The 109135-nt window shown below is 70.9% G+C and carries 115 protein-coding genes, 2 tRNA genes, 1 other RNA gene and 1 riboswitch (2 of these 119 running past the window's edge); of the genes, 41 read left to right on the forward strand and 77 right to left on the reverse strand.

Annotation, left to right across the window (positions count from 1 at the left end; translation table 11 throughout):
* The 3 genes in view from ACQEVI_RS09790 to ACQEVI_RS09800 are tightly spaced (at most 46 nt apart) and all read right to left on the reverse strand, a layout consistent with a single transcriptional unit that may run on beyond the window.
* Window positions 1-137 carry the beginning of an NADAR family protein gene (locus ACQEVI_RS09790; RefSeq protein ID WP_432897542.1) on the reverse strand. 442 nt of this gene lie to the left of the window's left edge, so the window shows 137 of its 579 coding nt (coding positions 1-137); its start codon is at window positions 135-137; the stop codon falls past the left edge of the window.
* Between the two features lie 46 nt (window positions 138-183).
* Window positions 184-576, reverse strand: a complete 393-nt coding sequence (locus tag ACQEVI_RS09795) for a VOC family protein (protein WP_432897545.1) — start codon at window positions 574-576, stop codon at window positions 184-186.
* Window positions 573-1034, reverse strand: a complete 462-nt coding sequence (locus tag ACQEVI_RS09800; protein WP_432897548.1) for a MarR family winged helix-turn-helix transcriptional regulator — start codon at window positions 1032-1034, stop codon at window positions 573-575. The genes ACQEVI_RS09795 and ACQEVI_RS09800 overlap by 4 nt, the downstream gene beginning before the upstream one ends.
* 76 nt (window positions 1035-1110) lie before the next feature.
* Between ACQEVI_RS09800 and ACQEVI_RS09805 the strand changes: the two genes are divergently transcribed.
* The gene (locus ACQEVI_RS09805) at window positions 1111-1299 is read left to right on the forward strand and encodes a hypothetical protein (RefSeq protein WP_432897551.1); all 189 of its coding nucleotides are present in this window, start codon (window positions 1111-1113) and stop codon (window positions 1297-1299) included.
* A gap of 2 nt (window positions 1300-1301) precedes the next feature.
* Here ACQEVI_RS09805 and ACQEVI_RS09810 read toward each other — a convergent pair whose 3' ends face one another.
* The 5 genes from ACQEVI_RS09810 to ACQEVI_RS09830 form a co-directional block, all read right to left on the reverse strand.
* Window positions 1302-1727, reverse strand: a complete 426-nt coding sequence (locus ACQEVI_RS09810; RefSeq protein WP_432897554.1) for an NUDIX hydrolase — start codon at window positions 1725-1727, stop codon at window positions 1302-1304.
* Window positions 1724-4402 carry a DNA polymerase III subunit gamma and tau gene (locus tag ACQEVI_RS09815; RefSeq protein WP_432897557.1) on the reverse strand — a complete coding sequence of 893 codons (2679 nt, stop codon included), beginning with the start codon at window positions 4400-4402 and terminating at the stop codon, window positions 1724-1726. Before ACQEVI_RS09815 ends, ACQEVI_RS09810 begins: the two co-directional genes overlap by 4 nt.
* 117 nt (window positions 4403-4519) lie before the next feature.
* Complete coding sequence (locus ACQEVI_RS09820; RefSeq protein ID WP_432897560.1) at window positions 4520-5176, reverse strand: methionine ABC transporter permease; 657 nt, start codon at window positions 5174-5176, stop codon at window positions 4520-4522.
* On the reverse strand, window positions 5173-6390 hold the full coding sequence (locus ACQEVI_RS09825; RefSeq protein ID WP_432897564.1) for a methionine ABC transporter ATP-binding protein: 1218 nt from the start codon (window positions 6388-6390) through the stop codon (window positions 5173-5175). The genes ACQEVI_RS09820 and ACQEVI_RS09825 overlap by 4 nt, the downstream gene beginning before the upstream one ends.
* Complete coding sequence (locus tag ACQEVI_RS09830) at window positions 6390-7277, reverse strand: MetQ/NlpA family ABC transporter substrate-binding protein (protein ID WP_432897567.1); 888 nt, start codon at window positions 7275-7277, stop codon at window positions 6390-6392. The genes ACQEVI_RS09825 and ACQEVI_RS09830 overlap by 1 nt, the downstream gene beginning before the upstream one ends.
* 436 nt (window positions 7278-7713) lie before the next feature.
* Between ACQEVI_RS09830 and ACQEVI_RS09835 the strand changes: the two genes are divergently transcribed.
* Window positions 7714-8880, forward strand: coding sequence for an IS1249 family transposase (locus tag ACQEVI_RS09835; protein WP_432897570.1), 1167 nt, complete (start codon window positions 7714-7716; stop codon window positions 8878-8880).
* 72 nt (window positions 8881-8952) lie between these two features.
* Here ACQEVI_RS09835 and ffs read toward each other — a convergent pair.
* Window positions 8953-9049, reverse strand: an RNA gene (gene ffs / locus ACQEVI_RS09840) — signal recognition particle sRNA small type.
* Window positions 9050-9220: 171 nt separating this feature from the next.
* Between ffs and ACQEVI_RS09845 the strand changes: the two genes are divergently transcribed.
* A tRNA-Ser gene (locus ACQEVI_RS09845) sits at window positions 9221-9305 on the forward strand.
* A gap of 94 nt (window positions 9306-9399) precedes the next feature.
* Here ACQEVI_RS09845 and ACQEVI_RS09850 read toward each other — a convergent pair.
* The 11 genes from ACQEVI_RS09850 to ACQEVI_RS09900 form a co-directional block, all read right to left on the reverse strand.
* Entirely contained in the window at window positions 9400-10218 is an 819-nt protein-coding gene (locus tag ACQEVI_RS09850) for a tyrosine-type recombinase/integrase (protein WP_432897573.1), read from the reverse strand.
* A gap of 385 nt (window positions 10219-10603) precedes the next feature.
* Complete coding sequence (locus tag ACQEVI_RS09855; RefSeq protein WP_432897576.1) at window positions 10604-11089, reverse strand: hypothetical protein; 486 nt, start codon at window positions 11087-11089, stop codon at window positions 10604-10606.
* A gap of 160 nt (window positions 11090-11249) precedes the next feature.
* Complete coding sequence (locus ACQEVI_RS09860; RefSeq protein WP_432897579.1) at window positions 11250-11456, reverse strand: hypothetical protein; 207 nt, start codon at window positions 11454-11456, stop codon at window positions 11250-11252.
* A 198-nt stretch (window positions 11457-11654) separates the two neighbouring features.
* Entirely contained in the window at window positions 11655-11951 is a 297-nt protein-coding gene (locus ACQEVI_RS09865; RefSeq protein WP_432897582.1) for a hypothetical protein, read from the reverse strand.
* A gap of 354 nt (window positions 11952-12305) precedes the next feature.
* Window positions 12306-12629: a DUF2283 domain-containing protein gene (locus ACQEVI_RS09870; RefSeq protein ID WP_432897584.1), complete on the reverse strand. Its 324-nt coding sequence runs from the start codon at window positions 12627-12629 to the stop codon at window positions 12306-12308.
* On the reverse strand, window positions 12607-12864 hold the full coding sequence (locus tag ACQEVI_RS09875; RefSeq protein ID WP_432897586.1) for a DUF4258 domain-containing protein: 258 nt from the start codon (window positions 12862-12864) through the stop codon (window positions 12607-12609). Before ACQEVI_RS09875 ends, ACQEVI_RS09870 begins: the two co-directional genes overlap by 23 nt.
* Before the next feature lie 2 nt (window positions 12865-12866).
* A complete protein-coding gene (locus ACQEVI_RS09880) occupies window positions 12867-13253 on the reverse strand; it encodes a DUF6941 family protein (protein WP_432897589.1) in 387 nt (128 codons plus the stop codon).
* A gap of 143 nt (window positions 13254-13396) precedes the next feature.
* Entirely contained in the window at window positions 13397-14215 is an 819-nt protein-coding gene (locus ACQEVI_RS09885; protein ID WP_432897592.1) for an HAD family hydrolase, read from the reverse strand.
* A 45-nt stretch (window positions 14216-14260) separates the two neighbouring features.
* A complete protein-coding gene (locus tag ACQEVI_RS09890; RefSeq protein ID WP_432897595.1) occupies window positions 14261-15151 on the reverse strand; it encodes a helix-turn-helix domain-containing protein in 891 nt (296 codons plus the stop codon).
* Window positions 15117-15647, reverse strand: a complete 531-nt coding sequence (locus ACQEVI_RS09895) for a DUF6879 family protein (RefSeq protein WP_432897598.1) — start codon at window positions 15645-15647, stop codon at window positions 15117-15119. The genes ACQEVI_RS09890 and ACQEVI_RS09895 overlap by 35 nt, the downstream gene beginning before the upstream one ends.
* Before the next feature lie 2 nt (window positions 15648-15649).
* Window positions 15650-15880, reverse strand: coding sequence for a hypothetical protein (locus ACQEVI_RS09900; RefSeq protein WP_432897601.1), 231 nt, complete (start codon window positions 15878-15880; stop codon window positions 15650-15652).
* 139 nt (window positions 15881-16019) lie between these two features.
* On the opposite strand from ACQEVI_RS09900, the gene ACQEVI_RS09905 reads away from it, so the two are divergent.
* Window positions 16020-16421, forward strand: a complete 402-nt coding sequence (locus ACQEVI_RS09905) for a helix-turn-helix domain-containing protein (RefSeq protein WP_432897604.1) — start codon at window positions 16020-16022, stop codon at window positions 16419-16421.
* A 265-nt stretch (window positions 16422-16686) separates the two neighbouring features.
* On the opposite strand, the gene ACQEVI_RS09910 is transcribed toward ACQEVI_RS09905, so the two are convergent.
* Both ACQEVI_RS09910 and ACQEVI_RS09915 read right to left on the reverse strand, forming a co-directional pair.
* On the reverse strand, window positions 16687-17058 hold the full coding sequence (locus ACQEVI_RS09910) for a DUF6221 family protein (protein WP_432897607.1): 372 nt from the start codon (window positions 17056-17058) through the stop codon (window positions 16687-16689).
* A gap of 49 nt (window positions 17059-17107) precedes the next feature.
* Complete coding sequence (locus ACQEVI_RS09915; RefSeq protein WP_432897610.1) at window positions 17108-17620, reverse strand: MarR family winged helix-turn-helix transcriptional regulator; 513 nt, start codon at window positions 17618-17620, stop codon at window positions 17108-17110.
* A 140-nt stretch (window positions 17621-17760) separates the two neighbouring features.
* On the opposite strand from ACQEVI_RS09915, the gene ACQEVI_RS09920 reads away from it, so the two are divergent.
* Window positions 17761-18204, forward strand: coding sequence for a DoxX family protein (locus ACQEVI_RS09920; protein ID WP_432897612.1), 444 nt, complete (start codon window positions 17761-17763; stop codon window positions 18202-18204).
* 61 nt (window positions 18205-18265) lie between these two features.
* A complete protein-coding gene (locus ACQEVI_RS09925; RefSeq protein WP_432897615.1) occupies window positions 18266-18874 on the forward strand; it encodes an endonuclease/exonuclease/phosphatase family protein in 609 nt (202 codons plus the stop codon).
* Window positions 18875-19010: 136 nt separating this feature from the next.
* Here ACQEVI_RS09925 and ACQEVI_RS09930 read toward each other — a convergent pair whose 3' ends face one another.
* The 11 genes from ACQEVI_RS09930 to ACQEVI_RS09980 all read right to left on the reverse strand — a co-directional run bounded on the left by ACQEVI_RS09930 (window position 19011) and on the right by ACQEVI_RS09980 (window position 29004).
* On the reverse strand, window positions 19011-19763 hold the full coding sequence (locus ACQEVI_RS09930) for a YcnI family copper-binding membrane protein (protein WP_432897618.1): 753 nt from the start codon (window positions 19761-19763) through the stop codon (window positions 19011-19013).
* 71 nt (window positions 19764-19834) lie between these two features.
* Window positions 19835-20458, reverse strand: a complete 624-nt coding sequence (locus ACQEVI_RS09935; RefSeq protein ID WP_432897621.1) for a hypothetical protein — start codon at window positions 20456-20458, stop codon at window positions 19835-19837.
* A 23-nt stretch (window positions 20459-20481) separates the two neighbouring features.
* On the reverse strand, window positions 20482-21177 hold the full coding sequence (locus tag ACQEVI_RS09940) for a LytR C-terminal domain-containing protein (RefSeq protein ID WP_432897624.1): 696 nt from the start codon (window positions 21175-21177) through the stop codon (window positions 20482-20484).
* A gap of 19 nt (window positions 21178-21196) precedes the next feature.
* On the reverse strand, window positions 21197-21493 hold the full coding sequence (locus tag ACQEVI_RS09945) for a type II toxin-antitoxin system VapB family antitoxin (RefSeq protein ID WP_129786236.1): 297 nt from the start codon (window positions 21491-21493) through the stop codon (window positions 21197-21199).
* A gap of 134 nt (window positions 21494-21627) precedes the next feature.
* Entirely contained in the window at window positions 21628-23289 is a 1662-nt protein-coding gene (locus tag ACQEVI_RS09950) for an ABC transporter permease (protein ID WP_432897628.1), read from the reverse strand.
* The gene (locus ACQEVI_RS09955) at window positions 23286-24275 is read right to left on the reverse strand and encodes an ABC transporter ATP-binding protein (protein ID WP_432897631.1); all 990 of its coding nucleotides are present in this window, start codon (window positions 24273-24275) and stop codon (window positions 23286-23288) included. Before ACQEVI_RS09955 ends, ACQEVI_RS09950 begins: the two co-directional genes overlap by 4 nt.
* A 70-nt stretch (window positions 24276-24345) precedes the next feature.
* A complete protein-coding gene (locus ACQEVI_RS09960; RefSeq protein ID WP_432897634.1) occupies window positions 24346-25056 on the reverse strand; it encodes a TetR family transcriptional regulator in 711 nt (236 codons plus the stop codon).
* Window positions 25057-25151: 95 nt separating this feature from the next.
* Entirely contained in the window at window positions 25152-26414 is a 1263-nt protein-coding gene (locus ACQEVI_RS09965; RefSeq protein ID WP_432897636.1) for a uracil-xanthine permease family protein, read from the reverse strand.
* Window positions 26415-26455: 41 nt separating this feature from the next.
* Entirely contained in the window at window positions 26456-27319 is an 864-nt protein-coding gene (locus ACQEVI_RS09970) for a serine aminopeptidase domain-containing protein (protein WP_432897639.1), read from the reverse strand.
* Window positions 27320-27404: 85 nt separating this feature from the next.
* The gene (locus tag ACQEVI_RS09975; protein WP_432897642.1) at window positions 27405-28334 is read right to left on the reverse strand and encodes an LLM class F420-dependent oxidoreductase; all 930 of its coding nucleotides are present in this window, start codon (window positions 28332-28334) and stop codon (window positions 27405-27407) included.
* A 52-nt stretch (window positions 28335-28386) separates the two neighbouring features.
* Window positions 28387-29004 carry a DsbA family protein gene (locus tag ACQEVI_RS09980; RefSeq protein ID WP_432897645.1) on the reverse strand — a complete coding sequence of 206 codons (618 nt, stop codon included), beginning with the start codon at window positions 29002-29004 and terminating at the stop codon, window positions 28387-28389.
* Between the two features lie 22 nt (window positions 29005-29026).
* Between ACQEVI_RS09980 and ACQEVI_RS09985 the strand changes: the two genes are divergently transcribed.
* The 12 genes from ACQEVI_RS09985 (at window position 29027) to ACQEVI_RS10040 (ending at window position 41372) form a co-directional block, all read left to right on the forward strand.
* Window positions 29027-29221 (forward strand): hypothetical protein, encoded by a 195-nt coding sequence (locus ACQEVI_RS09985; protein ID WP_432897648.1) that lies wholly within the window; start codon window positions 29027-29029, stop codon window positions 29219-29221.
* Between the two features lie 70 nt (window positions 29222-29291).
* Complete coding sequence (locus ACQEVI_RS09990; RefSeq protein WP_432897651.1) at window positions 29292-30041, forward strand: helix-turn-helix domain-containing protein; 750 nt, start codon at window positions 29292-29294, stop codon at window positions 30039-30041.
* Window positions 30042-30157: 116 nt separating this feature from the next.
* Window positions 30158-30295, forward strand: a riboswitch (FMN riboswitch).
* Window positions 30296-30408: 113 nt separating this feature from the next.
* Entirely contained in the window at window positions 30409-31095 is a 687-nt protein-coding gene (pnuC, locus tag ACQEVI_RS09995; protein WP_432897654.1) for a nicotinamide riboside transporter PnuC, read from the forward strand.
* A 19-nt stretch (window positions 31096-31114) separates the two neighbouring features.
* On the forward strand, window positions 31115-32266 hold the full coding sequence (locus ACQEVI_RS10000) for a Gfo/Idh/MocA family protein (protein WP_432897657.1): 1152 nt from the start codon (window positions 31115-31117) through the stop codon (window positions 32264-32266).
* Between the two features lie 50 nt (window positions 32267-32316).
* The gene (locus tag ACQEVI_RS10005; RefSeq protein WP_432897660.1) at window positions 32317-33537 is read left to right on the forward strand and encodes an acyl-CoA dehydrogenase family protein; all 1221 of its coding nucleotides are present in this window, start codon (window positions 32317-32319) and stop codon (window positions 33535-33537) included.
* A 97-nt stretch (window positions 33538-33634) separates the two neighbouring features.
* Window positions 33635-35035, forward strand: coding sequence for a histidine kinase (locus ACQEVI_RS10010; protein WP_432897663.1), 1401 nt, complete (start codon window positions 33635-33637; stop codon window positions 35033-35035).
* Complete coding sequence (locus ACQEVI_RS10015; protein ID WP_432897666.1) at window positions 35023-35685, forward strand: response regulator; 663 nt, start codon at window positions 35023-35025, stop codon at window positions 35683-35685. The genes ACQEVI_RS10010 and ACQEVI_RS10015 overlap by 13 nt, the downstream gene beginning before the upstream one ends.
* Entirely contained in the window at window positions 35682-36593 is a 912-nt protein-coding gene (locus tag ACQEVI_RS10020) for a DUF4097 family beta strand repeat-containing protein (RefSeq protein ID WP_432897669.1), read from the forward strand. The genes ACQEVI_RS10015 and ACQEVI_RS10020 overlap by 4 nt, the downstream gene beginning before the upstream one ends.
* A gap of 93 nt (window positions 36594-36686) precedes the next feature.
* Window positions 36687-37967 carry a glycosyltransferase 87 family protein gene (locus ACQEVI_RS10025; protein ID WP_432897672.1) on the forward strand — a complete coding sequence of 427 codons (1281 nt, stop codon included), beginning with the start codon at window positions 36687-36689 and terminating at the stop codon, window positions 37965-37967.
* 160 nt (window positions 37968-38127) lie between these two features.
* The gene (locus tag ACQEVI_RS10030) at window positions 38128-39273 is read left to right on the forward strand and encodes a glycosyltransferase family 4 protein (RefSeq protein WP_432897675.1); all 1146 of its coding nucleotides are present in this window, start codon (window positions 38128-38130) and stop codon (window positions 39271-39273) included.
* A gap of 1 nt (window position 39274) precedes the next feature.
* Entirely contained in the window at window positions 39275-40492 is a 1218-nt protein-coding gene (locus ACQEVI_RS10035; protein WP_432897678.1) for a glycosyltransferase, read from the forward strand.
* A gap of 1 nt (window position 40493) precedes the next feature.
* Window positions 40494-41372, forward strand: a complete 879-nt coding sequence (locus ACQEVI_RS10040) for an SGNH/GDSL hydrolase family protein (protein ID WP_432897681.1) — start codon at window positions 40494-40496, stop codon at window positions 41370-41372.
* Here ACQEVI_RS10040 and ACQEVI_RS10045 read toward each other — a convergent pair.
* Together ACQEVI_RS10045 and ACQEVI_RS10050 are read right to left on the reverse strand one after the other, a co-directional pair.
* Complete coding sequence (locus ACQEVI_RS10045; RefSeq protein WP_432897684.1) at window positions 41320-42219, reverse strand: NAD(P)-dependent oxidoreductase; 900 nt, start codon at window positions 42217-42219, stop codon at window positions 41320-41322. The genes ACQEVI_RS10040 and ACQEVI_RS10045 overlap by 53 nt on opposite strands.
* Complete coding sequence (locus ACQEVI_RS10050) at window positions 42216-43136, reverse strand: NAD(P)-dependent oxidoreductase (RefSeq protein WP_432897687.1); 921 nt, start codon at window positions 43134-43136, stop codon at window positions 42216-42218. Before ACQEVI_RS10050 ends, ACQEVI_RS10045 begins: the two co-directional genes overlap by 4 nt.
* Before the next feature lie 145 nt (window positions 43137-43281).
* Between ACQEVI_RS10050 and ACQEVI_RS10055 the strand changes: the two genes are divergently transcribed.
* Entirely contained in the window at window positions 43282-43662 is a 381-nt protein-coding gene (locus ACQEVI_RS10055; protein ID WP_432897690.1) for a winged helix-turn-helix transcriptional regulator, read from the forward strand.
* Between the two features lie 6 nt (window positions 43663-43668).
* On the opposite strand, the gene ACQEVI_RS10060 is transcribed toward ACQEVI_RS10055, so the two are convergent.
* Window positions 43669-44076, reverse strand: coding sequence for a carboxymuconolactone decarboxylase family protein (locus tag ACQEVI_RS10060; protein ID WP_432897693.1), 408 nt, complete (start codon window positions 44074-44076; stop codon window positions 43669-43671).
* A 218-nt stretch (window positions 44077-44294) separates the two neighbouring features.
* Between ACQEVI_RS10060 and ACQEVI_RS10065 the strand changes: the two genes are divergently transcribed.
* Window positions 44295-45152, forward strand: a complete 858-nt coding sequence (locus ACQEVI_RS10065) for an alpha/beta hydrolase (protein ID WP_432897696.1) — start codon at window positions 44295-44297, stop codon at window positions 45150-45152.
* An 87-nt stretch (window positions 45153-45239) separates the two neighbouring features.
* Here ACQEVI_RS10065 and ACQEVI_RS10070 read toward each other — a convergent pair whose 3' ends face one another.
* Together ACQEVI_RS10070 and ACQEVI_RS10075 are read right to left on the reverse strand one after the other, a co-directional pair.
* On the reverse strand, window positions 45240-45674 hold the full coding sequence (locus ACQEVI_RS10070) for an NUDIX hydrolase (protein ID WP_432897699.1): 435 nt from the start codon (window positions 45672-45674) through the stop codon (window positions 45240-45242).
* A gap of 7 nt (window positions 45675-45681) precedes the next feature.
* Window positions 45682-46431, reverse strand: coding sequence for a GntR family transcriptional regulator (locus tag ACQEVI_RS10075; protein WP_432897702.1), 750 nt, complete (start codon window positions 46429-46431; stop codon window positions 45682-45684).
* 231 nt (window positions 46432-46662) lie between these two features.
* On the opposite strand from ACQEVI_RS10075, the gene ACQEVI_RS10080 reads away from it, so the two are divergent.
* From ACQEVI_RS10080 to ACQEVI_RS10095, 4 genes are all read left to right on the forward strand, one after another.
* Entirely contained in the window at window positions 46663-46863 is a 201-nt protein-coding gene (locus ACQEVI_RS10080) for a hypothetical protein (RefSeq protein ID WP_432897704.1), read from the forward strand.
* Between the two features lie 67 nt (window positions 46864-46930).
* Entirely contained in the window at window positions 46931-47239 is a 309-nt protein-coding gene (locus ACQEVI_RS10085; protein ID WP_432897707.1) for a hypothetical protein, read from the forward strand.
* 143 nt (window positions 47240-47382) lie between these two features.
* Entirely contained in the window at window positions 47383-47802 is a 420-nt protein-coding gene (locus ACQEVI_RS10090) for a YunG family protein (RefSeq protein ID WP_432897709.1), read from the forward strand.
* 275 nt (window positions 47803-48077) lie between these two features.
* Complete coding sequence (locus ACQEVI_RS10095) at window positions 48078-48263, forward strand: hypothetical protein (RefSeq protein WP_432897712.1); 186 nt, start codon at window positions 48078-48080, stop codon at window positions 48261-48263.
* Window positions 48264-48320: 57 nt separating this feature from the next.
* On the opposite strand, the gene ACQEVI_RS10100 is transcribed toward ACQEVI_RS10095, so the two are convergent.
* The 3 genes from ACQEVI_RS10100 to ACQEVI_RS10110 form a co-directional block, all read right to left on the reverse strand.
* A complete protein-coding gene (locus ACQEVI_RS10100) occupies window positions 48321-48740 on the reverse strand; it encodes an HIT family protein (protein WP_432897714.1) in 420 nt (139 codons plus the stop codon).
* A 43-nt stretch (window positions 48741-48783) separates the two neighbouring features.
* A complete protein-coding gene (locus ACQEVI_RS10105) occupies window positions 48784-49086 on the reverse strand; it encodes a hypothetical protein (RefSeq protein ID WP_432897716.1) in 303 nt (100 codons plus the stop codon).
* Between the two features lie 19 nt (window positions 49087-49105).
* A protein-coding gene (locus ACQEVI_RS10110) for an IS5 family transposase (protein WP_432897719.1) occupies window positions 49106-50000 on the reverse strand; the annotation gives its coding sequence in 2 pieces (ribosomal slippage) (window positions 49106-49390 and window positions 49392-50000; 894 coding nt in all).
* A 123-nt stretch (window positions 50001-50123) separates the two neighbouring features.
* Here ACQEVI_RS10110 and ACQEVI_RS10115 point away from each other — a divergent pair.
* Both ACQEVI_RS10115 and ACQEVI_RS10120 read left to right on the forward strand, forming a co-directional pair.
* Window positions 50124-50642 (forward strand): DUF402 domain-containing protein, encoded by a 519-nt coding sequence (locus tag ACQEVI_RS10115; RefSeq protein ID WP_432897722.1) that lies wholly within the window; start codon window positions 50124-50126, stop codon window positions 50640-50642.
* Window positions 50643-50687: 45 nt separating this feature from the next.
* Entirely contained in the window at window positions 50688-51167 is a 480-nt protein-coding gene (locus ACQEVI_RS10120; RefSeq protein ID WP_432897725.1) for an AAA family ATPase, read from the forward strand.
* A gap of 164 nt (window positions 51168-51331) precedes the next feature.
* Here the strand turns inward: ACQEVI_RS10120 and ACQEVI_RS10125 are convergent.
* Window positions 51332-51418: transfer RNA gene (locus ACQEVI_RS10125), tRNA-Ser, on the reverse strand.
* 194 nt (window positions 51419-51612) lie between these two features.
* Between ACQEVI_RS10125 and ACQEVI_RS10130 the strand changes: the two genes are divergently transcribed.
* On the forward strand, window positions 51613-52350 hold the full coding sequence (locus ACQEVI_RS10130) for a GntR family transcriptional regulator (RefSeq protein WP_432897729.1): 738 nt from the start codon (window positions 51613-51615) through the stop codon (window positions 52348-52350).
* A gap of 22 nt (window positions 52351-52372) precedes the next feature.
* Here ACQEVI_RS10130 and ACQEVI_RS10135 read toward each other — a convergent pair whose 3' ends face one another.
* Both ACQEVI_RS10135 and ACQEVI_RS10140 read right to left on the reverse strand, forming a co-directional pair.
* Window positions 52373-52975, reverse strand: coding sequence for a hypothetical protein (locus ACQEVI_RS10135; RefSeq protein ID WP_432897732.1), 603 nt, complete (start codon window positions 52973-52975; stop codon window positions 52373-52375).
* Between the two features lie 2 nt (window positions 52976-52977).
* A complete protein-coding gene (locus tag ACQEVI_RS10140; RefSeq protein ID WP_432897735.1) occupies window positions 52978-53244 on the reverse strand; it encodes a hypothetical protein in 267 nt (88 codons plus the stop codon).
* Between the two features lie 239 nt (window positions 53245-53483).
* On the opposite strand from ACQEVI_RS10140, the gene ACQEVI_RS10145 reads away from it, so the two are divergent.
* The 3 genes from ACQEVI_RS10145 to ACQEVI_RS10155 are packed head-to-tail and all read left to right on the forward strand — an operon-like array spanning window position 53484 to window position 56520.
* Window positions 53484-54125 carry a DUF4956 domain-containing protein gene (locus ACQEVI_RS10145; protein WP_432897738.1) on the forward strand — a complete coding sequence of 214 codons (642 nt, stop codon included), beginning with the start codon at window positions 53484-53486 and terminating at the stop codon, window positions 54123-54125.
* Window positions 54122-54934 carry a polyphosphate polymerase domain-containing protein gene (locus ACQEVI_RS10150; protein ID WP_432897741.1) on the forward strand — a complete coding sequence of 271 codons (813 nt, stop codon included), beginning with the start codon at window positions 54122-54124 and terminating at the stop codon, window positions 54932-54934. Before ACQEVI_RS10145 ends, ACQEVI_RS10150 begins: the two co-directional genes overlap by 4 nt.
* Entirely contained in the window at window positions 54931-56520 is a 1590-nt protein-coding gene (locus tag ACQEVI_RS10155; RefSeq protein WP_432897744.1) for a carbohydrate-binding domain-containing protein, read from the forward strand. Before ACQEVI_RS10150 ends, ACQEVI_RS10155 begins: the two co-directional genes overlap by 4 nt.
* A 73-nt stretch (window positions 56521-56593) precedes the next feature.
* On the opposite strand, the gene ACQEVI_RS10160 is transcribed toward ACQEVI_RS10155, so the two are convergent.
* Complete coding sequence (locus ACQEVI_RS10160; RefSeq protein ID WP_432897747.1) at window positions 56594-57601, reverse strand: arabinan endo-1,5-alpha-L-arabinosidase; 1008 nt, start codon at window positions 57599-57601, stop codon at window positions 56594-56596.
* A gap of 256 nt (window positions 57602-57857) precedes the next feature.
* Here ACQEVI_RS10160 and ACQEVI_RS10165 point away from each other — a divergent pair, with 256 nt between their 5' ends.
* Window positions 57858-58820 carry a transglutaminase-like domain-containing protein gene (locus tag ACQEVI_RS10165; RefSeq protein WP_432897750.1) on the forward strand — a complete coding sequence of 321 codons (963 nt, stop codon included), beginning with the start codon at window positions 57858-57860 and terminating at the stop codon, window positions 58818-58820.
* A gap of 49 nt (window positions 58821-58869) precedes the next feature.
* Here ACQEVI_RS10165 and ACQEVI_RS10170 read toward each other — a convergent pair whose 3' ends face one another.
* Together ACQEVI_RS10170 and ACQEVI_RS10175 are read right to left on the reverse strand one after the other, a co-directional pair.
* On the reverse strand, window positions 58870-59793 hold the full coding sequence (locus tag ACQEVI_RS10170) for a Sir2 family NAD-dependent protein deacetylase (protein ID WP_432897753.1): 924 nt from the start codon (window positions 59791-59793) through the stop codon (window positions 58870-58872).
* A 12-nt stretch (window positions 59794-59805) separates the two neighbouring features.
* Window positions 59806-60240 (reverse strand): nucleoside deaminase, encoded by a 435-nt coding sequence (locus ACQEVI_RS10175; protein ID WP_432905892.1) that lies wholly within the window; start codon window positions 60238-60240, stop codon window positions 59806-59808.
* A gap of 191 nt (window positions 60241-60431) precedes the next feature.
* Here ACQEVI_RS10175 and upp point away from each other — a divergent pair, with 191 nt between their 5' ends.
* Window positions 60432-61067: a uracil phosphoribosyltransferase gene (gene upp, locus ACQEVI_RS10180; RefSeq protein WP_357511527.1), complete on the forward strand. Its 636-nt coding sequence runs from the start codon at window positions 60432-60434 to the stop codon at window positions 61065-61067.
* 10 nt (window positions 61068-61077) lie between these two features.
* On the opposite strand, the gene ACQEVI_RS10185 is transcribed toward upp, so the two are convergent.
* The gene (locus ACQEVI_RS10185; protein ID WP_432897757.1) at window positions 61078-64509 is read right to left on the reverse strand and encodes a sigma-70 family RNA polymerase sigma factor; all 3432 of its coding nucleotides are present in this window, start codon (window positions 64507-64509) and stop codon (window positions 61078-61080) included.
* A gap of 247 nt (window positions 64510-64756) precedes the next feature.
* Here ACQEVI_RS10185 and ACQEVI_RS10190 point away from each other — a divergent pair, with 247 nt between their 5' ends.
* A complete protein-coding gene (locus ACQEVI_RS10190) occupies window positions 64757-65524 on the forward strand; it encodes a hypothetical protein (protein ID WP_432897759.1) in 768 nt (255 codons plus the stop codon).
* A 142-nt stretch (window positions 65525-65666) separates the two neighbouring features.
* Here ACQEVI_RS10190 and ACQEVI_RS10195 read toward each other — a convergent pair whose 3' ends face one another.
* The 5 genes from ACQEVI_RS10195 to dnaK form a co-directional block, all read right to left on the reverse strand.
* Window positions 65667-65975: a DUF1540 domain-containing protein gene (locus ACQEVI_RS10195; protein WP_432897762.1), complete on the reverse strand. Its 309-nt coding sequence runs from the start codon at window positions 65973-65975 to the stop codon at window positions 65667-65669.
* 154 nt (window positions 65976-66129) lie between these two features.
* Window positions 66130-66582 carry a heat shock protein transcriptional repressor HspR gene (locus ACQEVI_RS10200; protein ID WP_116677167.1) on the reverse strand — a complete coding sequence of 151 codons (453 nt, stop codon included), beginning with the start codon at window positions 66580-66582 and terminating at the stop codon, window positions 66130-66132.
* Window positions 66583-66673: 91 nt separating this feature from the next.
* Window positions 66674-67690, reverse strand: a complete 1017-nt coding sequence (locus tag ACQEVI_RS10205; RefSeq protein WP_432897765.1) for a DnaJ C-terminal domain-containing protein — start codon at window positions 67688-67690, stop codon at window positions 66674-66676.
* 76 nt (window positions 67691-67766) lie between these two features.
* Window positions 67767-68450: a nucleotide exchange factor GrpE gene (grpE, locus tag ACQEVI_RS10210; protein WP_432897768.1), complete on the reverse strand. Its 684-nt coding sequence runs from the start codon at window positions 68448-68450 to the stop codon at window positions 67767-67769.
* On the reverse strand, window positions 68447-70309 hold the full coding sequence (dnaK, locus tag ACQEVI_RS10215; protein ID WP_432897771.1) for a molecular chaperone DnaK: 1863 nt from the start codon (window positions 70307-70309) through the stop codon (window positions 68447-68449). The genes grpE and dnaK overlap by 4 nt, the downstream gene beginning before the upstream one ends.
* 338 nt (window positions 70310-70647) lie before the next feature.
* Here dnaK and ACQEVI_RS10220 point away from each other — a divergent pair, with 338 nt between their 5' ends.
* Complete coding sequence (locus ACQEVI_RS10220; protein WP_026366117.1) at window positions 70648-70920, forward strand: hypothetical protein; 273 nt, start codon at window positions 70648-70650, stop codon at window positions 70918-70920.
* Window position 70921: 1 nt separating this feature from the next.
* Here ACQEVI_RS10220 and ACQEVI_RS10225 read toward each other — a convergent pair whose 3' ends face one another.
* From ACQEVI_RS10225 to ACQEVI_RS10265, 9 genes are all read right to left on the reverse strand, one after another.
* Window positions 70922-72070 (reverse strand): dipeptidase, encoded by a 1149-nt coding sequence (locus ACQEVI_RS10225; protein WP_432897775.1) that lies wholly within the window; start codon window positions 72068-72070, stop codon window positions 70922-70924.
* 32 nt (window positions 72071-72102) lie between these two features.
* A complete protein-coding gene (locus ACQEVI_RS10230) occupies window positions 72103-73560 on the reverse strand; it encodes a hypothetical protein (RefSeq protein ID WP_432897778.1) in 1458 nt (485 codons plus the stop codon).
* A gap of 144 nt (window positions 73561-73704) precedes the next feature.
* Window positions 73705-75153 carry a hypothetical protein gene (locus ACQEVI_RS10235; RefSeq protein WP_432897781.1) on the reverse strand — a complete coding sequence of 483 codons (1449 nt, stop codon included), beginning with the start codon at window positions 75151-75153 and terminating at the stop codon, window positions 73705-73707.
* A 579-nt stretch (window positions 75154-75732) separates the two neighbouring features.
* Window positions 75733-78804 carry a S8 family serine peptidase gene (locus ACQEVI_RS10240; RefSeq protein WP_432897784.1) on the reverse strand — a complete coding sequence of 1024 codons (3072 nt, stop codon included), beginning with the start codon at window positions 78802-78804 and terminating at the stop codon, window positions 75733-75735.
* A 137-nt stretch (window positions 78805-78941) separates the two neighbouring features.
* Window positions 78942-79298: an RNA-binding S4 domain-containing protein gene (locus tag ACQEVI_RS10245; protein WP_432897787.1), complete on the reverse strand. Its 357-nt coding sequence runs from the start codon at window positions 79296-79298 to the stop codon at window positions 78942-78944.
* A gap of 96 nt (window positions 79299-79394) precedes the next feature.
* The gene (locus ACQEVI_RS10250; RefSeq protein WP_432897790.1) at window positions 79395-81848 is read right to left on the reverse strand and encodes a beta-glucosidase family protein; all 2454 of its coding nucleotides are present in this window, start codon (window positions 81846-81848) and stop codon (window positions 79395-79397) included.
* A gap of 72 nt (window positions 81849-81920) precedes the next feature.
* Window positions 81921-82796 carry a carbohydrate ABC transporter permease gene (locus ACQEVI_RS10255; RefSeq protein WP_432897793.1) on the reverse strand — a complete coding sequence of 292 codons (876 nt, stop codon included), beginning with the start codon at window positions 82794-82796 and terminating at the stop codon, window positions 81921-81923.
* Window positions 82796-83818 carry a carbohydrate ABC transporter permease gene (locus tag ACQEVI_RS10260; RefSeq protein ID WP_432897796.1) on the reverse strand — a complete coding sequence of 341 codons (1023 nt, stop codon included), beginning with the start codon at window positions 83816-83818 and terminating at the stop codon, window positions 82796-82798. The genes ACQEVI_RS10255 and ACQEVI_RS10260 overlap by 1 nt, the downstream gene beginning before the upstream one ends.
* An 8-nt stretch (window positions 83819-83826) precedes the next feature.
* Complete coding sequence (locus ACQEVI_RS10265) at window positions 83827-85116, reverse strand: extracellular solute-binding protein (protein ID WP_432897799.1); 1290 nt, start codon at window positions 85114-85116, stop codon at window positions 83827-83829.
* Window positions 85117-85345: 229 nt separating this feature from the next.
* On the opposite strand from ACQEVI_RS10265, the gene ACQEVI_RS10270 reads away from it, so the two are divergent.
* Together ACQEVI_RS10270 and ACQEVI_RS10275 are read left to right on the forward strand one after the other, a co-directional pair.
* A complete protein-coding gene (locus ACQEVI_RS10270; protein WP_432897802.1) occupies window positions 85346-86410 on the forward strand; it encodes a LacI family DNA-binding transcriptional regulator in 1065 nt (354 codons plus the stop codon).
* Window positions 86411-86447: 37 nt separating this feature from the next.
* Window positions 86448-87590, forward strand: coding sequence for a GNAT family N-acetyltransferase (locus ACQEVI_RS10275; RefSeq protein WP_432897805.1), 1143 nt, complete (start codon window positions 86448-86450; stop codon window positions 87588-87590).
* A 60-nt stretch (window positions 87591-87650) separates the two neighbouring features.
* Here ACQEVI_RS10275 and ACQEVI_RS10280 read toward each other — a convergent pair whose 3' ends face one another.
* Window positions 87651-90020, reverse strand: a complete 2370-nt coding sequence (locus tag ACQEVI_RS10280; protein WP_432897808.1) for a glycoside hydrolase family 3 C-terminal domain-containing protein — start codon at window positions 90018-90020, stop codon at window positions 87651-87653.
* A 65-nt stretch (window positions 90021-90085) separates the two neighbouring features.
* Here ACQEVI_RS10280 and ACQEVI_RS10285 point away from each other — a divergent pair, with 65 nt between their 5' ends.
* Window positions 90086-91210, forward strand: coding sequence for a GNAT family N-acetyltransferase (locus tag ACQEVI_RS10285; protein ID WP_432897811.1), 1125 nt, complete (start codon window positions 90086-90088; stop codon window positions 91208-91210).
* Here ACQEVI_RS10285 and ACQEVI_RS10290 read toward each other — a convergent pair whose 3' ends face one another.
* From ACQEVI_RS10290 to ACQEVI_RS10320, 7 genes are all read right to left on the reverse strand, one after another.
* Window positions 91211-92704 (reverse strand): M81 family metallopeptidase, encoded by a 1494-nt coding sequence (locus tag ACQEVI_RS10290; protein WP_432897813.1) that lies wholly within the window; start codon window positions 92702-92704, stop codon window positions 91211-91213.
* Window positions 92705-92822: 118 nt separating this feature from the next.
* A complete protein-coding gene (locus ACQEVI_RS10295; RefSeq protein ID WP_432897816.1) occupies window positions 92823-93275 on the reverse strand; it encodes a hypothetical protein in 453 nt (150 codons plus the stop codon).
* Window positions 93276-93402: 127 nt separating this feature from the next.
* On the reverse strand, window positions 93403-94068 hold the full coding sequence (locus ACQEVI_RS10300) for a response regulator transcription factor (protein WP_432897819.1): 666 nt from the start codon (window positions 94066-94068) through the stop codon (window positions 93403-93405).
* Window positions 94065-95558, reverse strand: a complete 1494-nt coding sequence (locus tag ACQEVI_RS10305) for a sensor histidine kinase (protein ID WP_432897822.1) — start codon at window positions 95556-95558, stop codon at window positions 94065-94067. Before ACQEVI_RS10305 ends, ACQEVI_RS10300 begins: the two co-directional genes overlap by 4 nt.
* Entirely contained in the window at window positions 95555-96808 is a 1254-nt protein-coding gene (locus ACQEVI_RS10310; protein ID WP_432897825.1) for a phosphotransferase, read from the reverse strand. Before ACQEVI_RS10310 ends, ACQEVI_RS10305 begins: the two co-directional genes overlap by 4 nt.
* Before the next feature lie 307 nt (window positions 96809-97115).
* Window positions 97116-98804, reverse strand: a complete 1689-nt coding sequence (pgi, locus tag ACQEVI_RS10315; protein WP_432897828.1) for a glucose-6-phosphate isomerase — start codon at window positions 98802-98804, stop codon at window positions 97116-97118.
* Entirely contained in the window at window positions 98801-99565 is a 765-nt protein-coding gene (locus ACQEVI_RS10320; RefSeq protein ID WP_432897831.1) for a copper homeostasis protein CutC, read from the reverse strand. The genes pgi and ACQEVI_RS10320 overlap by 4 nt, the downstream gene beginning before the upstream one ends.
* A 74-nt stretch (window positions 99566-99639) precedes the next feature.
* Here ACQEVI_RS10320 and ACQEVI_RS10325 point away from each other — a divergent pair, with 74 nt between their 5' ends.
* Window positions 99640-100824: a PrsW family intramembrane metalloprotease gene (locus tag ACQEVI_RS10325; RefSeq protein ID WP_432897834.1), complete on the forward strand. Its 1185-nt coding sequence runs from the start codon at window positions 99640-99642 to the stop codon at window positions 100822-100824.
* Window positions 100825-100886: 62 nt separating this feature from the next.
* Here the strand turns inward: ACQEVI_RS10325 and ACQEVI_RS10330 are convergent, their stop codons facing one another.
* Window positions 100887-101978 (reverse strand): M20 family metallopeptidase, encoded by a 1092-nt coding sequence (locus ACQEVI_RS10330; protein ID WP_432897837.1) that lies wholly within the window; start codon window positions 101976-101978, stop codon window positions 100887-100889.
* A gap of 25 nt (window positions 101979-102003) precedes the next feature.
* Window positions 102004-102357: a DoxX family protein gene (locus ACQEVI_RS10335; RefSeq protein ID WP_432897840.1), complete on the reverse strand. Its 354-nt coding sequence runs from the start codon at window positions 102355-102357 to the stop codon at window positions 102004-102006.
* A 124-nt stretch (window positions 102358-102481) separates the two neighbouring features.
* Here ACQEVI_RS10335 and ACQEVI_RS10340 point away from each other — a divergent pair, with 124 nt between their 5' ends.
* Window positions 102482-102886, forward strand: coding sequence for a winged helix-turn-helix transcriptional regulator (locus ACQEVI_RS10340; RefSeq protein ID WP_432897842.1), 405 nt, complete (start codon window positions 102482-102484; stop codon window positions 102884-102886).
* On the opposite strand, the gene ACQEVI_RS10345 is transcribed toward ACQEVI_RS10340, so the two are convergent.
* Window positions 102853-103278 (reverse strand): DUF6069 family protein, encoded by a 426-nt coding sequence (locus tag ACQEVI_RS10345; RefSeq protein WP_432897845.1) that lies wholly within the window; start codon window positions 103276-103278, stop codon window positions 102853-102855. The two genes, ACQEVI_RS10340 and ACQEVI_RS10345, sit on opposite strands and share 34 nt — an antisense overlap.
* A gap of 163 nt (window positions 103279-103441) precedes the next feature.
* On the opposite strand from ACQEVI_RS10345, the gene ACQEVI_RS10350 reads away from it, so the two are divergent.
* On the forward strand, window positions 103442-104623 hold the full coding sequence (locus ACQEVI_RS10350; protein WP_432897848.1) for a sensor histidine kinase: 1182 nt from the start codon (window positions 103442-103444) through the stop codon (window positions 104621-104623).
* Entirely contained in the window at window positions 104623-105291 is a 669-nt protein-coding gene (locus ACQEVI_RS10355; RefSeq protein ID WP_432897851.1) for a response regulator, read from the forward strand. Before ACQEVI_RS10350 ends, ACQEVI_RS10355 begins: the two co-directional genes overlap by 1 nt.
* An 81-nt stretch (window positions 105292-105372) precedes the next feature.
* Here the strand turns inward: ACQEVI_RS10355 and ACQEVI_RS10360 are convergent, their stop codons facing one another.
* From ACQEVI_RS10360 to ACQEVI_RS10375, 4 genes are all read right to left on the reverse strand, one after another.
* A complete protein-coding gene (locus ACQEVI_RS10360) occupies window positions 105373-107214 on the reverse strand; it encodes a CocE/NonD family hydrolase (protein ID WP_432897854.1) in 1842 nt (613 codons plus the stop codon).
* 84 nt (window positions 107215-107298) lie between these two features.
* Complete coding sequence (locus ACQEVI_RS10365; protein WP_432897857.1) at window positions 107299-107721, reverse strand: DUF6069 family protein; 423 nt, start codon at window positions 107719-107721, stop codon at window positions 107299-107301.
* Between the two features lie 148 nt (window positions 107722-107869).
* Window positions 107870-108595 (reverse strand): ABC transporter ATP-binding protein, encoded by a 726-nt coding sequence (locus ACQEVI_RS10370; RefSeq protein ID WP_432897860.1) that lies wholly within the window; start codon window positions 108593-108595, stop codon window positions 107870-107872.
* Window positions 108595-109135 carry the end of an ABC transporter permease gene (locus tag ACQEVI_RS10375; protein WP_432897863.1) on the reverse strand. 1154 nt of this gene lie beyond the right edge of the window, so the window shows 541 of its 1695 coding nt (coding positions 1155-1695); its start codon lies beyond the right edge, outside the window; the stop codon is at window positions 108595-108597. The genes ACQEVI_RS10370 and ACQEVI_RS10375 overlap by 1 nt, the downstream gene beginning before the upstream one ends.

Raw genomic sequence — 109135 nt, forward strand, 5'->3', positions numbered from 1 at the left:
TTGCCGGGGCTCCCGTCAGGCTCGGGCGCGTGACCCCAGAAATGTAGGTACTTGACGGCGGCTCCGGACTCGGCCAGCGCCCGTAGCTCCCTCACGGAACGGGCGGACGCGGGCGCGTAGGTGACGTCGTCAGGCATGACCAGAAGTGTGCCAGGAGCCTCTGACACGCCAGCCCATCGATGGTCAGCCCGCGACGACCTCGACCTCGTAGCCGTCGCCGTTCTCCAGGTAGGCGGCGTAGTGGTCCGGTCCGCCGGCGTGCGGATGCCGGTCCGGGAAGAGGAGAGACCAGCCGTGCTCCGGCGCCGCCTCGACCAGCAGATCCACCTCGGCGCGCGTGCCGCCGTGGAACGCGAGGTGGTTGAGGCCTGGAGCGAGCCGATCATGGGTATCGGCGGCGAGGGCAGGGCTCTGCTCGACGACGACATAGGTGCCATCGAGGATCCAGCTCAGGCCGGCGTCCCACCGCTGGTGCTCCGTGTAGCCGAGCGTCGTGAGGAGCCATCCCCAGGACAGCTCCGCGCGACCGAGGGACGGGACCCACAGCTCGACGTGGTGCAGGCGTCCGCGACTCACGGGGCAGCCGCCGCGATGACCCGGGTGAGGCTGGTGTGCAGCGCCTGGAGCTCCTCAGCGGACATGCCCAGCCGCGCCATGATCGCCGGTGGCACGAGCAGCGCCTGCTCGCGCAGCGCGCGGCCCTTCTCCGTGAGCTCGACGGCGAGCGCCCGCTCGTCGCGGGGATCGCGGCGGCGCGTCACGTAACCGATCGCCTCGAGCCGCTTGAGCAGGGGTGACAGGGTGCCGGGGTCGAGCTGCAGCAGCCCGCTGAGCTGCTTCACGGACAGCGGCGACCGCTCCCACAGGGCGAGCATCACCAGGTACTGCGGGTGCGTGATACCCATCGGTTCGAGCAGCGGCCGGTACAGCGCGATGACGCTGCGCGAGGCGACGGCGAGCGCGAAGCAGACCTGGCGGTCGAGAGCCAGGAGATCGTCGGCAGCTGCGGCGTCGGGCCGTGATGTGGCGGTCATGTCGCTCCTCTCGGATCTCTTCTTGGATATTGACCAGGCTAACAGTTTGTGTGCAAACTATTGGTACACCAAGCAAATGGAGAACGAGATGCGCAACCGCGACGGTCTGACCCTCGGATACCGCTTCAAGTGGCGGCTCAACTGGCTGCTCCTGACCGTGGCCGGACCCGCCCAGCAGGCGGACGACACCGACCCCCGACGCCGCATGGAGCGTGAACGCGCCGCACTGGTGGCGCAGCTCCGGGCCGAGCGGGCCCAGGGCTGAGCTCAGTGCCCTGCGGCGACCAGCAGGTCCCGCGTGAGCGGCGCAAGAGGATAGCTCGCGACCGGGTCGGCAGGATCGATCCACACCAGCTCCTCGATCTCTGCCCGGACGGCGACCTCGGTACCTGGTCGCAGACGGACCTGGTAGACGTGCGCGTCGACGATGTGGTCGGGCTCGTTCGCGGCCGGCGCCCCGAACCTGCCGAGGCTCTCGATGTCCGCCGGCTCGAGCCGCAGGCCGACCTCTTCCTCGACCTCCCGGACGAGAGCGGCCAGGGGCTCTTCGCCCGGCTCGATCTTGCCGCCCACCTGCATGAACGTCTGTGTGCCTCGCTTGCGGACGAGCAGGTGCCGCCCGTCGGAGCGCTCGACGACGACCGCGACGATGCGCAGCGTCGTGATCGGACCGACCGCGCCGTCCTCGCTCATGACTGCTCCACTATCTCTTCGATCACCGTTCCGCCCAGCACCTGCACGACGAGCGGTACGCCGACCATGCCGGCCGACGCGATGTCCGGGTCGTCGTCGGACGGCTCGTCGTAGAAGTCAGGTTCGCCGACCGGGGCCACCGCCGTTCGAGGTGTGCTCGCGCCCGCGTCCGCGGCGGCCACACGACGCGGCTCGGGGGCGGCACCGCTTGCTGCTCGCGCCCGGCGCTCGTTCGCCTGCCGCAGGGCCTCGCGCGCACTGCCCGCCCCGGACATGGGGGCTTGCGCGGGTGCTGCGGCCTGTGCTGGAGGCTGTGCCGGGGCCTGGTCCTCGTAGACCGGCTCGGGCTCCGGCATGTCGTAGTCCGCAGGAGGCTCGGTAGCGCTGGCCCCCGAGAGCCAGGCCTCGTCGGCCGCGCTCGCCGCCGCTCGCGGGCGGGCGGCAGGCCGGGAAGGCTCTGGTCGACCAGCCTCGGGCCCGGTTGGCTGGGGCCGAGAAGGCTCGGGACGCTCGGCGACCGCGACGCTACCCTGGGCCGACGCCGGGGCCACCACGACCGACCCACCGGAGGAACCGCCGCCCACCGCACTCATCGTGGCGACACCTACGACGGCCACCGCGTCGGCCGAGGCCGGCGGCGCGGATACCGTGGCCGACGCCCCGCCGGGCGGCGGCACGTCGGGCCAGTCGGACGCCGGAGCAGTATCGGGCGCCGGCGCCTCGCTGCTGGGTTCGTCCGACACAGGCCCGCCGCCCTGCGGCGTACCGCCACCCGACGACGCACTGGCAGCCGGGCCTCCGCCGGAGGTTCCGCCGCCGGACGACGCACCGCCGCCGGACGGCCCCTCGTCGAGAGTCGCCTCGACACGGACCCGGATGCCGAGCGTCTGGTAGACCGCCTCTTCCACCGCGCTGGTGTGCCGCGCGTTCGAGAACGTGCGGGCCAGGCCGGGGGCCGCGAAGCCGAGCTTCAGCGTGTTGCCCTCCAGCGAGGAGACCTGCGCGTTAGGACCGACGAGCGACCACGTCACGCGCGCAGCGGCGAGCGAGCCGAGCACCTCTGGCCAGCGCCGTCGGACCGTCTCCGTCGTGACAGCCGGCTCTGCGTGGGACTCGGCTGGTGCCGAGGCTGTGGCAGGTTCCGCCGGTGCCTGCTGGACCGGTGCCCGCTGTGCCGGCACCTCTTCAACCGGCTTCGGCGCCGGGGCAACCGGCTCGGGTTCTGCGGGCGTCTCCGGCGGGGGTGCGACCTCGGCCGGCGGCGCGGGCTCGGGTGCAGGGGCAGGAGCGACCGGCGCAGCCTCGGGTGCGGGGCGAACGGGCGCCGACGTCGCGGACTGGCCTGGTTCACCCCGCTTCTTGCGCGCGTCGAGCACTGCGCGCGCGGCAGCCGCCCCGGCAAGCCCGCCCGCCGTCGGCTCCTGCGGAGGCGTGCCACCCGCTGCTGTGCCGCTCGGTGCCGTGCCTTGTCCCGGTCCGGGTGCGGCCGGGGCTCCGGAGGCGACGATGCCGCCACGCTCGAGCCGGTCGATGCGCGCGGCGAAGCCCGCGGCACCGTCATCGGCTCCGGGCAGGAGCAAGCGGGCGCACAGCAGTTCCAGGTGCAGGCGCGGTGACGTAGCGCCGGTCATCTCGGTGAGGGCCGCGTTCACGAGGTCGGCGGCCCGAGAGAGCTCCGCGACCCCGAGGCGTCCCGCCTGGGTCCGCATGCGGTCGAGCTGGTCGGCCGGGATGCCCCGCAGGACGGCACTGGCGGCGTCACCCGAGACACCGATGACGATGAGGTCGCGCAGTCGCTCCAGCACGTCCTCGACGAACCGGCGCGGTTCGTGCCCCGTCACGATGATCTGGTCGACCACCCGGAAGATCGAACCGCCGTCGCGTGCCGCGAGCGCGTCCACCACGTCGTCCAGCAGGGTCGCGTGCGTGAAGCCGAGCAGGCCGACCGCGAGGTCGTAGTCGACGACCGCATCGGGGGCGCCGGCGATGAGCTGGTCCATCACGGACAGGGAGTCGCGTACCGAACCGCCGCCCGCGCGCGTGACCAGCGGGAGCACTCCGCTGGTGACCTCGACCTCTTCGGCGGCGCAGAGCTGCTCGAGGTACGGGGACAGCACGTCCGGCGGCACGAGCCGGAACGGGTAGTGGTGCGTGCGCGACCGGATGGTGCCGATCACCTTGTCCGGCTCCGTGGTCGCGAAGATGAACTTGATGTGCGGCGGCGGCTCCTCGACGATCTTCAGCAGCGCGTTGAAGCCCTGCGGCGTCACCATGTGCGCCTCGTCGAGGATGAAGATCTTGTACCGGTCCCGAGCCGGCGCGAACGTGGCACGTTCCCGCAGGTCACGCGCGTCGTCCACACCGTTGTGCGACGCCGCGTCGATCTCCACCACGTCGAGCGAGCCGGAGCCGCCGCGCGCCAGCTCGACGCACGAGGGGCACTCGCCGCACGGGGTGTCGATCGGCGACTCGGGCGTGTTCTTCGCGCAGTTGAGCGTGCGGGCGAGGATGCGTGCCGAGGTCGTCTTTCCACAGCCTCGTGGACCGCTGAAGAGATAGGCGTGGTTCACCCGCCCGCTGCGCAGGGCCTGCATGAGGGGGCCCGTGACGTGGTCCTGGCCGATCACCTCGGCGAACGTCTCGGGCCTGTAGCGGCGGTATAGGGCGGTGCTCACCCCCGCAACGATAGACGGCCTCACTGACACGCGGAGGACAGCCCTCCACAGGTTTGACAGCGATGTGACCGGGTGGGCCTGCGGTGGCGCACTACCACCCGTGGACCAGCCACTGCCTCATCGCCTGAGCGCCCGCCGCGCCAGCCCGTTCCCCAGCCACTGCACGGCCTGGACGATCACCACGATGATCACCACGACGACAGCAGTCACCGCCCAGTCGTACTGCCGGTAACCCTGGACGATCGCGAAGTCGCCGAGCCCACCGGCACCCAGGTACCCGCCGATCGCCGACATGTCGAGCACGCCCACGAACAGGAACGTGTAGCCGAGGATCAGGGGCGCGAGCGCCTCGGGCACCAGGACGGTCCGAACGATCCGGAACGGTGAGGCCCCCATGGCCCGGGCCGCCTCGACCACTCCCGGATCGATCGAGACGAGGTTCTGCTCCACGAGCCGCGCGAAGACGAACGTCGCCATGAAGCACATGGCGAAGGTGAACGCCTCGATGCCGATCGTCGAACCGATGACGGCGCGCGTCAGCGGCCCGAGCGCCACGAGGAAGATGATGAACGGTATGGGCCGCACCACGTTGACGGCGAGGTTCAGCACCGCGAACACGAACCGGTTGCCGAGCAGGTTCCCCGGTCGGGTCAGGTACAGCCCGAGCCCGAGGGCTAACCCGAGGAAACCGCCCACGAGCAGCGTGATCAGCACCATGTACGCGGTCTGGCCGGCTGCCTCCCAGAGCAGCGGCGCCAGCTGGTCCCAGCTCACAGATCGTTCCCTTCCGTGAATCCGGTCGGCCCGCCGTACGGCCCACCACCGAGCCGGAGATGCCCGGGCACGCGCGGAACTGGTGCGTCACGCCGGTCGGTATCCGGTACTTCTTCCTGTCGGACGACGACGCCCGTGGTCACCTCGCGCGGGCTCGTGGCGGTCCCGTGGTCGTCCACCCAGGTGACGTCGCGCAGCGCCGAAACAGCCGCCTCGACGGCGTCCGTGTCACCGACGAGCTCGACGGTCAGCGACCCGTACGGCCGCTCCGCGACCTCGGTGATGCCACCGAAGACGACGGTCCCGTCGACGCCGTGCTCACGGAGCGTGCGCGTGAGCACCGCCGACGAGCCCGCTACCTCGTCCACGCCCACCGTCACGATGTGCCCGGCGTGCCGCGTACGCAGGCGCGCCAGCACCTCCGGCGACGGCCGGTCACGCAGCGCGGTGGCGACGAACCGCCGGGTCACGTCGTGCGCGGGCGCGCTGAACACCTGGTACGCCTCCCCCACCTCGACGACCCGCCCGCGATCCATCACGGCCACGCGGTGACAGATCGAGCGCACGACATCCATCTCGTGCGTGATCACGACCACGGTGACGCCGAGCTCCCGGTTGACGCGCTGGAGCAGGTCGAGCACGTCGCGCGTGGTCTCGGGGTCGAGGGCCGATGTCGCCTCGTCCGCCAGCAGGATGCGCGGGTTCGTGGCGAGGGCCCGGGCGATGCCGACGCGCTGCTTCTGCCCGCCCGAGAGCGCGGACGGGTGCACGCCGGCCTTCTCCGCCAGACCGACGAAGTCGAGCAGCTCGGCCACCCGGGCCGCCCGCCGCGAGCGCGGCCAGCCGGCCACCTCGAGCGGGTACGCGACGTTCCCCGCGACGGTCCGGGAGGCGAGCAGGTTGAACTGCTGGAACACCATCCCGATCCCGGCGCGCACCGGGCGCAGCCGGGCCTCGTTGAGGGCGCCGAGCGCGACGCCGTCGACCACGACGTCGCCCCCGGTGGTGCGCTCCAGCGCGTTGATCAGCCGGACCAGGGTGGACTTGCCGGCCCCCGACTGACCGATGACGCCGAAGATCTCGCCCTCGCGGATATCGAGGGTGACGTCCGAGACGGCGCGCACCTCCGCGCCTCGCCCGCGGGCCGGGAACACCTTGGAGGCGCCCTCGAACCGCACGATGCTGCTGGTCGGAGCGTCGGTCACGGCAGACATCAGGAGGCGTCCGCCTCGATGCCGGCCAGGATCTCCTGCAGCTCGGAGGCCGGGTTGTCCTTGATGACACCGGTGCCGCCCGAGGCCTCGAGGACACCTTCCTCGACCTCCGGGGAGTGGTAGATCTCGATGAGCTGCTGGAACACCTCGTTGTCGGCGTCGGCCGCCCGTGCCACCCACACGTTGATGTACGGCTCGGCCGCCGACGAGTCCGGGTCGTCCGAGAAGATCGCGTCCTCGGCGGTCAGGTCGGCGTCGCCGACGAAGTCGTTGTTGATGATCGAGGCGTCGACGTCCTGCAGCGCGAGCGCCGTCTGGGCGGCGTCGACCGGGGTGACCGTCACGCGCGACTCGTCCTCGAGGATGTCGGCCGGCGTGGAGAACGCGCTGCCGCCGTCACGCAGGGCGACGAGCCCGGCCTCCTGGAGCACGAGCAGCGCCCGGGCCTGGTTGGTGTCGTCGTTGGGGATGGCGATCTCGCCGCCGTCGGGGATCGCCTCGACGCTGTCGTGCTTCTGGGAGTACAGGCCCAGCGGGTAGACGGCGGTCGCACCGATCGGGGCGAGGTCCTGCCCCGACGCCGTGTTGTAGCCCGCGAGGAACTGCAGGTGCTGGAACTGGTTGAGGTCCAGGTCACCGTCGGTCAGGCCCTGGTTGGGCAGCTGGTAGTCGCTGAAGTTCACGATCTCGACCGTGATGCCCTCCGCCTCGGCCAGGTCGGTGAAGGTGTTCCAGTAGTCGTCGCCGGAGTTGACGACGCCGATGCGTACCGGGTCCTCGGCGGTGCCGGCGGCGGCCGTGGCGTCGTCCCCTGCGCCGCAGGCACTCAGGGCGAGAGCGGTGGCGGCAGCGAGGCCGGTGGCCAGGACAGAGGTGAAGCGAGACATGGGTGGTCCTCTCAAGGGCGCACTGGCGCGGGTATGCCTGTGCTCAGGATGCGTGGAGCCTGCGTCTGACGCAGGCCGAGGTGAGACGGCGGGCCACGGCCATCAGCAACGTGGCGAGCTCGGAAGAGTTCGAACGGCCCTCAGCGGGCCGCGGGGCAGAGCGGCGCTCTCAGCGCTCGCACATTCGCTCGCCGCGCACATGAGCGCGACACACGGCGTCGCGACAGGTGCGCGACGTCGTTGCTGCGGTCCAGGTGCGGGTCATACGGACATCGTGCGGCACTGCACGACGTCGAAGCGAATCGCCTCGGGGTAAATCCCACGATGCGGAACGAAAACCATCCACATGGGGTTAGCGGCATGGATGTGTGTCCGCTGACCGGGTCTTGCGGCTGGTCAGATGCCGTAAATCGGGGTTCGTTATGCCCTTGGGGGCATGGCTGCACAGGGTGCTGGACCTCGACGTGGTTGTCGGGTATGCGGCGGACGAGTCAAGCGCAACGGCACCACGAGCGCGGGAAAGACCCGGTGGCGGTGCACGGACTGCGGGTCCTCGTCGACCCGGTCGCGGCCCGACGTGGCCCGCCGTGCGCAGGCCGAGGCGTTCGTGGCCTGGCTGACCGGCACTGCCTCGCAGCGGGTGCTGGGCGGCGGGACCGGCCGCACGTTCCGTGACCAGCACGCGTGGTGCTGGAACATCGAGCCCAGGATCCCGGTCACGGGGCAGGTCTACGACGAGGTCCAGGTCGACGGGATCTACCTGCGCTCTGGCTGGTGCGCGCTGATCGCGATCACGGGCGGGCAGGTGATCGGGTGGCAGTGGTGCGACCGGGAGAAACAAGCCGCTTGGGCCGCACTCCTGGCACGGCTCCCCGCCCCGAGGGTCGTGGTCACCGACGGGCAGGCCGGGATCCTGGCCGCCGTGGCCCAGTGCTGGCCCACCACCCGGGTCCAGCGCTGCCTGGTCCACGTCCAGCGCAACGTGCGCACCTACCTCACCCTGAAGCCCCGCACCGATGCCGGACGGACGCTACGCGCGTTGTCGTTGTCCCTGACCAAGATCACCACCCGCGACGCCGCGACCACGTGGCTGACCCGGCTCAACGATTGGCACCAGGTGCACGGGCACCTGACCCGGCAACGCACCTACCGGCACGCCGTGCACGCCGCCGCGGTCCCGTCCTGGACTCGGCCCGGACAGACCTGGTGGTACACCCACGACCGGCTCCGCAAGGCCTACCGCCTGCTGGCAAAGCTCGCCCGCAAGAACGTGCTGTTCACCTACCTCGACCCCGCGTTCGACGGACTGGGCATCTCGAGCACGACGAACAAGATCGAAGGCGGCATCAACGCCCAGCTCCGCCTGGTCCTGCGTCATCACCGCGGGATGAGCCCTCACCACGCCCGCCGCGCGATCGAGTGGTGGTGCTACCAGCACTCCGAGAACCCACGCCCACCCGCCAGCCTCATCCAGCCCGCCCACTGGCAGCCACCCACGCCCACCACCGTCATCGACGAACCCGACGGGCCTACCGGCTACGACACCCACACCAGCGCCGACGAAGGACTCTGGGCCCGCAAAGGCTGGGCCGGCCACTCATGACACGCCCGGGGACAGACACACATTTCTGCCGCTAACCCTCCACATGGTGGATGAGCCGCTGCATCCCGGGCACTAAAGGACCCCCCGCACACCCACCAGAGCTCACTTACCCTTGCTGCCTTCCGGCCCTGGGGGAGTTCGGCGAGGTGATGCCGTACGAGGGGTCTGCCCCCAGCCTAACCGATCCGGACACCCCGGCCCAACCAGGCGGAACCCGCTGTACGCCACCTCACAGCCGCGCCGCGCGCTCCGATTCGTTGTCCGAGCATGGCGTCCGGTATCCTCGACAGGCCGCGCCAGACTTCGGTCCTGTGGCCGCGCGCCGCCTCGGCGAGCGCGAGGAGGATTCGCCTAGTGGCCTATGGCGCACGCTTGGAAAGCGTGTTGGGTTAACGCCCTCGGGGGTTCGAATCCCCCATCCTCCGCAGTGCGCAAGGGCCCGGAACCGTTGGAATTCCACGGTTCCGGGCCCTTCGTCATGTCATGAGCGAGGCCCGTGGGCGCAGAATGGGCACACCTTCACGAAACCGCGGCTGATCGAGCAGCATCCAGCGACGCCGCTACCGCGTCGAGGTCGTCGTCGAACAGGTCGGCGTACACGTCGAGCGTCATGGCCGCCGACGCGTGCCCGAGCATGCGCTGCACCGCCTTCACGTTCGCGCCGGCCGACACGGCGAGCGACGCCGCGGTGTGCCGCAGGTCGTGGGGCGTCACGCGCGGGATGCCGGCCCGCTTCACCGACAGCGCGAACCAGCTCTTCGCCGTCGCCGACGACGACCGCTTGAGGTGCTGGCCCGGCTCGGTCGGCGACTGGAACACGATGTCGTCGCGCCCCTTGCCCTGGCACCGCTTCGCCAGTTGCAGCGTGACGAATCCCGGGAACGGCACCGACCGCCGCTTGTGCGTCTTGGGGGAACCGACCTTGACGACACTGCCGACCTGGACCGCGTTCTCCTCGACCGCCAGCCGCCGCAGCATGTCCAGGTTCCGCACCCGCAGGCCGGTCGCCTCGCCTCGCCGCAGCCCGCAGTAGGCCAGCACGTACACCAGGGTCTCGCACTGATCCCCAACCTTGCCCGCTTGCTCTGCGAGCTGCTGGACCTGCTCGTGCGTGAGGTACGTGCGGCCCTTCGGCGGCTTGCGGGGCAGCGTCACGCCGCGAGCCGGGTTCGCTTGCACACGCCGGTCGGTCACCGCGCCATCGAGGATGCTCGCCAGGATGCCGTAGGCCCGCTTGACGACTGTCGCCGACTTCGGGCGTTCGATCCATCGCCGGCCGTCGTCGTCCGGCTCGACGTCCTTCGCGGCCGCGCCGGTTGCCTCACGCCCAACAGACATGCCTGTGCCCCACCCCTGTACCGCCGTCGTGGGAACGTCGCCCACGGCCACGCATCCCACCTCGGTTCAACGTGCACGCGCCAGGCCATCTCCAGGCTGCGGTAGGTCGAGGGCTTGCGATGCCGCTTCCGCTCGAGCCATGCCGGGCCGAGCTCGCCGATCGTTACCCGGGCGGCCGACTCCGCGACATAGGTACCGGCACGCTTGGAGACCTCGACCTCCTTGCCGTACGCCTTGGCGTCCTCCCTGCGCGTGAAGCCGCGCTTCTTCGTCGACTTCCGGGTGACCGGGTCACGGAACCGCGCCATGTAGCGCGACTCGCACTTCGGCCGGCCGTCCCGCGTCTTGCCGGTCTTGACCTCGTACGCCTCGGTGGTGGCCATGGCTAGACGTCTCCGCCGAGCACTTCCAGCGGTGCCGCAAGGACATCGGGCAGCGGGGAGGGCGGAGCCGTCGCCCGGAGCCCAGAGCGCGCCTGACCCATAGCGGTCAGCGCATGGTAGAGGTCGCGCTCGTACTTCTTGATGTTCAGCTCAGTCTGCTCCGCGAGGAATTCGGCGTCGGTGGGGCCGGTGACATCGAGATGGTCCAGCCTCTCAGCATCCGGAAACCCCGGGGGGAGGATGCCAGCCTTCGCCTCCGCCAACCTGGCACGAAGCCTTTCGAGCATGTCGACCAGGTAGACAGCCTTGAGGCGGTTCGTGCGTTCCGTTCGAGCTGCGCCCACTCCGCCATTCGAGCCATCGTTCGTGGTGACTGACCCGTCACCGAGAATCCACGCCTGTCCCGCGAACCATTCCATCGCCTCGACGGGCAGCAACTCGACCCCAGGCAGCACCTCGACCGGCGGGTCACCCGCTGCCGAGAGCATCGGGTCGATGCCGTCAGAACGGCAGTTGATACACCGCCTTGCTCACTGGCTGCTCCATCGACTCGCGCTACGCTCGCTCGCCGAAGGTAGCGAGCCGCGCCAGCCCGCCAAATAGAGGGCATCTCCACAAACTGCGCACCCGCTTCACTGAAGCAGGTGTCTACTCTGTGGGCGACTGGGGGCGCGATTTGATCGCGTTCACGATGACGCCCCCGATGATCAGCATGACCCCGATCAGCAGGGGTAGCGCCCGGACCTCGCCGCCACCAAAGGCAGGCAGGAACGCGATGAGTACGGCGATCCCTCCGACGGCGATCAGACCGTTGATCTGGTGCAGCCAGCTCGTGTTCTCCTGCTCATCGCTCATGCCGTGCATCCTTGCGCGCCGACGAGCGTCGAGCCAGGCACACCGGGGGTGAATGAACGCATCACGCCGTCGCCATCACCGTTTGTGCCGCGCCCGCCCCCACGCGCGTCCGAGGCAATGCGCTGCTGGGTGTCGCCGAGGCTGGACTCATCCGCCGGAGAAACCGCGAACAGCCCAACCTCGGCAACGTGGGGTAGATCAGAAGGCGTGAACCCGCGCCGGCACAGGCACCTTGTACGGCACCTCCTCGTAGTAGGACCAGTCGCGGTATGACCGCAGCCCGACCCCGTCGATCGCCGACGTGCTGATGACCAGCACGCCGTCCTTGAGGAACCGAGCGCCCTCGAGGGAGCCGAAGTTGATCAGGTGCTCGTCGCCGTTGGCCATCACGATCCGGAGGACCTTCGTGCCGTTGGAGGCGAATTCGGCCCCCTTCACGCTCGCGAGGTGGCGGTCGTCGCCCTCGCCCTCGACGACGTAGTGCTTCTTAGCCATCGGCTTGCCTTTCTCCTGCCCGCGCATCTGGAGTGCGTAGGTCCTTGGGTGAAACGCTACGCGCGACCACTGACGTTGACGCGCAGGAGACGTCCACACGTCCGCCGGCGGACCTCAGCCCAGCAGCGACAGCAGAGCCTCCGCGGCGCCGAGGTCACGATCGGCGCGGCCATCCCGCAGAGCAAGGCGGGCGTGCCGTCGTACACCGTCGGCCACCAGTCCGGGCGGCAGGGCACGGTTCGCCAGACGGACATCCTCCGGCTTGTCAGTCGCGCGGAGTAGCCTGGCCGCGACAACTGCCAAGTGGTCGAAGAAGCCCCCCACCTCGACAAGGTGGGGGGCTTTCGTCATACCTCAGGCCGAGACCAGGGTCTGGTCCGGCGACGTCGTCGTATCGGGGGCCGAGGTGATCGTTGCCACCCAGCCTCCAACGCTAGGACGGATGGTCTTGAGAAGGTCAATGACCTCGGAATGGACGTGAAACCGCGTTGTCAGCACGTCGTAGTCGATCGGGGCGCCGAGGTCGAGAAACTCAATCCCAACCGCCACGCCCATGTCGTCCAGGTCGACGACGACTCCACCCTTGAGTTGAGCCGACTCGGCGACCGGCTTGTCGGACAAGGTGACGTATGCGGCATCCGCCTCGGAGTCGATATCAACCCTGATGCTGGTCTGCATCGCGCTCTCCCTTCCATGCCGTGGACTTGACGATCATTGCCTTCGGGTTACGTGGTGGCCACACAACCCATACTTTCAAGGTTCGATCTCCGAACGCCTTCAAGAAGAGCATGCTCCCTTCCCCAGGGTCCGGCACCTTCCGATCAGGGCCGTCCAACGTAGCACGGATCGACTCCTCGTCGACACCCCTCTGAGCCATGCGATCGCGGCAGTGCTTCGTCAACCGGGCACCCATCACTACAAGACCGACACATCGAACTTGAGTGTGCGCACGTGCTTGCCATCGAGCGAGAGATCGACCGTGTACAGGCCGGGGACCGGAAGCCCGACCTGCATCTGGAACGCAAAGAGAACGCCCTTTCTTCCCTCGTACGGGATACCCCCGTCCGCGTCGAGCGTTCCGGAGATGTCCATGACCACCATGTCCCGGGGTGCGCTGAATCTCGCACCCAGGTCAACAGTGTGCACGTCCTCGCTGACCCTGATGCGCCCGGCCACGCACACCAGGTGAGCTGCTGGCAGGCCGGGGGTCTTGGTGTGCGTGTAACTCGCACCAACCGCCGTGAGCTTGCCACCTTCCACCCGGGCATAGTCCGCAAGGAAGGCGTAGTCGAGTTCGATCATGGCCGGAGCGTATCCGGCAGCGATACGGGCTGCGTGAGCATCCCCATGACCTCCAGGGTGTTTGGTTCAGATAGACGTTACCGACCAACCTCATCGCGCGCCATGGAAGTAGCGGGCCCCTGTCTGGCATCCACCGGCTGTAGTCAGCCCAGCAGTGACAGCAAGGCCGCCGCGGCGCCGTCGTCGTCGATCGTGCCGGTGACGGTGTCCGCCGCGGCGAGGACGCGCTCCGACGCGTGGCCCATGGCGACGGACCGAGACGCCCACCGCAGCATCTCCAGATCGTTCTCGCCGTCGCCGATCGCGACCGTCGCGTGGAACTCGACGCCGAGCTGGCGGCGCACCTTGTCCAGCGCGGTCGCCTTTGACAGGGCAGGCGGGGTGACGTCCACCCAGTCGGGCCGAGTGGCGATCGCCGTCAGGCTCATGGCGCGCAGCACTGGCACGAGCCCGAAGGCGGCCGGCCCATAGATCGCGAGCCGCGGCGTCGGTCCCGCCCACAGCTCTTCGAGCACGCGGACGCTGCGCTGCTCCCCAGGGAGCTCGCCGTCGGGGAACGGGGTGTTCACGCGGTACCCGACGCCCACCACCTCGGCCGCGACTCTGATGCCGGGCATGGACTCCACAGCCACGCGTATGACCGGCTCGGGCTCGATGGTGTGCAGGTCGGTGATCTCGTACTCGCCGCCCACCAGGTGGGCGGTGACGGCGCCGTTGCTGGCCACGATCCACGCGTCGTCGAGCCCAAGCTCGGCGGCGGCGTCCAATGCGCCGACCAGGGAGCGGCCCGTCGCCAGGACGACGTGGTGCCCGGCCGCGCGGACCCGCTCGACCGCCGCGCGCGCGGCGGCCGTGGGTAGTTCCCCCGTGTTGAGCAGAGTGCCATCGATGTCGCAGGCTACGAGAGCCGGTGCGGTGAGGTGCAGAGCGCTTGCGGTCTGCTGGGGGGTGGCTGAGGTCATGCGGTGGAGATTATTGCCGCAGATCTGAGGTGGCGAGAAGATTGCTCAAGATTGCTCGGCCTCAACTTCGAGCCGGTCGGAGATTGTCTCGGCGGTCCGGGTCAGAAGCGTGCGCGCCTTCCGGTCATAGTCGGCGTCGAGGGCGAGCGTTTCGAACACCTTGGTGTAGAGCTCGACCTCGCCAGGCTGCGCCAGGTTGAGGCCGGCTGAGAAGGTCTCGACCTGGACGAGGTCGGCGTCGTGAATCCAGAACCCGTGAGCCGGTGCAATCGTGTAGCGCGTCTCGAACGGGATGATCCCGAGCCGGACGCTCGGTAGCATGGACAGGGAGATCATCCGGTCGACCTGGCCCAGCATCACCTCGAGCGGGCACAGGGCATAGTGCAGCACCGCCTCGGTCACCACCATGTGGAACCGCTTGCCCGGCCGGTACAAGACCTCCTGCCGGCGCATGCGCTCGGCCACCGCGGCGTCGGCGTCCTGGCGATGGCCGAACTTGTGCGTGACCTCGGCGAAGCGGTGCCGGGCGTACTCCGGTGTCTGCAGCAGGCCGGGCACGAACGTCGGCTCGAAGATGCGCAGCAGGTCCGTCGACTCCTCACGCCGAGCCGTCTGCGTCTGGACCGTCGCGACGCCCGCGCGGAACTGCCGCTGCCACTCCGCGTACCGGGTTTCGAGCGTGTGCAGCGCAACGAGCAGACCTTCGGTTTCCTGCTCGGCGCCGGCTGCCCGGCACCATGCCCGGATGTCGGCATCCGACGGCGTCTGCTTGGAGTGCTCGATCTTGGAGACCTTGGACGGCTGCCAGGACAGCGACGTGGCGAGCTGCAGGCCAGTCAGGCCCGCAGCTCGCCGTAGCTCGCGCAGACGCCCCGCGAGGGCGTCGCGAGCGTCGTTGAGATCAGAGCTTGTCGATGTGCTTCGCGGCAAAGTCATCTCTCGTGATCGCGCGGTGCCAGGCAGCATCGCGCTGGTAGTTCAACTCGACCACGGTGGTCGGGTCGTCGATCAGCTCGACGCCGAGGAACTCGTCCTCGTCATCGAAGTGCATCTTGCCGACGGTCCGCGAGTCGAACAGCCAGTAGTCGAACTCGGGTAGCCCAGCGGCGTCCTGCCGTGCAACGTACCGGATGTCCTCGCCCGCCTCGTTGGCCAGCTCGGCGACATTCACGGAGAACCGGACGTAGTCGCTCAGCGGCACCGTCACGACCCGCACGCGCCGGAAGGTACGCCCGTTGCCGGTCGTCGTCCGGATCGACGCGAGCCAGTTCTGGAACCAGCCCATGTCAGGCTCCTCGCCGGCGAGGAACTGCGCGAACGCGGCCGCCTCGCTCGGCGCGGCGTAACTGTCGCGGGTCTCCAGCCGGAACGCCGAGTGCTCAAACTCCTTGAGCATCCTGGCGAATTCAGGCCCGGGCGGGATCAGCTGCACGCTCAGAGCGTTCCCTCCTGGTACCGGCGGGCCCACATCTTGATGACGTCCTCGGGGATCTCGATGATCGCCTCGTGGTCGGGGACGTCGCCGACGTCGGCCAGCACCTGCGGGTCGGTCACCTTCCAGCCCTGGGCGATGTACGTCGCCCGGTCGGTGCGGTCGGTGGCGAAGAGGGTCGGGCTGTTGCCCTCGTTCGACTCAGGGTCCTTGCCGAGGAATCGTGCGCGCATCTTCGTACCTCATCCTTGCTCGGAATCGGGGGAACATTGCCCCACTATGGTCTGCGGCGCCCCGGATCCCCGTCAATGGCTGGGTGTGAACCAGGCCATCGGAAGGCGGCCGGTCGCGGATCGGCATGGGTTCGCCGAAATGACCCCGCTGCCCGCCTCCGTCGGCACCCTTGCCCGGTACGTGACCGTCGCCGATGACGCCGAGTCCCTCGGCTGCTCCGACGACCACGTGTACAGCCTCACCTCGGACGGCCTCCTGCCGACCCTCGACATCCGCCGCAAAGGTGCCAAGCGGCCCAAGCTGCGCGTGCCTGTGGCCGCCGTCGAGCGATACATCGAGAAGCAGTTGCGCCGCGTACCCGCAAAGCCACGCGTACCCGCAAAGCCGATAGCGGCGCCATACGTGACCCGCACCGCGATCGACGACGTCGGCTTCATGGTCCTGGAGGCCCGCCGCGTCCGTGACTCCCTCCCGTCGAGGAGGCCGCCCGTCAGGCGTACACCCCGACCGGGCTGTCCATTCCCGAGCTGGAGCGCATGATCCGCGCCAGTCGCGCCGAGCGCGGCCTCGACGATGATCGTGGGCACGAGATGGGCACACCTCGACCCAATCACGGCTGATTCAGCGTGATCTAGGGTGACCAGAAACGGCAAGATTCTGCGGCGCAAACCTCTGACCTGCACCCCGAAGGGGGTTCGAATCCCCCATCCTCCGCAGTGCGCAAGGGCCCGGAACCGTTGGAATTCCACGGTTCCGGGCCCTTCTTCATGTCCGGCGGAGGTCGCTTCCCAGACGGTCGACTACGTCACGACCGCCATTCCGCGCGGTAGTCCGGGTGGTCGGCGAACACCATGGCGTGGGCCAGGACTGCGACCTGGAGTCCGGCGAACAGGTTCCTGGTAACCGCGACTTCGTCCGCGCTTCCGCTGTCCAACGCCTTGGCCAGGACCCGACCGAGCTCCTCGTACGTCTCCACGATGGTCCGCTTGGCCGCGATGTCGACGAGGATCTGAGTCGGACTCCAGCGGTCGATGTGCCGCCGCTGCTCCGGAAGGGACGGGGCGGCCGCCGCAGGCTCGTCATGAGCCTCGCCGGGGTGCGAAGAGGCGCTGTCGGCCGCTCGTGCGATCGACTCGTCCTCATCCAGTCGTGCAGTCAGGAACTCGGTGATGGTCATGCCGCCGATCCTTCCACGCGGACCCGACCCCGGAGCCGTCATCGTCTCCTCAGGACGATTCCTCACCGGGCTCGTCGTAGCGCCGGTAGCTCTCCGCCATCGGCCCGACCGGAGCGACGCTCCCCAGGATCGCGTCGCTGATCGCCGTGAGCTGCGTGACCTGCTCCGGCGTGAGCACGTCGATCACGTGCCGCCGGACGGCGGCCACGTGGCCCGGCGCGGCGGCCCGCATCTTCTCCCGGCCACCCTCGGTGAGCCGCGCATTGGTGGCCCGGGCGTTGTCGGGACACGGCGAGCGCTCGACGTACCCCCGGCCCTCCAGGCGCGCCACCACGTGCGAGAGCCGCGACGGCGTCGCGCTCGTCGCGCCGGCCAGCTCGGTCATCCGCATGGTCCCGCCGGGCGTCTCCGACAGCACGGCCATGACGAAGTACTCGAAGTGCGTGACGCCGGAGTCGTGGCGCAGCTGGCTGTCGAGCACCCCGGGGACCAGCTCGAGCACCGCTACGAACCGGACCCACGCCGCCATCTGACCGCGGTCGAGCCATCGGGTGTCGTCCACGCCGTCAGGTTCCCACGGGACGGTTGAAGCTTCAACTCAGCGCATGCTAGCGTGCCACGAAAGTTGAAGCGTCAACTTGATTCACCCCCAGCCCCGTTGCTCATCAGCCAGCAAGCCAGCACAAGCACAGGGAGATGCCCATGAACTTTCAGTGGACCAAGGACCTCGCAGTACTCGTCGCCCGCGTAGCGATCGGGGTGGTGCTCGTCGCGCACGGTGCCCAGAAGTTCTTCACGTACGGGATCGCCGGGACCAGCGAATCCTTCGCCGGCATGGGTATCCCCGTGCCCCAGGCCGCCGCCCTGTTCGCGGCAGTGGTCGAGCTCCTCGGCGGCGCCGCGCTGATCCTCGGCGCCGCGACCTCGATCGCCGGGATCCTGGTGGTCCTGAACATGCTCGGAGCACTCGTGCTCGTCCACCTCGGCAACGGCGTGTTCGTCGATCAGGGCGGCTTCGAGCTGGTGGCCGCGCTCGGCGCCGGCGCGCTCCTCCTGGCGGCTACGGGACCCGGCGCCTGGAGCGTGGACCACCTGGTCGGGCGGGCGGTGACGGCCCGACGCACGCAGGCGACGTCGGCGGCCTGAGCCTCGCCGTTCGCCGGCCCGTCACATGGCGTTGTGGACGTGCTCACCTCCGTCTGGTCGGGTGAGCGGGCGCCCTCGGCGCCTCGACCGCACTGGCCGCGACGGCGGTGCGGCCGGCGAGTACTCGGCGATCTTCTACGACGCGCGACGCCTGACCGTGAAGTGGTGGGACCAGTTCTGGCTGTCCGACACCCCGAAGGTCATCGGCTCCGCCACCTGGGGCAACACGGTCACCCGGATCGTCACCTGGGCCGAGCTGCACGACAGCGTGACCGGCCGCGACTTCCTGCACATCAACTCGCACTTCGACCACCAGGCGGAGAACGCGCGCGTGCGCAGCGCCCAGGTCGTCCGCGACCAGATCGCGGAGACCGACCTCCCCGTCGTCTTCACCGCCGACTGCAACGCGGCGGCCGGGGGCTCGGCGGCGTACGACGTCCTGGTCACCGAGGGCGGCCTCCAGGACACCTGGCTCGCCGCCGACCGGCAGCTCACCCCGTACGCGGGCACGTTCCCCAACTACGGGACGCCGAACCCCGACGGCGCGCGCATCGACTGGATCCTGGCCACTCCCGGCATCGAGGTCCGCTCGGCGGCGATCAACACATGGACCCGGGACGACCGCTACCCCAGCGACCACACCCCGGTCCAGGCGCTGCTGAAGCTCTGACGGCGACGGCGAGTGCAGACTTGGTCGCCTCCCGACTCGGCGAGTGCAGACTTCAGTGCGGTATGAGGGCTGCTATCCGCAACAGAGTCTGCACTCACCCAATCCGAGGGGCGACCAAGTCTGCAGTCAGCAGGGACTAGGCACGGCGGCGCGTGAACAGCGCCGCACCGAGGCCCGCCGCGCCGACGACGATCCCGGCCACGCCGAGCCAGCGGCCCACGGGGTCCACGACCGGGGCGTCGTCCGCGACGGCGGCCTCACCGGAGGCGTCGCCGCCGGCCTCACCAGAGGCCTCACCCGGGACGTCGTCCGACGCCGTCCCGTGGTGCCCGCCCTCCGCCTCCGCGGCGGTCGTCGTGAACACGGGTGCGGGGGCCTCCGGCTCCTTGCCGTCGTCGGTGACGAGGTCGTCCCAGTCGACGACGGTGCCGTCGGTGTACGTCTGGTGGGCGGGGAGCACGATCTCGGTGCCCTCCTCCGGCAGCGCCCCGACCCGGACGGCGAACTCCTGGTACTCGTGCGGCGGAACCTCGTTGCCCTTCTCGGCGGTCCACGTGATCCGCGCCGGTGCCTCGTCGACCGTCGCACCCTCGACCTCGAACGGCTCGTCGAGGGGCCGCACCTCGACCTCCACGTCCCAGCCGGGCAGCGAACGCGGCGTGACGCTGAGGAACGGGGTGTCGGTCGGCAGGTCCACCACGAGCTTCTCGGTCGACGCGTCGTCCGACTCCGTCGGCACGCGGAACGTGAGGCTCGCATAGCTCTCGGCGGCGGTCGTGTCGGGGTTCACCGTCACGTGGGCGTAAGCCACGGTGGGCAGCAGCACCAGGACGGCGGTTGCGGGGACTGCCGCGAGGGCGCGGCGGGCGGGCAGGCTGAAGCGAGTCATGTTCTTGTTCCTTCGGAGTGCGGTGGTGGCATGAGCAGGGCGCGCGGCGACGCACCACCCGGCCGACACCGTCAGGCCGCGAGGTACGTCAACCGGGCCGACGAGGGCGGCCCGCGCTCCGGCGCCACGTGCACGTCCACGAGCACACCGGGCCGCTCCGGGATTTCCGGCAGCGGGGCCGGGCGGGCCACCGGCAACCGGGGCGGCGCCACCGAGAGCGGCCGGACGAGCCACGATGCGAGCAGCCAGACGCCGCGCTCCACACCCACGAGCAGTCCGACGGACACGATGGTCGCCAGGGCGTGCCAGGCGAGCATCCCCGGTCCCATCCCCGTGGGCGCGGCCCCGACACACGGCCCGTGCGCGAGCGGCCCGGTGAGCGAGCCGGCCAGGTGGGTATGCGCTGCGACGTCGGGCAGCGTGGACGGTGCGCATGCACCGCCGAGGAACGAGAGGATCTGGTGCAGGGCGTACTGCCCGAGGCCCGCGAGGGCGAGACCGCCCGGCCAGCGGACCTGGCGCCGCACGGCCAGCGTGGACACGACCAGCAGCAGGGCGCCGAGCAGGGTGATCAGCTCGGCGGGCGGGAGGTGGCCGCCCGCCTCGAAGTGCGCGGTCAGCGCCAGGGCGAGGACGACCACGGTCCACAGGAGCGCACGGCCGAGGCCCACGGCGCCTGAGGACGGGTTCAGCACGGCAAGGACCCTAGCCCGCTCGGTCAGCGAGCAGGCGTGGCCGACTCGTCGTCGCTGGACTCGCGCTCGCCGATCCTGGGCTGCGGGTCGATCTCCGCCGTCGGCACACATCCCTCGGCGTTGGTCAGCGGTACGTCCGCCGAGATGCTGACGTCAGCAAGGTCCAGAGGGGGCTCGAACTCGGATCCGATCAGCAGATCGACCGTACGGTCCTTGCTCTTGCGATCGTCGAGGACGAGCCGGACATCCGGAAAGTGCGCCGCAACGGTGTATGCCGCGACGATTCCGCCCTTGCCGAACCGCAGCTCGGAGTACGTGACGTTCTCGACGGCGTTGGTCACCTCGCTGACCTCGAAGCCCCGGTCCGTGAGCGCGTTCCCGTACGCGCCCCCGAGGCCGGTCTGACCGATGCCGCCGGGGCCCTCACCCGAGGCGTTCAGCACCTTGACCTTGATGTCCGAGTACGCGACCGGCAGGGCGCCGTCCGGCTGGCCCTCCACCGCGGGCAGGCACGGCACCGGGTAGGTCTCCTGCTGCGCCACGCCCACCGTGTTGAACGGACGGTTGAACGGCGAGCTGATGGCGCCCGAGTAGACCGCGAGCGCGAAGATGCCGCAGACCGCCAGGAACGCGATGAGCACGCCGAAGACCACTGCCTGGCGCTCGTGCTCTCGGCGACGACGCTCCACGCGCGCCTGGTCCAACCCGGGGGATGTCACTCTTCGAACCTACCTGAGGTCAGCGGATGATGAGCACGCGAGCGTGCAGTACTGGACGTTGTTGCAGGGCGGCGCGCACCGCGCGGTGCAGGCCGTCCTCGAGATACAGGGTGCCCTCGTACTCGACGACGTGCGCGAACAGGTCACCGTAGAACGTGGAGTCCTCGGCGAGCAGCGTATCGAGGTCGAGCGTGCGCTTGGTGGTCACGAGCTCGTCGAGCCGCACCTGGCGTGGCGGCACGTCTACCCAGTCACGTGTGCGCGAGCGCCCGTGCTCGGGGTACGGGCGGCCGTCACCTACGGCCTTGAAGATCATCGGTCCATCCTCACTGGACTCGGCGGAGCACGGTCCGGGAGCGGCGGTGAGAACCTGCCTGCTGACACCGGACGGCGCGTCGAACCCTACCGGACGGAGTGTACGGAAGACAGCCGCACACCCCGCCCGACAGGTCAGCTGCTCTGCAGGTCACGCTGCCGGAACCCGACGAACGCCAGGGCGAGCAGGGCCGCAGTCACGGCCGCAAGGCCCACCATGTTCGCCGCCTCCGGTGCCGCACCGAACCCGGCGGGGAGCCAGTAGAACGGCGAGATCGCCTCGGCCCCCTCGGGCAGGTCGAAGATCGCGCCGAACATCCCGACCACGAACGTGTACACGAGCAGCAGCCACGCGGCCGACGTCAGGCGCGGCACCCACGCGTACAGCGCGGCGGAGAGGCCCAGGAACACCAGCAGCGCCACCGAGTACGTCCAGAACACGTCGGTGTACGCCGCGAGCCCTGGTTCGTCCATGCCGACCTGGACGGCGCCCGCCCACATCGCATAGACGCTCACTGCCACGAGGGCCACCGTGCTCAGCCCCACGACGGCGAGGTGCGCGCCCAACCACCGCGTACGCGACACCGACAGCGCGAGGACCACCTCGGCCCGGCCTGCGACTTCCTCGGCCCTGGCGCGCCCTGCCATCACGATCGCGTACGCGGCGCAGGCCAGGGCAGCGAACAGCATCATGGCGCCCAGGAACCCGTCGCGGAACACCGATGGATCGGAGCCGCCGAACACCGCCTGGAACATCTCGTTGTCAGCTGCGCCGGAGACGCCCATCTCCAGGATCTCGGGCAGCAGGGTGCCGCTGGCGTACCACATCAGCCCCATCCCGAGCGCGGTCCACGCGAAGGCCGACCGCTGCTGCCGCCAGACCAGCGCGACAGGGCTCCGGAGGCCGGCCCGGGCCTGCGGACGGCCGCCGCGGGTGGCGACGAGGCCACCACCGAAGTCGCGTCGCGAGGCGAGAGACGCCGCAAGAGCGAGGAGCAGCACGATCGCCACGACCGACAGGGCAGCCGGCCACCAGCGCAGGTCCACGAAGGCCCGCATCTGCTGCGCCCACCCGATCGGTGAGAACCACGACAGCAGGCTGCCGTGGCGCTCCTGGATGTCACCGGCGGAGCGGAGCACCAGAGCCAGGCCGTACGCGGCGAGGCCGATACCCGTCGCACCCCGGCTGTGCTCGCTGACCTGGCACGCCACCACGGCGACCGCGCCGAACACCATTGCGGCCAGACCGGATCCGACGGTGAGGCCGAAGGAGTCCGCGAGCGGCATCGACTCCCCGCTCGCGCCGTACAGGGCGAGCGCCGAGGCGACGGCGATGATCGCGTTGACCACGAACAGCGTGATGATCGCCGCCACCGCCGGTGCGTGCCGTCCCACTGGAGCCGCACGGACCAGCTCCGACCGGCCGCTCTCCTCCTCTGCGCGGGTGTGCCGCACGACGTGCAGCACACTCATGATCCCGAGGGCCAGGACCACCCAGGTGATGCCTTCGTTGGCGATGGCGACGCCCACCGTGTAGTCCTCGATGCCGTAGCCGGGGCCGCCCATGACGATGCCGGCCGGTGTCTCCATGACGAGCGCCCGTGCGGCGAGCGCCTGGGGGCCCATCGCGTCCAGCGCAACGGCGAAGTAGGCGTAGAAGGCCACGACGGACAGGGTCCACACGCTCAGCCGCACGCGGTCGCGACGCAGCATGAACCGGACCAGTCGCCCGGTCCCCGTCAGCGTCGACCCGAACGACGTACGCGGAACGGCGGACACCGCCGCGACGGCGGTCACCGGGCACCTGCTGCGCCGCGAACCGCCTGTGCCACGGGCCCGCTGTCCCCGTCGTCCGCACCGCCACCGCTCGTCGCGCCGGGCAGCGCGTCGCCGTAGTGCCGCATGAAGAGCTCCTCCAGGGAGGGCGGCGCGGCGGTGAGGCTGTGCAGCCCGAGCGCGGTCAGCTGCGACATGGCGGGGCCCACCTGGGCGTTGTCGACGTCGAAGGTGACGCGCGTGCCGCCGTCGGCCGGGGCGGCGACGAGGTTGTGCACACCGGCGAGCTCGCTGACGCCGGACGGGTCGCCCGAGACCACTGCTGTCACGTTGGACCGGGTCAGGTGCCGTAGGTCGTCGAGCGTGCCGGACTCCACGGACACCCCGTTGCGGATGATCGTCACGGTGTCGCAGACCTTCTCGACCTCGTGCAGGATGTGGCTGCTGAGCAGCACGGACGTGCCCGTTGTGGCGGTCTCGCGCACGTAGTCCGTGAACACCGCCTCCATGAGCGGGTCGAGGCCCGACGTCGGCTCGTCGAGGATCAGCAGGTCGACGTCCATGGAGAACGCCGCCACGAGCGCGACCTTCTGCCGGTTGCCCTTGGAGTAGGTGCGCGCTTTCTTGGTGGGGTCGAGCTCGAAGCGCTCGAGCAGGTCGGCCTTGCGCTTCTTGTCCACCTTGCCGCGCAGCCGACCGAGGAAGTCGATGGCCTCGCCGCCCGTCAGGTTGGGCCACAGGCTGACGTCGCCCGGCACGTAGGCGAGGCGCTGGTGCAGCGTGACGGCGTCACGCCACGCGTCGCCGCCGAACAGGCGAGCCGCGCCGGAGTCCGCGCGCAGCAGTCCGAGCAGGACGCGGATGGCGGTGGACTTGCCGGCGCCGTTGGGGCCGAGGAACCCGGCGACCTCGCCGGGCTGGACGGTCAGGTCCAGGCCGTCGAGGGCCTGGACCCGGCCGAAGGACTTGTGCAGGTCGTGGATCTCTATCGCTGGTGACGCGGTCATGGCTCGTTCGCTCTCTGACGTCGGGGTGTGGGACGTAGCAGGGCAGCGCTCGTTCGGCCGGCGGTACCGGTCAGCCTGGTGCAGGCGTGGGCGCGGCCTCGTTCCGCGACGGCGGGTCCGATACATACAGGAGGTAGTCGTCGAGCATGCGGCGAGACGTGAGGAAGCCTTCGGTGAACAGCTCCATCATCGGCAGGTAGCTGTTCGCGAAGTAGCCGCGGACGATCCCAGCGAGGTCGCTCGGGTCCGACGGCGGGTTGAGCGTCACCTCGAGCAGCAGCGCGCCCAGCGACGAGAGGGTGAGGTAGCGGGCCCGCGCTACCTCGTCCCGGCTGGGCACGATCACGCCCGCCGCTACGCCGTCCTCGGTGTAGCCCACCGCGTCGTCGACCATGTGGCCGATGAAGTCCTGGGCGAGCGCGCTGCCGTCCTGCATGGACCGCAGGACGTACCCGACGATGGGCGCGTTCTCCTCGACGGCCGCGAACTTGTGGAAGAAGCTGTGGCCCGCGGCGGCCTCGGCGACGTTCTCGCGCTTGAGCCTGCCGATCGTGGCCAGCAGGTGCGCGTCGCACTCGGCGCGCAGCTTGTCCTTCGATCCGAAGTGGTGCATCACGAGGCCGGCGCTCACGCCGGCGTCGGACGCGATGGCGCGCACCGAGGCGCCGAAGCCCTCCACCGCGAACCGGTTGATCGCGGCGTCGCGGATCCGGGCGCGTGCGGTGAGGTCGCTCGTGCGCGTCTCTCCGCTGCCCGCTTCTCCAGCCTTGGCTGAACGCATGTTCAACATGCTAGCCACGCGTTCAGCCCGGTGTCCAGACATGAGTCAGGCGCACGGATCACCGGGTGTGGTCCGTGCGCCTGCGACCCGCGGGGTCAGCCCTGGGCGGTGCCTCGCCAGCGGCCGATGGCGCCCATGACGTGGTAGATCACCAGGGCAGCGGCGGTGCCGAGGGCGATGGCGCCGAACTCCAGGTCGCCTGCTGTCCAGGTGAAGCCCGCGATACCGATGACGAGCGACACGGCGGCCGTCGCCAGGTTGACCGGGTCGGAGAAGTTGACCTTGGCCTGCACCCAGATGCGCGCTCCCAGGATGCCGATCATGCCGTAGAGCATGGTCGTGACCCCGCCGAGGACGCCGTCGGGGACGCTCGCGATCAGGGCGCCGAACTTCGGCGAGAGGCTGAGCACCAGCGCGCCGAACGCGGCGACCCAGTACGCCGCCGTGGAGTACACCCGGGACGCCGCCATGACGCCGATGTTCTCCGCGTACGTCGTGGTGCCCGAGCCGCCACCGAGGCCGGCGAGGGTGGTGGCGACGCCGTCGGCCAGGAGCGCTCGCCCGGTCAGCTGGTCGTAGTTGCGGCCGGTCATCGCGGCCACCGACTTCACGTGCCCGACGTTCTCGGCGACGAGGACCAGCACCACCGGGAGGAACAGGCCGAGCACGTTCGGGTCGAACGACGGCGCGACGAAGTGCGGCAGGCCGACCCAGGCTGCGTCTCCCACGTCCGAGAAGTCGACCTCGCCGCGCACCGTGGCGACGGCGTACCCGATGACGACGCCGAGCAGGATCGCCAGGCGGCCGACGAGGCCACGGAACAGGACCTGGATCACGAGGATCGAGGCGAGGGTGATCACCGCGGTCACCGGGGAAGCCTTGAAGTTCTGCCACGCCACTGGCGCCAGGTTGAGGCCGATCAGGGCCACGATCACGCCCGTCACCACGGGCGGCATCGCGATCTGGATCCAGCGCGGCCCCGCGAAGTGCACCACCACACCGACGAGCGCCAGCAGCACGCCCGTGGCAACGATGCCACCGAGCGCCACCGACTGCCCGCCGGACGCGGTCGCCGCCGCGATCGGCGCGATGAACGCGAAGCTGGACCCGAGGTAGCTCGGCAGCTTGTTGCCGGTGATCAGCAGGAAGGCGATGGTGCCGATCGCCGAGAAGAACAGCGTGGTCGCCGGGTCGAACTTCGTCAGGACCGGCACCAGGAACGTGGCGCCGAACATCGCGACGATGTGCTGCAGGCCGATCCCGATGGTGCGCGGCCAGCTCAGCCGCTCGTCGGGGGCGACCACCTCACCGGGCGTGATGCGGGCGCCGTCCCCGTGCAGCTTCCAGCCGAGTCGCATGTTGTTGTCCTTGGTCTCGCAACGGGAGTGTCGCGCGGATCTTAGCGGCAGGTACTGCGGTACTCGCCGATCAGCTCGTCCGGGACCGGAGGCGGGCAGAGGAACTGCGCGTACCGCTCGTCGTCGTCCACGTAACGCTTGAGCCAGGACAGGCTGTACCTGGCGATGGTCGTGCTGTCGGCCGTGGGCACGGAGTGCGAGGCGTCACGCAGCTCCAGGTACGCCTTGTCGCCGTCCGCCGGCAGCGACTCGTAGAACCGCTCCGAGTGCGACCGCACTCGCGCGATGGTGTCGTCCTCGGCGCCGATGATCAGGGTCGGCGTGGTGACCTCGGGAAAGGACTTGTCGGTGTTCCACGGCGTCAGGGGAATCGCGGCCTGCAGCGCCGGGTGGTCCTTGGCGGCCTCCAGGCTGCCGCCCCCGCCCATCGAGTGGCCCATCACGGCGAGCCGGCCGGGGTCGATCCGGTCGGCGAGCTCCGTGCGCTGCAGGTGGTCCAGCGCGGCGAGGAGCTGGTCACCGCGCCGGTCGGGCGAGTCGGCCGGGCGCAGCGTGTCGATGGTGATCACCACGAAACCCTGCGACGCGAGCCGCGGACCCAGCCAGGCGACGGCGGCCTGCGAGGACCGGTAGCCCGGCGACACCGCCACCGCGCCGAAGGTGCCCTCGGACGTGTCGACGGGGTAGTACACCGTGCCGCCGCCGAAGCCCTCGGCGGCGGCACGGGCGACGACTGCCGTCCCGATCTCGAAGGTGCCCCGCGCCGCCTCGATGCTCTCCACCGTCGGGTCGGGTCCGCGCTGATAGCTGTCGCCGGCGACGGCGGACGGCAGCGCTACGAGTGTTCCTGCGACGAGCGTGGTCGCCGCGAGAGCGGCTCGGACGGCACGAGAAAAGCTCTGCATGAGTTCTCCGATGTGTGTCGCGGCAAGCACGGCCGACACGACCATAGGAAGAATCTCTTCACCCGGCCTGCGCTAGGTGTGAATCTCAGCCGAGCTGCGGGCGCACCTCGCGGGCGATCAGGTCGAGGTGGTCCAGGTCGGCGAGGTCCAGGATCTGGAGGTAGACGCGCTGGACCCCCGCGGCCTCCAGGGCCTTGAGCCGGTCCACGACCTCCGTGACCGTCCCGGCGATGCCGTGCTCGCGCAGCTCCGCGGGCTCGCGGCCGATCGCCGCCGCACGCCTGGTGAACTCGGCCTCGTCCTGGCCGACGACGGCGACCAGCGCGACGGACTGGACCAGCGACCCGGGCGCACGCCCGGCGTCGGCCAGCGCCTTGTTGATGACCTCGATGCGTGGTCCGATCGCATCGATCTCCGGGAAGGACTGGTTGTACTCGTCGCCGTACCTCGCCGCGAGGGCGGGTGTCCGGCGCGGACCGCCGCCACCGATGAGCACGGGGATCCTGGACTGCTGGGGCTTCGGCAGGGCCGGTGAGTCGACGATCTCGTAGTGCTCGCCGGAGAACGAGAACTTCTCCCCCGCCGGGGTGCCCCACAGGCCGGTGATCACCGCGAGCTGCTCCTCGAGAATGCCGAACCGCTTGTCGGGGAACGGGATGCCGTAGGCGCTGTGCTCGGCCCCGAACCAGCCGGTGCCGAGGCCCAGCTCGACGCGGCCGCCGGACATCTGGTCCACCTGCGCCACCTGGATGGCGAGGACGCCGGGGTGGCGGAACGTCGCCGAGGACACCAGCGTGCCGAGCCGCACGGTGGAGGTGTCACGGGCGAGGCCCGCGAGCGTGATCCAGGAGTCGGTGGGGCCGGGCAGGCCGTCGCCGTCGCCCATGGCGAGGTAGTGGTCGGACCGGAAGAACGCGCTGAACCCGAGGCGCTCGGTCGCCCGGGCGACAGCGAGCTGGTCGTCGTACGTCGCGCCCTGCTGGGGCTCGGTGAAGATACGCAGGTCAAGAGTCATGACCTCAACGATGCCACGCCCCACCGACGTCGGCTGCGAGCGACCAAGGTGGTCAGCCGAAGGCGGGGCCCGTCGTGCGGGAGCGCTTGACCTCGTAGAAGTACGGGTAGCGGGCGAGCGTCACGGAGGCGTCGAACAGGGCGGCCGCCTCCTCGCCGCGCGGGATGCGCGTGAGCACCGGGCCGAAGAACGCGACGCCGTCGACGTGGATGGTGGGCGTGCCGACGTCGTCGCCGACGGGCTTCATGCCGGCCTCGTGGGAGGCCGCGAGCGCCGCGTCGTGGTCGGTGGACGTCGCAGCGCCGGCGAGATCGGCGGGCAGGCCGGCCTCGGCGAGCGCCTCGACCGCCACGGCGTCGAAGTCCTTGTTCTGCTGGTTGTGGATCCGGGTGCCCGCGGCGGTGTAGAAGGCGGAGAACGCCTCGGGGCCGTGGTCGGCCTGGACGGCCGCGGCGATGCGGCCGATGCCGCGCGACCGCTCGATGCGTGCCCGGTACTCGTCGTCGATGTCCCGGTCCTTGTTCAGCAGGTACAGGCTCATCAGCTTGAAGGTCAGGTCGACGTCGCGGAGCTGCGCGACCTCGAGGGCCCAGCGCGACGTGATCCAGGCGAAGGGGCACATGGGGTCGACGTAGACGTCGACGACGGGCTTGGCAGCGTTCTCGGTCACCGCTGCAGACTACGCTCACTGCGTGACCGGGATCCGTTGGGCGAGTCTCGCCACCGTCGTCGGCGGCGGGGTGATCTTTCTGGTGTGCCTTGTCGGAGTTGTGCTGGGCCATCCGTGGTCGGCCGTGCCCGGTGGCGTCGGCCTCCTGATGGCCGTGCGCGAGGTGCGCTACCTGCACAGACTCAGGTCCGGCAAGATCCCCGACCCGGAAAACTAACGCCTTGACCACCACGTATCGCTCAAGGATTTTTCCCGCGGCCCGAGGGGTACGCGGTAGCCTGCCTGGCATGACCGCCGTCCGTACCCATACGCATGCGCAGGCAGTAGACGTCGCGGTGGACCTGTTCACCCGGCAGGGGTACGAGGGGACCACCGTCGAGGAGATCGCCGACGCCGCAAAGGTCAGCCGGGCCACGTTCTTCCGCCGGTACCGCTCGAAGGAGGACGTGGTCTTCGCCGACCACGAGCTCCTGCTCGAGGAGGTGGTGGTGATGCTGGCCGCCACTCGCCCCGACGCCCGCACCAGTGAGGAGTCCGGGCACGACCTCGGCCGTGCCTGGGACCCTGACATCGACCCGTACCTCGAGGTGTGCCGCGCGGCACGCATGGTGTTCGACCACCACGTGGGCCAGCGCGAGACGTCGCTCGCCCGGTACGCCCTGCTGCAGCAGGTCCCTGCCCTGCGCGACCGTGAGCTCATCACCACGCACCGCTACGAGCGGGCGTTCACCCACTACCTGCGCGACACGCTGCCGCCGGAACGATCGACGTCCACGGCGTCGATCGCGTTCGCGGCGTCCGTCGTCGCCGTGCACAACGCGATACTGCGGCGCTGGCTGCGCACGCCGTCGCTCGAGCTGCGGCCCGAGCTCGAGGAGGCGTTCGCCGACCTGCGGCGGGCCGCCGTCCTCGGCGCCGCCGGCCACGCGCCGGCGGGCGGCGGCGCCTCCTCCGGCCGCCGGGTGGTCGTGACCGTCGTCTCGGGCGGGGCCGGGCCGGACGAGGTCGCTCGCGCGGTCCGGGAAGCGCTCGCGTAGTGGGCTCACCCTGCGTGCGCGCCTGAGGCCTTCCGGCCGGGAATGACGCCGTGGCATCCTGTGTTCCGCTAGCCGTAGTGAAGTAGACAGTGCAGTAGTTCAAGTGCAGCAGATGCACACGTGCTCCGGGGTCGGTGAAATTCCGAGCCGGCGGTGACAGTCCGCGACCCGGGTCGCTCCTTCGGGAGAGGCCCGGTTGACCTGGTGAAACTCCAGGACCGACGGTTAAAGTCCGGATGGGAGGAAGCACGTGCGGCGCGCGCCGCCACCCCTCGGGGTGCCGTCTCGCGTCGTCGTCGGTGTCCTTGTGGCGCGCCGACCCTCACCCCGGAGTCCCCGTGTGCGGACCTTCGGAGAGGGAAGAGACATGGACTGGTTCCGCGCCGCCTATGACGCGACGTTCCTGGTTGCCGACCAGCAGATCTACTGGCGCGAGGTCATCGGCAACCTGTTCGGGCTGACGTCGGCGCTCGGCGGCCTGCGCCGCAAGGTGTGGGCCTGGCCGGTGGGCATCGTGGGCAACATCCTGCTCTTCACGGTGTTCATGGGCTCATGGTTCGGTGACGCGACACGAGCGGACATGCTCGGCCAGGCCGGCCGGCAGATCATGTTCATCGCCGTGTCGGTCTACGGCTGGTACCGCTGGCGCCAGACCCAGCGGATGGGCGGCGTCGGCACGGTCGCCGTGCACCCCCGGTGGGCGTCCTGGCAGGCCCGCGTGGGCCTGGTGACCGGCATGTTCGCCGGCACGCTGCTGCTCACCCCGCTCTTCCGTGCCCTCGGCTCGTACGAGCCGGTCTGGGCCGACGCCTGGATCTTCATGGGCTCCGTGCTCGCGACCTACGGCATGGCCAAGGGCTGGGTCGAGTTCTGGCTGATCTGGGTGGCCGTCGACCTCGTCGGCGTCCCGCTCCTGTTCTCGGCCGGGTACTGGGCGACCGCGCTGATGTACGTGATCTACGGCCTGTTCACCCTGTTCGGGTTCTTCGCGTGGTGGCGCATCAGCCGCCGCGAGGGCGCGGCGCCGGACGAGGAGACGGTCGCCACCGCCTGAGGGCGTAGCGTCGGGCTCCGTGACCTCACGGGACCGCACGGCCAGGATCGGGATCGTCGGCTCGGGCTTCCGGGCCCGGACCATGTTGCGGGTGCTGCACGCGCTGCCGGACCGCTTCGAGGCGGTCGGCGTGGCCACCCGCAACGCGGCGGACCGCGCGGAGCTGGCGGTCCGCGGCCTCCCCGCCGCGGGCCTGCCCGGGCTCCCGGCGCCCGCCTACGCCTCGGTGCCCGAGCTGCTCGCCGGCGGCCGGCCCGACGTCGTCCTGCTGACCCTGCCCGCCGGCGCGGCCCAGCCGGTGATCCGCGACCTCGCCGTAGCGGGCGTCCCCGTCCTGACGGAGACACCCGCTGCGGGCACCGTCGAGGAGCTGACGGCGCTGCAGCAGCTCGTGGACGACGGCGCCTGCGTGCACGTCGCCGAGCAGTACCACCTGGAACCGCTGGTCGGGGCGCAGCTCGCGGTCGCCGGCTCGGGGCTGCTGGGCACCGTGACGGACGCGCACGTCGCCGTGGCCCACGACTACCACGGCCTCAGCGTGCTGCGCCGGGCCCTGGGCATCACCTTCGAGGACGCGGTGATCACGGCCCGGCGCGATGCGCGCCGGGTGCTGCCGAGCCCCTCCCGCTCGGGCGATCCCGAGGACCTGGGCCTCGTCGACACGGTGCACGCGACCGCGTGGCTGGACTTCGGCGGCCGGCTCGGCACCTACGAGTTCGACGACGTCCAGTACCGCTCCTGGGTCCGCTCCCCCGCGCTGTCGGTCCGCGGTGAGCGCGGCGAGCTGCGCGACGACGTCGTGCGGCACGTCGGCGCCGACGGGCTGCCCCGGCGTTCCACGCTGGAGCGGGTGGCCGCGGGTGGGGCCGGCAGCCACGAGGGCCTGTTCCTGCGCGGCTACACGCTCGACGGCGGCTGGCTGTACCGCAACGAGTTCCGGCCGGCCCGCCTGCCCGACGACGAGCTGTCGATCGCGCGCATCGTCGCCGACATGGCCGACCACGTGCTGCACGGCGCGCCGTCGCCGTACTCCGTGGCCGAGGCCGCGCAGGACCAGTACCTCCAGCTCGAGGTGCGGCACGCGGCGGCGTCGGGCGAACGGGTGCGGACCCGGCCGCAGCCGTGGGCCCACGGGCAGGCCTGCCGCCACGCCGGACCCTCGCTTGCGTGAGACGTAGTATCGCTTGACCTGAGATCCGGTATCGGAGCACCATGGATGACATGACTCAGACCCCAGGTGTGACGGCGCCCGACTACGACGTCTCGCAACCGCTCGACATCGACTTCGCGGGCGCCTTCGCCGACGTGACGGAGGAGGAGCGGGCCCACCAGCTCGCCGTCCGCCAGTTCGTGCAGGACGAGGTCCTGCCGGTCATCGACGGCTACTGGGAGCGGTACGAGGTCCCGATGGACCTGGTCAAGCGCATGGCCGAGCTGGACTTCCTGCGCGACGGCGTGGACGTGCCCGGCTACCCGAGGATCTCCAAGATGGCCGAGGGTCTGGCCGCGATGGAGATGTCGCGCGGCGACGGCTCGGTCTCCACCATCTGCGGTGTGCAGGGCGGCCTCGCGCTGCGCTCGATAGTGATGCTCGGCTCCGACGAGCAGATCGAGAAGTACGCGGGCCCCATGGCCCGCGGCGAGATCCTCGGCGCGTTCGCGCTCACCGAGCCCACGCACGGCTCGGACTCGGTGGGTCTGGAGACCTCCGCCGTGCAGGCGACGCGGGACGGCGTCGAGGGCTACGTCATCAACGGCGAGAAGAAGTGGATCGGCCTGGGCTCGATCGGCGACATCACTGTCGTGTGGGCACGTGGTGAGGACGGCCAGGTGCACGGCTACGTCGTGCCGCAGGACGCCCCCGGCTACGCGGCGACGACCATCGAGGGCAAGGTCTCGCTGCGCGCCATCCACCAGGCGCACATCGTGCTGACCGACGTGTTCGTCCCGGCCGAGAACCTCCTGCCGAAGGCCCGTACCTTCAAGGACACCGGACGGGTCCTGTTCGCGACCCGCCTCGGCGTCGCCTGGCAGGCCGTCGGCCAGGCCGTCGCGTGCTACGAGTCGGCGGTGGCCTACTCGAAGCAGCGCACGCAGTTCGGCCGCCCGCTGGCCGCGAGCCAGATGGTGCAGGAGCGCCTCACCAGGATGCTGTCGATCCTCACGCAGATCCAGCTGCTCGTGAAGCAGATGACGCGGCTCGACGAGGCCGAGCAGCTCACGGGCCCGCAGGCCTCGCTCGCCAAGTACACCTGCACGCGGGGCGCCCGCGAGATCGCGGCGATCGCCCGCGACCTGCTCGGGGGCAACGGCATCCTGCTGGAGAACCGCGTGGCCCGGCACTTCACCGACATCGAGGCCCTGCACACCTACGAGGGCACCGAGAGCGTGCAGGCGCTGATCATCGGTCGCGACATCACGGGCACCAGCGCGTTCGCCTGATCGCTCCGCCGACGGGCCGGGGGTAGGGGAAACCCCACCCTCGTGCCGTGGGCCGACAGCATGTCGCGGGGCTGCGCGTCGGCCTAGTGTCATGCACATGACCAGCGATGACGGCCCGACGCCGCCCCAGCCCCGCACCCTCGAGGACCACGTCGCGCCCGCACTCGTCTCGGCCTCCGCGTTCTTCCGGGCGCCGTACGACGCAGCCACCTGGCGTGCCTTCGCCGCCCTCGCCGTCGGCTGGATCTGGCACCTGACGGGCGGGCTGGTCCTGTGGGTCCTCGTCGTGGTGTCCGCGGGCCTCGTCCCGGCGCTCGGCATCGGGGTGCCGCTCCTCGCCGGAGCCCTGATCGGCGCGCGGTGGTTCGGCGGGGTCGAGCGCGCCCGCATCGCCACCCAGACGGGGCTCACGATCCCCGCCCCGCCGCCGCTCCAGGTCCCCGCCCGGCGCAGGCGCGGGTCGACGCTGTGGGCGCCGGTCCGCGACGACCGCGCGTGGGCCGCCACGCTCTACGCCTTCCTGACGATGCTGGTCAGCACCGTGTTCTTCGCGGCCGCCGCGGCGCTGGTCGGCGGTGCCGCCGCCGCGCTCGTGTTCGTGGCGGTCGGCCGGGACAGCGCCCTCGCTGCCTGGTCCGGACTCTCGTGGCCCGCCACCGTCGTCGGTGCGCTCGCCGGCGCCGTCGTGCTCGTGTGGGCCGCGGCCACCCTCGCGCAGTACGGGTCGTATCTCGTCCTGCGCCTCGCGACGTCCCTGCTCGGGCCGTCCGCCGCGGACATCGCCCACGCCCGCGCCGCCGTCGCCGAGCAGGAGACACGTCTCGCCGAGGCGTCCGCGCACACCGCCCGTGAGCGGGCGGCGGTCCTCACCGAGTCGCGCACCGCGGTGGTCTCGGCGGCCGACACCGAACGCCGCCGCATCGAACGCGACCTGCACGACGGCGCCCAGCAGCGCCTCGTCGCCCTCGGGGTCGAGCTCGGCGTGGCCCGTCGGCTGGCCGACAAGAACCCTGAGCACGCGGTCGCCGCCCTGGAGCTCGCGCACCGCGAGATCAAGGAGACGCTCGCCGAGCTGCGCGACCTCGTGCGCGGCATCCACCCCGCGGTCCTCTCCGACCGCGGCCTCGACGCCGCGCTCTCCGCCCTCGCGGGGCGCAGCCCGGTACCCGTACGTGTCGAGGTGACCGGTGACCTGTCGCCCGCGAGCGCCGCCGCGCAGGCCGCCGCCTACTTCGTGGTCGCCGAGGCCCTGACCAACGTCGCCAAGCACGCCGGCGCGGACTCCGTCCGGGTAGCGGCGGTCCTCGTACCCGACGACGCCCCGGTGCGCCTGCGCATCACCGTGCACGACGACGGCCGTGGCGGTGCCGAGCTGTCCCACGGCAGCGGCCTCGAAGGCCTGCGTGGCCGGGTCCTGGCCCTCGACGGAACGTTCGAGCTCGACAGCCCGCCCGGTGCGGGCACCCGCCTGACCGTGGAGGTCCCGTGCGCATCGTGATCGCTGAGGACTCCGTCCTCCTCCTGGACGGCCTCACGCGGCTGCTCGCCGCCGAGGGACACACCGTGACGGGGTACGGCACCGCGGACGAGCTCGTCCGTGCACTCTCCACGCCCGACGTCGAGCTGCCGGACCTGATCGTCACGGACGTCCGGATGCCGCCGTCGCACACCGACGAGGGGCTGCGCGCCGCCGTGCACCTGCGCAGCCTGCACCCCGACCTGCCGGTCCTCGTGCTGTCGCAGTACGTGGAGCAGAGCTACGCGACCGAGCTGTTCGCGCGCGGCGCCCGCGGCCTGGGCTACGTGCTCAAGGACCGCGTGGCCGACGTCGACGAGTTCCTCGACGCGGTGGCCAGGGTGTCGGGCGGCGGCACCGTCGTCGACCCCGAGGTGGTCACCCAGATCATCGCGCGCCACCCCGGCTCCGACCTCGACGTCCTGACCCGGCGGGAGCGCGAGGTGCTCGCGCTCATGGCCGAGGGCCGTTCCAACGCCGCCATCGCGGACCGCCTCGTCGTGGGGCTGGCCGCCGTGGAGAAGCACGTCACCAACATCCTGAACAAGCTCGGCCTCCCGCCGGCCGCCGACGACCACCGCCGGGTGCTCGCCGTGCTGCGCTGGCTCGACCAGAACGGATCCCGCTCATGAACCAGCCATATCCCCAGGATGCCCCGGTCCTCGTCGACGCACCGGAGCCGCCGCAGCCCGGGGCCACCGGCCGCGTCCTGGCGAGCGCCGGCATCGCCCTCGCCCTCGTGGCGATCGTCTTCGGCGCACTGTTCCTGACCGACCTGATGATGTCGGAGACCCGCACCACCCACCGGTCCTACGACGCGGTGGACAGCGTCGTGCTCGTGGCCGACGGCGACGTCACGGTCGCCGCAGCCGAGGGCGACATCGAGGTCGACGTCATAGCGCACAGCGGTCTGCGGGAGCCCACGTTCTCGGCGGACGAGTCCGCGAGCCGGCTCGAGCTGACGCACCGGTGCGGGTGGTTCACCCCCCTCCCGCGCTGCTCGGGCGAGCTCGACGTCGTGCTGCCGGCCGGCACCGCGGTCGTGATCCGCACGGAGAACGGCGACATCGTGGCGGCCGGCCTGGCCGGCGACCTGTCCCTGGACACGAGCAACGGCGACGTCGAGGCCACCGGGCTCACCGGCCCGCTGAACGCCCGCTCCAGCAACGGCGACATCGACGTCAACGGCTCCGAGGCCGACGTGGACGCCTCGACGTCGAACGGCGAGATCTCGGTCGTCGACGTGGACGGCACGGTCACCGCCGACAGCAGCAACGGCGAGATCACCATCGACTCGGTGACCGGCGACGCCTCCGCGGAGACCAGCAACGGCTCGGTGGACATCTCCGGGGTCGACGGCGACGTCGACGCCGTGTCCAGCAACGGCGAGGTCACGGTCATCGGCGACGGCGAGCCCGTGGCCCTGACCATCGACACGTCGAACGGCGACCAGATCATCGAGGGATCCACCGACCCGGATGCCGAGCGCACGGTCGAGATCCGCAGCTCGAACGGCGACGTGGCCTACCTCGACCGGTAGCCCCGGGCAGGTCCGTCATCCAGCACGTGCAAGGATGTGGCCGTGCCGAGCGCGTCAGACATTTCGCCAACGCCCAAGCCAACACCCAAGCCAATGCCCAAGTCCGTGGGCAAGGACGTCCTGCGGTCCGCCAACCATGTGCTCACCTCGTGGCCGGCCCTGTGGATCGGCTTCGTGCTGGCCCACGCCTGGATCATCCTGCAGGCGTGGGTCTTCGAGCCGCAGATCCTCGGCGACGTGGGTCTGTACGAGTGGTGGGTCCGCAACGGCATGAGCACCGGGTCGTGGCCGGTCTTCGACTACGACTGGGTCTATCCGCTCGGCGCTCTCGCGCCCATGGTGGTTCCCGCACTGTTCACCGACTCCACGCACGCCTACGGCTGGGTGTGGATGGGCCTCGTCACCGTCGCGAACGCCGGCGCGGTGCTGGTGCTCGGCCGGGCACGCCCGCGCGGACGGGTCGCCGTCTGGTTCTGGCTCGCGTTCCTCATGGCGCTCGGGCCCATCTGGATCGGCCGGCTCGACGGCCTGCTCGCGCCGATCATCCTCGTGGCGCTGCTCATCGCGGCCCGGCGCCCGGCGCTGGCGATGGCGCTGGCCACCGTCGGCGCCTGGATCAAGATCGCCCCGGGTGCGGTGGCCCTCGCGCTGGCCGCGACGGCGTCGGGCGCCAAGGGGTTTCTCCGGAACGTGGTGCTGCCGGGCGCCGCGGTGTGCGCGGTGGTCGTCGGTGTCGCCTTCGCGGGCGGCGGGCAGGACAACGTCCTCGACGTGTTCGGGGAGCAGGGCGACCGCCAGCTGCAGGTCGAGGCGGTCGGCGCCACGCCGTTCACGATCGCACGGCTGTGGGACCCCTCGATCCGGGTCGAGTACGACAACGTCATCTACACGTACGAGGTACAGGGCGCACAGGCCGACGCCATGGCGCAGGCGCTCGACGTCGCGCTCCCCGTCGCCGCGCTGCTGATCGCGGCACTCGTCTGGTGGGCGGCACGACGTCGACCCGACCGCGTGGGTGACGTCCTGCTGATCGGTGCCGCCGCGGAGCTGCTGGCCCTCATCGTCTTCAACAAGGTGGGCTCCCCGCAGTTCATCGCGTGGATCGGGCCGCCCATCGCCGCGGCGATCGCGCTCGGAACCCGCAGCCAGGGCACCCGCCGCACCTGGTTCCTGCCCGCTCTCGGCACCATCGTGGTCGCCCGGCTCACCATGGAGATCTACCCGCTCCAGTACGGCGAGTTCCTGGGCGGGTTCCCGTTGGCCACGAGCATCGGAGCCCTGCGCAACGTGCTTCTCGTGGCGCTGATGATCGGGGCGATCGTCCGGCTGGTTCAGGTCGCCTGGTCACGTCGGGCGGTCTCCAGAACGAGTTGAGGGGGCCGTTCAAGGGGTTCGTCGTGCCAGTTGCACGACGGCTCGGCTACGGTCATGGACGTGACATCGTCTGTAGCGGTTACCGTCTCGACGCCACCCGTTCCTCGACTCGCCGCACTGAGGACTCCGTCCGGACACCGGCGACCGGCAGGTTCGTAACGTGCGAGTAGCCATCGTTGCGGAGAGTTTCCTCCCGCAGGTCAACGGGGTCACGAATTCCGTCCTGCGGGTTCTCGAGCACCTGCATGAGCGGGGGGACCAGGCAATGGTCCTCGCGCCCGATGCCGACGCCTCGATCGGTCATGTCCCTCCCTTCGTCAGCGGCGCCCCGGTCGTCGAGCTCGGCTCCATCGGCTTTCCCGGGTACCCGGACGTGCGGGTCGTCGTCGGCAAGAAGTGGCGCACCGAACGCACGCTGGCGACGTTCGCGCCCGACGTCGTCCACCTGGCGTCGCCGTTCATCCTCGGGTGGCGCGGCATCCTGGCCGCCGAGCGACTGCGGCTGCCGAGCGTCGCCGTCTACCAGACCGAGGTGCCCGGCTACGCGGCGCGCTACGGGCTGGGCGGCTTCGAGCCGCTGCTGTGGAAGCGGGTGAAGGACATCCACGACCGCGCGACGATGACGCTCGCGCCGTCCACGGCGACCATGCGGCAGCTGGAGGAGCACGGCATCCCCAACCTGCGGCTCTGGGGCCGCGGGGTCGACACGGAGGTGTTCCACCCGCGGTTCCGGGACGAGGCCTGGCGCCGCGAGGTCGGCGCCGGCCGCGAGATCCTCGTGGGCTACGTGGGCAGGCTCGCCGCCGAGAAGCAGGTCGAGGCGCTGCGTGTGGTGCAGGACCTGCCGGGCGTACGGCTCGTGATCGTCGGCGACGGGCCCGAGCGGGAGCACCTGCAGCAGGTTCTCCCGGAGGCCCACTTCACCGGCCTGCTGCGCGGGGCCGAGCTGTCCCGGGCGATGGCCGGCCTCGACGTGTTCGTGCACCCGGGCGAGCTCGAGACCTTCGGCCAGACGCTGCAGGAGGCGCACGCCAGCGGGGTCCCGGTCGTGGCACCCGCCGCGGGTGGCCCGCTGGACATCGTGCGGCACTCCCACGACGGCTGGCTGTACCCTCCAGGTGACCACGAGGCGCTCCGCGCCCGCGTCGTCGACCTGGTGGGCGACGAACGCAAGCGGCGCGCCTTCGGCACCTCGGCTCGGGAGCGCGCCGAGGGCCGCACGTGGCACGACATCTGCTCCGAGCTCATGGGCCACTACGAGGACGCGGTCCGGGTGCACGCGAGAGCCGGCTCAGCGGAGGTTTGACTTGCGAATCGTCCACGTCGCGAACTTCTACAGCCCCCGTTCCGGGGGTATCCGAACCGCTATGCACGCCATGGCCGGGCAGTACCTGTCCCGGGGGCACGAACCCGTGCTCGTCGTGCCGGGCAAGCGGGACGGCGTATCGCTCGTGGACGGCATCCGGGTGGTCACGCTCGCCGCGCCGCGCGTGCCGTTCTCGGGCGGCTACCGCGCGGTCGTGCAGCCGGGCAAGATGCGTGGCCTGCTCGAGACGCTCGCACCCGACCGGCTCGAGGTGAGCGACCGCACCACGCTCGCGGGGCTGGGCGACTGGGCCCGCGAGGCCGGCGTCCCGTCGCTGATGATGCTGCACGAGCGGGTCGACGGGGTGCTGCGCTCCTGGATCCCCGGTGCCGCGGCGGGCGGCGCGGCGGCCACGCTCGGCGCGGCCGCGGCGCCGGCCCTGGCCGACCGGTACAACCTCGCCACGCTCACCCGGTTCGACCGGCTGGTGGCCACGACCCACTTCGCGGCCGGCGAGGTGGAACGCCTGGCCGAACGCCACCGGTCCGCCGTGCTCCCGCCGCTCTACCGGGTACCCCTCGGCGTCGACCTGGAGCGGTTCCGGCCCGACCGGTACTCCGACGAGGCCCGCGCGCTGTACGCACCGCCCGGCACCGCGCTCATCGTGCTCGCGAGCCGCCAGTCCACGGAGAAGCGACCGGACCTCGCGATCGACGCCGCCGCACAGCTCGTGCGGGACGGCCGGCCCGTGCGGCTCGTCGTCGCGGGTGCCGGGCCGCTCCTGCCGAAGATGCGACGCCGGGCCGAGGCCGCCGGCCTGCCGCACCGGTTCCTGTCGTTCGTCCCGGACCGCGACCGGCTCGCAACGTTGCTGACCTGCGCCGACGTCGTCATCGCCCCCGGGCCGATCGAGACGTTCGGGCTCGCGGCGCTCGAGGCGCTGGCGTCCGGGACGCCGGTCGTCTGCAGCTCGTCGAGCGCCCTGCCCGAGGTGGTCGGTACCGCCGGTGCCGCCGCACCGCCGGACGCCGCGGCGCTCGCCCTCGCGCTGCACGAGGTGCTGGACCGCGACGTCGACGAACGTCGCAAGGCCGCCCGGGCGCGTGCGGAGCTGTTCCCGTGGAGCGCCACCGGCGACGCGATGCTCGAGCTGCACTCCCGCAGGGCCTTCGACCTGAGGCCGGACCCGATCAGCACGGGCCCTGTGGGGCATCGGTGAGATGACGCCGCCGGCGGGACGTGAGCGCGGCTTCCGACTCGTCGCCCTCGGCGACTCGATCACCGTGGGCGTCGGTGACACGGTCGGACCCGACGCCGTGCACGGCCCCGGCTGGGCAGCACATCTCGCCACCGTGCTCGGTGCGGAGACGTTCATCAACCTGGCCACCGAGGGCGCCCGCTCCCGCGACGTCGTCGGCACGCAGCTCACCGCCGCCCTGGCACTCCGGCCGCACCTCGCCACCGTGCTGGTCGGCGGCAACGACGTGCTCCGCAGCGACTTCGACGCCCGGCACACGCTCGCGGACCTGCACCGGACCGTCGGCGAGCTGTGCCGCGCCGGTACCGACGTCGTGCTCGTGCTGCTGCCGGTCATCGGCCTGTTCGAGCTCTGCCCGCGGCTGGTGCGACGCGTGATGCGGCGCCGGGTGGCGTCGATCAACGCGGCGGTGGAGGAGGTGGCGAGCTCGGCGCCCGGGTGGGTGGTCGTCGTCGACGCCGCGCGGGGGATCGCACCGGCCGGTTCCAGGGCGTGGCACATCGACCGTGTCCACCCGTCCCCGCTGGGCCACCGGACCCTGGCCCTGTCAGCGGCATCCGCCCTGTCCACGGGCCCGGGGTCCGAGAACGGGGTTGTGCACGCGACGTCGTCCATCACGTACACAACCCCGTTCTCATCAGCCGAGGCCCGGGGGCGGCTGCCCGTCGCGCCCGAGCCGCCGTCCGTGGTGGAGCGGGTGGTCTGGCTGCTTCGGGCCGGACTGCCCTGGTGCGTGCGCAGGGGCCGGGACTTCCTTCCCGGCCTGCTCCGGGCCGTCGTGCACGACGTCAGGTCGCAGGCACCCCGCCGGACCCGTTACGCGGCCGCATCGCGTCGATGATCCGGGTCCAGTTGTCGCCCCCGTGACCGTTGTCGCGGACCCAGGTGTAGTACGCCTGGACCGCCGCGGGCAGGGTCGTGTCGACGCCGACGGCCTCGCTCGCGGCGACCACGTGGTCCGCCGTCGCGCCCATCATGGTGGCAGTGCTCAGGTCCCCGGGGTACTCGCCGGCGTCGATCTCGGCGCCGGGGCTCCCGCCGACCGACAGCATCTCCCCCACGCCGACCAGGGTGAGCATCAGCTCCTCCAGCGCTGCCGAGGCCGTGACCCCGCTGGACTCCAGCAGCGCCGTGGCGTGCATGAGCGACGCGAGAGAGGTCAGGAACACGTCGAGGTTGGCCAGGTACATGAGCTGCGCCAGCCCCAGGTCCTCCCCGAGATAGCGCGGCGCGCCGATCGTCGCGAGCGTCTCCCGGTTGGCCTCCATCAGGTCGCTGGGCCCGCTGTAGTAGACGTACGCGGCCTCGGTGCCGACCATCGGCGCCGGCGTCATGACGCCGCCGGTCAGGAAACGCGCACCGTGCGCCTGGGCCCACGCGGCGCCCTCGCGGGTGCGCTCCGGCGAGTCCGAGCTGAGGTTCACGAGCGTCCGGCCCGCGAGCGCCTCCGCCGCGGGGCCCAGGATGTCGTGCATCGCCTGGTAGTCGGTGAGGCTCAGGATGACGAGCTTGCTCGCCGCGAGGGCGTCGGCGGGTGTGGCGGCGAGGGTGGCGCCGGCCGCGACGACGTCGGTGGCCCGGCTCGGGGTCCGGTTCCAGACGGTGACCGGGTGCCCCGCGCGCAGCAGGGCGTGGACCATCGCCTGCCCCATCGGGCCGAGGCCGATGAGAGTGACGGGTGCGTTCATCGGTGGGCCTCCGTGAGTTCGGCGCTGCTGTGGGCGTGTTCTGTGCGGTCGGTGCGGAGGCTCTCGTAGATCCTGGCGAAGGCCTCGGCGCCGTGGCCCTGGGCGATCTGCTTGCTGATCAGCTCCTGTACCGCGGCGATGGGTGTCGGCGCGACGCCCTGCTCCTCGCTCGCGCGCACTATGTGGCTGAGGTCGGAGAAGTCCAGGCTCTGCTGACCGGCGACGGTGTAGTCGCCGCCGTCGATCACGCGCGCGTCGGAGGCGAAGCCGAACGTCATCGCGCTGAGGAACGGCGTCGCGCGCGCCGCGAAGTCCGTGGCGCTCATGCCCGCGGATCCGGCCATCGCGGCACCGTGGAGGAACCCGGCGAACATCGTGTACATGCCCGAGAGCAGCGCCAGGTCGAACAGCGAGGCCAGGCCGGGGTCCTCGCCGTCGTAGGTGCTCGTCGCCCACCGGTCGATCACCGGCCGGACGGCTTCGAAGACCTCCCGGGTGCCGCTGTACAGGATCGAGGCCTCCGGGGCGCCGATCATGTGCGGGGTCGCCATGATCGCGCCGTCGAGGTAGGCAACGCCGTGCCCGGCCGCCCATGCGGCCAGCTCGCGTGCCTCGTTCGGCGTCGTGGTGGTCAGGTTCACCAGCGTGCGCCCCCGCAGCTCGGCGACGACCGGGTCGAGGGTCTCGTGCACCGACGCGTGGTCGAACAGGCAGGCGATGATCAGCTCGTTGGCCGTGACGGCCGCGCTGATCGCCGACGTCGCCTCGGCGCCCCGCGCGCTCAGGCCGGCGGCGCGGGCGGGAGTGCGGTTCCACACGGTCACTGCGTGGCCGGCGTCGAGCAGGCTGGTGGCGAGAGCGCTGCCCATCGCGCCCAGGCCCAGCACCGTGACGCCGGTGCCTCGGGGTTCGGTCATCAAAGATCTCCTCGGTAGGTCGGGACGTGACCATGCTCGGAGAGGGACGTACGATCGCGGAAGTACCCACTATTTACTGGGGTACTTACCATTTGGTGCGTACCCCGACCCACACCTCACACCCACATCTCACGAGGAGCGCCCGATGGCGATGTCACCGCGTAACGGTCCTTACATCTGCGGCATCGATGCGGCGCTGGACGTCGTCAGCGGCAAGTGGAAGGGCCTGATCCTCTGGGAGCTCGACGAGCACCGCGTGCGCCGGTTCGCCGAGCTGCGGCGCGGCCTGCCCGGCGTCAGCGAGAAGATGCTCACCCAGCACCTGCGCGAGATGGAGGCGGACGGGCTGGTCCACCGTCAGGTCTACGCGGAGGTGCCGCCGCGCGTCGAGTACTCCCTCACCGAGCACGGCCGGGCGCTCAACGCCGCCCTCGCCCCGCTCGGGGACTGGGGTGTCGAGCGGATCCGGCGGGAGCGGTCGGACCTGGTCGAGCACGCCGACGCCGCGGCGCTGCCCCGGCCGTGACGGGGTTCAGTCCAGCGGGAGCAGCCCGCGCTCGGTGAACACCTTCCGCGCGACGCCGACCGCGTTCAGCGCCCGCGGGAACCCGCAGTAGACGGAGCTGTGCAGGAAGACCTCGATGATCTGCTCGGGGGTGAGCCCGACGTTGAGCGACGCGCCGACGTGCACCTCGAGCTGCGCCTCGCTGCCGCCGAGCGCGGTGAGGATCCCGAGGGTCACCAGCTGCCGCTGCTTGGGCTTCAGCCCGGGCCGGGCGTAGATGTCCCCGTAACCCCACGCGACGATCTGGTGCCCGAGCTCGGGCGCGATGTCCGCCAGGGAGTCGATGACGTTGTGGCCGGGGTCGTCATGGACGGAGTCGAGGACCTTCTTGCCGGACGCGAATCGTTCCGCACGCACCGCATCTTTCTTGGTCATCGTCCTTCTCTTTCCGAGCTGCCGGCACGGGTGCGTGGGCTCTATCAGTGACACAGGAGCTGGCGCCGGTGGGCGCAGCCCCAGTCCAGCCCATGACCAGGCTGTAACGCAAGACGTCCGCGCAGGTCAAAGGTGCTTTTTCATCCGCCCGCTCGGAGGTGCCGTCTGGTCCGTGGCCTGGCGGTCCCGGCCCGCGACAATCGACCTAGGCTTGCCGTGTGACCGCATACGTACCTTTTGCTCCGCTGCCTCTCGATCAGGAGGACGTCCGGTACGAGCACGGTCCTGACTCGGCACGCAGGCCCGGCGTGCCGCACGGCTTCACCGTGGAGCTGCTCTGGGAGAGCCCGGCGTACCCCGGGACCACGCGGAAGGTCTGGATCCACGTGCCCGCCGCCTACAACCCCGCCGAGCCGGCCGGGATCGCCGTCTTCCAGGACGGCTGGTGGTACCTCGACCCCGACGGCGAGGTCCGGGGCGGGATAGTCCTGGACAACCTCGTCCACAGCGGCGACATCCCCGTCACGATCGGTGTGTTCGTCGACCCGGGCGTCTTCGCGGACATCGAGGATCCCGTCCGGCGCAAGAACCGCAACGCCGAGTACGACGCCTTCAACGGCTGGTACGGCGCCTTCCTCCTCGAGGAGATCGTCCCGGAGGTCCGACGGCGGTTCGCGATCACCGACGACCCGGAACGCTGGAGCATCGTGGGCGGCAGCAGCGGCGGGAACTGCGCCCTGACCGTGGCCTGGCACTACCCGGACCGGTTTCGCCGGGTCGCCGGCTTCCTGTCCAGCTTCACGCAACTGCCGGGCGGCAACAACTATCCGGCACTCATCCACATGATGCCCCGCAAGCCCCTCCGGATCTTCATGCAGGCCGGGCACCGGGACCTGCGCTGGAACCAGCCCGACAACAACTGGCTCGCGGAGAACCTGCGGGTCGCCGCGGCCCTCGCCGAGGCCGACTACGACTTCCGGCTCGTGCTCGGCGACGGCGGGCACAATCCCAACCACGCCGGGGTGCTGCTGCCGGACGCGCTGCGGTGGCTGGGGCGGCCGACCGAGGCTGGTTGACCACAGCCTGTGGATAACGTTCCGGGTCGGCGCCGTCGCCGGCGAGCAGGAGTGGGTGTCGGACGGCGGGGTGGCCTGGCGGCTGACTCAGACCAGCGCGGCGACGAGGTAGTCCTGCACGACCGTCGCGAACCCGCGTGGTACGTAACCCCTGAGCTCTGCGGGCGTGACCCACGCGATGTCCCGGACCTCGTCGGTATCGGCGACGTAGGCCTCGCCGTCCTGCACGCGGCAGGCCACGTAGCCGATGATCCGGCCGGTATCCGGGTGCACGCGCTCCCCCAGCGTCGTGACAGCCGCGACCACGAGGCCCGTCTCTTCCGCTGTCTCGCGCACCGCGGCCGCTGCGAAGGTCTCACCAGGTTCGACGGCGCCGGCCGGGAGCTGCCACGACAGCGAGCCTTCGGAGACTCGCCGCTGGACCAGGAGGAGGCGACCGTCCTGGACGACGACCGCTGCGGCGATGGCGGGTCTCTCGGCTGCGGCGATGGCGGGTCTCTCGGCTGCGGTCACCTCGGGCATGTCCTGGCTACGCGTCGAAGTCGTAGCGCAGGACGTACGCACCCGCGTCCATCACCATCACGTTGACCTCGACAGGGTCTCCCGACTCCGTGACTGCAGTACGGGTCACGACGAACACAGGGGTTCCGGCGGGCATCGCGAGCTCTTCGCTCTCGTCCTTGGTGGGCATCCGGCCGACGATGTCCTCGCGGAAATGAGCCGGCGCGTGGCCGAGGTCAGCAAGCCGTGCGTAGATACCGCCGGGGCCTGTGTCCTCCACCAGGATCTGAGTGCCTGCGACCAACACCGCCGGCAGGTATGACGTGGCAACGATGACGGGCTTGTCGTCCAGGAGGTAGCGCCGTCGACGGGTGGCGACCTTGGCGTCGCTGTCGAGGATGGCGGCAATGTCGTCGGGCGGATCAACCTCCGCGACGACCTCGAAATGATCGACAGTTGGGCGACGGCCGCGCGTCTCGTCATCCCAGACGCTGCGCCCGGCCTTCCACTTCCGGGCACTGACGCGGCTGATGCCGTTGCGCACGATCGGGTCGAAAGAGCGCACGAAGACCCCGACCCCGCGACGCGTCGTCGTCAGCCCTTCCGCCTGCAACATTCCGAGCGCGCTGCGCACCGTCAGCCGAGCAGCGCCGTAGTCCTTGATCAGTGTGTTCTCTCCGGGCAGCTGATCGCCCGGCCGGTACTCCCCACGCTCGATGGCGTCGCGAAGTTCAGCCGCAATCGTCTCGGCCACCCCTTGCTTCGCATCTTTAGACATGGCTCAAGCCTATGCGGCCCTCGCGGAAGCGAGTCACCCGTCCCCGGGGTCCTCCAGGCGACTTCTTTGTAGATGCGGTTGGCATCTTTAAAGAAGCGACCCACAGTGGAGGTGACGACATCTTTAAAGATGTTACCCGCACCAGGCCTACTGCCTCTGAGCGAAGGAGTCATCCATGGTCGCAACGAAGAGGGTGCTGTGATGCCGAGGTATCGAGTTGAAGCTCTGGACGTGAGTCGCAAGTACTTGTTCGAGGCGTCGTGGAGCCTGTCCCGCGCAGGACAGCGCCTGACCGAACATGGCTCGGAGGAGGACGGCACAGCCGAGGTCGGCCGGGAGGCCTGGCGCCTGTCGCGGCAGGTCGAGGCACTGAAGACGGTCGTGCGCCAGGCGCACGACGCGGCAACCGCTCACGAGGAGAGTCGCTCGTGATCCCGGTGGAGCTATTGGCCGCCTATGTGGTGCTCGACGTCGTCGCCGCCATGTGGGCGGTGATCGCGTGGCGCCGCTGAATCGGACCCTCGCAAATTCCGCGACGGAGGTCGCAGACCTGCTGACCGAGGTGGGAGAAGCCCGGATCAAGTGGGTCGAGATCTTCCGGGACCATTTGGTCGTGCATCCTGCACGGCGGTCAGAAGGCGGTGCAATCGCCGACCAGCTGGGGATCAATGTCGCGACGGACTACCCGGCCACGCGACCAGGATTCACGCTGTGGACCGGAAGCTGGAAGGGGGTCGACATGTACATCTACGGAGAACTGCGCGAAGTCATGCCGCCCGTCCGCCGGCGCAGAGATGACCGCCTGTGACTGCCATCGGTGTTGTCCAGTCGTGCTGGACGCCCGGCCTCGAAGTCAGGCGCTCAGCGGCGCAAACCTCGAGGTCCCCTCCTCGGCGTCGAGCTCACCCGGCGAACCGCGGCGTCAGAACGGCCGACCGGTAACGTGCCTACGTGCCCGGACCCGACGCGTCGTCCACAGGCCCTGTGGATCTCATCGCCCTCCGCGAGGCGCTGGAGGCGTCGTGGAGTGCGCAGACGTCGTACGGCGGTGTGTGGGAGGTGGGCAATCCCGCGCTCGGCCAGTGCTATCCGACGGCGCGCGTGGTGCAGCATTTCCTGCCCCGGAGCGAGATCGTCAAGGGAAACGTGTGGACCGGCGTCCGGCACGAGGTCCACTTCTGGTGCGAGCTCAAGGTCGGGGACGCGACGGTCGCGATCGACCTGACCTGGCAGCAGTTCCCGCCCGGATCCGTCGTGACGGCTCGGGAGACGCTCGATCGGAACGACCTCGGAGACAGCCCGGCCACCGTAGCCAGGTGCGACCTCTTGCTGTCGGACGTCGAGGCGCACCTCCACCGGGCCGTCCGCTAGCGCTGGTCACTCGCCGAGCGGGACCTCACGGATCACGTCCCACTCGTACATCCGCTGGTCGGTGGGAACGACTCTCGACGAGGAACTCGGCGATTGCTCGGCTGGGCACGCTCGGCCGGGGCCGAGCGCGGCCGCACCTGACGAGCGGCGGCCCACCACTCGCCGTCCGCCGTCGGCTACTGAGCCAGCCTGACCGCCTCGGCTGTGCCCTCAGTTCCCTGGAATCGCCCCAGATATTCATTGTTCGCCGAAGCGTCGAGTGGGAGTGTGCAGCCATGACGACGGCCAACACCCCTGAGAAGGGCTTCTGGCACCAGGTGGGGAGGCCGTTCCGAGCACTCGGTCGCGGTATCGGCCGAGTGCTGGAGGCTCTGGACCTCGTCAGCCTGGTCGTCAACATCGTCCGCGGCGTCATCTGGCTCTTTCGCAGCATCGGGCGGGCAATCTCCGATGCGACCTAGGGCCTGTTTCGGAAGTCGCTTCTGATCTGCGGGCTCGGCACGCTGCGGTGCGTCGGTTCAGGTTGCGCCGCCACGGAGTGTCCGGTGTGTCTCGTCGAGCGCGAGGCGAGCACCTTCGTCTGGTGTGTGGTCTGTCAGCTGACCGTCGCCGGGGTGGCGGGGCACCAGGTGGAAGTGCAGATGAAACACCTCCTGTCCTGCCGCAGCACCGTTGGACTGCAAGACGCTGATGCCGGCGGCGTCCAGCCTCGTGGTGAGCAGGAGCGCTGTCTCATGGAGTGCACGCCCGATCGCCGCGACCGCCTCCGCAGCGCCGTCATCGGTCAGGTCGTGCACGTGGCGGCGTGGAACGACGAGGGTATGCCCGGCTCGCAGAGGATTGATGTCGAGGAACGAACAGGCGCTGTCATCCTGGTAGACGAACCTCGCCGGAGCCCGCCTTGTCGCGATGGCACAGAAGATGCAGGAGTCACTCACGCTCACATTCTGAGCGAAGGCCCAGGGCCTGTTCTGGAACGGGTCAGCGCTGCCTGATCCAGGTCAGGACCTCGGTGACGATGGTGACGTGATCGGCTTCGCTGGTCGTCTCATGCTGGCCTGTGGCTGCGTCGCGGCGTTCGATCTCGTAGCCGACGAGGCCGCGCGTGCGGGTGTGGACGGAGATGGACCAGTCGAGGGTTTCGTCGTCGGGATAGATCACGAAGAACGTGTTGTCGGTGCCGTTCAGATCTTCAAGCATCTTGAGCAGCTCGACATGGCCGGGGTCCTCGACGTAGCCGCCGTCCTCGGTGTCGGCGTAATGGGGCCGTGGCTGGGCGTGCACGCACCCAGGATGCCAGCGTTCAGCCCGTCCGGACCACGGCGGCGATCCAGTCGTCAATCGCGGCGATCTTCACGGTCGCTTCGTAGCGGACCTGGAGCTTGTCATACCGTGTGGCCACCGCCCGCCAGCGTTTGAGCCGGTTGAACATGCACTCCACCGCGTGCCGCTGCTTGTAGTCCTTGTAGTCCACCTTCGGTGGCCGCCTGCCGGCCGAGCCCTTCGCCAGGCGGTTGGCGCGGTGGTCCTTCTTGTCCGGGATCGTCGCGCGGATCCCACGCCTACGCAGCAGTCGGCGGTTTGGCCGCCGAGGCGTACGCCTTGTCACCACGGACCCGGTCCGGACGCGTCCTGGGACGCCCGAGCCCGCCGCGACGCTTGACCCGGATGGTGTCGAGCACCGGGCCGAACTGCGGGCTGTCACCGCGCTGGCCGGCAGTGATGACCATCCTCATGAGCTTTTGCCCCTGCTCGCAGGCCGCGTGGATCTTCGTGGTCCATCCGCCCCGGGAACGACCCAGACCATGATCAGCCGGCTCGGCTCCTGGCGGCTCCTTCTGCGCGTCTGGGTTCCGTTGGGCGCCAGCGGCGTGCTGGTGCGCCCGGGCGATCGTGGAGTCCACGTTGACCTCCCAGCAGATCTGCCCACGACCGTCGGCCAGCGTCCGCAACGCGTCCAGCACCTGGTCCCAGACACCGCCACGCTGGTAACGGCGGAACACCCGATACAGGCTCGACCACGGCCCATACCGCTCGGGCACGTCCCGCCATGGGCACCCCGCTCGCACTCGATGCCGGATCCCGTCGACCTGCCTGCGCAGGTTCCGCGCCGGACGACCGCACGCCGCTATCGGCAGCAACGGCCCGACCACAGCCCACGCCGTATCCGTCAGATCATGCCGCCCGACCCCATCCACGACCCCGCATCATGCCGAACTCCCAGGCCAAGAGGCACTTCCGAAACAGGCCCTAACTGACCTTCGAGAACAAGAGGCATCCCCAACTAACGGAGGAAGGACGGCCTGGATCCCATGTTGAGGATGTCCAAGAAAAAGATGTCAGTGGTCGGCGGGAGCTGCGCGGAGCGGTTCAGCTGGCCGGTCGAACACCTCGGCCGGGATGAGCACGGCACATGGCTGGGCGCGCGACGCGGGAACCCGGTCCGTCAGCCCGACGGCCGTCGCGAAGAGGCTCAGGAACACGATGCTGTCTGGCTTGTCGCGGAAGGCGAATGGTTCTTGCCCGCCTTCTGGTTCACCGACTCGACCGACCTCACTATCGACATCTGCACACCGCCGCGGCTCGATGGAAGCGTGTGGTCCTTCGTCGACCTGGAACTGGATCTGTTTCGCAGCGCCGATGGTCGCGCCGGCATCGTCGACCAGGACGAGTTCGACGAACTGGCTCGGTCCGGGCACCTCACCGACAGCCAGGTAGCGACCGCAACCGAGGTCGCACAATCGCTCCTGCCTCTCGTGCAGATGGAGACAGAACCCTTCGGCGGAGCAGCGAGAGCCTGGCTGCGGTCACTTCGCCGATCTGATCCAGATCAGCGATGAGCGTGGCAGGTCTCAACGTCAGTGGCGGAGCGTAACCTCGGCCCGGTGGCAGCGAACAAGACTCCAGGACCTCGCGTCGTGATGATGTGCGGGCCAGGTGGTGCAGGAAAGACCACCTACGCCAAACGCCTGGAGCGCGAGGGCTGGACGCGTTTGTCGTTCGAGGTGGAGTTCTGGGATCGCGGAATCACGACGATGCCCTCCGCCGAAGTGGTCGCCGAAGTGGCAGCAGACCTGAAGGCGCGCTTGCTGCGGCATGTCGCGGCGGGGAACGACGTCGTGCTCGACTTCGGATTCTGGTTCCGGCGACAACGCGATGAGTTCCGCGCACTGCTCGCACCCCAGGACATCCTGCCGGAGACTGTCTATATCGCGACGAGTCTTGAAACCATCCTGAGCCGAGTCGGTGACCGACACGGCAGGCGGGCGGACGATTGGCCGCTCACCGAGCAGACGGCGACTGAATACTTCGAGAGGTTCGAGCCACCGACGCCCGAGGAGGGACCGCTCGAGGTGGTCCGCTAGGCCGGACCCATGTCACCCCGGATCTGCGGATCGTCATCGATCAACTCGTCCAACAGGCGGAGGCCGACCGCGCCTCGGACACCAATCTGGACTGAAAATGGACCGCCCGGCATGACGAAGGCCCCCAAATCCGCATGATTCTGCGGTTGGGGGCCTTCAGGGTGCGGTAGCGGTGAGATTCGAACTCACGGTGGACTTTCACCCACACACGCTTTCGAGGCGTGCTCCTTAGGCCGCTCGGACACGCTACCTTTGCCCGCCACAAGAGGAGCGGGCCGTAGCAGGATACCTGGTCGAAGCCGGGTTCCACGAATCGACTCCAGCGCCCCGGGCACACAGTGACGAGCGTCTCCCCCAGCCCACGACTGTCCAACGACCAGAACCGCCAGATCCTCCGGACGCGTCGCATCATCCGGCGACCCGGACCCGACCGTAGAGTGGCCTCATGGCGACGACCGCTGACGCAGAACCTCTTTCCGACACTGCGGCAGGTGCTGCGGCAGACGCTGCGGACGACCCCTCGGACCCCAAGGTGGGCGACCTCGTCGAGCGCACGGCGGCCTCGATCCGCTCCTGGATCATCACGGGCAAGGCGCGCCCGGGCGAGCGCCTCTCGGAGAAGGCAGTGGCTGAGACCCTCGCGGTCTCGCGCAACACGCTCCGCGAGGCCTTCCGGGTGCTCACCCACGAGAACCTGCTCGTCCGGCGCCCGCATGCCGGCGTCATGGTGGCCGTCCCTACGCTGGCGTCGATCCTCGACATCTACCGCGTGCGCCGCATGATCGAGGGCCAGGCCCTCCGAGGTGCGCTGCCCGGGCACCCGGCCACCGAGATCATGCGCAAGGCAGTCGAGAGCGCGGAGCGCGCCCGCGACGAGAAGGACTGGCGCACGGCCGGCACGGCCAACATGGAGTTCCATCGGGGGATCGTCGCGCTCTGCGACAGCGAGCACCTCGACCGGCTCTACGCCACCGTCTCCGCCGAGCTGCGCCTCGCGTTCGGCCTGCTCGCCAACCCGGAGTACCTGCACGCCCCCTACGTGGCGCGCAACGCGCGCATCCTGGAGATGACCCTCGCCGGAGACAGCGCGGCAGCCGCCGCGGAGCTCGACGAGTACCTCGTCCAGTCGGAGCGGACGGTCGCAGCCGCGTACTCCCGGCGCACACCTGGCGACCCGGCCTGACGCGCCGGCAAAGCACCAGAGCTCACCGCACCGGCAGCACCGCCAGCAGCTCCTCGAGCTGCGCTCTCGTGTTGGCGACGTAACCGCCCCGCAGCCGCATCGCCGCGTCCCACACCTCGCGCTCCCCCGACGTCTGCCGCTCCAGCACGCTCATGTTCTCGGTGAGGTCCAGCCGCCGGTTGAAGCCCTGGACCGTGTCGCGCCAGCGGTGCAGGGCGGTCACCAGCACGGTGTCCCGGCGCCGGTCGAGCGCCCCCGAGACGAGCGCGGCGTCGACGGCGGAGACCGCGAGCCGCGCGAAGACGGCTCGCGGCCGGTCGTCCGTCGTCCGCGCGAACTCGTTGTCGGCGAGCACCGCCCGGTTGCGGTCCAGCTCGCGCCGGATCGCCGCGAGCACCTGAGCGTGCCGTTCCGCCTCGCTGCTCAGCCGCTCCACGATCAGCCCCGTCATACCCGCGATGAGGGTCAGCGAGTTGACGGCCGGCTCCCAGCGCGGCTCTCCGGGAAGCGCGAACCACAGCACGCCCAGCACGAAGGCGGTGGCCAGCAGCACGTAGGTGACCGTCGCGACGGCGGCGCGCGCGACGGTCACGTGCCGCTCGACCAGCCAGCCCAGGCGGGGCACGGTCAGGCCCAGATGGTGAACGGCCGGTCGTCCACCCGCGGCTCCGCCACGTCAGGCGGGCCGACGACGTAGACCCGGTCCCCCGGACCCAGGACGCTGAGGATGCGTTCGAGAGCAGCCGCGGCGTCGTCGTCGTCCGTGACCGCGAGGTCCAGGTGCAGGTGCAGGACGCCCGCACCCACCCGCGCCCTGCGCCGGAGCAGAGGCACCGCGCGGACCAGCATGCCCAGCCGATGCCCCACGGGCTGCTGCACTGTCGGTTCGGCCATGTCGGTCATCCTCCGGCGTGAGCGGTCAGATATCGCTGCACAACCAGGCTAGCGGCGTCGGACATAAGTATCTAGGTTGTCCAACAATCTTTCTTCGGGTGACCGAACCGCAACAGCGTCGACCACCCACACCCAGACAACTCCCAGCCGGTTCCAGGCTTACCCCAGCCCCACCACAGGCCACCCCCGGGTCCATGCGTTTACCTGCAGTTCATCACCTCGCAAACCCCGGAGAACCGATGAATCAGTTCATGCTCTACGCGGTCGACCTCGTCGCCGTCACCGTCCTCACCTTCGCCCTGTACTTTCCACGGCACCGGCGGCGCGACCTCGTCGTCGCCTACCTCGGCGTCAACGTGGGCGTGCTCGCGGTCGCCGCGACACTCTCCGCGAGCGCCGTCGCAGCGGGCCTGGGGCTTGGCCTGTTCGGCGTGCTGTCGATCATCCGGCTCCGTTCGACCGAGCTGTCGCAGCACGAGGTCGCCTACTACTTCGCGTCGCTCGCGCTGGGCCTGCTCGGCGGGCTCGGGACGAGCACGGGCTGGCTCGGGATCGCGGGCAGCGCGCTGATCCTGCTCGTGATGGCCCTCGCCGATCATCCGCGTCTGTTCGCGCGGCACCACAGCCAGCTGGTCGTGCTGGATCGCGCGATCGCGGACCAGGAGGAGCTGGTGGTCCACCTGGAGCAGCTCCTGGGGGCACGGGTCAATGCCCTGACCGTGCAGCGCCTGGACCTCGTGAACGACTCCACGTGGGTGGACGTCCGCTACTCGGAGGCGCGTCGCCTGCCCGTCGTGACCGACGACGGCACGGGCGCCCCCACCACCGTGCACGAGGGGACGGCGGGCGCCGGCCGCTCGGAGCTGGTGGCTGCCCGATGATCGACACGCTCACCCCCGTCGGCCTGGACGAGCTCAACGACACCGCCGCTCTGCAGACGCGCCACGACCGCAAGTACGTCCTGACCCCGGACGAGCTGGCCGGCCTGCTGTCCGCGCTCCCGTCGGCGCGGGTCCTCGAGATCGACGGCGCCCGCTCGTTCGCCTACGACTCCACCTACTTCGACACCCCTGAGCTCGACGCATATCACCTGGCGGCGACGCGCCGTCGTCGCCGGTTCAAGGTACGCACGCGAACCTACGTCGACTCCGGGTCGTGCTTCGTCGAGGTGAAGACCCGCGCGGGCCGCGGCACCACGGTCAAGGAGCGGCAGCCGCACGACGACGCCGGCCACCTCGGCGGGGCGCGCACCTTCGTCTCGGCCCGCCTGGCCGACGCCGGCGCCCCGCCCGCGCCGGTGCTCACCCCGACCCTGCGGTCGAGGTACCACCGCACCACGCTCCTGCTCGACGACGCCCGGGTCACTCTCGACACGGGCCTGGTCTGGGAGCTGCTGGCGTCCGACGGCGTCGGCCCTGACGCACCGCGCAGCGCCGCGATCGGCGACCGCGTCGTGGTCGAGACCAAGACCGCCGCCGGCTCCGGGCCGTCGTCGGTGGACCGCCTGCTCTGGCGGGCCGGACACCGCCCGGACCGCATCTCGAAGTACGCCACCGGGCTGGCCGTGCTCGTGCCGGACCTGCCCGACGCACCCTGGCGGCGCCTCGTCCGGCGCCGTCTCGACATCCACTCCACCCCCTGCACGACCACCTGCACCACCCAGCTGACCAGCGAGAGGACCCCCTCATGACCATCCGCCGACCCAACCGCTTCCTGACCGCCACGCTCTCCGGGGCCCTCGTTGTCGGCGCGCTCGCCGGCTGCAGCACGGCCGCGGCCACGCCCACCGACGCCGCCTCACCGGTCACGCTCTCGGACGTCGCCACCTCGGTCGACGACGCGCTCGCCGACAACGAGGACTACACAGCGCTGGCCGCTCTCGCGGACAAGTCCTGGGACACCGCGAGCGAGACCACCGTCGCGCTCGACGGCGACGGCGCGACCGTCTCGGGGGACGGCGCCACCGCGGACGGCTCCACGGTGACCATCTCGGCGCCCGGCACGTACCGGATCAGCGGCACCCTGGACGACGGCCAGGTGATCGTCAGCTCGGAGGCCGACGGCCTGGTCCGGCTCGTGCTCGACGGCGCCGACATCACCAGCTCCACCGGCTCCGCCATCGCGGTCACCCAGGCCGACGACGTGTCGGTGGTCCTGGCGGACGGTTCGTCGAACAGCCTCACCGACGCCTCTACGTACGCGGACACCAGCGAGGACGCGCCGAACGCGGCACTCTTCTCGTCGGACTCGATGGTGATCTCCGGTACCGGCGCACTGAACGTGACGGGCCGCTCCAACGACGGCATCGCCTCGAAGGACGGCCTGGTGATCGCGAGCGGCGACATCACCGTCACCGCGGTGGACGACGGAGTACGCGGCAAGGACTTCCTGGTCGTCGCGGGTGGCACCATCGACGTCGACGCGACCGGCGACGGCCTGAAGGCGGACAACGAGGACGGCACCAACGACGACGGCGAGACCGTGGGCTACGCGGCGCTCCTCGGCGGCGAGATCACCGTCGCGTCCGGCGACGACGGCGTGCACGCCGAGAGCGACCTCCTGGTGGACGGCGCGACGGTCACCGTGTCCGAGTCGGTGGAGGGCCTGGAGGCAGCGCACATCCTCGTGACGAGTGGCACCGTCGACGTCATCTCGTCGGACGACGGCTTCAACGCGGCAGGCACCACGAGCACGGCGGATACCGCGGAGACTGCGGAGACCACGACGGAGGGCGAGCCCCCGGCGTCGGGCACCATGCCCGAGGGTGGGCCGCCCCAGGGCGGTGGCGGCATGCCCGGCGAGGCGGCCGGCGACTTCTCGCTGGTGATCACGGGCGGCGACGTCACCGTCGACGCCGGTGGCGACGGCCTGGACTCGAACGGGACGCTGACGATCTCGGGCGGTGACGTCACGGTCTTCGGCCCGACGAACGGGGGCAACGGCACGCTCGACAGCGCCGGCGCGATCACCGTCGACGGCGGGACGCTGCTCGCGGTCGGGACGTCGAGCATGCTGCAGACCCCGGGCGACGGCTCGGAGGGCTGGGTCGCGGCGACCTTCGACACGCTGAGCGCGGGGACGGAGCTGACAGTGGTCGACTCGTCCGGGACCGCCGTCGCCGAGGTGACACTGACCAAGGACACGCAGTCTGTGGTCCTGGCCTCCGCGGACGTGACCAGCGGCGAGGAGTACACGATCCAGGCGGACGGCTCGGAGATCGCGACGGCGACGGCAGGCGAGACCCCGGAGGGCACAGAAATGGCCCCCCGCCCCTGACCGACAACGCTGAGTGCTGGGTATTTGCGGGTTCTGAACGTCAGAACGCACAGATACCCAGCACTCAACGGGTTCAGTAGACGTATGGCCAGCCCGATGAGTCGTAGGCCAGGAGGTTGATGCCCAGGCGGGACGCCCCGCTGTCCGTGTAGTAGTGGTAGAAGAACGCATCGGCGTCGTTGTCGGCGATGACCGCCTGGTGGCCCGGCCCGTGGATGCTCCCGTGGCCCGCCAGGATCTCCGTCCCGCCACCGGAGTTCATGGCGGTCCCCGCGCGGTCGACGTACGGACCGGTGACCGACGTCGACCGGCCCACCATCACGCGGTAGGTGCTGCTGGCGCCCTGGCAGCAGGCGTCGAACGAGACGAACAGGTAGTAGTAACCGCCCCGGTAGTGGATGGTCGGCGCCTCGATGGCGCCGCCGCCACGGCCGGCGATGCTGTGGAACTCGGTCCCGGACCGCTTGCCCGTCGCGGCGTCGAGCCTGATCATCTTGAGGCCCGACCAGAACGAGCCGAAGCTCAGGTACCAGCGGCCGGACTGGTCGATGACGAGGTTGGGGTCGATGGCGTTCCAGTTGTCCGACGTCCGCGACTCGACGACGAGGCCCTGGTTGGTCCACGAGCCCTGCGCACCGGTGGTGCTCGTGGCGAGGAAGATCGCCGAACGGTTCGAGCCGAACGTCGAGGCCGAGTAGTACATGTAGTAGCGGCCGTTGACGTACGTGATGTCCGGCGCCCAGACGTGGTTGCTGTTGTTCGTGTACGAGTGCGCCCACGGGACACCGTTCGGGAACGCGGCCCCGGCGTCGTTCCACCGGGTGCGGTCGGTGGACGTCTTCAGGGTGATCCCGTCGCCCGTGTGGGCGAGCAGGTAGCCGCCCGACGGCGTCTTGGCGACCTCCGGGTCGTGCACGCCGGTGCTCCCGGTGACGGTCCCCGGGTTGGGATAGGCCGCCACCACGCCGGGTGCCGCCATCGACGCGGCGGGGCTGATCGCGAGCCCGGCGGTGACAAGCAGCGCGACGGCCACCTGTCGGCGTCGGGCTCTGCCGGCTGATCGTGTTCGGAACTGGTGCATCTTTGCCTCCGTCCGGAAGGTGCCGGCCGCGACGGGGCCCGATTGTGAGCGCTCACAATCCAGGGCCGGACCGTCGTCGCTCCGGCTTCTACAAGGTTGTAGAACAGTGTGGGGCGGGTGAATTGACGCGTCAAGGGGCAGCCGAGACGAGTGTCGCCGGCGCCCCGAGCCAGCACCGCGGAGCAGTGGGCGAAACGGGCTGTCACATCCCGCGTCCTGCGCGGTAGCCTTCCGACACCGCCGAGGGAGGACACCGATGCCCGCGCCCACGCTCTTCGACTACTCGGACCACAGTCCGTACTCGAACCCCGGAAGTCACGCAGGACTCTTCACCGAGCTGAGCACCGCTCCAGCCGACCTGCACGAGTTCGTCTGCTCCGCCGTCGTGCACTACCGGGCCGGTGGCCCGCAGCTGACCGAGGCCCAGAAGGCGGACCCGGACCGTCGCTGGCTGACCTCGATCCTGGATGCCGCCGAGATGCGCGCGCCGCTCGACGGGCCGCGCACGCAGGCCCAGCAGGTGGCCGGCTGCTGCCGTGACCACACGCTGCTGGCGCTCGGCGTGCTGCGCACGCACGGCGTCCCCGCGCGGTCCCGGATCGGCTTCGCCACGTACTTCACACCCGGCTGGAACGCCGACCACGTGGTGGGCGAGCGCTGGGACGGCACCCGCTGGGTGCGGTTCGACCCGGAGCTCAGCCAGGAGGACTTCGACTTCGACGTCCACGACATGCCGACCGGACCGGGCTCCCCGTTCCCGACGGCGGCCGAGTCCTGGCTGGCGATCCGGGCCGGCACCACCGACCCCGCCACGTACGGCGTGGGCGCGGGCCCTGGCCTGCCGGGGTTGAGCGGCCGGGACTTCGTACGCGACTACGTGCTGCTCGAGGTGGCGCACCGGCACCGCGACGAGCTGCTGCTCTGGGACCTGTGGGGATCGCGGCTCCGGAGCCCGGTCGTCCGCGAGGCGGGGAACGGTCGCGCAGAGGCCTGGGTCCAGGAGACCGGGCTGCCGGGCGCCGACGTGTCCGACGACGAGCTGGACGCCGTCGCCGACGAGCTCGCGTACCTGCTCGTCGCCGCCGACGCCGGAGACCAGGAGGCCGCCGACCAGCTCGCCGAGCTCTACCGCGAGGACGTGCGGCTGCACCCGGGCGACCGCGTGCTCACGCTCTCTCCCACGGGCCACCGCGGCGTCACGGACCTCGCCGCCCACTGACGTTCGTCGTGGGCGTGATCGCGATGATCACGCCCACGACGAAGCAGGGTCAGAGGCGGGTCGCCAGCTCCTGCAGGACGTCGCTCGTGCCCGCCTCGATCTTCACCGTGGCGTACTTGTCGCCGCGGGTGATGCCGCGGTTCACGATCACGACGGGCTTGCCCTCGCCCGCCGCGTGCCGCACGAACCGGAGCCCGCTCATCACGGTCAGGGACGAGCCCGCGACGAGCAGCGCGTCGGCGGAGTCCACCATCGCGAACGCCCGCTCCACGCGCTCGCGCGGCACGTTCTCGCCGAAGTAGACGATCTCCGGCTTGAGCACCCCGCCGCAGAACTCACAGGGCGCCGGCCGGAAGTGGGCGGTCGACTCGATGACGGCGTCGGCGTCGGGTGCTATCTCGATGTCCGCGACGTCACCGACCGACTCGAGGAAGTCCGGGTTGAGGGCGTCGAGCCGCTCGGCGAGGTGCGTGCGCGAGATGACCCGGCCGCAGGACAGGCAGATCACCCGGTCGTAGCGTCCGTGCAGGTCGATGACGTTGCGCGAGCCCGCGTCCTCGTGCAGCAGGTCCACGTTCTGCGTGATGATCCCGGCGAGGAGGTCGCGCTCCTCCAGCCGGACGAGCGCCCGGTGCCCGGTGTTCGGCACCGTCCGGTTCACGTGCTTCCAGCCCACGTGGTTACGGGCCCAGTAGTGACGGCGGAACTCCTCGTCGCCCACGAACTGCTGGTAGGTCATCGGGTTGCGGGGCGGGGAGTCGGGGCCGCGGTAGTCGGGGATGCCTGAGTCGGTAGAGACCCCGGCGCCCGTGAGCGCGGTGAACCGCAGGCCGGCGAGCACTTCGACGGCGTCGTCCACCGTGGTGCGGGCGACCTCGACGGGCTCTGGCTGCCAGGTGGTGGGTCGGGCTTGAGGGAACACGCTTACGAGGGTATGCCGGGACAGGACCGGCGGCGGCGCCGTGTGTTCCATTTCGCACCGGGCTCAGCCACGCCGCGCCTCGAAGAACTCGCGGAGCAGCGCCCCGCACTCCCCCTCGCGCACGCCGCCGAGCACCTCCACCTCGTGCAGCGCACGCTGGTCGCGCACGAGGTCCCAGACGGAGCCGGTGGCGCCCGCCTTCGGGTCCCACGCGCCCAGCACGAGGCGTCGCACCCTGGCCTGCACGAGCGCGCCCGCGCACATCGGGCACGGTTCGAGCGTCACCACCAGCGTGCAGCCGGTCAGGCGCCACTCGCCGCGCGTCGCGGCGGCGGCCCGCATCGCGAGCACCTCGGCGTGGGCGGTCGGGTCCCCCGTCGCCTCCCGCTCGTTGTGCCCGACGCCGACGACCCGTCCCACCTCGTCGAGCACCAGGGCGCCGACCGGTACGTCGCCGGTGTCGAGGGCGCGGCGCGCCTCGTCGAGCGCGACGCCCATCCAGCTCTCCCAGTGCGCGCGGCGCTCGGCGACGCTCATCGCGCTCAGCCCCTCCGACGTGTCAGACACAGAAGTCACCATAGTGACCCGCACGTCTGACAACCCGGTGTGGCCGACGCGCGGTGTGGGCCTGGCAACGTTCAGGGCCTCCACGCGGTCCTGGCGGGCAACTGCCCGGTAGCGTGGGACCCATGCGCCTCCACGTCGTCGATCATCCGCTGGTCGCCCACAAGCTGACCGTCCTGCGGGACGAGACAACTGCCTCGCCCACCTTCCGCCTGCTCGTCGACGAGCTCGTCACGCTCCTGGCCTACGAGGCCACGCGGGACATCGCCACCGAGCCGCACGAGGTCAGGACTCCGGTCGCCACCATGACGGGCACCCGCCTCGCGTCGCCGCCGCCGCTCGTGGTGCCGATCCTGCGTGCCGGCCTGGGCATGCTCGACGGCATGAGCCGCCTGCTCCCGACGGCGGAGGTCGGGTTCCTCGGTCTCGTGCGCGACGAGGAGACGTTCAAGGCCGTCACCTACGCGAACCGCCTGCCCGACGACCTCACCGGCCGGCACGTGTTCCTGATCGACCCGATGCTCGCCACCGGCGGCACCCTGGTCGCCGCCATCGACTACGTGCTGGAGCGCGGCGCCCGCGAGGTGACGGCGGTCTGCCTGCTGGCAGCCCCCGAGGGCATCCAGCTCCTCGAGGAGCACGTGGGCGACCGCGCGAACCTGACCGTCGTCGTGGCAGCGGTGGACGAGCGGCTCAACGAGAAGGCCTACATCGTGCCCGGCCTGGGCGACGCGGGCGACCGCCTGTACGGCATCGTCTGACGCTCAGGCGTTACGCCTGGTCGGCGGGCTCACCCATGCAGGTGTCGAAGCCGTGCCACGGCCACCGGTTCTCCGTGCGCGGGACGGCCGACGTCTCGCTCCTGCCCAGGGCAGCCGGGTTCGCGTCCAGGGTCGGTTCGCACTCGGCGCCGATGCAGTTCTGGCCCCGAACGCCGTACGACCACTCCACCTCGTGGGTCCTGCCCTCGAGCTGACGGTAGAGCCGCACGGTGACCGAGCCCTCGGTGCTGATAGGGGTCTGCCGGGTGAGCGCGAGAGTGGTGGGCTGCCCGGCAGGCACCGGCTGGTCGGCGCCGATCTCGTTGCTGCTCTCGCGGACCAGCGTGCCCGTCCAGTCGCGTCCGGTCCGGTTGTCCACCGTCGCCGTGAGCTGTACCTGGGAGTCGGCGGAGCACTGCGTCGCGGTTCCGACCGTCACGGCCTCGCCGGGCCACTTGAGCTCGGCGCACGACTCGAACGAGACGTTCGTCGTGTCCAGCACCTTGCCCCCGGCCGTGATCTCGGAGGTCTCGGTGCCCCAGGCGACCGGGTACTCGATCACCTGGGTCTGTCCGGCCTCCACGGTCCTGGTCACGTCACCCACGTGGAACCGCACGGGCAGCGTCGACCTGGTGTTGTCGGCGGTGAAGGCGAACTTCTGCACCGAGCGGTCCTGCTCGGCGTCGAACTCGCAGGCTCCTGCGATCACGGGCCTGTCGCCCAGCGCCGGGGCGATGGTCGCGGCGCCGTAGTGCGCGGTCGGGTTGTCCTCGGACACGACAGCCCGGGCAGGCACGTCGCCGTCCTCGTCCTTGCCCTCCCGTGCGAGGCGGAAGACCGCCTCACCCTCGGGCACCATCGCGCTACCGGTGTCGACGGTAAGTGTCTGAGTTCCGCCTGGCGTCACGGGGAGGGACACCGACTTCATGGCAGTGCCGTCGACCGTGACCACCATGTCGACCCTCATGGTCTCGTCCGAGGTGTTGGTCACCTTGCCCTCGACCGTCACGGTGCCGCCCGTGTTCATCGTCCGCGCGCTCACCTCGGTCGACCAGGACGGCTTGTAGCAGTCCACTGCCTGGTGGTCGCCCGCCGGCACAGGCGTCTTGTAGGTCTGGCCGTCCACGTCGGTAGCCAGGACGAAGACCGCCTGGCCCGCCGGGAGCCGCAGTCCGTCGTGCACCGTCAGCTCGATGGACTCCCCGGGTGCGAGACTCTTGCCCGTGGAAGCACTGGTACCGGCCGCCTGGAGGGCTACCCGCACCGTGCGCTGAGTCGTGTTGGTGTACGCGCCGGTCACCACGGCGTCGGCGGTACCGGTTCCACCCTCGGCGAGGCAGGAGGCCGCGACCGTGCCCACACCGTCGGCGGCCTTCGCCCAGGCGGACGTCACGGTCACCGTCGCGGTGGTGGAGTACGCGGAGCCCCCGGTGACGACCGGACGGATGTTCGCGACGCCGAGCTCCGTGGCCTCCGCCGACGAAGCATCGACCACGGACGTGACGTTCAGCGCGACGGCGCGGGCGTCACCGGGCTCGACGGCGGTTGCCCCGTCGGTGCCCGCGCGCGGGGCGCAGAACCAGGCCCTCGACGACTCCATCGCCGTGCAGGACAGCTCGGGCTGCGTCTCGGCGGGCCTGACGCCACCGGGCAGTGACACCACGACGCCCCAGTCCGCGGGCACCGTGCGGTCGCCGGTGCTGTTGAGGCGGATCGGCAGCGCGGCGGTCCCTGGGCTGCCCAGCGAGACGTTGTCGGTCGACGCGGACAGCTCCGGGCCGAACGACGCGACCGCACGGTCCGCGAGATCGATGGTCACGTGGTCGAGACCGTCGGCCCAGACCTCGGCGCCGATCGGGTAGTCGCCACCGGCGTTGGCCCGGACGGGCACCTCGACGCGGTGCGCCTGTGCCGGTGCGACCTCACCGAGCGTGCAGAGCAGCACGTTCGCCTGCTCGGTCGGGTTACAGGCGATCGGGCCGTCGTTCGGAAGCGGTCCCACCGTGGCAGGCGCGCTGGGCGACGCACTCGGCTCGGCCTGCGTCTCGCCGTCGGGCACGCTCTCGGGATCGGACCCCGTGCCGGCGGCGCTGCTCTCGCCCGAGTCAGCTTCGGGCGTCTGGGTCCCGGTGTCGTCGGGGCCTTCGGTCGGCTCCGCGGTGTCCTGGACCAGCCGTCCGCCCACACCCGTGCCGAACGGTCCTTCGTGCGGCGTCATGGTCAGGCCGGGGGGAAGCGTGAGCTCCAGCTGCGTACCTGTCGCGGCGACCTCGCCCGCGTTCGTGATGGTGAACCCCAGGATCTGGTGCTCGCGCGGAGCCAGCGGGCTCGAGGCGTCGGTGTAGTCGACGCGGAGAACTGCTTGCGTGCTCGGGTCCGGCTCGATGTCGGTGTCGGACGGCGACACCGGCTTGCCGTTGATCTCCTCGGTGCCGGGCAGCCCACGGCCGTCCGCGGTGCTGATGACGCTGTCGTTGGCCACCGGCTCGGGGTCGCTGGGTCCCGCGATCTGCAGCGCCGCGACCATGCTGACGGTGGCGACGGCGATCGCGCCGGCCGCCACGCTGCCGCCCGTCGCGGCGGCGAACGCACCGGCGGTGGCGGAGACCGCGGACGACACCGCACCCGAGAACGTGCCGGTCGAGGCCACACCGACAGTCGCTGTCGCCGCCGGCGCGCTTCCGACGGCCGCACCTGCGCCCGCCTTGGCCGCGACGAAGATGCCACCGATCGGTGCACCGGCGCCGACGAGAGCCAGCCCGCCCGCACCGAGCACCAGCGGGGCGATGACCGTCTTCATGCCGTGCGCGACGTCGTGCAGCTCGAGCACCAGGGCGCTGCAGGTGCCGCAGGTCTCCAGGTGGTCGGCGATCTTCGTGGTCTCCCGCTTGGACAGGCTGTCCCGCACGTACCCGCCGAGCAGCGGGTTCACGGAGCGGCACATGTCCGAGGGGGCATGCGTCAGGTGCTGCTGCAGGTAGCCGGCCCGCAGCGCTTCCTTGGCCCGGTAGAGCAGCGCGGAGACGCCGTTGGGGCTGAGCCCCAGCACCGGCGCCACCTGCGCGGGCTTCAGGTCGTCGACCAGGACGTACCAGAGCACCTCGCGCCAGCGCTCGGGGAGGTCGAAGTAGGCCTTGGAGACCACGCTGCGCTCGAAGCCGGCGAGCGCGGGGTCCTCGTCGGAGGCGACCCGGCCGACCACCGACTCGATCTCGTCGTCGGTGCTGGGGCGCATCCGTGCGGCGCCGCGGGACACGTCGAACGACCGGTGGCGGACCACCGTGTACAGGTAGGGGCGGAACCCTGCGTCGGGGCCTGCGCCGCGACGAAGCATCTCGAAAAGCTTGCTGAACGCGTCTGCGACGACATCGTCGGCGTCAGCGGGCGAGACGTACTGCCGCGCGAGCGCTCGCGCGGCCCCTGCGTGGCGCTCGTAGAGCACGCCAAATGCTTCACGGTCACCTGACCTGACCTGCAGGATCAGTTCCGCGTCACTCGGGGTTCCCCCCGTGCTGCTCTCGGCTTGCTTCACGTCTACCCAGACTCTCGGCTGTGTCCTGCCCATGACTATAGAGCCCCGTCGGCGTTTTAGGGGTGGAAAAAACATCTCTGACGTCATGTTCGGGTGAAGTGCGGTACACCACCGCCGAAGGTGCGTCATGATGTATCCCCGTGAGGGTCCCTTCATCATGAGTGAGTCACAGCAGGAGGCGCGGGTGCGTGTGCATGACCTGCGCGAGCGGTGGCGCGCTACGAGTCTGGCGTCGGTCTGGATCCGACCGAACGACTGGGAGCATCCAGCCGCCGAAGCGCTGGCAGAGGCTTTGGCCGAGGGCCGCGGAGTGATAGCACCCGCGGAGCGTCTTGGTGCCGCGCGGGCGTCCGTCGGCGCCGGGATCACCGAAGCGCTGGACGACGTCGCCTGTCTGTACGCCGCGTTCGGCCGCCCCACCGACGTCGGTGCGCTGCGCGCCGCGGCGATCGGCTGGGTAGGAGAGCGCGAGCGGGTCCCCTACCAGATAGCCACGCACGACCCGTCAACAGGTCTGCCGACCGGCGAGTACCTGGGCGAGCGCCTGCGCGAGACCTACGGCATCGCGCAACGCGCCGGCTCCACCGCCGGAACCACCCACTGCCTGCTGGTGCTCGACGTCGGCCTCGACAGCCTCGACACCTGGCAGCGGCTCGCGCGATCGGCGGCGATCGGCCGCACCCTGCACCAGGTCTTCGGCGAGGGACATCCGATGGCCGCCGTCGGCGACGGCACCTTCGTGGTGCTGTGCGAGCGTGGCCCCGCCACCGCGGAGCTCGGTCAGTCGCTGCGCCGCGTGGTGGAGCGCAACGCGGAGGTGCTCGGCCTCACCACCGAGGTGCGCAGGCCGACCCGGGTGTGGGTGGAGCGCCTGCCGGGGACGCACGACGACGCGCTGCTGCTGCTGGACCACCTGGCTCGCTGAGCCGCCGGACCGCGGACGTCGAACCGCGCGCCTCGGACGAAGACCCGAACGAAGAACAGAGCGCCCGCTCACCGTCGAGCGGGCGCTCTTGCGTTGTCCTGGCTCCGTCTGTTCTGGCTCCGTCGCGTTCTTGCAGAGCCGGTCAGCGCTCCTGGAAGGTGAGGCAGTCGGCATGCCCCGGCTGCTCGGGCCCGGCACCCACGCGGATCGAGGCGGCGCCGCACTCCAGGTGCTCGTTGTGCACGCACTCGCCGCGCTGGCACGCACCGACGTGCGCGATCACCTTGTCGAGACCGCCCTTGGTGCTCAGCGGGATGAACGTCGCACAGGAGGCGTCACCCTCGTGACCCGCGATGGTGACGGCGCCGGCGTGGCAGCCGTGGTCGTGGTTGTAACCGCAGCCGTCGATCGAGCACTCGGCGACCTCAGGCATTTCCATCAGCGTGCTCATGACTCACTCCTCGTTGGTCCGCACTTGAACATCCGGAATGGCTCGATCATATTCCGGAAATGCAGAACGCGTAGAGCAAGGAATGCCTTACCTATCTTTCCGACGCATTATCGAAAGAATTGCGTTACCGAAATTGGTCGGCGGCCGGGGGCGCTCAGTCCTCGCGCCGAGGTGACGGCCGCCAGAGCACCACTGCTCCACCACCGACGCCGCGATGCTCGAGGTCGACGCGCATCGCCGCGCTCCGGACCCGCTGGCCACGCTGCACGACGACGACGTCGCCGGCGGCCGGACCCGCAGCGAACACGCGGCCCTCCTCCTGGACCCGCATCAGCAGGTCACCGAGGCGTTCCTCCAGGACCGAGACGTGCGCCTCGAGGGCGAGGATCCGCTTGATCCCGGCCAGGTTGATGCCCTCGACCTGCGCGAGCCGCTGTACCTGCAGAAGACGCGCGACGTCCCGGCGCGAGTAGCGGCGGCCACGGCCACGGGTGCGCCGGGGTACCACCAGGCCGAGCCGGTCGTACTGGCGCAGCGTCTGGGGATGCATACCCGCCAGCTCCGCTGCCTTGGAGACGGTGAGCACGGGTGCGTCGTCGTCAACCATGTGCCCCTCCTTGTCTCGTTCGCTCGGAACTGCGTGCGGGCAGGTCAACCGACGGCGGCGCGGTGGGGTCCGTGCCCCACCGCGCCCGAGATCATTCCACCGCCCGCTCGGCCAGTCCGGCGCGCACGTCCTCGCCGTCGCTCTCCGCGGCGAACGTCTCGATCGCCTGCTTGGCCTTCTTGCTGAGCTTCTGCGGCACGACAACCTGGACGCTGACGAGCAGGTCGCCGTTCGCGGTCGCCGTGTGCACGCCGCGCCCCTTGACGCGCAGCGACCGTCCCGACGGGGTCCCCGCGGGCACCTTCAGCCGCACGGTCGAGCCGTCGAGGGTCGGTACCTCCAGCGTGGTCCCAAGTGCGGCCTCGGCGAACGTGACGGGCACGGTCATGCGCAGGTCGAGCCCGTCCAGCGTCCACACGGGATGGGGAGCCACGTGCACCGTCACCACCAGGTCACCCGCGGGGCCACCCGCGACGCCCGGCTTGCCCTTGCCACGCAGCCGGATCTTCTTGCCGTCGTTGATCCCCGCCGGAATCCGGGCGGTGATGGTGCGGCCGTTGACCTCGAGCTCGGCGGTCGTGCCCTCCACTGCCGCACGGAACGGCAGCGTGACCTGCGCGACGACGTCGGCCCCCTTTGTCGGCGCGCCGAAGCCAGTCGGGCCGGCCGAACCGTAGGCAGACCGGCCCCCGGCGCCGAACATCGAACCGAGGATGTCCTCGAAGCCCGGGGCGGCACCACCGCCCTGCGAATAGCGGACCCGCGGTCCGCCGCGGCCGGCGGCACCCTGCCCACCGCCGAACATGGCGCCCATGATGTCCTCGAAGCCGCCCGTCCCGGCGCCACCGGGACCGGCAGAGAAGCGAGCACCACCGGCCATCGCACGCACCGCGTCGTACTGCCGGCGCTGCTCCGGGTCGGACAGGACCGCGTAGGCCTCGCCGATCTCCTTGAACTTGTTCTCCGCGGCCGCGTTGCCCTGGTTCTGGTCGGGGTGGTGCTGGCGCGCCAGCTTGCGGTAGGCCTTCTTGATGGCCGCGTCATCGGCGTCCTTGGGTACGCCGAGCACGGCGTAGAAGTCCTTCTCCATCCAGTCCTGACCGGTCATGGCACCTCCTTCCGCTTCGATATCGGTGGTCGGGCTTGCCGAGACCTTGGTCCCGGCAAGCCCGACCACCGAGAAGTCACTCCGGTCCGACGACGCCCACGCGTGCCGCCCGGACCACCTTCTCGCCGATCTTGTACCCGGGCTCCACCACGAGGTTCACCGTGGAGGCCGTCGCGTCAGCGTCGGTCGAGTGCATGAGCGCCTCGTGCAGGTTGGGGTCAAACTCCTCCCCCACCTTGCCGAACCGCTCGACACCGAACTTCTGCAGGCTCTGGTCGAGCTTCTCGGCGATCGCCGCCATGGTTCCGCTCAGCTCGCCGTGCTGCTTCGCGCGCTCGACGTCGTCGAGCACGGGCAGCAGCGCGGCCAGCACGTCCTGCACACCCCGGTTCCGCGCGGCCTCCTGGTCGCGCAGCGCCCGGTTGCGGTAGTTCGTGAAGCTGGCCCGCTCGCGCTGCAGCGCGTCCAGGTTCTCCGCGGCCTCGGCCTTCGCCTTGAGGACCTCGGAGGCCTCAGCCGCCTCACCGGACGGCTCGAAGTCGAGTCCTTCCAGCGGGTCGGCGTCGGTCTCGGCAGGCTCGACCACCGGGGTGGACTCCTCCACCGGGGCGGTCTCGCCGTCCGGGGCAGGGTCGTCCAACGGTTCGGCCGGACGGCTCTGCTCGCCGGAGTTGTTCACCTTGCGCTTGTCCGTGAAGTGGAAGGGGTGCTCCTCCGAGCCCTCGGGCTCGGGGGTCCCCTGCGGGTTCTCTTCGGTCACTTGCGCTCTTCCTCGTCGTCCACGATCTCGGCGTCGACGACGTCCTCGTCAGCGGTGGACTGGGCGTTCGCCTGCGGTGCGCCGTCGGCGCTCTGCGGTGCCGCCTGCTCGGACGCGTACAGCGCCTCGCCGATCTTCTGCGAGGACGCACCGAGCTTCTCGTACGAGGTCTTGACGGCCTCGGCGTCCTCGCCCTCGAGCGCGGACTTGACCGCGGCGATGTCCGCCTCGACCTCGGTGACGACCTCTGCGGGGAGCTTGTCACGGTTGTCCGCGATCTGCTTCTCCATGGAGTACGCGAAGGCCTCGGCCTGGTTGCGGGTGTCCGCCTCCTCGCGACGCTTCTTGTCCTCCTCGGCGTGCAGCTCCGCGTCCTTGACCATGCGGTCGATGTCGTCCTTGGGCAGGGCCGAACCGCCGGTGATCTTCATCGACTGCTCCATGCCCGTGCCGCGGTCCTTGGCGGACACGTGCACGATGCCGTTGGCGTCGATGTCGAACGTGACCTCGATCTGCGGCACGCCACGCGGTGCGGGCGCGATACCGGTGAGCTCGAAGACACCCAGCGGCTTGTTGTCGCGCGTGAACTCACGCTCGCCCTGGAACACCTGGATCGCCACGGACGGCTGGTTGTCGTCGGCGGTGGAGAAGACCTCGCTGCGCTTGGTCGGGATGGCCGTGTTGCGCTCGATGAGCTTGGTCATCACGCCACCCTTGGTCTCGATGCCGAGGGACAGCGGGGTGACGTCGATCAGCAGGACGTCCTTGCGGTCACCGGTGATGACGCCGGCCTGCAGGGCGGCGCCGACGGCGACGACCTCGTCCGGGTTGACACCCTTGTTGGGCTCGCGGCCGCCGGTCAGCTCCTTGATGACCTCGGTCACGGCGGGCATGCGGGTGGAGCCACCCACGAGCACGACGTGGTCGATGTCCGAGACGGAGATGCCCGCGTCGCGGATCACGGCGTGGAACGGTGCCTTGGTCCGGTCGATGAGGTCCTGCGTCATCTGCTGGAACTGAGCGCGCGTGAGCTTCTCGTCCAGGTGGATGGGGCCGTTCTCGCTCATCGACAGGTACTGCATCGAGATGTTGGTGCTCGTCGAGGACGAGAGCTCCTTCTTGGCCTGCTCGGAGGCCTCGCGGAGCCGCTGCAGCGCGATCTTGTCCTTCGACAGGTCGACGCCCGAGGAGTTCTTCACCTGCTTGATGAGGTACTCCACGACGCGCTGGTCCCAGTCGTCGCCACCGAGGCGGTTGTCACCGGAGGTGGCGCGCACCTGGATGGTCGAGAAGTCGTCCTCGTCCTTGCCCACCTCGAGCAGGGAGACGTCGAACGTGCCGCCACCGAGGTCGAAGACGAGGATGAGCTCGTCCTCCTTGCCCTTGTCCAGGCCGTACGCGAGGGCGGCCGCGGTGGGCTCGTTGACGATGCGCTTGACGTCGAGACCCGCGATCTGGCCCGCGTCCTTCGTGGCCTGGCGCTCGGCGTCGTTGAAGTACGCCGGGACCGTGATCACGGCCTCCGTGACGGGCTCACCGAGGTACTCCTCGGCGTCGCGCTTGAGCTTGCCCAGGATGCGGGCCGAGATCTCCTGCGGCGTGTACTTCTTGTCGTCGATGCTCACCGTCCAGTCGGTGCCCATGTGGCGCTTGACCGACGAGATGGTGCGGTCGACGTTGGTGACCGCCTGACGCTTGGCGACCTCACCGACCAGCACCTCGCCGGTCTTGGAGAACGCGACCACCGACGGGGTGGTCCGCGAGCCCTCCGCGTTGGCGATGACGGTGGGCTCTCCACCCTCGAGGACGGTCACCACCGAGTTCGTGGTGCCGAGGTCGATACCTACTGAGCGTGCCATGTGACTGCCTTCCTCCGACAGATTGAGTCTTCTGCACTCAACTTAAGCCGGAGCTCGCGTGGAAGCAAGCCCGCACCCGTAAAGTTGAGTCCACTTCGCTCAACCTCGTTCAGGGCCGAAAAGTTCCCGGTGGCACGCGTCCGTGTGACGGCCACGCGGTGCGACACGCCGTCGTAGGCCCTGTTTCGCCCCTGTCAACAGGCGCGACGCCCTGACCTGCGGTACACAAGGGTGCACGACCGAGGCCACAGGGGTGGGGGCAGCGGACGCGTACCCCGCGGGCCTGCCCGCGGGTGCCTGATGCCCGGGACCCCGGGCCTCTACGGGGGGAGACCACCATGGCAAGCATCCACGGAAGCTCGTTGTCGATAGCGCTCCTGACAGCCTTGCTCGATCCCGAGGAGGACGGTCTCAGGTCACCGCACGTCCAGGACCTCCTGCAGGAGGCTCTCGAGACCCGCGAGGACGCGCGCGACGTGATCGTCGCGCTGCTCGCATCGTCCGGCTCGATGCTGCGGCAGATCAGCTACCACAACGAGCAGGAGCCGCTCGAGTCCCTGCAGAAGGTGGCTCTGGGCTTCCAGCGCAAGGTCGTGCAGCTGCCCAGCTGAGTCAGCTCGCGGTCCGCGCCGCAACCGACTCGGCGTCCCGCAGCAGGCGGAGCGCGTTACCGCTGGTCAGCTTGCCAAGGTCGGCATCGGACCAGCCGTTGTCCCCGAGGGCCGAGAGCAGGCGGGGATAGCCCGTCACGTCCTCCAGCCCGTCAGGGAGGGTGGGGGTCCCGTCGTAGTCGCCGCCGAGTCCCACGTGGTCGACGCCGGCGACCTCGCGGACGTGCTCGACGTGCGCGACGACGTCGGCCAGGGTGGTGCGGGGCTGCGGGTGCAGGGACCGCCACTCGGCGATGAAGGGCTCGAAGGCCCCGAGGTCGGTGTTCTTAATGCCCTGGGCCGCTGCTGCCTCCGCGCCGGTCGCCCGCCACTCGGCGACGGCGGGTGACACGAACTGCGGCACGAACGTGACCATGCAGACGCCGCCGTTGGTCGCGAGAGCGGCCAGGACGTCGTCGGGCACGTTGCGGGGGACGTCGCAGACGGCGCGGGCGCTGGAGTGGCTGAACACGACCGGGGCCGAGGTGACGCGCAGGGCGTGGCGCATGGTGCCGGCGGAGGTGTGCGAGAGGTCCACGAGCATGCCGAGTCGGTTCATCTCGCGCACGACGTCCTCGCCGAACGGGGAGAGCCCGCCCAGCACCTCGTCATCGGTGGCCGAGTCGGCCCAGGGCACGTTGTCGTTGTGCGTGAGGGTCATGTAGCGCACCCCGAGCGCGTGGAGCATGCGCAGGACGGCGAGGGACTCGTCGATGGAGTGGCCGCCCTCCGCGCCCATGAGCGAGGCGATCCGCCCGTCCGCCCACGCCTGCTCGACGTCGGCGGCGGTCAGGGCGAGCCGGAGCGTGTCCGGGTACCGCTCGACCATGCGGTGCACGCAGTCGATCTGTTCGAGCGTTGCCGTGACCGCCGCCCCGCCCTGAAGCTGAGCGGGCACGTAGACGGACCAGAACTGGGCGCCGACGCCGCCCTCGCGCAGCCGCGGCAGGTCGGTGTGGGTGGTGGTGAGCCGCTGCGCGATGTCGACGGCGGAGAGGTCGTAGGCCGACTGTTCGCGCAGCTCCCACGGCAGGTCGTTGTGCCCGTCCCAGACGGGCTGCTTCTCGAGGAGTGCCGCGATGCGGTCTGCGGTGGTCTCGGCCGTCGTCATGGGGCGACGCTACCGCGCGCTCCCGCGACGGTTCAGTTGATCCACTGCCAGCGGCAGCCGGCGGTCGCGAACCCGTTCGCGTGCCCAGAGCCGTCCAGTTGGATGCTCGTGGGCTCCGTCACCACGCCGCGGCTGACCACGGCGGGTTCGCCGTAGAAGCCCTCGTAGAAGGTGTAGGTGCACGGCTCGCCGGCGATGGCCGGACCGGTGGTGGAGTACGTGCCGTGCTCGAGGTGGTCTCCCAGGACGTAGACGCCGTTCGTGGCCGTCGAGTGGCTCGTCCTGACCATCCCTGGGTAGTACTTGATCCAGACGCCGCACTGGTGGTTCGTGTACACGGTGTAGTCGACGGGAAGAACCGTGAACATGCGCTGGCCCGATCCCACGTCCTGGGCGAGCTCGGTCCCGTCGCGTCGCTGGCGCGCCCAGACGCACTCGCTGGTGGGGCCAGCCTGCGCGATGTAGGTCGTCGGGACCACGCCGGTCGGCTCCTCCCCCACGTAGATGGGCTCGCCGAGATCGTCGGCCTTCCACCGCACGGCCGACGCCAGCACCTCGGCGGTCGCCGCGCTGCGCCGCACCGCCGTGCCCCAGCCCGCCCGGTAGGTGCGCACGGTCACGGTGATCTTCTTCTTGTAGTCGGTCCCCGTCAGCGTGTACTTCGACGTCGTGGCCCCGGAGATCGGCCGGTTGTCGGCGTACCACTGGAAGGAGAACGTCGTCGGCGTGGGCGACCAGGTGCCGCGGATCGCCGTGAGCGTGGAGCCCACGCGCTTGGTGCCGGAGATCACCGGGTTCGGAGACTTCGAGTATGCGCCCCCGACCCGCACGTCCGCGGACGGCGGGACCAACTTTCCCTGGAATCCGGGCTTCGTCAGGTACATCCTGACCGAGATGAGGTGACCCCTCCACTCGGGCCTGACGGTCAGCGTGGTCCGCGTCGCGCCCCGGATGCGCTCCCCGTCGAGCCACCACCGGTACTCGACGGAGTCGGGCGCGGGCACGGCCGACGGCCGGAAGACGGTCAGCGTGGCACCAGGCGTCGCGACGCCGAGGATCCTCGGAGGCGCCTGGGAGAACCTCCCGAACTCGACGGGCTCCGCGGGCCCGCTGGTCCGGCTCACCGAGGTGTAGCCCTCCCGGGAACCATCGAGCCGGACGGTGAGCCTCTTGCCGACCTGCTCCGCGGTCGGCGAGAAGGCGAACCCGGTCGCGCCGCTGATCGGCACGCCGTCCGCGAACCACTGATAGGTGAAGGTGGTGCCGGAGGTCCACGTGCCCGCGTGCGCCAGGAGCGTCCCGCCCACCCGGACCCAGTCGGTGTTCGTCGTGTTGATTCTCGGGGTGGACGACTCCAGGGGGACGTCGGAGATCTCATGTGTCTCGGCATTCCCGTCGGGCGCGGCGACGGCGACCACCGGTGTCACGAGGAGCGTCAGAGCAGCGGCCGAGGCCAGGGCTCTGGAGAGGCGTCGTACGGCTGAGTGCATGACTACTCCCGGGGCTGGTGCGCCCAGGATGCCCAGGCGCGCTGGGCCTGCATCTGGCAGGACTCTTGTCAAGAACGTAGCCCTCCCAGCCGCTGAAGTTCCCCGGAATCACCCGGGACGTTCCGAGGCGCGTCGGGCGAAGGCTCAGCCGATGCGCTTCCAGCTGCAGCCGGCCGTCTCGAAACCGACTGCGGACGACGGCATCGTGATGGTCGTAGCCTCCGTCACGGTGCCCTGACCGATCACCGCGTCCTGGCCGTAGAAGCCCTTGTAGAAGGTGTACGCGCACGACGTGCCGGCGACAGCCGGGCCGGAGGTGGAGTACACACCGCGTTCGAGGTGGTCACCGAGGGCGTAGACGCCGTCAGCGGCCGTCACGTCGCTGGGTGTGACCATCCCGGGGTAGTACTTGATCCAGACGCCGCAGCTCTCGCTCGCAAAGGCGGTTTCATCGGTGTCGATCACCTTGAACAAGCGCTGGCCCGATCCGACACTGGAGCCGAGCACCTCGGTGGCAGACCGGCGCTCCCAGGTGCACTCGGCCGAGCGCGCCTGCGCGATGTAGATCGTCGCAAGCACGCCGTCCGGCCCCACCGGCCGGGCCTGCTCGTCGTCGCCTACCCACCGCCTGGCCGGCGCCAGCACCTCGCTGGTCGCCGCGCTACGCCGCAGCACCGTGCCGTAGCCCGCCCGGTAGGAGCGCGCGGTCACGGTGATCTTCTTGCCGTAGTCCCTGGGCTTCAGCGTGTACGCCGACCTCGTGCCCCCGGCGATCCGCTGCCCGTCCGCGTACCACTGGAACGAGAACGACGACGGCATGGGCGACCAGGTACCGCGCGCGACCCTCAGCGAGGAGCCCACGCGCAGGGTGCCGGAGATCACCGGGTTCGGGGACCTCGTGTACGCGCCACCGACCCGTGCAGCCGGGGACGTGACTCTCTCGACGACGTACCCGGCCTTCTCCACGGTCGCGGTGACCGTGATCTCGTGTCCCCTCCAGGCGGGCCTCATGGTCAGCTCGCTCTTGTTCGCGCCCCGGATGGACTCCCCGTCAAGCCTCCACCGGTAGGAGAAGAGGGAGGCGTCCGAGGGGACGGGCGGGGGCTTGGTGGCGGTCAGCGTGGCGCCGGGCGTCGCGCTGCCGACGATCACCGGCAGCCCCTGGGAGATGTACCCCACATGGATGAGGGACGTGGCCGCGCTGGTCCGGCTCGCCGGGACGTAGCCCTCCCGGGAGCCGTCGAGCCGGACCGAGAGCCTCGTGCCACGGTGCTCCCAGGTCGGCGCGAAGGTGGATCCCGTCGCGCCGCTGATCGCCTGGCCGTCGGCGAACCACTGATAGGTGAACTGGGTACCGGACGTCCACGAGCCCGCAAGTGCTCGCAGGGTGGAGCCCACCCGGAGCGTGCCGCTGATCGTCGGCGTCGATGTCTCCAGGGGGAGATCGTGTGTCTCCGCGCTGGTGACGGTGGTCGGGCTGCCGGCGTCGACATTCCCGCCGGGTGCGGCGACGGCGACCGCCGGTGTCACGAGGAGCGTCAGAGCAGCGGCCGAGGCCAGGGCTCTGGAGAGACGTCGCACGAGTGGATGCATGGCTGCTCCCGGAGCTGGGGCGCCCAAGATGCCAGGCGCGCTGGGCCTGCGTTCGGCAGGACTCTTGTCAAGAACGTAACCCTCCCCGCCGATCGAAGTCGCCGAAACTCCGAGGAGATCACCCAGGGGCTCGGCTACCCGGCGAAGCGGTCAACAAGATCGTCAACGAGATCCCAGAGGAGAGGTGCGGCGGCGAAGTACAGCGTGAGGCCCGCGAGAAACACGATGCCCCCGACCGCTCGACGTCCACGAGCAGCTCGACCTCGCCGTGCCGCCGGAGCCACGTGGAATACGCGATCACGAGCTGTGGTCCGCAGCGCACCCGAAGCTCTCGTGTGCCGAAGTACCTGATGTTGACGGTGTGCCCGTCGATGTGGACCGTGGCGACCCCTGGGACCGATGCTTGCGCTGACGTGCACCCGTACCAAACTGTCGTACACGCCGCCCTCACTCATGCCGGGTGAAGAAGCCATCGTCAAGAGTTGGATCCCCATCGTGATAGGCGTGTGAAGGGTCAGAAACGGGGAGCCGCACCGAGACAGACTCGGCGCGACTCCCCGGACCCAGACGAACCTTCGGTCAGCCGATCCGCTTCCAGCGGCAGCCGGCCGTCTCGAAACCGACTGCGGACGACGGCATGGTGATGGTGTGGGCCGACGACACCTCGCCCCGGCTCAGGACGCCTCCGGCGCCGTGGAAGCCCTTGTAGAAGGTGTACCGGCACGAGGTCGCGGCGTTCGTCGGCCCCGTCGTGGAGTACACGCCGCGCTCGAGGTGGTCGCCGAGAGCGTAGACGCCGTTCGCGGCCGTCGAGGCGCTCGTCTTGACCATCCCGGGGTAGTACTTGATCCAGGTGCCGCAGCTCTCGCTCGCGAAGACGCTGTCATCGGTGCCCAGCACCCTGAACAGGCGCTGGCCCGATCCGAGGGTGTAGGCGAGCACCTCGGTGGATGACTGGCGCGCCCAGTCGCAGGTGGCCGAGCCCGCCTGCGCGATGTAGGTCGTCGGAGCGATGTCGCCCTTACCCACTGGGAAAGCCCAGTCGTCGTCACCACGCCACCGCACGCCCGACGCCAGCACCGCGCCGGTCGCCGCGCTCCGCCGCAGCACGGTGCCGTAGCCCGCACGGTAGGAGCGAGCGGACACGGTGATCTTCTTGCCGTAGTCGCTGCCCTTCAGCGTGTACGCCGACTTCGTGGCCCCGGAGATCCGCTGACCGCCCGCGTACCACTGGAAGGAGAACGACGACGGGGTCGGCGACCAGGTACCGCGCGTGACCTTGAGCGTGGAGCCCACCCGTGTGGTGCCGGAGATCACCGGGTTCGGAGACCTCGTATAGGCGCCCCCGACCCGTGCAGCCGGGGACGTGACGGTCTTGACGACGTACCCGGACTTCGCCACGGACGCGCTGACCGTGATGTCGTGGCCCCTCCACTCGGACCGCATGGTCAGCGTGCTCCGCGTCGCGCCCCTGATGGAGCGCCCGTCGAGCCGCCACCGGTAGGAGACGGAGACGTCCGAGGGGACTGCCGCGGGCCGGGAGACGGTCAGCGTGGCACCGGGTGCGGCGGAGCCGATGATCACCGGCGGCCCCTGGGAGATGACCCCCACGGCGACGGCGGACGTGGCACCGCTGAGCCGGCTGGCCGCGCTGTACCCGGCGCGGGAGCCGAAGACCCGGACCGTGAGCTTCTTGCCACGGTGCGTGGCGGTGGGCGTGAAGGTGAACTTGGTGGCGCCGCTGATGACGGTCCCGTTGGCGTACCACCGGTAGGTGAACTGGGTACCCGGCGTCCACGAGCCGGCGAGCGCGCGCAGGGTGGAACCCACGCGGACGGTGCCGTTGATCTTCGGGGTCGACGCCGTCAGGGCGCCGATGGTGATCTCGGGCGTCTCGACGCTGGTCGTGGAGGTGGGCGTGTAGCCGTCGGCAGAGCCGGTGACGGTGACGGACAGCTCAGCACCGAGGTCGGCGTCGTCCGGGGTGTAGGTCGACTTCGTTGCTCCCGCGATCATGTCGCCGTCCCGGCGCCACTGGTAGGTGAACGCCGCGACGGGGCTCCAGGGAGCGACCGAAGCGGTAAGGGGCGCGCCCACCCGGTAGTCGCCGGAGACGGTCGGCACGGTCGTCGTGAAGGTCGACTCCTGCGCCATCTCGTAGGCCGCCAGGACGTCGAGCTTGCCCTCGCCCCAGACGTTGTTGTCGTCGGCGGTGCCGCCGCACGACGGGTCGTTCACGTCGTGCGCCGTCCCGTCCAGGATGGTGCGGGTCGCCTGCACGTTGCCGACCAGGTCAGGCTCGGCGTCCCACAGCAGCGCCACGGCGCCGGCGACATGCGGGGCGGCCATGGACGTGCCGGCCTTGAAGCCCGACTTCCGGCCCGGCAGGGTCGACAGGACGTCGACGCCCGGTGCCGCGATGTCCGGCTTGACCGTGCCGCTCTGCCCGGGACCGCGCGAGGAGAACTCGGCGATCTTCCCGCTCTGGGCGAATGCGCCGACCGCGTAGTTGACGGTCCGGGAGGCCGGGGATCCCGCTGCCTCGCACCCGAGCCCGCCCGCGTTCCCGTTGGAGAACGTGGCGAAGATACCGGCGGCCTCCCAGGCCGTGACGATGTCCTCCATGAACGGGTCCGTCGAGAAGTCCGCACCCCACGAGTTGTTCACCACGTGGGGCCGCTTCGTCGTGTCCGGGACCGGGTTGGCCGAACCCTGGTCGTAGGGGGCCAGGATCCACTCGCCGGAGGCGATCAGAGCCGCGTCCGTCAGCCCACCGCCGGCACTGGCAGCGGCGGCGGCGATCCACTCGGCGCCGGGTGCGACGCCGACGGCGCGGTTCACACCGCCGCCGTCCTGCACCGTGCCGCCGACCATGGTGCCCATGGTGTGCGTGCCGTGGCCGTTGTTGTCGTGGGGGTCCTGTCGCCCGTCGACCGAGAAGTAGTTGTAGGCATCAGGATCTGCCTCGCCCGCGCCGCGGTACTGCCCGGACAGCGCGGGGTGGGCGCCGTCGACTCCCGAGTCGATGTTGGCCACCACGATGCCGTCGCCGGTGATGCCCTCGTTCCACAGGTCGTCAGCGTTGATCGCCGCGATGCCCCACGTGGGTCCGGCCGCTGCCGCGGCCTCGTTCGCGGCGCCCGTCGTCTCCACCGGATCCGGCGCCTCGTAGTGCGTCCTCGGACGCACCTCCAGCACCTGCGTGTCCGCTGCCAGGTCCTTCGCCAGGTCCAGCGAGCCGTCCTCGACGAGGATCGCGTTGGTGGCCCAGTGGGAGGTGTACTCGGTCCCGGCCGCCTCCAGCTCCGCCACCGCGTCCTTCTGGGACGCCTCGGCGGCCGCGAGGAGCGTCTCGTAGACGTAGTCGCCGCGCTCCGACCAGCTCGTGATGCCCTCGGCCTCCGACAGGTCGGGCTTCTCGGCGAACCGCAGCCAGAAGTCGGTGGTCCCGTCGGAGGCGAAGGCCCGGTTGGCCCCGGCGGTGAACTTGTCCGCCGGGTCGACGAGGCGGGGCGCCCGCTGGGGGTCGGACGAACCGACCGGCCGAGGGCTGGGTTCTGGCGCGGCGACCGCTGCGCTCGGTACTGCCAGGAGCGCCAGGACAGTGGCCGCGGCCAGAGTCCTGGTACGACGTCTCGTGCGAGGGTGCATGGGTTCTCCAGGCTGGGGCGCGCCGGGGTACCGGGCGCAACTGGACCTGCGCGGGGCAGGGGTGTGCCGTGAAGATACCGCCCGAGATCAGGCAAAAACGGCAAAAATCCTGGAAATCACCCGGGTGATTTCCAGGGTCAGATCCGGCCGCGCAGCCTGTCGATATCGCGCCGCTCGCGCTTGGTGGGCCGCCCCGTCCCGCGGTCGCGCAGCCCGACGGCCTCCCGCTCGACGCGCGTCGGCAGGGCCGGGCTGTGGTCCAGGTACGCCTTGACCGCGATCGGGGCGCCCACCCGCTTCAGCACCAGCTCCACGACCTCGACGTCGCGGTCCCGGAGCGGGTCGCGCCACGTCACGCGGTCACCGACGGCCACGGACGCCGACGCCTTGGCGACCTTGCCGTTGATACGGACCCGGCCGCTGCGGCAGAGGTCGGCCGCGACCGACCGGCTCTTGGTCAGCCGCACCGCCCACAACCACACATCGATGCGCATCGCCCCATCCTCTCACCGCCCCACCCCGTTGAGTGCTGGGTATTTGTGCACTTTCGGGCCTGCGACCCGCAAATACCCAGCACTCAACGAAGGTGGTCAGGTTGTGGCTCGGACCCAGCGGGGGTCCGACGTCGTCACCTCGTGGGGGGCGCCCGTGATCGTCAGCAGCTTGCGGGCCGCCGGCGGGGTGGCGGCGTCGTCCGGGATCGGGGCCTCGTCCGGCAGGTCGTTCGGCTCGTCCAGGTCGGCGATGCCCTCGGCCACCACTCTGACAACGCTGTCGGCCGCATGCGCACCTACCCACACCTCGACGTCGCCGGGTTCGACCACCCGCGTCATGCTGCGGTCGGTGAACGCGAAGCGAGTCGTCGGCACATCGAACGTGACGGTCGTGGACTCCCCCGGCTCGAGCGTGACGCGGTGGTAGCCGAGCAGCTGCGCCGTCGGCCGCGCGACGGAGCCCAGCACGTCGCGCCCGTACAGCTGGACGACGTCGGACCCCGCCACCCCACCGGTGTTCGTGACCGTCACGACGGCGCTGAACGTGCCGCCCGCTGCCACCACCCGGTCCACGGAGACCAGCTCGCGCGCGAACGTCGTGTACGACAGGCCGAACCCGAAGGAGCGCGGCGTCGTCGAGTCGGTGGACGTCACCTCGGACGCACCGCCGAGGATCGGGTGCAGGTACGAGTAAGGCTGCGCACCGCTGGAGCGCGGGAGCGACACGGGCAGGCGTCCCGAGGGGTTCACCCGGCCCGAGATGACGCCGGCGAGCGCGCTGCCTCCCTCCTCGCCCGGGAAGAACGCCTGGAGCACCGCCCCGGGCGTCCTGGCACCGGCCGCGCCGGAGCCCTGGGCGCCGTCGAGCGCCCAGCCCACCGCGTACGGACGGCCGGTGATCAGCACCATGACGACAGGCTTGCCCGCGGCGAGCACCGCCTCGACGAGCTCGCGCTGCACGCCGGGCAGCTCCAGCGACTCGCTGTCGTTGCCCTCGCCCACGGTGCCCCGGCCGAACAGCCCCGCCTGGTCGCCGACGACGACCACGGCGACGTCGGCGGCCTCCGCGGCGGCGACGGCCTCCGCGAAGCCGGAGGTGTCGTCGCCCTCGACGTCGCAGCCGCGGGCGAACGTGAGCTCGGGCGCGGGCAGGCCCGCACGGTCGAACTCGACGGCCAGCGCGTCGGCCACCGACGGGATCTCGAACCCGGTCGGGACGCCGGGGAAGTGCGCGAGGACGTGGTTCGCGAACGAGTAGCAGCCCATCAGCGCCTCGGGGCGGGCCGCGTTCGGCCCGATCACCGCCACGCGGGCAGGCTTGTCGTGCCACGAACCGAGGGGCAGCACGCCGTCGTTCGAGAGCAGCACGACCGACTCCTCGGCGAGCCGCCTGGCCACGTCGCGGTGTGCCGGCGAGTCCAGGTCGACGGCGGCGGGCGGGGCGCCGTCGTACGCGTCCGGCTCGAGCAGCCCGAGCTCCTCCTTCTGCTTCAGCGCGCGGAGCACAGCCCGGTCCACCGTCTCGACCGGCACCGTCCCGTCCGTGACGAGCGCGGCGAGCGGTTCGAGGTACGCGTCACCGGACGGCAGCTCGACGTCGACGCCCGCCTCCAGCGCGGCCGCGGCGGCCGCACCCCGGTCGGCGGCGATGGCGTGCATGACGGTCAGGAACGCGACGCCGAAGTAGTCGGCGACCACTACGCCGTCGAACCCCCACTGCTCGCGGAGCAGACCCGTCAGGTACTCGCGCGACGAGTGCATGGGTACGCCGTCGACATCGTTGTAGGACGCCATCACGGAACGCACCCCGCCGTCGAGCACCGCCATCTCGAAGGGCGGGAGGTAGATGTCGGCGATCTCGCGCGGGCCGGCGCTCACCGGGGCGTGGTTGCGCCCGGCCTTGGAGCCGGAGTAGGCGACGAAGTGCTTGAGCGTGGCGTGCACGCCCGCCCCCTGCAGCCCGCGCACGTAGGAGGTGCCGACCGTCCCGACGAGGTACGGGTCCTCGCCGATGCACTCGTCGACCCGTCCCCACCGGGGGTCGCGGACGACGTCGAGCACCGGGGCCAGCCCCTGGTGGATGCCGAGCTCACGCATGGACTCCCCGATGAGCCGGCCCATCTCGGCCACGAGCTCCGGGTCGAACGACGCGCCCCACGCGAGCGGCGTCGGGAAGGTGGCCGCCTGCCAGGCCGCCAGGCCCGTGAGGCACTCCTCGTGCACGAGCGCGGGGATCCCGAGGCGCGTCTCGCGCTTGAGCCTCCGCTGCTCGCCCCACAGCCACGCCGCCCGCTCCACCGGGTCCACCGGTCGTGTGCCGTACACGCGGGTGTAGTGGCCCAGGCCGTTCTTCGTGGTCTCCTGGAGCGAGCTGGAGCCCTGGCCACCGGCCATCTCGCCCTGCATCGGTGCCACGACGTTGCCGCCCTGGTCCAGCCAGTATCCGACCAGCTGGGCCAGCTTCTCCTCGAGTGTCATCTGTGCGTGCAGCTCGCGCACCCGCTCCGACACCTCGGGCATCGCCCGAAGCGCCACCGGCAGCTCCGTCATAAGAATCCTTTCTTGACTTGCGTGTACGACCTCGTGGACGACCTCGTAGGACGCGGCGCCGCCGCGCCGGGGTCAGCCCTTGACGGCTCCGGTGAGGCCGCCGACGATGCGCCGCTCGAACAGCGAGAAGAAGATCAGCGCGGGGATCATCGAGAGCGACGTGAACGCCAGCACCCGCGCGGTGTCGACCGAGTACTGGGAGGCGAACGCCTGGACACCCAGCGGCAGCGTGTACGACAGCTCGTCGTTCAGGATGAACAGCGGCAGCATGTACGAGTTCCACGACGCGACGAACGCCAGGATCCCCACCGTGACGACGCCCGGCAGCGACAGCGGCACGACCATCCGGAAGAAGAACCCGATGCGGCTCGCGCCGTCGATCGACGCGGCCTCCTCGATCTCCTTCGGGATGGCGCGCAGGAACGGCACCAGGATGATGACCGTGACCGGGAGCGCGAAGGCGATCTGGGGCAGAACGATGCCGCCGAGGGTGTTCATCAGGCCGAGGTCGCGGATCAGGATGTACAGCGGGGTGATCGCCACCGTCATGGGGAACATGAGACCGGCGGCGAACAGGGAGTACATGGCCCCGTTGAGCTTGAAGTCGTATCGCGCGAGCACGAAGCTCACCATCAGCCCGAGCGCCACCACACCGACCGTGGTCAGGATCCCGGCGATCGCGGAGTTGGCGACCTGGCGCCAGAACACCTCGCTCACGAGCACGCCGACGTAGTTGTCGATCACCCACGGACCGGGCAGGCCCGAGGGGTCGACGGTGATCTGCGCGTTCGTCCGGAACCCGCCCAGGACGATGAAGAGCACGGGGGCGATACAGACCCCGACGAAGAAGAACGCGATCACATAGGTCATCGGGTTTCCCCAGGCGACCTTCCGCGGCCGGCGGAGCTTCTGCGGGGCCTTCGTGGGAGCTTCGAGGAGCGTCGCCATCACTTCTTCCCTTCCGTGAGCGCGCCCTCGGTGTCCCGGCGCAGCACGTAGCGCTGGTAGACCAGCGCGATGACGAGCGAGATGACGAACAGCACCACGGCGACGGCGTTGCCGTAGCCGAAGTTCCCGGCCAGCCGCCCGTTCAGGACCATGTAGGTGGCCATCGTCGAGGTGCCCGCGGTCGCGGAGACGTACTGGCCCCAGATGATGTAGACGAGGTCGAAGAGCTGGAGCGAGCCGATGATCGACAGGAACGCCCAGATGCGGAGCGTCGGGCCGAGCAGCGGCAGCGTGATGGTCCGCTGGATCTGCCAGTACGAGGCGCCGTCGATCGAGGCCGCCTCGGAGAGCTCCTCGGGGATGCTCTGCAGGCCCGCGAGGAACAGGATCACGGCGAAACCGATGTACTTCCAGCTGATGATGAGCATCAGCGACCAGAGGGCGATCCTGGGGTCGGACAGCCAGTCGACGGCGAGGAACCCGAGGCCCATCTTGTCGAGCAGGCCGTTCACCGCACCGGAGGACTGGAGCATCAGGCTCCAGCCCGTGCCCACGATGACCTCCGAGATCACGTACGGCACGAAGATGAGGACGCGGATGATCGAGCGGCCGCGGATCTTCTGGTTCAGCAGGAGCGCGAGCGCGACGGCGGCCGGGCCCTGCATGAGCAGGGACAGCACGACGATGTAGCCGTTGTGCAGGAGCGCCTCGTGGAAGGCCGAGTCCTGAAAGATGATCAGGTAGTTGTCCAGCCCGACGAACTCCGTCGGCGGCCCGTACCCCTTCCACTTGAAGAACCCGTAGTAGGCCGCCAGGAAGACGGGGAAGATGACGAACGCCAGGAACACGACGATGGCGGGACCGGAGAGCAGCGTGATCTCGAGCGTCTTGGCCCAGTCGGTCCGCTTGCCTCGCCGCGGCCTACGGGCCGGGGACGACGTCTGCACGCCGCCCCCGGCCACCGTAGGTCCCTCAGGCGAGGCCGTCCGGGTTGCTGAGTTCTCGCCCAGGGAGTGAGTCATGTGGCTCGTTACTCCATTGCGGCCGCGGCGTTCACGGCGTCGACGATGGTCTGCGGGGTACCGTCGCCGGCCAGCATCTCCACGACGCCGGCGTTGAGCGCGTTGCCCACGTTCTGGCCGTAGAGCGTGTCGAGCCAGACCGAGACGTACGGGGCCTCGTTGTAGGCCTCGAGGATGGACTGCAGCGCGGGCTCGGTCACGACACCCTGCGCCTCCTTGCTGGCAGGCAGTGTCACGAAGGCCTCCGCGTAGGCCTCCTGGTGCTCCTTCTGCATGAAGAAGTTCAGGAAGTCGGCGCACTCCGGCGGGGCCTCGACGAAGCAGGAGTAGCCGTCGACGCCGCCCATGAACGCGGCCGGGTCGCCCGCGCCGTCACCGGTGTCCGGGAACGGGAACCAGTTGAGGTCCTCGAGCGGCTTCTCGTCGGGGGTCAGACCGGCGATGACGCCCGGGTTCCAGGCGCCCATGAGCTCCATGGCGGCCTTGTGGTTCGCGATGAGACCGGCCGAGGAGCCGGCGCCCTGCTGGGCCGTCGCGGTGAGGTAGCCGTCCTGGAACGGCTCGGTCCCGGAGAGGGCCTGCAGCTTCTCACCTGCGGCCAGCCAGCACGGGTCGTCGAAGCTGCGGGACGCGGCGGCCGTCTCGAGGGTGTCCTGCGAGCACTCGCGCAGCGCGAAGAAGTAGTACCAGTGCGCGGCGGGCCATGCGTCCTTGCCGCCCAGGGCGATCGGCGAGATGTCGGCCGCCTTGAGGTCCGCCACGGCGTCGTTGAGCTCGTCGACGGTGGTGGGCGGCGCGGTGATGCCGGCCTCGTCGAAGAGGTCCTGGCTGTAGAAGATGCCACCCGGGAGGACCGCGGTAGGCATGCCGTAGACCTTGTCGTCCACGGTGAAGGCGTCGAAGCCGGCGCCGACGTTGGTCCTCGTCGCCTCGTCGATCGTGTCGGTGAGATCCATGATCTGCCCGGCCTCGACGACGTCGGCCAGCTTGCCGCCGCCGCGCGCCATGAAGATGTCCGGCGCGTCGCCCGAGTTCAGGGCGGTCTGCAGCTTGCCGTCCATGTCCTCGTTCTGGATGGACTGGACGTCGATCGTCACACCGGGGTTGGCCGCCTCGAAGGCAGCGACCGTGTCTTCCCAGTAGGCCTTGCCCGGCCCGGTGGTGGAGTTGTGCCAGAAGGTCATGGAGACGTCACCGTCACCCGATCCTCCGTCGCTGCCGCCGGAACAGCCTGCGGCCAGCAGGGCAACCGTGGCGCCCAGGGCAAGAGTGCCCGCAGCCCGCGTCTTCCTCATCATTGTGGAACCCCTTGTAGTCGTCATCGACGGTCGGCAGGAGCCTGCCGGTGACGGACGACAGGTCCGTCACTCAGGAGACTGGCAGCCGGGCAGCGGTTTCGTCAAACGGTTTCGATATCGATTTCGAAACGGATCGGTAAACCAGACACACCTCGCGGCCCGGGGTACTCTCGCTTCCGTGCACAGTGGGACAGGCTCACCCGGGTCCACCGCCGGACCGGGTGACAGCATGACGAGCGGTTCCGAGACCCCGGATCCCTTCGCCATCGAGGAGCGTGCGACCGGCCGCGCCACGATCACCGACGTCGCGCGCGTCGCCGGCGTATCGGTCGCCACCGTCTCCAAGGTCGTCAACGGCCGGTACGGCGTCGCCGCGGCAACGGCCGAGCGGGTGCTCGGCGTCGTCGCCGACCTCGGGTACGAGTCGTCCCTGGTCGCGCGCAGCCTGCGCCGCCGGCAGACCAACGTCATCGGCGTGCTGGTGGCCGAGTTCGAACCGTTCAGCACGGAGCTCCTCAAGGGCATCTCCGCCGCGATGGACGGGACTGGCTATGAGCTGCTCGCCTACTGCGGTGACGCCGGGCACGCGGACCACGTGGGCTGGGAGCGCCGCTCGCTGTCCCGCCTGGCCGGCACCCTGATCGACGGCGTGGTGATCGTCACGCCAACCCTGGCCCTGCCGGTGCACGACGGCGTACCCATCGTCGCCATCGACCCGCACACCGGCCCCACCGGGCCGGCCACCGTGGACTCCGACAACCTGGGCGGGGCGCGCACCGCCACCGAGCACCTCATCGGCCTGGGCCACACGCGCATCGGTTACCTGGGCGGGCGTTCCGACCTGGAGTCGGCCCGTCTGCGCGAGCTCGGCTTCTTCGAGGCGATGGAGGCCGCGGGCCTCGAACCGGACCCGAGCCTGGTGCTCGAGGGCGGCTACCGCCCGGACCGGTCCGACCGCCCCACGCACGACCTGCTCGAACGCCCTGACCGGCCGACCGCCGTCTTCGCCGCCAACGACCTGTCGGCGATCCACGTCATCCAGGTCGCCCAGGAGCTGGGGCTGCGCGTGCCCGAGGACCTGTCGGTCATCGGTTTCGACAACATCCCCGAGGCCGCCGCGTCCAACCCGCCGCTGACGACCATCGCGCAGTCCCTGCACGAGATGGGCGCCGAAGCGCTCCGCATGGTCATCGCGATGCTCGAGTCGGGCACCACCGCGGGCAAGCACACCCGCCTGCCCACGCGGCTGGTCGAGCGCGCGAGCACGGCACCCCCGCCCGCCGCGTCGAAATAACCTCGCCGACGGCGGCGGGCCGGGGCACTCTGGTGGCATGACCGGCATGACCTCACCTACCGGCGGCACGCCGGCACAGACGTGGCACCTCCTCGAGGTGGCGGCCGTACCGTCCGTCGACCATCCCGACGCCTGGGCGTACCACGGGATCGCCGCCGTCGACCGGGCGGTGGAGACCGCGACCCTCGGCTACGACGACCTCGCCCGCCCGGCACAGCAGATCGTCAGCGGGATGCTGCACCAGGAGTACGCGCGCAAGCGGCGGTTCGCCGCGGTCCTCGACCGGGCCGACGGCGGAGCGCCTACCGCCGACGACGTGGTCGGCTTCGGGTTCCTGGCGATGACGCTCAAGGACAACACGCACACCGCCGACCTCTACGTGGGAGTTCACCCGGACCACCGGCGGCAGGGCATCGGCACCGCACTCGCGACGCGGCTCGAAGAGGCTGCCGCCGACGCCGGACGGACCACCTTCTTCGGCTGGTCGCTGTCGGCTCGTGAGGCCGCCGAGGGCGAGGAGGCGCTGGTGCCGGCCACCGGCGTCGGGCGCCTCCCCGCCGACGCCGCGGGTGCTCGCTTCGCGCTCGGCCGCGGTTACACGATCGAGCAGGTGGAGCGCATGTCGCGGCTCGACCTGCCGGTGGATCCCGACAAGCTGGCGACGTTCGAGGCGGAGGCGCGCGCCAAGGCGGGCGACGACTACCGGACGCACACGTGGGAGGGCATCCCCGACGAGTGGCGCGCGGGATACGCCCAGCTCATGACCCGGATGTCGACGGACGTGCCGCAGGGTGAGCTCGACTTCGGCGAGGAGGCGTGGGACGCCGAGCGCGTCAGCGTGTACCTCGAGGAACGCGCCGCCAGCGGTCAGCGCCTGCTGACCACTCTCGTGGAGCACGTCCCGTCGGGCGAGGTCGTGGCGGGTACGTCGTTCCTGCTGCAGGACGCCAAGCCGGCGTTCGTGTTCCAGGAGGAGACGATCGCGCTGAAGACCCACCGCGGGCACCGGCTCGGGATGCTCGTCAAGGCGGTCAACCTGCGCGAGCTGGCGGCGCGCTACCCGCAGACGGAACGGGTACACACGTTCAACGCGGAGGAGAACGCGCACATGCTGAGCATCAACGTGTCCCTGGGCTTCCGCCCCTCGGGCGCGGAAGCAGCCCTCCAAAAACGCCTCTGACCTCGTTGAGTGCTGGGTATCTGCGGCTTTGCGGGCCGGAAACCCGCAAATAGCCAGCACTCAACGGGGCCTGCGGAGGCGGCTGGCCAGGCCCAGCACCTTGCCGGCTGCCCGGGTGACGACCCCGCCGGTGCCGTTCGCGACGTCCAGCAGCTGCTGTACCTGCTTGTGCGTGACGCCTGAGCCCGGCTGATAGGGCAGGCGGTCCAGGGGCATCGCGCTGGTCATGATCATGACGTCGTCCGACAGGCCCGCGCCCTGCAGCATCCCCGTGACCGTCCGGCCGATGACGGGATGGGCCATCGCCTCGCCCAACGAGGAAGCGGCGGTGAGCGGCGGGACGACGCCGTCCGACGGCACCTCGGCGTCTGCCGTGGCACGGATGTCGCGACTCGAAGCGCCCACCGCCACCCGGTAGGTACCGCCCTCGACCCGCCACCGGTCGGCCTGGACGTCCCAGTACGCGAGGTCGTCCCGGGCGACCGAGAGCTCCACCTCACGCGACTCCCCCGGTGCGAGGTAGACCACGGCGAACGCGGCCAGCGCGCGCGGGGCACGCGGGACCGGTGAGCCGGGCAGCGACACGTAGCACTGCACCACCTCGCGGCCCGCGACGCCGCCGGTGTTGGTGACGGTCACACGCACGGTGAGCCCGACGGTGCCGGACGAGCCCTTCCCGTTGGTCGAGCCCGTCGAGGCCCCCAGCCCCGAGTACGCGAACGTCGTGTACGAGAGCCCGTGCCCGAACGGGAACGGCACGTCCAGGTCGCGCGCGTCGTACCAGCGGTAGCCCACGTAGATGCCCTCGCCGTAGGTGACGTGCAGGCCGGTGCCCGGAAAGCTCGTCCACGCCGGGGTGTCCTCGATGCGCAGCGGGACGGTCTCGGCCAGCCGGCCGGAGGGGTTGACGCGCCCGTACAGCACGTCGGCCAGCGCGCCGCCGCCCGCCTGCCCCAGCAGCCAGCCCTCCACGATCACGGGCACCCGGTCCGCGAACCCGGACAACCGCACCACCGAACCGTTGGACAGCACCACCACCACGCGCGGATTGACCTCCAGCACCCGGTCGAGCAGCTCGAGCTGGACGGCGGGCAGCTCGATGTCCACGCGGTCGCGGCCCTCCGCCTCGGCCGACTGCGGCAGGCCCGCGAAGAACAGCACCACACCGGCGTCGCGCACCGCCGTCACCGCGTCGGCGGCCAGGTCGTTCCCGCTGGTCTGCCCGTAACCCGGGGCGAAGACGACGTCGGGCGACGCGCCCTGGATCGCGGCGAGGGCGTCATCGAGCCGGGTCGGGACGATCTGCGACGATCCCGAACCCTGGTAGCGCGGCGTGCGGGCGAGCTCGCCGATCACCGCGACGCGGGTCCGCGGCGCGAGCGGCAGCAGGCCGCCGGCGTTCTTGAGCAGCACCACCGCGCGGCTCGCCGCCTCCCGCGCCAGGGCGTGGTGATCGGCGTCGTGCCAGGCCTCGGGGTCGTGGCCGCGCTCGGCGAGCGGCGGCATGCCGCCGTCGGCCGTCTTCTCCCGCGCGGCCTGCGCCGCGAGCGCCAGCGCGACGACCCGGGTGGCCGAGCGGTCGACGTCGGCGACGTCGAGGGTGCCCGACCCCACGGCCGCGACGAGCTCCTTGACCCGGCCCTCGCCGGCGGCGGGCATCTCCAGGTCCAGGCCGGCGTGGATGCCGGCGACGCGGTCGTGGACCGCGCCCCAGTCGGACATGACGAGGCCCTCGAACCCCCATTCGCCGCGCAGGATGTCGGTGGTGATGCGGCGGTCCTCGCCGGTGTGGGTGCCGTTGATGCGGTTGTACGACGACATGAGCGTCGCGGGCCGGGCCTTGGTGACCACGCGCTGGAAGCCGCGCAGGTAGATCTCGCGGAGGGTGCGCTCGTCCATGTCGGCGGAGACGCGCATGCGTTCCGTCTCCTGGTTGTTCGCGGCGAAGTGCTTGAGGCTCGTGGCGACGCCGCCGGACTGGATGCCGGTGACGAGGGCGGCGCCGATCTCGCCCGCGAGCAGCGGGTCCTCTGACACGTACTCGAAGTTGCGGCCGCACAGGGGGCTGCGCTTGATGTTGATGCCGGGCCCGAGCACGACGTCGATGCCGCGCTGCTTGGCCTCGTCCGCCACTGCCTCGCCCACGCGCCGGACCAGGTCGACGTCGAACGTGCTGCCCAGCGCGACGGCCGGGGGAAAGCACGTGGCGGGGACGGCGCCCTCGATGTCGCCGACGTCGGGGGCGAGCCTGCGTACGCCGTGCGGGCCGTCCGCGAGGAATGCCGACGGGACCCCGGGGGCCTCGGCGGTGGTCCAGAACGATGCGCCGGACAGGAGCCGCACCTTCTGTTCGAGCGTGAGTTTCCTGACGATCGCCGCGGGCGCAGCGGCGGTGGCGACTGCTGTGCGGGCCTGCGGCTTCTTCGTCATGCGAGGTCACGCTACCCGGCGCAAAAAGCCGTGCGCTTCGACGCCGCCGGGAGCACCCTGGGCACATGACCTCGATCTCTGCGGTACCCGTCCCGGCGACGTCGGCGTGGCGGCTGATGGATCCTCCTCACCCGGCCTCGATCGACGAGGCCGACGCCTGGGCGTACCGGGGCATCGCTGAGCTGCATGCGGCGGTGAGCACCGCCGACCTCGGCAACGCCGACGACGCCCCTACGCCGCTCGGGATCCTCGTGGCGATGAACAACCAGGACTACCGGCGCAGGCTGCGCCAGGTCGCCGTGGTGGACACCCCCGAGGGGCCGCGAGTGGTGGGCAGTGCCCTTCTGAACCTCTTCGTCCGGTCGAACCCGGACCTGGCAGTCGGTGTCATCGTGGTGCACCCGGAGTACCGGAGGCAGGGCATCGGCACAGCCCTGGTCGACTGGCTGCGCAGCACCGCGCGCGCGGAGGGCCGGACGTCGGTCCTGGCTCCCGTCGACTTCGGTCCTGAGGGGGCCGACGGCGAGACGGTGGCTCCGGCGTCGGGCGTCGGCACGGTCTCCGCGGACCTGCCGGGTGTGCGGCTGGCGCAGAAGCTGGGCCTGGAGCTGCAGCTCGTGGAACGACGCTCCCGCATCGACCTGCCGGTCGCGCCCGAGGCGGTCTCGCGGTTCGAGGCCGAGTCCCGTGCCGTCGCGGGGGACGCGTATCGCGTCCACACCTGGACCGCGCCCACGCCGGACGAGTGGATCGAGCAGTACGCGGCCCTGGAGCAGGCGCTGTCCGACGACGAGCCGCGCGGCGCCCTCGACCTCGAGTCCGGCGTCTGGGACGCCGACCGTCTCCGCGTCGAGGAGGCGGCGATCGCGGCCAAGGGTGACCGCTACGTCGTGACGGCGGCCGAGCACGTGGCCACGGGCGAGCTCGCCGCGATGACGATGCTGCTGTGGAACGACGAGAAGCCCGACCACACCGACCAGGAGTCCACGGTGGTGCTCAAGGCGCACCGCGGGCACCGGCTCGGGATGCTCGTCAAGGCGGTGAACCTGCGCGAGCACGCCCGTCTGCGACCGGAGGCCCAGCGCATCTACACCTGGAACAACGAGGAGAACCCGCACATGCTCGCGATCAACATCGCGCTGGGCTTCGTCCCGGCGGGCGGCTGCGCGGAGTTCCAGGGCCCGCTGTAGTCACAGGAGGTGGGGGGTCAGGTCCGGGCCGTCCCCAAACGCCTCCGGCGGGGCGAACGGGTGGACCGGACCGCCCAGGTTGGTGTGCCGCAGGCGGAGCAGGTCCTGGTCCACCCCACCCGGGGTGAGCATGAGCATCCAGTCGTCGGCCATGTCGTACAGCTCGGTCTCCAGGTTGCCGATCTTCACGACGACGACGTCGGTCCCGCGCGGGTCGAGGCCGATCGCCGTGAAGTCGGACTCCAGGTGGTAGGGCCTGCGCCGTTCGGTGAGGATCACCTTGAGCCCGCCGGCCGCCAGCACGCAGACGGTGCCGGCCACCGGGTCGTCCTCGTGGACGTGCTCGACCACGCCGCGCAGCGTCACCGGCCCGGCGGGCCCGGCGTCGACCCGGGCGCCGGCCGTCACCTCGACGACCGCGCCCACCCCGGCGTCGGCCACCGCGCGGGCGGCCTCGGGGTCGGGCAGGGACGCGTAGATGGCACTGCGGCCGCCCGCTTCCGCCGGGATCGCGAAGGCGGGCTCCGCCAGGAGCCGGGCGAGGGTCCAGGTGACGTCGCCGGCGCCGCCGGCCATGGGGTTGTCGCCCGAGTCCGACAGGACGAAGGGTCGCGCGTCGCTCGCCAGCACCGCCTTCAGGCACTCCTCGTAGGTGCCCGCCGGTGCGACGAGGCCGAACTCGCCGCGGGCGTCCCAGTACCTGCGGGCGAGCCGCTCCGCCTCGCGCGCGATGAGCGCGTCGTCGTCCCCCATGACGACGACGGCGGCCCGGCAGCGCGGCTCGTCCGCCCACGCGTACCCGACCCAGACGGAGGCGTCGAGGACACCGTCGAGCGCGCCGACCCGTGCCACGTCCTCGTAGATGCCCCGCGCGGGCTCGACCCGGGTGCTCGTCCGCTCCCCCGGCAGCAGCACCGGGACCTGCACCCAGGCCTTCCGCGGCCGGCCCGCCCCGTCGATCCGGCGCAGCAGGTTCGTGGCCGCGCGCTCACGTGCCTCGTCGTCGTCCTCGTGCGGCGTCATGCGATGGCAGGCGATCAGGTCGACCGTCTCGGCGAGCTCCCGCGACACGTTGCCGTGCAGGTCCGTCGAGGCGGAGACCAGGCAGTCCGGCCCGACGGCGGCACGCACCGTCCGGGCGAGGTCCGCCTCCGCGTCCGTGTACCCGAGCACCGCCATGGCGCCGTGGATGTCGAGCAGCACCCCGTCGAACGGGCCCTGCGCCTCCAGCGCCAGGCCGATCTCGGCACGGACCGTCTCGTAGACGTCGGTGAGGACCGCGCCGCCCGGGAGCGCCCCGGCCCGCAGCACGCCCACCCACTCGGCTTCGCGGCGCAGCGGTGCGCCGTCCCGCAGGAACGGGTACCGCCGGACGAGCTCGTTGCCACGCAGCAGGGTGAACGCCTCCCAGCCCGAGCGGTGCGGGGAGAACGTGCTGGACTCGATGGCCATGCCGCAGATCGCGATCCGCGGCCGATGGTTGGTACGGGTCACGCGCGCAGTGTAGGCGGGACGGGTTACGACTTAGCGCTCATTTCACGCTAAAAGGCCAGGTGTCGGCAGCTGAGCTGCCGACACCTGGCCCTCGGTCGCGTGGTCCGCCGCGCTGGTGTCAGTCGTCGTTCCGGTCGTCCGCGTCGTCGTCCGCGTCGTTCGGGGTGTTGTCGTCCGGGGTGTTGTCGTCCTGGTCGTCGACGTAGTTCGAGTCGTCCGGCGAGTCCGCCGACTGCGCGGAGCCCGGGGTGTCGGTCGCCGACTCGTTCGGCGAGTCCGCCGACTCCGGCGAGGGGTCGTAGTTCGCGTCACCCGGCGAGTCCGCCGACTGCGCGGAGCCCGGGGTGTCGCGTGCCGACTCGTTCGGCGAGTCCGCCGACTCCGGCGAGGGGTCGGTCGTGGTGCCCGTGCCGCTGTCGGGCTGCGGGGCGCCGTCCAGGGTGACGGCCGCGGAGGACTCGGTCCGGGGGGCCGGGTCGTTCAGCGCCGTTGCCGTCGTCGCGCCGGCGACGCCGAGCACGGCGGCTGCTCCGACGATGGCCCAGCGCTTCTTCATGGTCGACGGGTTCATCTCTGTGACCTCCGGTCTCGTGGCACCCGGTCCGGGTGCCTCCTGACAGATAGTCTGCGCCGCCTGGATGAGGCGACGAGGAGAGCCGCATGAGACGCCTCTCATGTCCGGGAAGGCGCCCCGGGCGTCAGCCCTTGAACCGGTAGCCCGCCCCGCGCACCGTCTCGATGCGGTCCGCTCCGAGCTTCTTGCGCAGGTACCGCACGTAGACGTCGACCACGTTGGACCCCGGGTCGAAGTCGTATCCCCAGACCCGCGACAGCAGCTGCTCACGGGACATGACCTGGCCCGGATGCTGCAGGAACACCTCCGCGAGCGCGAACTCCCGTGCCGAGAGCTCCACCTCGCGCCCCGCCACGGTGGCGGTTCGCGTGCGCAGGTCGAGCCCGACGTCGCCGTGCTCCAGGCGGTCCGACGACGCCGCCTCCCCCGTCGTCCGCCGCAGCCGCAGCTTGATCCGGGCGAGCAGCTCGTCGAACCCGAACGGCTTGGACATGTAGTCGTCCGCCCCGCCCTCCAGGCCCGCCACCCGGTCGGAGAGCGAGTCCCGGGCGGTCAGGATCACCACCGGCAGCGTGGAGCCGACGTCGCGCAGGCGCTGCAGCACCGTGAAGCCGTCCAGCACGGGCAGCCCGATGTCCAGGACCATGAGGTCGTAGCCGCCGGACATCGCGTGGGCCAGCGCCGACGCGCCGTCGGACACCACGGTCGGCTGGAACCCGTGCGCCTTGAGGCCCTTGCGCACGAACTGCGCGATGCGCTCCTCGTCCTCCGCGATCAGGATCTGGTTCAACGTGCCTTCTCCTCGGTCGCCGCGCTCCTGGTCCCTGCCTGCGTGCCCGACGGGCCCGACGGCGCTGCGCCGTCGGCCGGCCAGGTCATCATGAAGCGCGCCCCGCCGCCGTCCGACCGTTCGACCACCACGTCCCCGCCGTGCCCCTGCGCGATGGCCCGCACGATGGCGAGGCCGAGGCCCGAACCGGAGACCCCGCCGGTCGTGCTGCCCCGCGCGAACCTGTCGAAGATGCGGTCCGCCTCCTCGGGTGGCACGCCGGGCCCGGTGTCACGCACCCAGAGCAGCACCTGACGGCCCGCAGGTCCGTCGAACACCTGCGTGCCGATGCCCACGTCGTCGTCCGGCCCGGTGAACTTCACCGCGTTGTCCGCGAGCTGCAGCACCGCCTGGGTGAGCCGGTGCACGTCGGCGACCACCTCGGCGTCGGCCCGGGCGTCCACGACCCAGCGGCGCGCGCCCAGCGCGCGGGCCTTGTCGTGCACGTCGTCGGTGAAGCGGCCCAGGTCGACCGAGGCGGTGGAGACGAAGTCGGCCCGCTCCGCCTTGGCGAGCAGCACCAGCTCCTCGACGATCTGGCCCATCCGGGACGTCTCGTCGAGCAGGAGGTCCCGGGTCTCGCGCACGTCCGCCGGGTCGTCGGGGTCGAGCACCTCCAGGTGGCCGCGCAGGACGGTCAGCGGGGTGCGGAGCTCGTGCCCGGCGTCGTCCAGGAACTGGCGCTGGGTCTCGATGGCCGTGGACAGCCGGTCGAGCATCGTGTTGAACGCGCCCGCCAGCTCGCCGAGGTCGTCCTCGGTGGCCACGGGAACCCGCTGGGACAGATCGGTCTCGGTGACCAGGGTGGCGGTCGAGCTCAGCTGCCGCAGCGGGCGCAGCAGGCGGCTGACCACCAGCCAGGCGAACAGCCCCAGCAGCACCAGCGCCACGCAGCAGACGATCGCGTAGGTGCGCATCACGGCGGTCTCCGCCTCGAGCGCCTCGTCCAGCGCGGAGGCCATGACGTACGCGCCCACCTCCTGACGGTCGGGCACCGTCACCGGGACGACGACGAACCACACCCGGCCGATCTCCGTGTCGATCTCACGCTGGACCGTGCGCTCCGACTGCGGGGTGAGGCCGTCGACGACGTCCTGGACCACCGCGCTCTCCGCGACCACCCTTCCTCTCCCCGATGGGTTGGTCTGCTGGTGCCTGCCGTCCAGGTAGCTCACGAACATCTCGTAGTTGCCCGGGACGTTCCGTTCCATGGCGACGCTCATGAGCCGGCCCGCGCCGCGGAACTCCTCGCCCGTCTCCGGGTCCACGCCGTTCTCCGCGAGCTGCTGCAGCTCCCTGATCTCCTGGTCGAAGTCCTCGGAGATGTCCTCCATGATCTGCCGGGTCTGGATGGCGTGGGTCAGCAGGCCCGTCGCGAGCAGCCCGATGGCGGTCACGGCCACCACCGTGGTCACGACCTTGGCCCGGACCGTCGGCCGGCGCAGGCTCATGCGCGGCCCACGCCGGACGACGCGAGCCTGGACCCGTCGAGCCACGAGGCCACGACGTCCAGGCGGCGCGACGTCGCCGCCCGCCACCCGCGCTCCTGCACGCGGTGCGGCCCGGTGGCCAGCGAGAGCAGCACCCCGGCGACACGCGCGGCGAGGTCGCTCCGGTCGGCGCCCCGGCCGCCCGGGGCCGCCACGAACCCGGCGGCGTAGTCCGCGGCGAGCTGACGCATCCTGGCCGCGTGCGTGGCCTGCGCGGGATCCTTCCCGTGCACGAGGGACAGCACGTCCAGGTGCGCGACGAGACATGCGAGGTCGTCGGCACGGTGGCCGGGGCCCGCGGAGTCGACGTCGAGCAGGCCGGTGATCCGGCCGTCGGTGAGCATGATCTGGGCCTCGTAGAGGTCGCCGTGCGTGGGGTCCGCACCGGTCCCGCGCTCCGCGAGACGCGTCCGGACGGCGCCGGCCAGGTCGGCGGCCCGGCCTGCCTCCGCGGGCAGCGCCGCCCCGATGACGCCCGCGTAGTGCTCGGCCGAGTCGCTCCACGCGGGGCGCCGCGGCAGGTCGCGCACCTCGGCGGGCAGCCGGTCGAGCAGGTCCAGCACCTCGAGCGGGGACGGGATACGCCCGCCGTCCCGCACGGCGGCACGCATCTCGGTGCCGTGCAGCGGGGACAGCACGAGGAGGCCGTCGTCCGACCAGCCGAGGGGACGCGGGACCGGCAGGCCGGCCCGCGACAGGAGCTCGTGCCGACGGTGCAGGTCGGCGACCTTGCGGGGGCGCAGCACCTTGAGGAACACCCGGGACGACGCGGCCGTCGCCTCGATCACCGCACGCCGCGTCGGGCGGTAGGCCCGGACCTTGAGCACGGGGTCGGTGCGGGCCTCCGGGCTGACGCCGAGGCCGGCCAGGAGCTCCTCGACCGCGGCCGTGTTGAAGGCGCGGGGCAGGGCGGGCAGCGCCGGGTCGCCGGGGAAGCGCCACACGGCGACCGTCGCGTCGCCGTCGGACAGCGTGACCACGCCCGGGTGGCGGCCGTCACGGGAACGGCCGACGCTCGCGCCGAGCGTCTCGGACCGCTCGATGCCGTCCCAGCGGACCGTCGCCCGGTAGGCGACGGTGGTCGTCGAGCCAGGGCGATGGTCCACCTGACGCACCCGCCAGTCCACGAGCTCGCCGCCGGCCGTGGCCACGGCCGCATCGAGGAGCCCCGCAGCGGCGTCACCGGTCAGCAGGTCGAGGTGCGTGTTCACCCGCTCATCCTCGCAGCCGGTACCCGGCGAAGCCCTCCGATTCGGATGAGAATCCTCTAACCCGGCACCGACGCGGCCCGGTACTCGGTCGCCGGCGGGTACGGCGGGGGGTGCACCAGGTCGCCCCATCCGCCCAACCGCAAGCTACGAGTCCCCCGGGGGCCGCGCCGTGCCGAACCGCAAGTTACGGGTCCTCCGAGCGGCGGAGTCGTGCCGAACCGCAAGTTCCCAGTCATCAACCGCGCCGAACCGCAGGTTACGCGTCGATCACTGCCCGGATCGACGCGTAACCTGCGGTTCGGCGTCGTCAGGCGCGCAGCTCGCGGTACCTCGCGATCAGCGCCGCAGTCGACGGGTCCTGCGCCGCCAGGGCTGCCTCGTCACCGGCGACCGCCGGGGCGATCTCCAGCGCGAGCTTCTTGCCGAGCTCGACGCCCCACTGGTCGAACGAGTCGATGCCCCACACGACGCCCTGCACGAACGTGATGTGCTCGTACAGCGCGACGAGCTGGCCCAGCACGGACGGGGTCAGCGCGGGGGCGAGGATCGACGTCGTCGGCCGGTTGCCGCTGAACACCTTGGCCGAGACCAGGTCCTCGGCGACGCCCTCGGCCCGCACCTCGTCGGCCGTCTTGCCGAACGCGAGCGCCTTGGTCTGCGCGAAGAAGTTCGCGAGGAACAGGCCGTGCACGTCGGCCTCGGCGTCGCGCAGCGGGTAGGCGGGGTTCGCGACGGCGATGAAGTCCGCCGGGATGGTGCGTGTGCCCTGGTGGATGAGCTGGTAGAACGCGTGCTGCCCGTTGGTGCCGGGCTCGCCCCAGAAGACCTCGCCGGTGTCGGAGGTGACGGGCGTGCCGTCCCAGCGCACGGACTTGCCGTTGGACTCCATGGTGAGCTGCTGCAGGTAGGCCGGGAACCGGTGCAGCTGCTGCGCGTATGGCAGGACGGCGTGCGTGTGCGCGTCGCGGAAGTTCACGTACCAGACGTTGAGCAGCCCCATCAGGACGGGCACGTTGTTCTCGAGCGGCGTGGTCCGGAAGTGCTCGTCCATCGCGTGGAAGCCGGCCAGGAGCTCGGCGAACGCGTCCGGCCCGATCGCGATGGCGAGCGACGTGCCGATCGCCGAGTCGACGGAGTAGCGGCCGCCCACCCAGTCCCAGAACCCGAAGGCGTTCTCGGGGTCGATCCCGAACGCCGCCACCTTGTCCAGGGCGGTGGACACGGCCACGAAGTGCTTCGCGACGGCGTCGGAGCGGCCGTCGTCGGAGTCCTCGACGGCGCCGGCCGCGACCAGCGAGCGCCACAGCCAGTCGCGTGCGAGGCGGGCGTTGGTGAGGGTCTCCAGCGTGCCGAAGGTCTTGGAGGCGACGATGAAGAGCGTGGTCGTCGGGTCGAGGTCGGCGGTCTTCTGCGCGACGTCGGTGGGGTCGATGTTCGAGACGAACCGGACCTCCAGACCGTCCTGGACGTAGGGCTCCAGGGCCTCGTACGCCATGACCGGGCCGAGGTCGGAGCCGCCGATGCCGATGTTCACGATCGTCCGCACGGGCTCGCCCGTGACACCGGTCCACTCGCCGGAGCGGACCTTCTCGGCGAACGCGTAGACCTTGGCGAGCTCGTCGGCCACGTCGGCGGTGACGTCCTGGCCGTCCACGGTCAGCGGCTCGTCGGACGGGCGGCGCAGCGCCGTGTGCAGCACCGCGCGGTCCTCGGTGACGTTGATGTGCTCGCCGGCGAACATCGCGTCGCGGCGTTCGGTGAGCCGCACCTCGTCGGCAAGGGCGAGGAGCGAGGCGAGCACCTCGTCCGTCACCAGGTTCTTCGACAGGTCGACGTGCAGGTCGGCGGCCTGGTGGCTCAGGCGTTCGGCCCGGGCCGGGTCGGCGGCGAACCAGCCGCGCAGGTCCGGCCGGAGGTTCTTGGAGAGCTCGGTGAGCGAGCCCCAGGCGTTGGTGGTGGTGGCGTCGACAGGCCCACGGGCCGGCTCTGAGGTCATGAGACAACCGTAGTGCGGAGCGCCTGCGCCGCAGCCTCGGCGAGTGTCTGATCCGTCACCTCGTAGCCTGCCTCGTCCCCGCCGCCCGGGCCTGCGGCGTCGACCACCGTGCGCTTCGCGGAGAGGTGCACGGCGTCCACGCCGATGCGCAGCAGCGCCGGGATGTCCGCCGCCGTGACGCCGCCGCCCGCCATGATCTCGATGCCCAGCTCGGCGCTGTGCTCGACCAGGGCGGCCAGCCGGTCCAGGCCCTCGCCCGCGCGGGCCGCGCCGCCGGAGGTGAGCACCCTTGTGACGCCCAGCTCGGCCAGCGTGTCGAGCGCGGCGATCGGGTCCGCGATCACGTCGAGCGCGCGGTGGAACGTCACCTCGGCGTCCTCGGCGGCGGCGACCAGGTCGCGCATCCGCCGGACGTCCACGGTGCCGGACGGCGTCAGGGCGCCCACCACAACGCCGTCGGCGCCCTGGTCGGTCGCCAGGGTGACGTCCCGCAGCATCAGGTCGGTCTCGGCGGCCGAGTACACGAAGCCGCCCGGGCGGGGGCGCACCAGGACGTGCACCTCGAGGATCGGGGAGCTGTCGGACGACGGGACCACCGCCGCGGCGTCGACCACCGCCTCGACGAGCGCGGCGCTCGGCGTGATGCCGCCGGTGGCGCCGAGCGCGGAGCAGAGCTCGACGCGCCGGGCGCCGACGCCGGCAGCGATCACCGCCCCGGCCGGATCCTGGACAGCGAGCTCGAGAGCGACACGTTGGGGCACGACGCCAGCGTAGCCGGGCCCCGGGGCGGTCTGTCGCCCGCCGTGTCCGCCGCCGAGTCGGTAGGGTCCCTGGCATGGCTATCGATCCCAGTGCGATCCTCACGGGTCGTGCCCCCGGGCGTGCCCCGATCGGAGTGATCCTGGGGATCGTCTTCGCGTCGGTGTGCCTCCTCGTCATCCTCGCGTTCGACGCGATCACGGGCGGCGCGTCGTTCGTCGTGGGGCTGTCGCTCGCGGTGCTGCCCGTCGCCGTCTGGCTGCCGCTGGTGCTCGCGCTGGACCGGCTGGAGCCGGAGCCGCCGAACGCCCTGGTCTTCGCGTTCCTGTGGGGTGCGGGGGTCGCCGCGCTGTTCGCGAGCATCCTGAACACGCTCGGGCTGTCGCTGCTCACCGAGACCGAGCTCACCGGCGAGGAGGAAGGCTGGTACATCGTCGCGACGTTCGGCGCACCGGTGGTCGAGGAGCTGCTGAAGGGTGCGGTCCTGTTCGGCATGCTCTGGTGGCGGCGCCAGGAGCTGAACGGCCCCACCGACGGCGTCATCTACGCCGCGATGGTAGGCCTCGGCTTCGCGGCGACGGAGAACATCCAGTACTTCATCGACGCCCTCGAGGCGGACCAGCTCGGGTACGTGTTCGTGCTGCGGGCCATCGTCTCGCCGCTGCTGCACCCGCTGTGCACGGCGATGACCGGCATCGGCGTGGCGGTCGCCGCGCTGGCCGGGCCCGGAAAGCTGCGCCGGCGGGCTCCGCTGTACGGGCTCCTGGGCGCCATCGCTCTGCACAGCCTGTGGAACGGCTCCACGAAGTTCGGGATCGGCGGCCTGGCCTTCGCCTACCTGGTCGGCTTCGTGGTGCTGATCGGCCTGATCGTGATCCTGGCGCGGGACCGCCGTCGGATCGTCCAGCTCATCGGCCACTACCTACCGCTGTACGGCCCGGTCGGCATCGTCACGCACGACGACCTGCGGATGCTGTCGACGCTGCCCGGCCGCCGCGCGGCCCGGAGCTGGGCCCGGTCCGTGGGCGGCCGCCCCGCCGAGCGCGCGATGACCGACTACCAGCAGGCCGCGACCGAGCTCGCCCTGCTGCACCAACGCGCCGGTGCGCAGGGGGATCTCGACCCGCACGGGCTGGAGCAGCAGCGGCAGTACCTGGTGTGGGTCATGCAGCAGGCCCGGGCCGCCTTCCTCGCGAGGCAACCCCGCCCCCCGGCGACCCCATGGGGCGCCACAGGCTTCGGCCCCCCGACCCGCCCCTGACCCCTCGTTGAGTGCTGGATATTCGCCCCCTCAAGCCGCAGAAAAGGGCGAATATCCAGCACTCAACGGATTGTGGTGAGGTCCGTGATCAGGGCGCGGAGCAACGTTGCACGGTCCTGGAGGTGGTCCGTCAGGACGTGCTCGTCGGCGGCGTGGGCGCCGCCGCCCACCGCACCCAGCCCGTCGAGCGTGGGCGTGCCGACGCCGGCGGCGAAGTTGCCGTCCGACGCCCCGCCGACCGCCACGCCGGTGAGGGGCGGCAGGCCGTTCTCCGCGGCGATCCGCGACGCGCGGGCGAAGAGCGCGGCGGACAGCGCACCCTCCAGCGGCGGCCGGTTGATGCCGCCCTCGATCTCGAGCACGGCGTCGGGCAGCACCGGAACCAGGGCGCGCATCGCGGAGTCGACCCGCTCCTGCTCGGCCACCGTCCGGGCACGGACGTCCACCGCGAACGAAGCCTCGGCCGGGACGGTGTTACCCGTGGTGCCGGAGGTGGCGACCGTCGGCGTCACGGTCGTGCCGAGCGCCGGGTCACCGAGCCCGGCGACCGCCAGCACCTGGTGCGCCAGCTCGACCGACGCGTTGACACCCTTCTCGGGCTCCAGGCCCGCGTGCGCGGCCCTGCCCTTCACCAGCACGCGGTAGATGGAGGTGCCCTTGCGCTCGAGCTTGAGCGCGCCGCCGTCGGCCGAGGCCTCCAGCACGAGGGCGGCGTCCGCCCCACGGGCCTCGTCCTCGATGAGCTTCCGGGACGACGGCGAGCCGATCTCCTCGTCGCCGTTCACCAGGAGGGTGACCCCGGTCCGGTCGTCGAGGGACCCCAGCACGTGCAGCGCCATCGCCAGGCCAGTCTTCATGTCGAAACTGCCGGGGCCGCGCAGCACGCCGTCGGAGATCTCGAACGGGTGCGTCCGCAGGGTGCCGATCGGCCACACCGTGTCGTGGTGCGCCAGCACCAGCACGCGCGTGGGGCCGCCGAGCCGCCACCGCAGGTGGACACCGAGCCGCTCGGGCTCGACACCCAGGTGCGCGGTGCCCAGCCGGGCCACCAGGTCGGCGGACCGGGCGAGTGCTTCCGGGTCCGACGACGGCGACTCGCACTCGACAAGCGTCCGGAGGTCGGCGAGCAGGGCGTCGGGGGCGGGAGAAGTCATGCCCGCACGGTAGCCGTCACCCGGGTCAGAGCGAGAGCAGGCGCAGCACGAGAGCCGCTGCCGAGAGCACCAGCAGGCCGGCCGTCGGTCCGACTCCCGGCCAGTCCTTCGCACGGAGGTGCGTGATGACCGCACCCAGGAAGTACAGGACGAAGCACCCGGTGGCAGCGATGCCGATCGGCGCCCACCAGATCCCGACGGCGGTGCCGATCGCGCCGGCGACCAGCAGCGTGCCGAGCACCGGGATGAACTTCTTGGGCACACCGAGCTTGGTGGTGAGCGGCTCGACCACCTGCGGGTTGCCCGTCAGCTTGCCGTAGCCGCTGAACGCGGTGACCAGGGCGAGCAGGGCAGAGACGACTACAGACGCAACGAACACGGGTCCTCCGAGGACGATGACCGGGCGCACCCGGCGAGAGCCGGCGCCCGTCCGGACGCCTCACGCATCGTCCGGCACTCACCGGGACTTGCCAAGGACCGGGTTAGCAACTCACTATGAGTAAGTGACTTCCGAGGCGACAGTCCCCCGCTCCCCGGCCCTGGTCCCCCTGCCGGACACCGGAGCACCGACCCTGGCGAACGAGGAGGCGTGCACCGTCTTCCAGCGCACCCTCGAGCTGGCCGGCCGGCGCTGGTCGGGAGCCATTCTCTACGCGGGCGTCGCGGGGGCGCGGCGCTTCGTCGAGTACCGCCGCTACGTCCGCGGCATCTCCGACCGGCTCCTGACCCAGCGCCTGCGCGAGCTGGAACGGCAGGGGTTCATCGCACGCGAGGTCGTGCCAACCATGCCCGTGCAGATCCGCTACGCGCCGACCCCCGCGGGGGCAGAGCTGGTGGGCGCCCTGCAGCCCCTCGGCGAGTGGGGACGCAAGCACTACGACGTGGTGGAGGCGAGCTCGGAGGCCTGACCCCCGGCACGGCGCAGCCCGAGCGCCACGACGACACCCACCACCACGTGCTCGACCATCAGGATCGCTGTCGCGCCCGGCGACGTGCCCGCGACAGCACCCAGGAGCGAGGCGAGCAGGAGCACGCCGCACAGCACCAGCCACGCCACCTCGCCACCGCCCTTCGTGAGCCGTGCGAGCACAGCTCGCACGCCCCAGCCCGCCAGGCCGACCACGAGCGCCGCTATCAGCACGGCGACCACCGAGACCGCCTGGGTGCTCGCTCCCGTGCGCGCTTCGAGGTCGACGCCGAACGCCGCACCGATCAACCACACCACCACGCCGGCCGCCGCCGCCGCGAGCGGCACCGTCCAGGCGGGCCACGCATGCCGGACCGCTGTGTTCTGAGCCATGGGAGTCCTCCTTCTCGGCACGTCCGTCGCGCCTGCAGACAGCCTCGTGGTGTCCGGATCGTCCGTCATCGGCCTGCAGTACCGCATCGTGCAATCCTTCGACCGGGGTACCCCCGACCTTGGTCGGTTCCGGGTCCCGGGAGGCGTCCGTAAAGTCACCGGCATGACAGCTGGTGAACCGCAGGAATGCCCGCCGGGCGCTGAGGCGTGGCCTGCCCGGCTCGACCGCGGGCTACGGTCCCCGTGGCGCGTGGGGATGCCGGCGATGCTGGTGCTCACGGCCGCCGTGGCCTGGGGGGTACTGACGCAGGCTTCGGCAGCCCCCGGGTATCTCGGCGCGGTCCAGCTCACGGTGCTGGACTCCGTGGTCGCCGTCCTGGCGCTCGCGCTCGTCCCCGGGCTCTGGTCACGCCACCCGGTGGCAGTCGTGCTGGGCCTCACCGTCCTCGCCGCGATCTCGCCCGTCGCCACGCCCGCGGCGACGGCCGGCACGCTGCACGTCGCCCGCTGGTTCCCGCTCCGGACGGCGGTCCTGATCGCGTCCGCGGGCGTCGTGGCACATGCGGTACAGGCATTCTGGCGAGCGGCGGCGCTCCCACTGGGCTGGTGGCTGCTGTGCGTCGTCGCGGTGCACGCTGCCCTCCTCGGCTGGGGCGCGTTCTGGCAGGCGCGCGCCCAGGTGCTGCGTGAGCTGCGGGAACGCGCCAGGCGAGCCGAGTTCGACCGCGGCCGTGCGCTGGCGGAGGCCCGCACCGCCGAGCGCAGCCAGATCGCCGCGGAGATGCACGACGCGCTGGGCCACCGGCTGTCCCTGCTGGCCGCGACGGCGGGCGCGGTCGAGTTCCGGCCCGATGCTCCGCCGGAACAGCTCGCGGCGGCCGCCGGTCGCATCCGGACCGGTGCGGCGGACGCGCTGGAGGACCTGCGACAGCTGGTACGGCTTCTCCGTGACGGCTCGGACCGGTTGGCCCCGCCGCCCGCCCTTGCCGACGTCCGCGGACTCGTCGACGCCGCCCGCTCCGTCGGGACCGCCGTCGTCCTCGAGCTCCCGGAGGACCCGGAACCGCCGCCCGCGGTCGCCGCTGCCGCCTTTCGCGTGGTCCAGGAAGGCCTGACCAATGCCCGGCGGCACGCACCGGGTGCGGCCGCCCGGGTCACGGTGGCCACTGGCGCGGGCGAGGTCCGGATCACCGTGGCCGACGACGGCCCGACCCGACCCGCGAACGCCGAACCAGGCACCGGGCTGGTCGGCCTGCGGGAGCGCGTCGAGCTGCTGGGCGGCACCTTGGTGGCCGCCCGCACCGCCGACGGCTTCACGCTGGACGTGCGGATACCGTGGCGCTGATGGAGACCCGCACGGAGGCGCGCGAGACGCGCATAGTGATCGTCGACGACGACCCGCTGGTCCGTGCCGGCCTGCGCCTGATGCTCGACGGGTCGGACGGGATCCACGTCGTCGGGGAGGCAGCCGACGGCGGCGACGTGTCCGAGGTCCTCGATGCCCACCCCACCGACGTCGTGCTCATGGACCTGCGGATGCCGGGCGTGGACGGGATCGAGGCCACCCGGCGGGTGCGGGCCCGGCGGGCGCCGCCCGCCGTCGTGGTGCTGACGACGTTCGACACCGACACCGAGGTCGTGGGGGCGCTCCGCGCAGGGGCCGCCGGCTACCTGCTCAAGGACATGCCGCCCGCGCGTATCGCGTCGGCGGTCCGGGCGGCAGCGCTCGGCGAGCCCGTGCTCGCACCCGATATCGCCCGCCGCCTCATGGACACGGTGGCCGCTGGCGGCGGCGAGGCGCGGGACGCGGCATCCGCGCTGGACCGGCTCACGGACCGCGAGCGCGACGTGGCCGTGGAGATCGGGCGCGGCTCGTCCAACGCGGAGATCGCACGACGGTTGCATCTCGGTGTCCCGACGGTGAAGGCGCACGTCTCGAACGTCCTGGTGAAGCTGGGTGTGGAGAACCGCACGCAGGTGGCGCTGCTCGTGCAGCAGGCAGGCGCGGCCTGAGGCTCTCGCACAGGCCGGGCGCCACGACGAGGTGGCGCCCGGCCCGGGCGGCGCCAGACCGGAGTGCTGGTCAGGTCACCGTCAGGAGTGCGAGATACCGAGGTGGAAGCTGCCCCTCCCCACACCGGACAGCGTCTTCGAGTTCACGGCGACGTAGCGCTCCAGGTAGGGCGCCTCCTCCCCCTGGGTGGCGACGTCGCCGGCCGGGTCCTGCAGGTCGAGCGAGAGCCGCGCGCCGCTCACCCGCACGGTGTTGCCGGACGGCTCGGGCACCCAGTTCCAGGAGTTGTCGTTGATCGTCCCGATCTGCACGCCGAGCTGGTGCCCTTCCGCGAGGGTCCAGTCGGTCGACTTCAGGTCGAACGACAGCCGCCCCCGGCGCTCGATCAGCGCCGCGTTCTCGTCGAACATGGTCGCCCGTCCGTCGGGCGCGACGTCCCAGAGCCGCACCAGCACGTCCCCGACCGCGCTCGCGTCCAGCGTGATCGACGGCGTGCCGGTGATCCGCACCGCCGACTCGACGGGCGCCGACCACGTCCAGTAGGACGACTTGACGGCGCCCGCGGCGCGGCTCTCCGGCGCGAGCGAAGGGGCGAGCGAGGGCGCGAGCGTCGGCGCGTTCTCCATGTCCCATCCGTCGAGCTGGTCCACCGTCGGCCCCGCCGACCGCGCCGGCCGTGGCCCGCCGTCGTCCACGTAGGCGCCCTCGCGCAGCCGCACCCGGGTCGAGCTGTCGGCCTCGGGCCACGTGTCCTGCGCACGCCAGGCGCCGGTGTTGTCCTGTATCGCGTACGCCGGGTCCTCGACGCCCGGCTCGACACCCTTGAGGAACTCGTCGTAGAACCGCATCACCTCGTCGAAGAAGCCCTCGCGCCCCATCGCGAGGCGCCCGTCGGAGACGTCGTTGCCCCGCACGTGGTCCCACGGGCCGAGCCAGCCGCGCTCCACGCCCGTGTGGTTGTCGAGAAAGAGCTCCATGTCCTCGGGCTTGGTGTTGGGCTCGATGAAGCCCTGGGTCACGAACAGCGGCGTGTCCGTGCCTGCGGCGTCCTCGGCCAGGTTGCGGGCGTCCCAGTACTCCGACTCGACGTCCGGCTCGTTCGGGTCCGACAGGTTGTTCACCAGGCACTCGGGGTGGCGTTCCTCGTAGCGGGCGTTCTTCGCGTACCGCTTGCTGTCGCCCACCATGGGCTCCATGGTGGCGATGAAGTTGTACGCCTCGGGGGTGCCCGTCAGGTTTGGCCGGGCGACCTTGTTGCTCCAGAGGTAGTTGTACATGTTCCACAACGGCTCCTGGGCCACCACCGCCTTGAGCGGCTCGAGGTCCAGGTTGTTGCCGGCCAGCCCGGTGACGGCGTCGTACGACTTGCCGTACATGCCGACGTCGCCCGTGGACCACCGCCGGCTCGCGGACCACTCGATCGCCGCGGCGATGTCCGCCTGCTCTCCCGGGCCCACCCAGTCGAGGCAGCCCGTGCTGCCGCCGTAGCCACGGATGTCCACCATGACGAAGGTGTACTCGTTCGCCATGAGGTCGGCGCCGTCGACGAAGTCCCGGAACCGCGCGGACGGACCCACCACGTCCCAGCCCTCGTCCCCGGTCTGCCCGGCGTGCGCGAAGTACGGCCCGATCGACAGGATGACCGGCGTCCGGACGTTCGGGCCCAGGTGGGCGGGCCGCAGGATGTCGGCGTGCAGTTCGGCGCCGTCCGCCGACGGGAAGTACGTCTGGGTCCACGCCGCACCCTCGGGCACGCGCTCGTTCTCGTCGTGGGTGACGGGGTCGCCCGCGGTGGCCGTCGTGCCGGCGACGGCCCCGGCGGGGCCCGCGACCGCGGCGGGTACGGCACTCCCGGCGAAGATGAGCGTGGCCGCTGCGGCGACCGCGGGCGCAGTCCTGCTGAGTCTCGTACGAAGTCTCATCGAGGCGTCCTCCCTGGGGCCCAGGTCCGAAATGCCTGGGTTCACCTGAGAGGTTAGAGAATATTCACCCGCAATGCCCCGAATTTAGGCGAGAACCGATCCCGACGTAGCGCCTCGCCCGACAGTGCGGAGGCCCAGCGCGACGACCGCACCCACCGCCACGTGCATGCTCACCAGGACCACGACCGCCCCCGGCGTGGTTCCGGCGAAGGCACCGACCATGGACGCCAACAGGACGACGGCACACAGCACGAACCACACGACCTCGCCGCCGCCACGCACCAGACGCCCGATCAGCACTCGCACGCCCCAGCCGGCGAGGCCCGCCGCGAGCGCGGCGACCGCCGCCGCCACCACCGAGACCGCCTGCACGTCCGCGCCGAGCTGCGCCTCGAGGTTCACGCCGGACGCCGCTCCGACCAGCCACACCGCCACGGCGACCACCGCCGCGGCGAGCGGCACCGTCCAGGCGGGCCACGAGCTGCTGGTTGCTGAGTTCTCGGTCATGAGATTCCTCCGCTCCTCGGCACGTCCGTCGTGCCTGGGCGCACCCTCTCGAAGTCTGGGCACGGCGGCATCGGCCTGTGGTACCGCGTCATATGGCCCTCAGGCGGGCGCGCCCGACCGGTTGCGGGGGGTAGGACGGCGGAACGGCTCAGCCGCGCAGGCCCAGGAACTCCGCGACGCGATCCGACGCCGGTGCGGCCCGCAGCTCGCCCGGGCCGGCGACCTGCAGCAGCAGCCCCCGGTCCATGACGCCGATCCGGTCGGCGACGGCGGCCGCCTCGGCGTGGTCGTGCGTGACGAACACCGCCGTCGTGCCGGTCTCGACCAGCGCTGAGCGCACCTCGCTCGCGAGCCGTTCCCGGAGCTGCCTATCGAGCGCGGAGAGCGGCTCGTCCAGCAGGAGCAGACGGGGCCGGGGGGCCAGGGCCCGCGCGAGGGCCACCCGCTGCTGCTCGCCTCCGGACAGCGTGGGCACGGCCCGCTGCTCGTAGCCGGCGAGCCCCACGAGGTCGAGCAGCGTGCTCACCCGCTCGTCCCGCTCGTCCCGGGTCAGGTCCTGGGTCTCCAGCCCGTAGGCGACGTTCCGCCGTACGTCCCGGTGCGGGAAGAGCTGACCCTCCTGGAACATGAGCCCGAACCTGCGCCTGTGGACCGGCACCCCGGCGAGGTCCTCGCCGTCGTACCGGACGCTGCCGCCGGCCAGGGGCTCGAGCCCGGCCACCGCACGCAGCAGCGACGACTTGCCACACCCGCTCGGGCCGAGCAGCGCGACCACCTCGCCGGGCGCGACGGTCAGCGACACCCGGTCCACCGCGGTCACCCCGGTCGGGCCCCCGTACCGCACACTGACGTCCCGAACTTCCAGCCCAGCCATCAGAACTCCCCTCCGGCGCGCTCGTCGCGCAACCGCTCAGCCAGCATCATCACCGTCGCGGTGAGCACGGCGAGCACCACCGACGCCGCGAGCGCCATCCCGTAGTTCTCGGCGCCGGGCCGCCCGATGAGGCGGTAGATCACGACGGGGAGGGTGGCGCCGTCGGGCCGTGCGAGGAACGATGTCGCACCGAACTCACCGAGCGACACCGCGAAGGCGAACCCGGTGGCCAGCCCGACCGAGCGCAGGGCGATCGGCAGGTCCACGGTCCGCAGCACGCGGCCGGGGCCGGAACCGAGCACGGCGGCGACCTCGCGCAACCGGGGGTCGATAGCCCGGAGCACGGGCAGCACCGTACGCACGACGAGGGGTACGGCGACCACCGCCTGCGCCACGGGGACGAGCAGCCCGGAGGTCCGCAGGTCCACACCGAGCACCGGCTGGTCCATGGTGATGAGGAACCCGAATCCGACGGTCACCGCGGACACCCCGAGCGGGAGCATGAACAGCCCGTCCAGCGCCCCGACGGCGCGGCGTGCG

The organism is Promicromonospora sp. CA-289599, assembly GCF_050936155.1.
Lineage (GTDB): Bacteria > Actinomycetota > Actinomycetes > Actinomycetales > Cellulomonadaceae > Promicromonospora.

Bases quoted from the DNA above. Each gene is read 5' to 3' on its own strand.
- ACQEVI_RS10330 (WP_432897837.1), bottom strand. From the start codon at position 101,978: ATGACTTCTCCCGCCCCCGACGCCCTGCTCGCCGACCTCCGGACGCTT.
- ACQEVI_RS10155 (WP_432897744.1), top strand. From the start codon at position 54,931: ATGACCATCCGCCGACCCAACCGCTTCCTGACCGCCACGCTCTCCGGG.
- ACQEVI_RS10250 (WP_432897790.1), bottom strand. From the start codon at position 81,848: ATGACGGAGCTGCCGGTGGCGCTTCGGGCGATGCCCGAGGTGTCGGAG.
- ACQEVI_RS10245 (WP_432897787.1), bottom strand. From the start codon at position 79,298: ATGCGCATCGATGTGTGGTTGTGGGCGGTGCGGCTGACCAAGAGCCGG.
- ACQEVI_RS10360 (WP_432897854.1), bottom strand. From the start codon at position 107,214: ATGAGACTTCGTACGAGACTCAGCAGGACTGCGCCCGCGGTCGCCGCA.
- upp (WP_357511527.1), top strand. From the start codon at position 60,432: ATGCGCCTCCACGTCGTCGATCATCCGCTGGTCGCCCACAAGCTGACC.
- ACQEVI_RS10190 (WP_432897759.1), top strand. From the start codon at position 64,757: ATGAGTGAGTCACAGCAGGAGGCGCGGGTGCGTGTGCATGACCTGCGC.
- ACQEVI_RS10240 (WP_432897784.1), bottom strand. From the start codon at position 78,804: ATGCACCCTCGCACGAGACGTCGTACCAGGACTCTGGCCGCGGCCACT.
- ACQEVI_RS10160 (WP_432897747.1), bottom strand. From the start codon at position 57,601: ATGCACCAGTTCCGAACACGATCAGCCGGCAGAGCCCGACGCCGACAG.
- ACQEVI_RS09825 (WP_432897564.1), bottom strand. From the start codon at position 6,390: ATGTCTGCCGTGACCGACGCTCCGACCAGCAGCATCGTGCGGTTCGAG.
- ACQEVI_RS10370 (WP_432897860.1), bottom strand. From the start codon at position 108,595: ATGGCTGGGCTGGAAGTTCGGGACGTCAGTGTGCGGTACGGGGGCCCG.
- ACQEVI_RS09910 (WP_432897607.1), bottom strand. From the start codon at position 17,058: ATGACCATCACCGAGTTCCTGACTGCACGACTGGATGAGGACGAGTCG.
- ACQEVI_RS09810 (WP_432897554.1), bottom strand. From the start codon at position 1,727: ATGAGCGAGGACGGCGCGGTCGGTCCGATCACGACGCTGCGCATCGTC.
- dnaK (WP_432897771.1), bottom strand. From the start codon at position 70,309: ATGGCACGCTCAGTAGGTATCGACCTCGGCACCACGAACTCGGTGGTG.
- ACQEVI_RS10285 (WP_432897811.1), top strand. From the start codon at position 90,086: ATGACCTCGATCTCTGCGGTACCCGTCCCGGCGACGTCGGCGTGGCGG.
- ACQEVI_RS10040 (WP_432897681.1), top strand. From the start codon at position 40,494: ATGACGCCGCCGGCGGGACGTGAGCGCGGCTTCCGACTCGTCGCCCTC.
- ACQEVI_RS10195 (WP_432897762.1), bottom strand. From the start codon at position 65,975: ATGAGCACGCTGATGGAAATGCCTGAGGTCGCCGAGTGCTCGATCGAC.
- ACQEVI_RS10165 (WP_432897750.1), top strand. From the start codon at position 57,858: ATGCCCGCGCCCACGCTCTTCGACTACTCGGACCACAGTCCGTACTCG.
- ACQEVI_RS09805 (WP_432897551.1), top strand. From the start codon at position 1,111: ATGGAGAACGAGATGCGCAACCGCGACGGTCTGACCCTCGGATACCGC.
- pgi (WP_432897828.1), bottom strand. From the start codon at position 98,804: ATGACCTCAGAGCCGGCCCGTGGGCCTGTCGACGCCACCACCACCAAC.
- ACQEVI_RS10265 (WP_432897799.1), bottom strand. From the start codon at position 85,116: ATGATGAGGAAGACGCGGGCTGCGGGCACTCTTGCCCTGGGCGCCACG.
- ACQEVI_RS10140 (WP_432897735.1), bottom strand. From the start codon at position 53,244: ATGGCCGAACCGACAGTGCAGCAGCCCGTGGGGCATCGGCTGGGCATG.
- ACQEVI_RS10205 (WP_432897765.1), bottom strand. From the start codon at position 67,690: ATGACCGGTCAGGACTGGATGGAGAAGGACTTCTACGCCGTGCTCGGC.
- ACQEVI_RS10260 (WP_432897796.1), bottom strand. From the start codon at position 83,818: ATGACTCACTCCCTGGGCGAGAACTCAGCAACCCGGACGGCCTCGCCT.
- ACQEVI_RS10050 (WP_432897687.1), bottom strand. From the start codon at position 43,136: ATGACCGAACCCCGAGGCACCGGCGTCACGGTGCTGGGCCTGGGCGCG.
- ACQEVI_RS09870 (WP_432897584.1), bottom strand. From the start codon at position 12,629: ATGCAGACCAGCATCAGGGTTGATATCGACTCCGAGGCGGATGCCGCA.
- ACQEVI_RS09905 (WP_432897604.1), top strand. From the start codon at position 16,020: ATGACCCCGCTGCCCGCCTCCGTCGGCACCCTTGCCCGGTACGTGACC.
- ACQEVI_RS10350 (WP_432897848.1), top strand. From the start codon at position 103,442: ATGACAGCTGGTGAACCGCAGGAATGCCCGCCGGGCGCTGAGGCGTGG.
- pnuC (WP_432897654.1), top strand. From the start codon at position 30,409: ATGGACTGGTTCCGCGCCGCCTATGACGCGACGTTCCTGGTTGCCGAC.
- ACQEVI_RS09900 (WP_432897601.1), bottom strand. From the start codon at position 15,880: ATGCGCGCACGATTCCTCGGCAAGGACCCTGAGTCGAACGAGGGCAAC.
- ACQEVI_RS10150 (WP_432897741.1), top strand. From the start codon at position 54,122: ATGATCGACACGCTCACCCCCGTCGGCCTGGACGAGCTCAACGACACC.
- ACQEVI_RS09830 (WP_432897567.1), bottom strand. From the start codon at position 7,277: ATGTCTCGCTTCACCTCTGTCCTGGCCACCGGCCTCGCTGCCGCCACC.
- ACQEVI_RS09875 (WP_432897586.1), bottom strand. From the start codon at position 12,864: ATGGGTGCCCGGTTGACGAAGCACTGCCGCGATCGCATGGCTCAGAGG.
- ACQEVI_RS10005 (WP_432897660.1), top strand. From the start codon at position 32,317: ATGACTCAGACCCCAGGTGTGACGGCGCCCGACTACGACGTCTCGCAA.
- ACQEVI_RS10010 (WP_432897663.1), top strand. From the start codon at position 33,635: ATGACCAGCGATGACGGCCCGACGCCGCCCCAGCCCCGCACCCTCGAG.
- ACQEVI_RS10275 (WP_432897805.1), top strand. From the start codon at position 86,448: ATGACCGGCATGACCTCACCTACCGGCGGCACGCCGGCACAGACGTGG.
- ACQEVI_RS09800 (WP_432897548.1), bottom strand. From the start codon at position 1,034: ATGACCGCCACATCACGGCCCGACGCCGCAGCTGCCGACGATCTCCTG.
- ACQEVI_RS10230 (WP_432897778.1), bottom strand. From the start codon at position 73,560: ATGCACTCAGCCGTACGACGCCTCTCCAGAGCCCTGGCCTCGGCCGCT.
- ACQEVI_RS10175 (WP_432905892.1), bottom strand. From the start codon at position 60,240: ATGGGCGTCGCGCTCGACGAGGCGCGCCGCGCCCTCGACACCGGCGAC.
- ACQEVI_RS09975 (WP_432897642.1), bottom strand. From the start codon at position 28,334: ATGACTCTTGACCTGCGTATCTTCACCGAGCCCCAGCAGGGCGCGACG.
- ACQEVI_RS10115 (WP_432897722.1), top strand. From the start codon at position 50,124: ATGTCCAAGAAAAAGATGTCAGTGGTCGGCGGGAGCTGCGCGGAGCGG.
- ACQEVI_RS10345 (WP_432897845.1), bottom strand. From the start codon at position 103,278: ATGGCTCAGAACACAGCGGTCCGGCATGCGTGGCCCGCCTGGACGGTG.
- ACQEVI_RS10060 (WP_432897693.1), bottom strand. From the start codon at position 44,076: ATGACCAAGAAAGATGCGGTGCGTGCGGAACGATTCGCGTCCGGCAAG.
- ACQEVI_RS09965 (WP_432897636.1), bottom strand. From the start codon at position 26,414: ATGCGACTCGGCTGGAAGCTGCACGGGGACGGCGCCCGCATCACGCCC.
- ACQEVI_RS09955 (WP_432897631.1), bottom strand. From the start codon at position 24,275: ATGACCGCGTCACCAGCGATAGAGATCCACGACCTGCACAAGTCCTTC.
- ACQEVI_RS10025 (WP_432897672.1), top strand. From the start codon at position 36,687: ATGCCCAAGTCCGTGGGCAAGGACGTCCTGCGGTCCGCCAACCATGTG.
- ACQEVI_RS10280 (WP_432897808.1), bottom strand. From the start codon at position 90,020: ATGACGAAGAAGCCGCAGGCCCGCACAGCAGTCGCCACCGCCGCTGCG.
- ACQEVI_RS09880 (WP_432897589.1), bottom strand. From the start codon at position 13,253: ATGATCGAACTCGACTACGCCTTCCTTGCGGACTATGCCCGGGTGGAA.
- ACQEVI_RS09885 (WP_432897592.1), bottom strand. From the start codon at position 14,215: ATGACCTCAGCCACCCCCCAGCAGACCGCAAGCGCTCTGCACCTCACC.
- ACQEVI_RS10305 (WP_432897822.1), bottom strand. From the start codon at position 95,558: ATGAGCCTGCGCCGGCCGACGGTCCGGGCCAAGGTCGTGACCACGGTG.
- ACQEVI_RS10220 (WP_026366117.1), top strand. From the start codon at position 70,648: ATGGCAAGCATCCACGGAAGCTCGTTGTCGATAGCGCTCCTGACAGCC.
- ACQEVI_RS09850 (WP_432897573.1), bottom strand. From the start codon at position 10,218: ATGTCTGTTGGGCGTGAGGCAACCGGCGCGGCCGCGAAGGACGTCGAG.
- ACQEVI_RS10070 (WP_432897699.1), bottom strand. From the start codon at position 45,674: ATGCCCGAGGTGACCGCAGCCGAGAGACCCGCCATCGCCGCAGCCGAG.
- ACQEVI_RS10055 (WP_432897690.1), top strand. From the start codon at position 43,282: ATGGCGATGTCACCGCGTAACGGTCCTTACATCTGCGGCATCGATGCG.
- ACQEVI_RS10095 (WP_432897712.1), top strand. From the start codon at position 48,078: ATGACGACGGCCAACACCCCTGAGAAGGGCTTCTGGCACCAGGTGGGG.
- ACQEVI_RS09970 (WP_432897639.1), bottom strand. From the start codon at position 27,319: ATGCAGAGCTTTTCTCGTGCCGTCCGAGCCGCTCTCGCGGCGACCACG.
- ACQEVI_RS10145 (WP_432897738.1), top strand. From the start codon at position 53,484: ATGAATCAGTTCATGCTCTACGCGGTCGACCTCGTCGCCGTCACCGTC.
- ACQEVI_RS09930 (WP_432897618.1), bottom strand. From the start codon at position 19,763: ATGACTCGCTTCAGCCTGCCCGCCCGCCGCGCCCTCGCGGCAGTCCCC.
- ACQEVI_RS10255 (WP_432897793.1), bottom strand. From the start codon at position 82,796: ATGGCGACGCTCCTCGAAGCTCCCACGAAGGCCCCGCAGAAGCTCCGC.
- ACQEVI_RS10225 (WP_432897775.1), bottom strand. From the start codon at position 72,070: ATGACGACGGCCGAGACCACCGCAGACCGCATCGCGGCACTCCTCGAG.
- ACQEVI_RS09855 (WP_432897576.1), bottom strand. From the start codon at position 11,089: ATGCTCTCGGCAGCGGGTGACCCGCCGGTCGAGGTGCTGCCTGGGGTC.
- ACQEVI_RS09890 (WP_432897595.1), bottom strand. From the start codon at position 15,151: ATGACTTTGCCGCGAAGCACATCGACAAGCTCTGATCTCAACGACGCT.
- ACQEVI_RS10235 (WP_432897781.1), bottom strand. From the start codon at position 75,153: ATGCATCCACTCGTGCGACGTCTCTCCAGAGCCCTGGCCTCGGCCGCT.
- ACQEVI_RS10130 (WP_432897729.1), top strand. From the start codon at position 51,613: ATGGCGACGACCGCTGACGCAGAACCTCTTTCCGACACTGCGGCAGGT.
- ACQEVI_RS09960 (WP_432897634.1), bottom strand. From the start codon at position 25,056: ATGCGTTCAGCCAAGGCTGGAGAAGCGGGCAGCGGAGAGACGCGCACG.
- ACQEVI_RS10270 (WP_432897802.1), top strand. From the start codon at position 85,346: ATGACGAGCGGTTCCGAGACCCCGGATCCCTTCGCCATCGAGGAGCGT.
- ACQEVI_RS09920 (WP_432897612.1), top strand. From the start codon at position 17,761: ATGAACTTTCAGTGGACCAAGGACCTCGCAGTACTCGTCGCCCGCGTA.
- ACQEVI_RS10200 (WP_116677167.1), bottom strand. From the start codon at position 66,582: ATGGTTGACGACGACGCACCCGTGCTCACCGTCTCCAAGGCAGCGGAG.
- ACQEVI_RS10170 (WP_432897753.1), bottom strand. From the start codon at position 59,793: ATGGAACACACGGCGCCGCCGCCGGTCCTGTCCCGGCATACCCTCGTA.
- ACQEVI_RS09990 (WP_432897651.1), top strand. From the start codon at position 29,292: ATGACCGCCGTCCGTACCCATACGCATGCGCAGGCAGTAGACGTCGCG.
- ACQEVI_RS10075 (WP_432897702.1), bottom strand. From the start codon at position 46,431: ATGTCTAAAGATGCGAAGCAAGGGGTGGCCGAGACGATTGCGGCTGAA.
- ACQEVI_RS10045 (WP_432897684.1), bottom strand. From the start codon at position 42,219: ATGAACGCACCCGTCACTCTCATCGGCCTCGGCCCGATGGGGCAGGCG.
- ACQEVI_RS09860 (WP_432897579.1), bottom strand. From the start codon at position 11,456: ATGAGCGATGAGCAGGAGAACACGAGCTGGCTGCACCAGATCAACGGT.
- ACQEVI_RS09865 (WP_432897582.1), bottom strand. From the start codon at position 11,951: ATGGCTAAGAAGCACTACGTCGTCGAGGGCGAGGGCGACGACCGCCAC.
- ACQEVI_RS09835 (WP_432897570.1), top strand. From the start codon at position 7,714: ATGGCTGCACAGGGTGCTGGACCTCGACGTGGTTGTCGGGTATGCGGC.
- ACQEVI_RS10355 (WP_432897851.1), top strand. From the start codon at position 104,623: ATGGAGACCCGCACGGAGGCGCGCGAGACGCGCATAGTGATCGTCGAC.
- ACQEVI_RS10325 (WP_432897834.1), top strand. From the start codon at position 99,640: ATGGCTATCGATCCCAGTGCGATCCTCACGGGTCGTGCCCCCGGGCGT.
- ACQEVI_RS09945 (WP_129786236.1), bottom strand. From the start codon at position 21,493: ATGATCTTCAAGGCCGTAGGTGACGGCCGCCCGTACCCCGAGCACGGG.
- ACQEVI_RS10295 (WP_432897816.1), bottom strand. From the start codon at position 93,275: ATGAACCCGTCGACCATGAAGAAGCGCTGGGCCATCGTCGGAGCAGCC.
- ACQEVI_RS10365 (WP_432897857.1), bottom strand. From the start codon at position 107,721: ATGACCGAGAACTCAGCAACCAGCAGCTCGTGGCCCGCCTGGACGGTG.
- ACQEVI_RS10020 (WP_432897669.1), top strand. From the start codon at position 35,682: ATGAACCAGCCATATCCCCAGGATGCCCCGGTCCTCGTCGACGCACCG.